General features: G+C 59.3%; 112 protein-coding genes and 1 pseudogene (2 of these 113 only partly in view). 47 read left to right on the top strand and 66 right to left on the bottom strand.

Annotated elements, in window-relative coordinates; genetic code table 11:
- From ccmI to ccmA, 9 genes are all read right to left on the bottom strand, one after another.
- A protein-coding gene (gene ccmI, locus ICY20_RS04960) for a c-type cytochrome biogenesis protein CcmI (RefSeq protein WP_194937039.1) crosses the window boundary here: on the bottom strand, nt 1-1,177 show its 5' portion. 14 nt of this gene lie to the left of the window's left edge; only the first 1,177 of its 1,191 coding nucleotides appear in the window; it begins with the start codon at nt 1,175-1,177; the stop codon falls past the left edge of the window.
- Nucleotides 1,170-1,643, bottom strand: coding sequence for a cytochrome c-type biogenesis protein (locus ICY20_RS04955; protein WP_194937038.1), 474 nt, complete (start codon nt 1,641-1,643; stop codon nt 1,170-1,172). The genes ccmI and ICY20_RS04955 overlap by 8 nt, the downstream gene beginning before the upstream one ends.
- On the bottom strand, nt 1,640-2,176 hold the full coding sequence (locus ICY20_RS04950; RefSeq protein ID WP_159958221.1) for a DsbE family thiol:disulfide interchange protein: 537 nt from the start codon (nt 2,174-2,176) through the stop codon (nt 1,640-1,642). Before ICY20_RS04950 ends, ICY20_RS04955 begins: the two co-directional genes overlap by 4 nt.
- On the bottom strand, nt 2,173-4,161 hold the full coding sequence (locus ICY20_RS04945) for a heme lyase CcmF/NrfE family subunit (RefSeq protein WP_159958219.1): 1,989 nt from the start codon (nt 4,159-4,161) through the stop codon (nt 2,173-2,175). The genes ICY20_RS04950 and ICY20_RS04945 overlap by 4 nt, the downstream gene beginning before the upstream one ends.
- A 3-nt stretch (nt 4,162-4,164) precedes the next feature.
- Nucleotides 4,165-4,620 (bottom strand): cytochrome c maturation protein CcmE, encoded by a 456-nt coding sequence (gene ccmE, locus ICY20_RS04940; protein ID WP_159958217.1) that lies wholly within the window; start codon nt 4,618-4,620, stop codon nt 4,165-4,167.
- Entirely contained in the window at nt 4,617-4,793 is a 177-nt protein-coding gene (gene ccmD / locus ICY20_RS04935) for a heme exporter protein CcmD (RefSeq protein ID WP_003172771.1), read from the bottom strand. Before ccmD ends, ccmE begins: the two co-directional genes overlap by 4 nt.
- Nucleotides 4,790-5,545 (bottom strand): heme ABC transporter permease, encoded by a 756-nt coding sequence (locus ICY20_RS04930; protein WP_159958215.1) that lies wholly within the window; start codon nt 5,543-5,545, stop codon nt 4,790-4,792. Before ICY20_RS04930 ends, ccmD begins: the two co-directional genes overlap by 4 nt.
- An 83-nt stretch (nt 5,546-5,628) precedes the next feature.
- On the bottom strand, nt 5,629-6,297 hold the full coding sequence (gene ccmB, locus ICY20_RS04925) for a heme exporter protein CcmB (RefSeq protein ID WP_159958213.1): 669 nt from the start codon (nt 6,295-6,297) through the stop codon (nt 5,629-5,631).
- On the bottom strand, nt 6,294-6,929 hold the full coding sequence (gene ccmA / locus ICY20_RS04920) for a cytochrome c biogenesis heme-transporting ATPase CcmA (RefSeq protein ID WP_159958211.1): 636 nt from the start codon (nt 6,927-6,929) through the stop codon (nt 6,294-6,296). The genes ccmB and ccmA overlap by 4 nt, the downstream gene beginning before the upstream one ends.
- 200 nt (nt 6,930-7,129) lie before the next feature.
- Between ccmA and fliK the strand changes: the two genes are divergently transcribed.
- Both fliK and ICY20_RS04910 read left to right on the top strand, forming a co-directional pair.
- Nucleotides 7,130-8,707 (top strand): flagellar hook-length control protein FliK, encoded by a 1,578-nt coding sequence (gene fliK, locus ICY20_RS04915; protein WP_159958209.1) that lies wholly within the window; start codon nt 7,130-7,132, stop codon nt 8,705-8,707.
- Entirely contained in the window at nt 8,704-9,033 is a 330-nt protein-coding gene (locus tag ICY20_RS04910; protein WP_159958207.1) for an EscU/YscU/HrcU family type III secretion system export apparatus switch protein, read from the top strand. Before fliK ends, ICY20_RS04910 begins: the two co-directional genes overlap by 4 nt.
- Before the next feature lie 117 nt (nt 9,034-9,150).
- On the opposite strand, the gene ICY20_RS04905 is transcribed toward ICY20_RS04910, so the two are convergent.
- The gene (locus ICY20_RS04905) at nt 9,151-10,377 is read right to left on the bottom strand and encodes a molybdopterin molybdotransferase MoeA (protein WP_159958205.1); all 1,227 of its coding nucleotides are present in this window, start codon (nt 10,375-10,377) and stop codon (nt 9,151-9,153) included.
- The gene (moaB, locus tag ICY20_RS04900) at nt 10,361-10,900 is read right to left on the bottom strand and encodes a molybdenum cofactor biosynthesis protein B (RefSeq protein WP_056857153.1); all 540 of its coding nucleotides are present in this window, start codon (nt 10,898-10,900) and stop codon (nt 10,361-10,363) included. Before moaB ends, ICY20_RS04905 begins: the two co-directional genes overlap by 17 nt.
- Before the next feature lie 76 nt (nt 10,901-10,976).
- Between moaB and mobA the strand changes: the two genes are divergently transcribed.
- Both mobA and ICY20_RS04890 read left to right on the top strand, forming a co-directional pair.
- Complete coding sequence (mobA, locus tag ICY20_RS04895) at nt 10,977-11,579, top strand: molybdenum cofactor guanylyltransferase MobA (RefSeq protein ID WP_159958203.1); 603 nt, start codon at nt 10,977-10,979, stop codon at nt 11,577-11,579.
- A 79-nt stretch (nt 11,580-11,658) separates the two neighbouring features.
- The gene (locus ICY20_RS04890; RefSeq protein WP_010211805.1) at nt 11,659-11,880 is read left to right on the top strand and encodes a YgdI/YgdR family lipoprotein; all 222 of its coding nucleotides are present in this window, start codon (nt 11,659-11,661) and stop codon (nt 11,878-11,880) included.
- A 55-nt stretch (nt 11,881-11,935) separates the two neighbouring features.
- Here the strand turns inward: ICY20_RS04890 and ICY20_RS04885 are convergent, their stop codons facing one another.
- From ICY20_RS04885 to ICY20_RS04875, 3 genes are all read right to left on the bottom strand, one after another.
- Nucleotides 11,936-12,826, bottom strand: a complete 891-nt coding sequence (locus tag ICY20_RS04885) for a pseudouridine synthase (RefSeq protein ID WP_194937037.1) — start codon at nt 12,824-12,826, stop codon at nt 11,936-11,938.
- A gap of 43 nt (nt 12,827-12,869) precedes the next feature.
- Entirely contained in the window at nt 12,870-13,205 is a 336-nt protein-coding gene (locus ICY20_RS04880) for a hypothetical protein (RefSeq protein ID WP_010565034.1), read from the bottom strand.
- A gap of 74 nt (nt 13,206-13,279) precedes the next feature.
- Nucleotides 13,280-13,516, bottom strand: coding sequence for a glutaredoxin family protein (locus ICY20_RS04875; protein ID WP_194937036.1), 237 nt, complete (start codon nt 13,514-13,516; stop codon nt 13,280-13,282).
- 160 nt (nt 13,517-13,676) lie between these two features.
- Here ICY20_RS04875 and ICY20_RS04870 point away from each other — a divergent pair, with 160 nt between their 5' ends.
- A complete protein-coding gene (locus ICY20_RS04870) occupies nt 13,677-15,395 on the top strand; it encodes a cation:proton antiporter (protein WP_194937035.1) in 1,719 nt (572 codons plus the stop codon).
- Here ICY20_RS04870 and ICY20_RS04865 read toward each other — a convergent pair.
- Entirely contained in the window at nt 15,382-16,590 is a 1,209-nt protein-coding gene (locus ICY20_RS04865; protein ID WP_159958195.1) for an ammonium transporter, read from the bottom strand. The two genes, ICY20_RS04870 and ICY20_RS04865, sit on opposite strands and share 14 nt — an antisense overlap.
- A gap of 345 nt (nt 16,591-16,935) precedes the next feature.
- Here ICY20_RS04865 and ICY20_RS04860 point away from each other — a divergent pair, with 345 nt between their 5' ends.
- From ICY20_RS04860 to ICY20_RS04825, 8 genes are all read left to right on the top strand, one after another.
- On the top strand, nt 16,936-17,250 hold the full coding sequence (locus tag ICY20_RS04860) for a DUF883 family protein (RefSeq protein ID WP_101268013.1): 315 nt from the start codon (nt 16,936-16,938) through the stop codon (nt 17,248-17,250).
- Nucleotides 17,251-17,254: 4 nt separating this feature from the next.
- Nucleotides 17,255-17,638 carry a phage holin family protein gene (locus ICY20_RS04855; protein ID WP_012723020.1) on the top strand — a complete coding sequence of 128 codons (384 nt, stop codon included), beginning with the start codon at nt 17,255-17,257 and terminating at the stop codon, nt 17,636-17,638.
- Complete coding sequence (locus tag ICY20_RS04850) at nt 17,635-17,976, top strand: hypothetical protein (RefSeq protein WP_159958193.1); 342 nt, start codon at nt 17,635-17,637, stop codon at nt 17,974-17,976. The genes ICY20_RS04855 and ICY20_RS04850 overlap by 4 nt, the downstream gene beginning before the upstream one ends.
- Before the next feature lie 91 nt (nt 17,977-18,067).
- Nucleotides 18,068-19,231, top strand: coding sequence for an EAL domain-containing protein (locus ICY20_RS04845; protein ID WP_159958191.1), 1,164 nt, complete (start codon nt 18,068-18,070; stop codon nt 19,229-19,231).
- A gap of 71 nt (nt 19,232-19,302) precedes the next feature.
- A complete protein-coding gene (locus ICY20_RS04840) occupies nt 19,303-20,634 on the top strand; it encodes a deoxyguanosinetriphosphate triphosphohydrolase (protein ID WP_159958189.1) in 1,332 nt (443 codons plus the stop codon).
- A gap of 149 nt (nt 20,635-20,783) precedes the next feature.
- A complete protein-coding gene (locus tag ICY20_RS04835; RefSeq protein WP_159958187.1) occupies nt 20,784-21,173 on the top strand; it encodes a response regulator in 390 nt (129 codons plus the stop codon).
- Between the two features lie 230 nt (nt 21,174-21,403).
- Nucleotides 21,404-22,027 (top strand): response regulator transcription factor, encoded by a 624-nt coding sequence (locus ICY20_RS04830; RefSeq protein WP_159958185.1) that lies wholly within the window; start codon nt 21,404-21,406, stop codon nt 22,025-22,027.
- An 8-nt stretch (nt 22,028-22,035) separates the two neighbouring features.
- Nucleotides 22,036-25,671: a transporter substrate-binding domain-containing protein gene (locus ICY20_RS04825; protein ID WP_194937034.1), complete on the top strand. Its 3,636-nt coding sequence runs from the start codon at nt 22,036-22,038 to the stop codon at nt 25,669-25,671.
- Nucleotides 25,672-25,710: 39 nt separating this feature from the next.
- Here ICY20_RS04825 and ICY20_RS04820 read toward each other — a convergent pair whose 3' ends face one another.
- Together ICY20_RS04820 and ICY20_RS04815 are read right to left on the bottom strand one after the other, a co-directional pair.
- Nucleotides 25,711-26,193 carry a GAF domain-containing protein gene (locus ICY20_RS04820; protein ID WP_159958181.1) on the bottom strand — a complete coding sequence of 161 codons (483 nt, stop codon included), beginning with the start codon at nt 26,191-26,193 and terminating at the stop codon, nt 25,711-25,713.
- Nucleotides 26,190-27,080 carry an ATP-binding protein gene (locus ICY20_RS04815; RefSeq protein ID WP_194937033.1) on the bottom strand — a complete coding sequence of 297 codons (891 nt, stop codon included), beginning with the start codon at nt 27,078-27,080 and terminating at the stop codon, nt 26,190-26,192. Before ICY20_RS04815 ends, ICY20_RS04820 begins: the two co-directional genes overlap by 4 nt.
- A gap of 164 nt (nt 27,081-27,244) precedes the next feature.
- On the opposite strand from ICY20_RS04815, the gene ICY20_RS04810 reads away from it, so the two are divergent.
- Entirely contained in the window at nt 27,245-29,554 is a 2,310-nt protein-coding gene (locus ICY20_RS04810; RefSeq protein ID WP_194937032.1) for a hybrid sensor histidine kinase/response regulator, read from the top strand.
- On the opposite strand, the gene ICY20_RS04805 is transcribed toward ICY20_RS04810, so the two are convergent.
- The 3 genes from ICY20_RS04805 to msrB all read right to left on the bottom strand — a co-directional run bounded on the left by ICY20_RS04805 (nt 29,508) and on the right by msrB (nt 31,017).
- Nucleotides 29,508-29,987 (bottom strand): MarR family winged helix-turn-helix transcriptional regulator, encoded by a 480-nt coding sequence (locus ICY20_RS04805; protein ID WP_194937031.1) that lies wholly within the window; start codon nt 29,985-29,987, stop codon nt 29,508-29,510. The genes ICY20_RS04810 and ICY20_RS04805 overlap by 47 nt on opposite strands.
- Nucleotides 29,984-30,469 (bottom strand): glutathione peroxidase, encoded by a 486-nt coding sequence (locus tag ICY20_RS04800; RefSeq protein ID WP_159958173.1) that lies wholly within the window; start codon nt 30,467-30,469, stop codon nt 29,984-29,986. Before ICY20_RS04800 ends, ICY20_RS04805 begins: the two co-directional genes overlap by 4 nt.
- A 155-nt stretch (nt 30,470-30,624) precedes the next feature.
- The gene (gene msrB, locus ICY20_RS04795; RefSeq protein ID WP_159958171.1) at nt 30,625-31,017 is read right to left on the bottom strand and encodes a peptide-methionine (R)-S-oxide reductase MsrB; all 393 of its coding nucleotides are present in this window, start codon (nt 31,015-31,017) and stop codon (nt 30,625-30,627) included.
- A 202-nt stretch (nt 31,018-31,219) separates the two neighbouring features.
- Between msrB and ICY20_RS04790 the strand changes: the two genes are divergently transcribed.
- Nucleotides 31,220-32,431, top strand: coding sequence for a pyridoxal phosphate-dependent aminotransferase (locus ICY20_RS04790; RefSeq protein ID WP_135287838.1), 1,212 nt, complete (start codon nt 31,220-31,222; stop codon nt 32,429-32,431).
- A 304-nt stretch (nt 32,432-32,735) separates the two neighbouring features.
- Nucleotides 32,736-33,623 (top strand): protease HtpX, encoded by an 888-nt coding sequence (gene htpX / locus ICY20_RS04785; protein WP_159958169.1) that lies wholly within the window; start codon nt 32,736-32,738, stop codon nt 33,621-33,623.
- Nucleotides 33,624-33,784: 161 nt separating this feature from the next.
- Here the strand turns inward: htpX and ICY20_RS04780 are convergent, their stop codons facing one another.
- Nucleotides 33,785-34,441, bottom strand: coding sequence for a thiopurine S-methyltransferase (locus ICY20_RS04780; RefSeq protein WP_194937030.1), 657 nt, complete (start codon nt 34,439-34,441; stop codon nt 33,785-33,787).
- Between the two features lie 104 nt (nt 34,442-34,545).
- Between ICY20_RS04780 and ICY20_RS04775 the strand changes: the two genes are divergently transcribed.
- Nucleotides 34,546-35,313, top strand: coding sequence for a DODA-type extradiol aromatic ring-opening family dioxygenase (locus ICY20_RS04775; RefSeq protein WP_194937029.1), 768 nt, complete (start codon nt 34,546-34,548; stop codon nt 35,311-35,313).
- 195 nt (nt 35,314-35,508) lie between these two features.
- Here the strand turns inward: ICY20_RS04775 and ICY20_RS04770 are convergent, their stop codons facing one another.
- Nucleotides 35,509-37,182, bottom strand: coding sequence for a DEAD/DEAH box helicase (locus tag ICY20_RS04770; RefSeq protein WP_159958163.1), 1,674 nt, complete (start codon nt 37,180-37,182; stop codon nt 35,509-35,511).
- Between the two features lie 424 nt (nt 37,183-37,606).
- Here ICY20_RS04770 and ICY20_RS04765 point away from each other — a divergent pair, with 424 nt between their 5' ends.
- On the top strand, nt 37,607-38,398 hold the full coding sequence (locus ICY20_RS04765) for a crotonase/enoyl-CoA hydratase family protein (RefSeq protein ID WP_159958161.1): 792 nt from the start codon (nt 37,607-37,609) through the stop codon (nt 38,396-38,398).
- Nucleotides 38,399-38,513: 115 nt separating this feature from the next.
- On the opposite strand, the gene ICY20_RS04760 is transcribed toward ICY20_RS04765, so the two are convergent.
- Complete coding sequence (locus ICY20_RS04760; RefSeq protein ID WP_159958159.1) at nt 38,514-39,269, bottom strand: spermidine synthase; 756 nt, start codon at nt 39,267-39,269, stop codon at nt 38,514-38,516.
- Between the two features lie 124 nt (nt 39,270-39,393).
- Here ICY20_RS04760 and ICY20_RS04755 point away from each other — a divergent pair, with 124 nt between their 5' ends.
- Nucleotides 39,394-40,740 carry a class II 3-deoxy-7-phosphoheptulonate synthase gene (locus ICY20_RS04755; protein WP_124527722.1) on the top strand — a complete coding sequence of 449 codons (1,347 nt, stop codon included), beginning with the start codon at nt 39,394-39,396 and terminating at the stop codon, nt 40,738-40,740.
- 103 nt (nt 40,741-40,843) lie between these two features.
- Here ICY20_RS04755 and ICY20_RS04750 read toward each other — a convergent pair whose 3' ends face one another.
- Both ICY20_RS04750 and ICY20_RS04745 read right to left on the bottom strand, forming a co-directional pair.
- Nucleotides 40,844-42,064, bottom strand: a complete 1,221-nt coding sequence (locus tag ICY20_RS04750) for a winged helix-turn-helix domain-containing protein (protein WP_159958157.1) — start codon at nt 42,062-42,064, stop codon at nt 40,844-40,846.
- 44 nt (nt 42,065-42,108) lie between these two features.
- Nucleotides 42,109-42,303 (bottom strand): DUF1127 domain-containing protein, encoded by a 195-nt coding sequence (locus ICY20_RS04745; RefSeq protein ID WP_194937028.1) that lies wholly within the window; start codon nt 42,301-42,303, stop codon nt 42,109-42,111.
- A gap of 70 nt (nt 42,304-42,373) precedes the next feature.
- On the opposite strand from ICY20_RS04745, the gene ICY20_RS04740 reads away from it, so the two are divergent.
- Nucleotides 42,374-43,255, top strand: coding sequence for a LysR family transcriptional regulator (locus tag ICY20_RS04740; RefSeq protein WP_159958153.1), 882 nt, complete (start codon nt 42,374-42,376; stop codon nt 43,253-43,255).
- Here the strand turns inward: ICY20_RS04740 and ICY20_RS04735 are convergent.
- A complete protein-coding gene (locus ICY20_RS04735; protein WP_159958151.1) occupies nt 43,245-43,994 on the bottom strand; it encodes a sulfite exporter TauE/SafE family protein in 750 nt (249 codons plus the stop codon). The genes ICY20_RS04740 and ICY20_RS04735 overlap by 11 nt on opposite strands.
- A 109-nt stretch (nt 43,995-44,103) precedes the next feature.
- On the opposite strand from ICY20_RS04735, the gene ICY20_RS04730 reads away from it, so the two are divergent.
- The 3 genes from ICY20_RS04730 to ICY20_RS04720 all read left to right on the top strand — a co-directional run bounded on the left by ICY20_RS04730 (nt 44,104) and on the right by ICY20_RS04720 (nt 46,272).
- Nucleotides 44,104-45,054, top strand: a complete 951-nt coding sequence (locus ICY20_RS04730) for a LysR family transcriptional regulator (RefSeq protein WP_159958149.1) — start codon at nt 44,104-44,106, stop codon at nt 45,052-45,054.
- Between the two features lie 80 nt (nt 45,055-45,134).
- Nucleotides 45,135-45,587 carry a MarR family winged helix-turn-helix transcriptional regulator gene (locus tag ICY20_RS04725; RefSeq protein WP_194937027.1) on the top strand — a complete coding sequence of 151 codons (453 nt, stop codon included), beginning with the start codon at nt 45,135-45,137 and terminating at the stop codon, nt 45,585-45,587.
- Nucleotides 45,588-45,852: 265 nt separating this feature from the next.
- Nucleotides 45,853-46,272 carry an organic hydroperoxide resistance protein gene (locus ICY20_RS04720; RefSeq protein ID WP_017734413.1) on the top strand — a complete coding sequence of 140 codons (420 nt, stop codon included), beginning with the start codon at nt 45,853-45,855 and terminating at the stop codon, nt 46,270-46,272.
- Nucleotides 46,273-46,338: 66 nt separating this feature from the next.
- Here ICY20_RS04720 and ICY20_RS04715 read toward each other — a convergent pair whose 3' ends face one another.
- Entirely contained in the window at nt 46,339-46,911 is a 573-nt protein-coding gene (locus tag ICY20_RS04715; RefSeq protein ID WP_122485907.1) for an elongation factor P, read from the bottom strand.
- Nucleotides 46,912-46,960: 49 nt separating this feature from the next.
- A complete protein-coding gene (gene earP / locus ICY20_RS04710) occupies nt 46,961-48,094 on the bottom strand; it encodes an elongation factor P maturation arginine rhamnosyltransferase EarP (protein ID WP_194937026.1) in 1,134 nt (377 codons plus the stop codon).
- A 132-nt stretch (nt 48,095-48,226) separates the two neighbouring features.
- On the opposite strand from earP, the gene ICY20_RS04705 reads away from it, so the two are divergent.
- Together ICY20_RS04705 and ICY20_RS04700 are read left to right on the top strand one after the other, a co-directional pair.
- Nucleotides 48,227-48,595 carry a hypothetical protein gene (locus ICY20_RS04705; RefSeq protein WP_159958143.1) on the top strand — a complete coding sequence of 123 codons (369 nt, stop codon included), beginning with the start codon at nt 48,227-48,229 and terminating at the stop codon, nt 48,593-48,595.
- A gap of 5 nt (nt 48,596-48,600) precedes the next feature.
- Nucleotides 48,601-49,083: a GreA/GreB family elongation factor gene (locus tag ICY20_RS04700; protein ID WP_194937025.1), complete on the top strand. Its 483-nt coding sequence runs from the start codon at nt 48,601-48,603 to the stop codon at nt 49,081-49,083.
- A 154-nt stretch (nt 49,084-49,237) separates the two neighbouring features.
- Here ICY20_RS04700 and cysB read toward each other — a convergent pair whose 3' ends face one another.
- The 5 genes from cysB to ICY20_RS04675 form a co-directional block, all read right to left on the bottom strand.
- The gene (gene cysB, locus ICY20_RS04695) at nt 49,238-50,212 is read right to left on the bottom strand and encodes an HTH-type transcriptional regulator CysB (protein WP_017734418.1); all 975 of its coding nucleotides are present in this window, start codon (nt 50,210-50,212) and stop codon (nt 49,238-49,240) included.
- A gap of 104 nt (nt 50,213-50,316) precedes the next feature.
- On the bottom strand, nt 50,317-50,817 hold the full coding sequence (locus tag ICY20_RS04690) for a universal stress protein (RefSeq protein WP_194937024.1): 501 nt from the start codon (nt 50,815-50,817) through the stop codon (nt 50,317-50,319).
- Nucleotides 50,818-50,888: 71 nt separating this feature from the next.
- A complete protein-coding gene (locus tag ICY20_RS04685) occupies nt 50,889-51,806 on the bottom strand; it encodes a 5'-nucleotidase (RefSeq protein ID WP_159958137.1) in 918 nt (305 codons plus the stop codon).
- A 16-nt stretch (nt 51,807-51,822) separates the two neighbouring features.
- Complete coding sequence (locus ICY20_RS04680; RefSeq protein ID WP_194937023.1) at nt 51,823-52,776, bottom strand: putative 2-dehydropantoate 2-reductase; 954 nt, start codon at nt 52,774-52,776, stop codon at nt 51,823-51,825.
- Nucleotides 52,773-53,159: a YbbN family protein gene (locus ICY20_RS04675; protein WP_159958133.1), complete on the bottom strand. Its 387-nt coding sequence runs from the start codon at nt 53,157-53,159 to the stop codon at nt 52,773-52,775. The genes ICY20_RS04680 and ICY20_RS04675 overlap by 4 nt, the downstream gene beginning before the upstream one ends.
- Here ICY20_RS04675 and ICY20_RS04670 point away from each other — a divergent pair.
- Together ICY20_RS04670 and ICY20_RS04665 are read left to right on the top strand one after the other, a co-directional pair.
- Complete coding sequence (locus ICY20_RS04670) at nt 53,158-53,592, top strand: PilZ domain-containing protein (RefSeq protein ID WP_159958131.1); 435 nt, start codon at nt 53,158-53,160, stop codon at nt 53,590-53,592. The genes ICY20_RS04675 and ICY20_RS04670 overlap by 2 nt on opposite strands.
- Before the next feature lie 131 nt (nt 53,593-53,723).
- A complete protein-coding gene (locus ICY20_RS04665) occupies nt 53,724-54,800 on the top strand; it encodes a 3-deoxy-7-phosphoheptulonate synthase (RefSeq protein ID WP_032888996.1) in 1,077 nt (358 codons plus the stop codon).
- 65 nt (nt 54,801-54,865) lie between these two features.
- Here the strand turns inward: ICY20_RS04665 and ICY20_RS04660 are convergent, their stop codons facing one another.
- On the bottom strand, nt 54,866-55,147 hold the full coding sequence (locus ICY20_RS04660) for a GNAT family N-acetyltransferase (RefSeq protein ID WP_159958127.1): 282 nt from the start codon (nt 55,145-55,147) through the stop codon (nt 54,866-54,868).
- Nucleotides 55,148-55,759: 612 nt separating this feature from the next.
- Between ICY20_RS04660 and oprI the strand changes: the two genes are divergently transcribed.
- Nucleotides 55,760-56,011: an outer membrane lipoprotei OprI gene (oprI, locus tag ICY20_RS04655; RefSeq protein WP_003172710.1), complete on the top strand. Its 252-nt coding sequence runs from the start codon at nt 55,760-55,762 to the stop codon at nt 56,009-56,011.
- Nucleotides 56,012-56,181: 170 nt separating this feature from the next.
- On the opposite strand, the gene ICY20_RS04650 is transcribed toward oprI, so the two are convergent.
- From ICY20_RS04650 to ICY20_RS04640, 3 genes are all read right to left on the bottom strand, one after another.
- Nucleotides 56,182-57,147 carry a L,D-transpeptidase family protein gene (locus ICY20_RS04650; protein WP_159958125.1) on the bottom strand — a complete coding sequence of 322 codons (966 nt, stop codon included), beginning with the start codon at nt 57,145-57,147 and terminating at the stop codon, nt 56,182-56,184.
- Between the two features lie 73 nt (nt 57,148-57,220).
- Nucleotides 57,221-57,514, bottom strand: a complete 294-nt coding sequence (locus ICY20_RS04645; protein ID WP_010211879.1) for a hypothetical protein — start codon at nt 57,512-57,514, stop codon at nt 57,221-57,223.
- A 58-nt stretch (nt 57,515-57,572) separates the two neighbouring features.
- Complete coding sequence (locus ICY20_RS04640) at nt 57,573-58,178, bottom strand: arylesterase (RefSeq protein ID WP_194937022.1); 606 nt, start codon at nt 58,176-58,178, stop codon at nt 57,573-57,575.
- Between the two features lie 10 nt (nt 58,179-58,188).
- Between ICY20_RS04640 and ICY20_RS04635 the strand changes: the two genes are divergently transcribed.
- Together ICY20_RS04635 and ICY20_RS04630 are read left to right on the top strand one after the other, a co-directional pair.
- Nucleotides 58,189-58,872, top strand: coding sequence for an ABC transporter ATP-binding protein (locus ICY20_RS04635; protein ID WP_135287813.1), 684 nt, complete (start codon nt 58,189-58,191; stop codon nt 58,870-58,872).
- Complete coding sequence (locus ICY20_RS04630) at nt 58,872-61,382, top strand: ABC transporter permease (protein ID WP_159958121.1); 2,511 nt, start codon at nt 58,872-58,874, stop codon at nt 61,380-61,382. The genes ICY20_RS04635 and ICY20_RS04630 overlap by 1 nt, the downstream gene beginning before the upstream one ends.
- A 45-nt stretch (nt 61,383-61,427) precedes the next feature.
- Here the strand turns inward: ICY20_RS04630 and greB are convergent, their stop codons facing one another.
- Nucleotides 61,428-61,901, bottom strand: coding sequence for a transcription elongation factor GreB (gene greB / locus ICY20_RS04625; protein ID WP_194937021.1), 474 nt, complete (start codon nt 61,899-61,901; stop codon nt 61,428-61,430).
- A 125-nt stretch (nt 61,902-62,026) separates the two neighbouring features.
- A complete protein-coding gene (locus ICY20_RS04620; protein WP_194937020.1) occupies nt 62,027-63,190 on the bottom strand; it encodes a hypothetical protein in 1,164 nt (387 codons plus the stop codon).
- Nucleotides 63,191-63,461: 271 nt separating this feature from the next.
- Between ICY20_RS04620 and ICY20_RS04615 the strand changes: the two genes are divergently transcribed.
- Genes ICY20_RS04615 through ICY20_RS04605 form a run of 3 tightly spaced genes read left to right on the top strand, consistent with a single transcriptional unit; the run spans nt 63,462 to nt 66,801 of the window.
- A complete protein-coding gene (locus ICY20_RS04615; RefSeq protein ID WP_194937019.1) occupies nt 63,462-64,385 on the top strand; it encodes an ABC transporter ATP-binding protein in 924 nt (307 codons plus the stop codon).
- On the top strand, nt 64,382-65,107 hold the full coding sequence (locus ICY20_RS04610) for an ABC-2 transporter permease (protein WP_159958115.1): 726 nt from the start codon (nt 64,382-64,384) through the stop codon (nt 65,105-65,107). The genes ICY20_RS04615 and ICY20_RS04610 overlap by 4 nt, the downstream gene beginning before the upstream one ends.
- 14 nt (nt 65,108-65,121) lie before the next feature.
- Nucleotides 65,122-66,801 (top strand): Gldg family protein, encoded by a 1,680-nt coding sequence (locus ICY20_RS04605; RefSeq protein WP_194937018.1) that lies wholly within the window; start codon nt 65,122-65,124, stop codon nt 66,799-66,801.
- A 4-nt stretch (nt 66,802-66,805) separates the two neighbouring features.
- Here ICY20_RS04605 and ICY20_RS04600 read toward each other — a convergent pair whose 3' ends face one another.
- The 3 genes from ICY20_RS04600 to ICY20_RS04590 all read right to left on the bottom strand — a co-directional run bounded on the left by ICY20_RS04600 (nt 66,806) and on the right by ICY20_RS04590 (nt 69,322).
- Entirely contained in the window at nt 66,806-67,114 is a 309-nt protein-coding gene (locus tag ICY20_RS04600) for a class I SAM-dependent methyltransferase (RefSeq protein ID WP_159958111.1), read from the bottom strand.
- Nucleotides 67,115-67,362: 248 nt separating this feature from the next.
- A complete protein-coding gene (locus ICY20_RS04595) occupies nt 67,363-67,797 on the bottom strand; it encodes a DoxX family protein (RefSeq protein WP_159958109.1) in 435 nt (144 codons plus the stop codon).
- Between the two features lie 103 nt (nt 67,798-67,900).
- Nucleotides 67,901-69,322: an MltF family protein gene (locus ICY20_RS04590; protein ID WP_159958107.1), complete on the bottom strand. Its 1,422-nt coding sequence runs from the start codon at nt 69,320-69,322 to the stop codon at nt 67,901-67,903.
- 236 nt (nt 69,323-69,558) lie between these two features.
- On the opposite strand from ICY20_RS04590, the gene ICY20_RS04585 reads away from it, so the two are divergent.
- The 6 genes and pseudogenes from ICY20_RS04585 to ICY20_RS04560 form a co-directional block, all read left to right on the top strand.
- A complete protein-coding gene (locus tag ICY20_RS04585; protein WP_194937017.1) occupies nt 69,559-70,365 on the top strand; it encodes a TatD family hydrolase in 807 nt (268 codons plus the stop codon).
- 96 nt (nt 70,366-70,461) lie between these two features.
- Complete coding sequence (locus ICY20_RS04580; protein WP_159958103.1) at nt 70,462-71,943, top strand: methyl-accepting chemotaxis protein; 1,482 nt, start codon at nt 70,462-70,464, stop codon at nt 71,941-71,943.
- Between the two features lie 198 nt (nt 71,944-72,141).
- Entirely contained in the window at nt 72,142-76,818 is a 4,677-nt protein-coding gene (locus ICY20_RS04575) for an RHS repeat-associated core domain-containing protein (protein ID WP_194937016.1), read from the top strand.
- Nucleotides 76,819-76,821: 3 nt separating this feature from the next.
- On the top strand, nt 76,822-77,454 hold the full coding sequence (locus ICY20_RS04570) for a hypothetical protein (RefSeq protein WP_159963025.1): 633 nt from the start codon (nt 76,822-76,824) through the stop codon (nt 77,452-77,454).
- Between the two features lie 119 nt (nt 77,455-77,573).
- A complete protein-coding gene (locus ICY20_RS04565) occupies nt 77,574-77,978 on the top strand; it encodes an Imm50 family immunity protein (RefSeq protein WP_194937015.1) in 405 nt (134 codons plus the stop codon).
- Between the two features lie 121 nt (nt 77,979-78,099).
- Nucleotides 78,100-78,348: pseudogene (locus ICY20_RS04560) on the top strand (terminase); the annotation flags it as partial.
- A 6-nt stretch (nt 78,349-78,354) separates the two neighbouring features.
- Here ICY20_RS04560 and ICY20_RS04555 read toward each other — a convergent pair.
- The 3 genes from ICY20_RS04555 to ICY20_RS04545 all read right to left on the bottom strand — a co-directional run bounded on the left by ICY20_RS04555 (nt 78,355) and on the right by ICY20_RS04545 (nt 80,327).
- Nucleotides 78,355-79,152: an acyl-CoA thioesterase gene (locus ICY20_RS04555; protein WP_194937014.1), complete on the bottom strand. Its 798-nt coding sequence runs from the start codon at nt 79,150-79,152 to the stop codon at nt 78,355-78,357.
- 90 nt (nt 79,153-79,242) lie between these two features.
- Nucleotides 79,243-80,004 (bottom strand): CHAD domain-containing protein, encoded by a 762-nt coding sequence (locus tag ICY20_RS04550; protein ID WP_194937013.1) that lies wholly within the window; start codon nt 80,002-80,004, stop codon nt 79,243-79,245.
- A 44-nt stretch (nt 80,005-80,048) separates the two neighbouring features.
- Nucleotides 80,049-80,327 (bottom strand): hypothetical protein, encoded by a 279-nt coding sequence (locus tag ICY20_RS04545; RefSeq protein ID WP_017734442.1) that lies wholly within the window; start codon nt 80,325-80,327, stop codon nt 80,049-80,051.
- A 218-nt stretch (nt 80,328-80,545) separates the two neighbouring features.
- Between ICY20_RS04545 and ICY20_RS04540 the strand changes: the two genes are divergently transcribed.
- On the top strand, nt 80,546-81,583 hold the full coding sequence (locus ICY20_RS04540) for a patatin-like phospholipase family protein (protein ID WP_159963030.1): 1,038 nt from the start codon (nt 80,546-80,548) through the stop codon (nt 81,581-81,583).
- A gap of 146 nt (nt 81,584-81,729) precedes the next feature.
- Here the strand turns inward: ICY20_RS04540 and ICY20_RS04535 are convergent, their stop codons facing one another.
- The 6 genes from ICY20_RS04535 to kdpF form a co-directional block, all read right to left on the bottom strand.
- A complete protein-coding gene (locus tag ICY20_RS04535) occupies nt 81,730-82,419 on the bottom strand; it encodes a response regulator (protein WP_159963031.1) in 690 nt (229 codons plus the stop codon).
- A 37-nt stretch (nt 82,420-82,456) separates the two neighbouring features.
- Entirely contained in the window at nt 82,457-85,108 is a 2,652-nt protein-coding gene (locus tag ICY20_RS04530) for a sensor histidine kinase (RefSeq protein WP_159963032.1), read from the bottom strand.
- A gap of 137 nt (nt 85,109-85,245) precedes the next feature.
- Nucleotides 85,246-85,791, bottom strand: coding sequence for a potassium-transporting ATPase subunit KdpC (gene kdpC / locus ICY20_RS04525; protein WP_159963033.1), 546 nt, complete (start codon nt 85,789-85,791; stop codon nt 85,246-85,248).
- A 138-nt stretch (nt 85,792-85,929) separates the two neighbouring features.
- Nucleotides 85,930-87,987: a potassium-transporting ATPase subunit KdpB gene (gene kdpB, locus ICY20_RS04520; RefSeq protein ID WP_407692610.1), complete on the bottom strand. Its 2,058-nt coding sequence runs from the start codon at nt 87,985-87,987 to the stop codon at nt 85,930-85,932.
- Nucleotides 87,988-88,008: 21 nt separating this feature from the next.
- Complete coding sequence (gene kdpA, locus ICY20_RS04515) at nt 88,009-89,709, bottom strand: potassium-transporting ATPase subunit KdpA (protein WP_194937012.1); 1,701 nt, start codon at nt 89,707-89,709, stop codon at nt 88,009-88,011.
- Between the two features lie 9 nt (nt 89,710-89,718).
- The gene (kdpF, locus tag ICY20_RS04510; protein ID WP_003218754.1) at nt 89,719-89,808 is read right to left on the bottom strand and encodes a K(+)-transporting ATPase subunit F; all 90 of its coding nucleotides are present in this window, start codon (nt 89,806-89,808) and stop codon (nt 89,719-89,721) included.
- Between the two features lie 402 nt (nt 89,809-90,210).
- On the opposite strand from kdpF, the gene eat reads away from it, so the two are divergent.
- Both eat and ICY20_RS04500 read left to right on the top strand, forming a co-directional pair.
- Nucleotides 90,211-91,575, top strand: a complete 1,365-nt coding sequence (eat, locus tag ICY20_RS04505; RefSeq protein WP_122486938.1) for an ethanolamine permease — start codon at nt 90,211-90,213, stop codon at nt 91,573-91,575.
- A 111-nt stretch (nt 91,576-91,686) separates the two neighbouring features.
- Complete coding sequence (locus ICY20_RS04500; RefSeq protein ID WP_008437727.1) at nt 91,687-91,854, top strand: DUF2897 family protein; 168 nt, start codon at nt 91,687-91,689, stop codon at nt 91,852-91,854.
- Nucleotides 91,855-91,923: 69 nt separating this feature from the next.
- On the opposite strand, the gene ICY20_RS04495 is transcribed toward ICY20_RS04500, so the two are convergent.
- Together ICY20_RS04495 and ICY20_RS04490 are read right to left on the bottom strand one after the other, a co-directional pair.
- Nucleotides 91,924-92,772, bottom strand: coding sequence for an urea carboxylase-associated family protein (locus ICY20_RS04495; protein ID WP_194937011.1), 849 nt, complete (start codon nt 92,770-92,772; stop codon nt 91,924-91,926).
- 21 nt (nt 92,773-92,793) lie between these two features.
- Nucleotides 92,794-93,432, bottom strand: a complete 639-nt coding sequence (locus ICY20_RS04490) for a GntR family transcriptional regulator (protein ID WP_159963037.1) — start codon at nt 93,430-93,432, stop codon at nt 92,794-92,796.
- A gap of 134 nt (nt 93,433-93,566) precedes the next feature.
- Between ICY20_RS04490 and ICY20_RS04485 the strand changes: the two genes are divergently transcribed.
- Entirely contained in the window at nt 93,567-94,145 is a 579-nt protein-coding gene (locus tag ICY20_RS04485; protein WP_159963038.1) for a TetR/AcrR family transcriptional regulator, read from the top strand.
- Nucleotides 94,146-94,169: 24 nt separating this feature from the next.
- On the opposite strand, the gene ICY20_RS04480 is transcribed toward ICY20_RS04485, so the two are convergent.
- The 13 genes from ICY20_RS04480 to mtnA form a co-directional block, all read right to left on the bottom strand.
- On the bottom strand, nt 94,170-94,502 hold the full coding sequence (locus tag ICY20_RS04480; protein WP_159963039.1) for a ComEA family DNA-binding protein: 333 nt from the start codon (nt 94,500-94,502) through the stop codon (nt 94,170-94,172).
- Nucleotides 94,503-94,611: 109 nt separating this feature from the next.
- Complete coding sequence (locus ICY20_RS04475; RefSeq protein WP_194937010.1) at nt 94,612-96,618, bottom strand: polysaccharide biosynthesis protein; 2,007 nt, start codon at nt 96,616-96,618, stop codon at nt 94,612-94,614.
- A gap of 393 nt (nt 96,619-97,011) precedes the next feature.
- The gene (locus ICY20_RS04470) at nt 97,012-97,263 is read right to left on the bottom strand and encodes a LapA family protein (RefSeq protein ID WP_194937009.1); all 252 of its coding nucleotides are present in this window, start codon (nt 97,261-97,263) and stop codon (nt 97,012-97,014) included.
- A gap of 24 nt (nt 97,264-97,287) precedes the next feature.
- Nucleotides 97,288-97,584 carry an integration host factor subunit beta gene (ihfB, locus tag ICY20_RS04465; protein WP_003218804.1) on the bottom strand — a complete coding sequence of 99 codons (297 nt, stop codon included), beginning with the start codon at nt 97,582-97,584 and terminating at the stop codon, nt 97,288-97,290.
- Between the two features lie 132 nt (nt 97,585-97,716).
- A complete protein-coding gene (locus ICY20_RS04460) occupies nt 97,717-98,001 on the bottom strand; it encodes a hypothetical protein (RefSeq protein WP_159963042.1) in 285 nt (94 codons plus the stop codon).
- A gap of 161 nt (nt 98,002-98,162) precedes the next feature.
- Entirely contained in the window at nt 98,163-99,854 is a 1,692-nt protein-coding gene (gene rpsA, locus ICY20_RS04455) for a 30S ribosomal protein S1 (RefSeq protein ID WP_012722933.1), read from the bottom strand.
- Between the two features lie 120 nt (nt 99,855-99,974).
- Nucleotides 99,975-100,664: a (d)CMP kinase gene (gene cmk, locus ICY20_RS04450; protein WP_194937008.1), complete on the bottom strand. Its 690-nt coding sequence runs from the start codon at nt 100,662-100,664 to the stop codon at nt 99,975-99,977.
- On the bottom strand, nt 100,661-102,871 hold the full coding sequence (locus ICY20_RS04445) for a bifunctional prephenate dehydrogenase/3-phosphoshikimate 1-carboxyvinyltransferase (protein WP_267463995.1): 2,211 nt from the start codon (nt 102,869-102,871) through the stop codon (nt 100,661-100,663). The genes cmk and ICY20_RS04445 overlap by 4 nt, the downstream gene beginning before the upstream one ends.
- A 28-nt stretch (nt 102,872-102,899) precedes the next feature.
- The gene (gene hisC / locus ICY20_RS04440) at nt 102,900-104,012 is read right to left on the bottom strand and encodes a histidinol-phosphate transaminase (RefSeq protein WP_159963044.1); all 1,113 of its coding nucleotides are present in this window, start codon (nt 104,010-104,012) and stop codon (nt 102,900-102,902) included.
- A gap of 9 nt (nt 104,013-104,021) precedes the next feature.
- Nucleotides 104,022-105,116, bottom strand: a complete 1,095-nt coding sequence (pheA, locus tag ICY20_RS04435; protein ID WP_003172650.1) for a prephenate dehydratase — start codon at nt 105,114-105,116, stop codon at nt 104,022-104,024.
- Complete coding sequence (gene serC, locus ICY20_RS04430; protein WP_159963045.1) at nt 105,116-106,201, bottom strand: 3-phosphoserine/phosphohydroxythreonine transaminase; 1,086 nt, start codon at nt 106,199-106,201, stop codon at nt 105,116-105,118. The genes pheA and serC overlap by 1 nt, the downstream gene beginning before the upstream one ends.
- 243 nt (nt 106,202-106,444) lie before the next feature.
- Nucleotides 106,445-109,099: a DNA gyrase subunit A gene (gene gyrA, locus ICY20_RS04425; RefSeq protein ID WP_159963046.1), complete on the bottom strand. Its 2,655-nt coding sequence runs from the start codon at nt 109,097-109,099 to the stop codon at nt 106,445-106,447.
- Nucleotides 109,100-109,524: 425 nt separating this feature from the next.
- Complete coding sequence (gene mtnA, locus ICY20_RS04420; protein WP_159959229.1) at nt 109,525-110,595, bottom strand: S-methyl-5-thioribose-1-phosphate isomerase; 1,071 nt, start codon at nt 110,593-110,595, stop codon at nt 109,525-109,527.
- A 109-nt stretch (nt 110,596-110,704) separates the two neighbouring features.
- On the opposite strand from mtnA, the gene ICY20_RS04415 reads away from it, so the two are divergent.
- The 4 genes from ICY20_RS04415 to ICY20_RS04400 all read left to right on the top strand — a co-directional run.
- Nucleotides 110,705-112,036: a TRZ/ATZ family hydrolase gene (locus ICY20_RS04415; protein WP_194937007.1), complete on the top strand. Its 1,332-nt coding sequence runs from the start codon at nt 110,705-110,707 to the stop codon at nt 112,034-112,036.
- Between the two features lie 64 nt (nt 112,037-112,100).
- Nucleotides 112,101-112,799 carry a bifunctional 2-polyprenyl-6-hydroxyphenol methylase/3-demethylubiquinol 3-O-methyltransferase UbiG gene (ubiG, locus tag ICY20_RS04410; protein ID WP_099587341.1) on the top strand — a complete coding sequence of 233 codons (699 nt, stop codon included), beginning with the start codon at nt 112,101-112,103 and terminating at the stop codon, nt 112,797-112,799.
- A gap of 4 nt (nt 112,800-112,803) precedes the next feature.
- Complete coding sequence (gene mupP, locus ICY20_RS04405) at nt 112,804-113,475, top strand: N-acetylmuramic acid 6-phosphate phosphatase MupP (protein WP_194937006.1); 672 nt, start codon at nt 112,804-112,806, stop codon at nt 113,473-113,475.
- A gap of 177 nt (nt 113,476-113,652) precedes the next feature.
- Nucleotides 113,653-114,121 carry the 5' portion of a YciK family oxidoreductase gene (locus tag ICY20_RS04400; RefSeq protein ID WP_159959233.1) on the top strand. It continues 272 nt past the right edge of the window, so only the first 469 of its 741 coding nucleotides appear in the window; it begins with the start codon at nt 113,653-113,655; its stop codon lies off the right edge, out of view.

Below are 114,121 nucleotides of genomic sequence, written 5' to 3'. Positions count from 1 at the left end.
TGTCGATAGTCAGCTGTTGCAAGGCAGTTGTAGTACTGGCCAAGGGTTGGCTGCGGCCGATCCACTCGCCAGCGGTCGGAAGACCTGCTCGGGATATGCGCGCAACGAGTTGGACTTCGGGGAAGTTCGACAGTTTCAACTGGGGCATCATCGCGTCGGCATCGCCCAGCTCAACCGTAACCGGCAAATCGGCGACCGTGACACGCTTGGCCGCCAGAGGCGCCGGCGGGCCGGAGACGGCGCGGGCAAAGATGAATACGCTGTCGGCCGGCAGGGATTTGGCCTTCACGTCAGCCGACAAATCCACGCGCACTTTAAGAACGGCCTTAGGCGCTTGGGCGACAGTACCACCGCTTTCTTTGAGTTTCTCAGCGGCCCGGTCGATGCCACCTTGCAGTGCTGCACGGGAGCTATCTTGCGGCGGCAGTTGAGCCAGCAGACGGTTCCAGTAATCGATCGCTTCCTGATAGCGCTGGCCTTCAAACGCGGCGATGCCCAGCAGCCCGAGGCTGGTGACTTCTTTCGGGTCCTGCTTCAAGGCCTCGTCGGTCAAGGCCTGGACCTTGGACGACCACTGTTTGTTATCGGCAAAGTACTGGGCCTGGGCCCACTGGCCGAGCAATTCCGGTTGGCGACCGGCCAGGGCCACGGTGCGTTCGAAGACCTTGGCTGCATCGGCAGAACGGCCTTGGGCCATGTAGGCGCGCCCCAGGAAGTACAAGCCTTCGGCAGAGTCTGGCTGGGCGGCGGCGGCGCGCTCCAGGCGGTGGGTCATGTCTTCGATGGACACGGGCGGCTGGGAGAACTCGCGGGTCAACTCGACCTTATCGCTGGCACCATAATGCAGATACAGCGCCACGCCCAATACAGGCACAAGGATCGCAGCGAACAACGGCAGCGGTTTGCCCAGACGCGACTCGCGGGGTTTTTCCACACCTTCGGTGTCGGCGAGCAATTCGCGGGCGGCTTCGGCGCGACCGGTGTCGAGTTGGGCGGCATTGAGCACACCTTCGTCCTGCTGCACTTGCAACTCGGCAACGCGCTCTTGGTACAGCGCCACGTTTAACGCGGTGCGGTCCTCTTCACGCTGGGCACGACGGCCGCGCATTACGGGGATCAACAGGAAACTCAGGGCAATCAGGAGCAGCAAGCCGGCTGCGAGCCAAAAATCAATCATCAGTCTTGGTGTCCAGCAATTGGTCGAGGCGTTTGCGCTCGTCAGGGGATAGCGCGTCTGAACCATCGGTAGGCGCTGCACGGCGGCGGCGCACGATCACGGCCATCACCACGACACCGGTCAACAACAACCCGGCAGGGCCAAACCACAGCAGCGCAGTCTTGCCGGTGAGCGCGGGTTTGTAGCGCACGAAATCACCGTAGCGGTCGACCATGAAGTCGATGATCTGCTGATTGTCCTTGCCCTCCCCCAGCATGCGGAAAATCTCTCGGCGCAAGTCTGTGGCAATGGGCGCGTTGGAGTCGGCGATGTCCTGGTTCTGGCACTTGGGGCAGCGCAGTTCCTTGGTCAGTTCGCGAAAGCGCTCGCGGTCACCGTCGTTGGCAAATTCGTAGGTGTCGATGGCCGCGTGGGCGACGCCCGCCAACCCCAGCGCCAACACAGCGGCGGCTAACAAGCGCTTCATGGCTTGGCCTCATCGACCAGCGCCTGGTACTTGGCGGCCAGTTGCTCGCGCCACACCACTTCGTCGATCACGCCGACGTACTTGTCGCGGATCACACCCTTGGCGTCGATGAAGAAGGTTTCCGGCGCGCCGTACACACCGAGGTTGAGGCCGAGGTTGCCGTCTTCATCGCGGATATCCAACTGGTACGGGTTATGGAACTCCGCCAGCCACTTCAAGGCGGCAGCATTGTCGTCCTTGTAGTTGATGCCGTAGATCACCACGCCCTTCTCGGCGAGTTTGTTGAGTACCGGGTGCTCGACGCGGCAGGAGATGCACCAGGTGCCCCACACGTTGACCAGCGCCGGTTTGCCCAGCAGGTCAGCTTGGGTCAGGGTTTTATCGCCCTGCACTGTTGGCAGGCTGAACGCCGGGAACGGTTTGCCGATCATGGCCGACGGCAGCTCGGACGGGTCCAGGTAGAGGCCCCGATACAAGATCACCGCGCCCAGCAAAAATACAATCAGAGGGATCGCCATCAACCACCGCTTCATACCGCAGCTCCCTGCATGCCGAGGGCTTCACGCACCCGGCTCTTGACCTTGACCCTGTACCGGCGGTCCAACGCGGCAAGCAACCCACCAAACCCGGTGAGCAAGCCGCCGAACCAGATCCAGCGCACAAACGGTTTCACATGCACCCGCACCGCCCAGGCGCCCTCGCCCAACGGTTCACCCAGCGCCACATAAAGGTCACGGGTGAAACCTGCGTCGATGCCGGCTTCGGTCATCATCGAGCTTTGCACGGTGTACAGGCGTTTTTCCGGGTGCAGTACGGCCACTTGCTTGCCGTTACGCACGACGCGCACCGTGCCTTTGTCGGACGTGAAGTTCGGCCCCTCAAAGTGCTTGGCGCCTTCAAAAATAAACTGGTAACCGGCCAGGTCCATGGACTCGCCCGGCGCCAGGCGCAGGTCACGCTCGGCGCTGTTCTGGCTGGACAACACCACGCCCAGCGCGCACACAGCGATGCCGATATGGGCGATCTGCATGCCCCAATAGCTGCGGGTCAACGTCGGCAAACCCTTGATCAAACCTTTGTGACGGGTCTTGTCGACGATATCGCGCACACCGGCCAGCAACACCCAGGCCGCCAGCAGGAAGGTGGCCAGCACCGCCCAGTTGAAATCGCCGTAAGCGAACCCGGCGATCACCGCCAGCGCCACGCTGCCCAGCAAGACCGGCATCAACATGCCCGCCAGCCATTTCACCGGGGTGTCTTTCCAGCGCACCAATACGCCGACCGCCATTACCACCATCAACAGGCCCATCAACGGAATAAACAGCGCGTTGAAGTACGGCGGGCCGACGGACAGCTTGGCGCCGCTCAGGGCATCCAATACCAACGGGTACAGCGTGCCGAGCAGGATCATCGAGGCGGCCACCACCAACACCAGGTTATTGCCCAGCAGCAGGGTTTCCCGCGACCACAGGTTGAAGCCGACCTGGCTCTTGACCACCGGTGCGCGCAGGGCGAACAGGGTCAAGGAACCGCCAACCACACACAACAGGAAGATCAGGATGAACACGCCCCGCGCCGGGTCGGACGCAAACGCGTGCACCGACGTCAATACGCCCGAACGCACCAGGAACGTACCCAACAGGCTGAGGGAAAACGCCGCAATCGCCAGCAGCACGGTCCAGCTTTTGAACACGCCACGTTTTTCAGTAACCGCCAGCGAGTGAATCAGCGCCGTGCCCACCAGCCAAGGCATGAAGGAAGCGTTTTCCACCGGGTCCCAGAACCACCAGCCGCCCCAGCCAAGTTCGTAGTAGGCCCACCACGAACCGAGGGTGATGCCAATGCCGAGGAAGGCCCAGGCGACGATGGTCCAGGGCCGCGACCAACGTGCCCAGGCAGCGTCGAGACGCCCCCCGAGCAACGCGGCGATGGCAAACGCGAAGGCCACCGAGAAACCGACGTACCCCATGTAGAGCATCGGCGGGTGCACGATCAGGCCGATGTCTTGCAGCAAGGGGTTGAGGTCATGCCCGTTCGCCGGGATCTGCGGCAGGATGCGCGTGAACGGGTTGGAGGTCATGATCAAAAACAGCAGGAACCCGATGCTGATCATGCCCATCACCGCCAGCACCCGCGCCAGCATCACTTGCGGCAGTTGGCGCGAGAACACCGACACGGCAAAGGTCCAGCCGCCGAGGATCAACGCCCACAGCAGCAACGACCCTTCGTGGGCGCCCCACACGGCGCTGAACTTGTAGTACCAAGGCAGCGCGCTATTAGAGTTATTGGCCACATACGCGACAGAAAAGTCGTCAGTCATAAAGGCGTAGGTCAGGCAGCCGAAGGCAAACAACAGGAACGCAAATTGGCCCCAGGCCGCCGGCTGCGCCAGGCTCATCCACAGGCGGTCACCGCGCCAGGCACCGAGCAGCGGCACCACGGCTTGCACAACGGCAAAACACAGGGCGAGGATCATCGCCAAGTGGCCGAGCTCTGGAATAAACAGTGCAGACGTCATCACTCAACCCTCCTTGGCGGGCGTGGGTGCGGACTGGCCGCTGTCTTTCAGGGCTTTGGTGACTTCGGGCGGCATGTATTTCTCATCGTGCTTGGCCAGCACTTCATCGGCCACCACCACGCCTTGAGCGTTGAGCTTGCCCAGGGCGACGATGCCCTGGCCTTCGCGGAACAGGTCCGGGAGGATGCCGCGATAACTGATGGTCACGGACTTGCTGAAGTCGGTGACCACGAAGGTCACGTCGAGGGAGTCGCCAGAACGTTTGAGCGAGCCCTGTTCCACCATGCCGCCGGCGCGGATGCGCGTATCGATGGGCGCTTCGCCATTGGCGATCTGGGTCGGGGTGTAGAACAGGTTGATGTTCTGCTGCAGGGCGCTCAAGGCCAGGGCCACGGCAATGCCGACGCCGGCCAGGATGGCAAGGATGATCAACAGACGCTTTCTACGCAGCGGATTCACTTTTCGGTCTCCCGGCGCAGACGACGCGCCTCTTGTTGCAGGTAACGCTTGCGGGCCAGGATCGGCGCGGCGACGTTGAGGGCCAGCACCGCCAGGCAGATGCCATAGGCCGTCCAGACGTAAAGGCCGTGATGGCCCATGGCGAGAAAATCACTGAACGAAGCAAAACTCATGCGCGCGCCCCCAGGCTGCTTTGAACTTCAGCCTTGACCCAACTGGTGCGGGCTTCACGCTTGAGCACTTCAAGGCGCATGCGCATCAGCAGCACCGCGCCGAAGAAGCAGTAGAACCCCAGCACCATCAGCAGCAGCGGCGCCCACATTTCCACGGGCATGGCCGGTTTTTCGGTGAGGGTGAAGGTGGCGCCCTGGTGCAGGGTGTTCCACCACTCCACCGAGTACTTGATGATCGGGATATTGATCACGCCAACAATCGCCAGCACCGCACAGGCCTTGGCGGCGCTGTCACGATTACTGATAGCGTTGCCCAGTGCAATGAGACCGAAGTACAGGAACAACAGGATCAACATGGACGTTAGTCGCGCATCCCACACCCACCACGAGCCCCAGGTCGGCTTGCCCCAGATCGCGCCGGTAACCAGCGCCACGGCGGTCATCCACGCGCCGATGGGCGCGGCGCATTGCAGGGCGACGTCGGCCAGCTTCATCTTCCACACCAGGCCGACGATGCCGCACACGGCCAGCATCACGTAGCAGGACTGGGCCAGCATCGCGGCGGGTACGTGGATATAAATGATGCGAAAGCTGTTGCCTTGCTGGTAGTCCGGCGGCGCGAAAGCCAGCCCCCAGACCAGGCCGATGCCGATCAGCAATACGGCAGCGATGCTCAACCACGGCAGCAGCTTGCCGCTGATACCGTAGAACCATTTGGGCGAGCCGAGCTTGTGAAACCAGGTCCAGTTCATTGCTGTTTCCATCACGGTTGCGGCTTGTCTGTGCAAGCAGCTTAGGGTCTTTACTGGCTGAGACAACGCTCAGCCAGACCTCATTATTCGCCGACGCTGATCTTCAGGCCGGCCGCTATAGCAAAAGGTGTCAGGGTTACCGCCAGGGCGGTCAGGCTACCAAGCCACAAGAGGTAACCGGTCGCCGGCATGCCCATGAGCGCGGCTTGCAACGCACCGCTGCCCAGGATCAACACCGGGATATACAAAGGCAGAATCAACAGCGCCAGCAACAGGCCGCCGCGCTTCAAACCGACGGTCAACGCCGCGCCCACTGCGCCCAACAGGCTGAGCACCGGCGTGCCGAGCAACAGGCTCAGCAGCAGAATCGGCAGGCACTCGGTGGGCAAGCCGAGCATCATCGCCATCAGCGGCGAGAGCAAGACTAGCGCCAAGCCGGAAAAAGCCCAGTGTGCCAGCACCTTTGCCAAGACCAGTAGTGGCAAAGGGTGCGACGAAAGGACCCACTGTTCCAGGGAACCGTCTTCAAAATCACTGCGAAACAGCCCGTCCAGCGAGAGCAGAACCGATAAAAGCGCCGCCACCCACACCAGTCCCGGAGACAAGGTTTGCAACAGTTTAGTCTCAGGGCCGACCGCCAACGGGAACAGTGCAATCACGATGGCAAAGAATACCAACGGGTTGGCCAGTTCGGCCGGGCGACGGCACAACAGCCGCGCTTCGCGGGCGACCAGCAGGGCAAACACACTCATGCTGACCACCGGCCAAGGTCGAGGTCGCGGTAACCGGCGGGCATCCGATTGAGGGTGTGATGGGTGGTGAGCACCACCAGCCCGCCCTGCTCGCAGTGCTGTGCCAGGTGTGCTTCCAACTGAGCGACGCCTTGTTTATCGAGGGCAGTGAACGGCTCATCGAGAATCCACAACGGCGGGCCCGGCAAATACAAACGCGCCAACGCCACGCGGCGCTGCTGGCCGGCGGACAAGGTATGACAAGGAACGTCTTCAAAACCCTTGAGGCCCACAGCGGCCAAGGCCTGCCAGATGGCGTCGCGGGAAGCAGGATGATGCAGGGCGCTGAGCCAGCTGAGGTTTTCTTCGGCGGTGAGCACGTCCTTGATGCCAGCGGCGTGGCCGATCCAGATCAGGTTGCGCGCCAGCTCAGTGCGTTGTTCGTTCAGCGGCTTGCCGTTGAGCCGAACCTCACCAGCCGTCGGCTGCATCAAGCCAGCCAGCAGGCGCAGCAAACTGGTCTTGCCGCTGCCGTTGGGGCCACTGACCTGCACCATATCGCCGCCCGTCAGCCGCAGTTCGAGGTGTTCGAACAGCAGGCGCAGGTCGCGTTCACAGGAGAGCGCTACGGCTTCAAGAAGAGGGCTGGTCAAAAGATCGCGGGCCTTTACGGTTCAAGTCGGCGGTGCAGCGGCCGTTAAAGAAAGATGCACAATAACGGCTTTGGCGACCGATTTTAGAGAGCTGGATCAAATAGTTGTGAGGTTTTCAGCGCTCTCTTTGCAGACGGGCGGCATTATACATGCGATGCCCTACTCTAAAGAGGGCAATTTCCTTCAAGACGGCGTAGACGATGACCGGCGAGATCAACCTTCCTGTGCTCCCACCTGCCCCGACCAGCGGGGCGGCGACCGCGCCTGCGGCCGGTGAGTTGTTGAAACTGCTGGAGCCGCAGATCGGCTTGATCACGCCGGGTAAAACCGTTAACGCCGAGGTGATCGCCCTCAAGCAAGGCGGTGAAGCCTTTCAGTTGTTGCTCAAGCTGACCCTGGAGGGTGGTCGCCAGACGCTGGTGCAGGCCAGCAGTACGCAACCTTTGCCGTTGGGCAGCAATGTGGCGGTGAGCCAGACGCCGGCGGGCAACCTGACCTTGAGCTTGCAGCAGGCGATCAGCGCCAATGTGGCGGCCCTAACCCGCATCGACACTGCCAAGCTGCCCGTCGGCACGCTGTTGCAGGCCAAGGTGCTGACCACCCAAATGCTGCCCCAAGGCACGGCGCAGCCGGCGATCTACCGTTCGCTGGTGACTGTGCTCAATAACGCCTTGGCGGGTTCAACGTTGACGCTGGAAAGCCCACAGCCGCTGCGGGTTGGAAGTTTGCTCAGCGCCGTCGTACAGAACGCGCAGACGCTGAATTTTGTTCCGCTCAGCGGGCTGAAGGATCAACTGGCCGTCACCCAGCAACTCTCGACCCAGCAAAGTCGCCAGGGCTCGCTGGATGCGGTCTTCACTGCCCTGCAAAACCTGCCGCGCAATGAAAGCACCTCTGCCGAACTGCGCAGCGCCGCCGACCGCTTACTGGCAGCCTTGCCCGATCTGGCTCAGGTCAGTAACCCCAAGGTGCTGGCGCAGGTGGTGCAAAACAGCGGCGCCTTTCTAGAAGCCAAACTGCTCGCTGGGCAGAACCCGGGGGTGCCACCGCTGGATATGAAAGGCGCCCTGCTGCGCCTGGTGGCCGACTTGCTGCCTGCCTTACCCGCCAGCACCAACCTCAATGCAATCCTCGCGGCGAATACGTTGGCCCAAGTCATGCCCAACTTCGTGCGCAGCCCGCTCAATACACTTGGCCAGGTCAGCGCCCGCCAGTCCCCCGCGGGCTTTCCGCTGCCTGAACGGCTGATGGCGAAATTGGAAGGCGAAGGTGACCTGGAAAACCTCCTGCGCCTGGCTGCCGCCGCCATCTCGCGCTTGCAGAGCCATCAACTGTCGAGCCTGGAACAAACCGGCACCACCGCCGATGGCCGCCTGCAAACCACCTGGCAATTGGAAATCCCCCTGCGCACCTTGCAGGACATCGTGCCGCTGCAGGTCAAGTTCCAACGCGAAGAGCCGGCGCCGGACAAAGACCAGCCCGAACGCAAAGACAAGAAGGACGCCAAACAGATGCTCTGGCGCGTAGAGCTGGCTTTCGACATGGAGCCGCTCGGGCCGTTGCAGGTTCAGGCGCAATTGAGTCAGGGCAAGCTGTCGAGCCAGTTGTGGGCGACACGCGCCTTTACCGCGAGCTTGATTGAAAGCCACCTGGGTCATTTGCGCGAACGCCTGGTGACTTCGGGCATTAACGTCGGCGACCTCGATTGCCACGTCGGCACCCCGCCACGCGGGCCGAAAACCGGATTGGAGCAACGCTGGGTGGATGAAACGGCATGAAAGACACAAGCCCACCGCGCCAGGCGATTGCGCTCAAATATGACGGCCAGCAAGCGCCCACTTTGACGGCCAAAGGCGACGATGCGCTCGCCGAAGCGATTCTGAAATTGGCGCGGGAAAACGAAGTGCCGATCTATGAGAATGCCGAGCTGGTAAAGCTGCTGGCACGCATGGAGTTGGGGGACAGTATTCCCGAAGAGCTGTACCGCACCGTCGCCGAGATCATCGCGTTTGCCTGGACGTTGAAAGGTAAGTTCCCGGTGGGGTATGACCCGGATGCGGGGCCGGTGGAGCGGGATGTGACGGAGCGTGGGGATGACTACTGAATAGACATAGAACTAATGTGGGAGGGGGCTTGCCCCCGATGAGGGAGTGTCAGTTGAAACATCTGTGACTGACACACCCTCATCGGGGGCAAGCCCCCTCCCACAGGGGATGTGTGTTTAGTTCAAGACTTCACTGAGGGGGATGAAGTTGACGGTATCCCCCATCGTCAGCGTCGTCCCTTCCAATACCTCAACAAACCCTTCAGCCCACGCCGCGCTGCGCAGCACGCCGGAGCTTTGATTGCGGTAAATAATCGCCTTGCCCTGTTCGATACGCCCACGCAGGTACTCGCGGCGGTTGCCCGGCTTGGGCCACTCGAACCCCACCGGCACTTCGAAACGCAGCGGCGCTACATCGGCAACACCTTGGCGGCGCAGTAGATAAGGCCGCGCCAGCAACGCAAAGGTCACCAGCGTCGAGGCCGGGTTGCCCGGCAGGCCGATCACCGGCACGCCACGAAAATGCCCGAAGGTCAGCGGCTTGCCGGGTTTGATCGCGAGTTTCCACAGCGCCAGTTCGCCCTCTTCGCGCAGGGCGATACCGAGGAAGTCAGCCTCGCCCACCGACACACCGCCGGTGGAGAGAATCAGGTCAACCGCATTCAACCCCGCCAATCGCGTGCGGGTCTGTTCCAGGTCATCGGGCAGGATGCCAGCGTCGATGACTTCACACCCCATGCGCGTGAGCCACGAACACAGCACGCGACGGTTGCTGTTGTAGATCTGCCCAGGGCCCAGCGGCAGGCCCGGTTCGATCAGCTCATCGCCGGTGGACAGCACAGCAACGCGCGGGCGGCGGATGACGGCCAACTGGTCAACACCCAGGGACGCGGCAAGCCCCAGCTCAATCGGCCCCAAGCGTGTGCCTGTGGTCAAGACCAACTCACCGACAGTCGTCTCTTGGCCTTGCGGGCGGATGTTCTGATTAAGCTGCAACGACTCGGTGAAGCTCACGCGCTCGTCGGGATGAACGATGGCGTTTTCCTGCATTTCTACGCAGTCGGCGCCTTCAGGCACGGGCGCGCCAGTGAAAATTCGGGCGCAGGTGCCAGCGGCCAAGGGCTCGGGCGCCTGGCCGGCAAAGATACGTTGGCTGACCACCAGCGGTTCGCCGTTCCAGTCCGCAAGGCGCAGGGCATAACCGTCCATGGCGCTGTTGGGCCACGGCGGCAGGTCGAGGGTGGAGACCAGGTCTTGCGCCAATACACGGCCGTCACAATCCGCCAGGGCCAAGGTTTGCTGCTCGCGGATCGGCGCGGCTTCGGCCATGTCCAGCAGCTGTTTCAGCGCTTGCTCTACCGGGATCAAGGTGCCGGTCTTGCCCGGCTTACCCACGGGATTCACAAGGCTCGGCCTGCTTGAGGTGCGGCACGAAGTTGCACGGGCGATGGCGGTTGTCCAACTGCTCGGCGAGGATGCCGTCCCAACCGGTGCGCACCGCGTTGGTGGAACCCGGCAGGCAGCACACCAACGTGCCATTGGCCAAACCGGCCAAGGCGCGCGATTGCACGGTGGAGGTGCCGATATCAGCCACGGAGATCTGGCGGAACAATTCGCCAAAGCCGTCGACTTGCTTGTCGAGCAGGCAGCTCACGGCTTCGGGGGTGCTGTCGCGGCCGGTGAAGCCGGTGCCGCCGGTGATCAGCACCACTTGCACCACGTCTTCGGCGATCCAGTGGGCGACTTGGGCGCGGATTTTGTAAAGGTCGTCCTTGAGCAACACGCGCTCGGCCAGGTTATGCCCGGCGGCGGTGAGGCGATCGACGAAGACCTGGCCCGAGGTGTCGGTGTCCAGGGTGCGGGTGTCGCTGACGGTCAGTACAGCAATGTTCAGGGGTACGAAGGGCGCATCAGCCTTGGCTTTCATGGCACGGTCCGGTTGTCGAAGAAACAGGCCGGTGTTATATCACAGGGCCCTATTTGCCTGCCGCAGCGGAACCGCCATGTCTCTCGATTCTTCAGCCCTGCCCTGTTCGATCCTGCTGCTGGCCGGAGGGCGCGGCCAACGCATGGGCGGCCAGGATAAAGGCTTGCTCGACTGGCAGGGCGAGCCCCTGATTGCCCATTTGCAGCGCCTGGTCCGGCCACTCACGGATGACTTGATCATTTCGTGCAACCGCAATCATGAACGCTACGGCGCGTATGCCGACCAAGTGGTGAGCGACGACAGCCCGGACTTCCCCGGCCCGCTCGCCGGCATCCGTGCGGGATTGGCCGTCGCACGCCACACGCATATGCTGATCTTGCCGTGCGATGTGCCGCAAATAGATGCCGGTTTGTTAACCGAGTTACGTGCGACCGCGCAACGCAACCCGCTGCTGCCCGTAATGGTGCGCCACGGTGAATTCTGGGAACCCTTGATCTGTGTCATCCCCACCGGCCTGCAAACTGCGGTAGAACAGGCCTGGGACGCCGGTGAACGCAGCCCACGCAAGATTCTTCTGCAATTGGGTGGCGTGGGCCTGGAATGCCCGGCGGATGACCCGCGCCTGGCCAACCTGAATACACCCGAGCTGTTGCTCCCGAGGTCGGGCGTGTCAGAATGAACCTCGCACCCGGAACTTTGTCGACGCCGCGCGCGTCACAAGGTCAGCATTTCAAAAGAATTCTTTCGGAGACAACACCATGACTCAACGGACCATCGCCGCTCTCATGCTTGCACTGGGCCTCGCTACCCTCGCTGGTTGCGCGTCGCCAACAGTGATCACCCTGAATGACGGTCGCGAAATCCAGGCCGTCGACACCCCGAAATACAACGAAGATTCGGGTTTCTACGAATTTGAACAACTGGACGGCAAGCGCACCCGCATCAACAAAGATCAGGTTCGCACCGTTAAAGATCTGTAAATCTTAACGTTTGCCAACAAGGCCCGCCTCGCGCGGGCCTTGTTGTTTTCGGGGATCACCAGTCGAGGGTGATCTCACTGCGAAAACTGCGCTCTTCACCGGTCACCGGGTCGATAAAGCGCACGCCTTGGGCCAGTAGCTTGAGCGGGTTGGCGTAGTCGTCCACGGCGTCCTTGACTACATGCGGGTAAAACGGGTCATTGCAGATACTCGCGCCGAGCGCCGTCATATGCACCCGCAACTGGTGCTTCTTGCCCGTCACCGGGAACAGGCCGTAGCGCCATAGATCGCCATTCTTTTCGCGCACTTCAACCGCCGTTTCGGTATTACTCGCGCCCGGGCCTTCCTGCATGCGAAAAAACGGTTCGCCATCCACCAGGCGGCTTTTGTGCACCAGCGGAAAGGCCTGCTCAGGCAAGGCAGGCGCAATGGCTTCGTAGAACTTATCGATCTTGCGCGTAGGAAACAGCTGCTGATAAGCCGAGCGAGTGGCCGGGTTGGCGGAGAACAACACCAGCCCTGCCGTATGCCGGTCGATACGGTGCAGGGGCACCAGCGCCGGGTTGCCCAGGCGGCGGATCAAGCGACGCAAAAGGGTTTGCTCGACGTATTCACCGGCGGGTGTCACTGGCAGGAAATGCGGCTTGTCGGCGACCACCAGGTGTTCGTCCGCGTACAGGATGGTTTCCTGTACGGGGATCACCTTTTCATTCGGCACTTCGCGGAAGTAGTAGATGCACAGGCCTTCCTTGTAGGCCAGGTCCAGGCTGATGGGGCTGCCGTTGATGTCCAGCACTCGGCCACGAGCGATGCGGTCCAGCCAGTGTTCACGGCTGATCGCCGGAAAATGTTCGCACAGGCAATCGAGCACGGTCGCCCAAGCTCCCGGCGGCAAGTACAACGTGCTGGCTTGGTGCTCGGACGGGATAAAAATCGAAGTGGGCATGCGCAAAGCCTGGAGAAAACCGGCGGGCATTATCCCGCATGGTTCAGGCCTTGGCCAATTCGGCCCGCAGGATCGGCGACGCACTGGCGGCCTCGGTGAATTCCTTGAGCCAGCGCAGCACGTCTACCGCCTCCCAGCGGCCAGGATCGTACAACGCGTACAACAAGCCTTGGTAACCCACCACATCCAATTGCTTGTGGTAACCGGCGCGCTGGAACAACGCTTCGATCTCGGCAAAACAGGTATTGAAATGCACTTTGTTAAACGGCGTCTTGCCTTCCGTGACCAGGCCGTCGAGGCGCAGCTCGTTCACCGCGTCGCGCACGACGTCGGCGGACATGCGATTGACGCTGCTTTTCAATTGTTCAACATTCACCACGGGCGTTCCCTCTATTCAATCGCTGTACAAACATACAGTAACGTAATATTCGGAAACCCGCCATCGCATAAACCTTAGCCGAGGAAGGCGACGACCTGTTCGGCGTCGAACGGCCAGTCCAGTTCGGCGCCGGTGTCGACCCGGCGAAGCACCGGAATCCGCAGGCCGTAGGCTTCAGTGAGGTCGGCGGGGTGGGTGATATCCACCAGTTCCACCAATAGCCCGTGTTCGACCAACGGCATGATTTCGGCTTCGGCAATCTCACAAAGATGGCAACCCAGGGTGCCGAACAGCTGGCATTCAGGAAGCATGGCGAATGGACCTGATCAGAAAGTAGGCATGCATTCTAAGCCCGCACATTCACCTTCAGGCAAGCCCACACAATAAACCCTGACCCAGATCACCATGACCTATAACTGATTCAGCGATTCTCACCGCTTTTTGCCTGCCCCCTTTGCAATGGAGATGCGCGTGTTTGCCAATCTGCTGATCATCCTGGCCTCTTCCCTGGTGGTGATTGCGCTATTTCGCCGGCTGCGATTGCCTCCCGTGCTGGGCTACCTGTGCGTTGGCCTGGCCGTGGGGCCTACCGCCCTCGATTGGGTGAATGACAGCGAAGAGCTGCCCGACCTTGCCGAGTTGGGGGTGGTGTTCCTGCTGTTTTCCCTGGGCCTGGAGTTTTCTCTGACCAAGATGCTCGCGCTACGCCGCGTGGTATTTGGCCTGGGCAGTCTGCAAGTGCTGGGGTGCGGTGGGCTGCTGGGGCTTTTATTGATGGCCCTGGGTGTGGCGCCAGGCATCGCCTTGTTGCTGGGTGCCGGGCTGGCACTGTCGTCCACGGCCATCGTCAGCAAGGAGCTGACCAGCCTAGGGGAAATATTCAGCAGCCACGGCCAGAACGCGATTGGCGTGCTGCTGTTCCAGGATGTGGTCGCGGTATTGCTGCTGACCCTGGTGCCGGTGTTTGCCGGCACCGGCGAGCAGGCCTGGTATCTGGCGCTGCCGTTGACCCTGGGCAAGACTGTGGTGCTGTTTGTCGGCCTGCTGTTTGCGAGTCGCTGGCTGTTGCCACGTTTGTTCCATGAAGTCGCCGCGTCCCACTCGGCGGAGCTGTTTGTGCTGTTGGCGCTGGTGATCGTGTTGCTCACCGCGTGGCTCACGCATTTGCTGGGCCTGTCCCCTGCCCTTGGCGCCTTTCTCGCCGGCATGTTGTTGGGGGAAAGCCATTACCGTCATCAGATCGAAGCGGATATCCGACCATTTCGCGACATCCTGCTGGGGCTGTTTTTCGTCAGCATCGGCATGTTGATCGACCTGCAATTGTTCGTCAGCCACAGCCTGCTGATCCTCGGCCTGACCCTGGCCTTGATGCTGGTCAAAGGTTGCGTGGTCGCCGCGTTGGTCAAACTGCGCGGCAGCGACAGTGAAACGGCGTGGCGCAGTGGCTTGGCCCTGGCCCAGGGCGGTGAGTTCTGTTTTGCGCTGATGGCGCAGATGCAGCAGAGCCGGCTGATTCCGGATGAGTTCAATGGTTTGCTGCTCGCGGCTACCTTTTGCTCGATGCTGCTCACCCCGCTGTTGTTACGCGCCGCGCCGAGTGTCGCCCTGCGCCTGCACCGCAAACCCAATCAACAGGTGCAGCTTGAGCAAATCACCGCCCTTAACGCCGAGCTGCGCGGGCATGCAGTGATCTGTGGCTATGGTCGTGTAGGCCAATCCATCGGGCGCTTTTTGCATCGCGAACAACAGGCGTTTATCGCGTTGGATGACGACCCGGAGCGGGTGCAGGAAGCCGCCACCGAAGACAGCAGCGTGCATTACGGTGATTGTCGCCGGGGGGCGTTGCTCAGTGCAGTGGGCTTGGAGCGGGCACGACTGGTAGTGATTGCCGTGGACAACACCGATGTGGCGCTGGTGGTGTTGAAGGAGGCGCGGCGGATCAACCCGCAAGTGCCGATCCTGGTGCGTACCCGCGATGACAGCCAATTGGCCGAGCTGAAGGCTGCGGGCGCCAGTGAGGTGGTGCCCGAACTATTGGAATCGAGCCTGATGCTCGCCTCCCACGCCTTGGTCCTGCTGGGCCTGCCGGACCAACAGGTACAGGCGCGGGTCGATGAAGTGCGGCAGAACCGCTATCGCCTACTGCATGGTTTCTATCCGCCGGCAGACCCGCCGATCAATCCTGACTGACCGCACCAATCTTATGGATCGACAAGTCAGCGCCGTAATACTCCTCTTCCTGGCTCAGGCGCAGCCCGGATACACGCTTGATCACGCCATACACCAACAAGCCGCCGCCCAGCGCCACCACCACGCCAAGGGCGGTGCCGATCAACTGGCTGATCAGGCTGACACCGCCCAGGCCACCCAATGCCGTTTGGCCGAAGATGCCGCAGGCGATACCGCCCCACACGCCGCACAGGCCGTGCAGTGGCCATACGCCAAGCACGTCGTCGATCTTCCAGCGATCCTGGGCCGCAATAAAGCACCACACAAACAGGCCTCCGGCGACTACGCCGGTGACCAGCGCGCCCACCGGGTGCATCAAGTCGGACCCAGCGCAGATCGCCACCAGCCCGGCCAACGGGCCGTTGTGCAGGAAGCCGGGGTCATTGCGGCCGATAATCAGCGCCGCCACCGTGCCGCCGACCATCGCCATCAACGAGTTGACCGCCACCAGGCCGCTGACGCCATTGAGGGTTTGGGCGCTCATCACGTTAAAGCCGAACCAGCCGACAATCAAAATCCACGAACCTAGCGCCAGAAACGGAATGCTCGACGGCGCAAACGCCACCAATCGCCCATCGCGATAGCGCCCATTGCGTGGCCCCAACAACAGCACCGCCGCCAGCGCCAGCCAGCCGCCCATGGCGTGTACCACCACAGACCCGGCAAAGTCATGGAAGCTGGCGCCAAAGGTCGCAAGCAACCAGGCTTGCAGGCCGAAGTTGCCGTTCCACACCATGCCTTCAAAGAACGGGTAGATAAACGCCACGATCAGCGCGGTGGCACACAGTTGCGGAACAAAACGTGCCCGCTCGGCGATGCCGCCAGAGATAATCGCCGGGATAGCCGCCGCGAAGGTCAGCAAAAAGAAGAACTTCACCAGGCCATAACCATGATCGGCGCTGATCACCGCCGCCGGTTGCATGAAGCTGACGCCGTAGGAGATCCAATAGCCTATAAAGAAATAGGCCAGTGTGGAGATGGCGAAGTCGCTGAGGATCTTCGACAAGGCGTTGACCTGGTTCTTCTGGCGCACCGTGCCGACTTCCAGGAACGCGAAACCAGCGTGCATGGCCAGAACCATGACAGCACCGATCAGGATAAACAGGGTGTTGGAGCTGTGGACGAGGGTGTCCACCGCGCTTTGCAAATTTTCCATGGAGGTTGGCAGGCCTGTAATAAAGACAAAAAGCACCAAAGCGGTTCAAGCAGGGGTTGCGCGCACTAAATTGGCACTCTCGGCCCCACCCTCTTAAGAAGGCGTGAACCGCTTTAGCGCAGCGATCAACTCAACAGGCCGTTGCCGACAGGGTTTTTCCGCGAGTTTCAGTTATTTAGGGTAAGGTTTTTGAAGGCTTCCTGCCCCACCGCCCGGATTCAGCGCAAGCCCCGAGGCATGCGCACCAAGGCAAAGCAAAAGCTGTACCAGACAATTGCACTGAACCTTCACCGATACCGGTGACTCGAAACCAAATGTAAAGATCAGCCAATCACGGAGATAACCATGGCCAGAAGAACTGCAAAGACTGCTCAAGAAATACTGATGGCGGATTTTCAAACCCTGGTCAGTGATACTGAAAAACTGCTGGACGACACCAAGGTGCTGGCCGGCGACCAGGCCGATGAGCTGCGCTCCAAGATTCACGATAGCCTGCTCAAGGCCCGTGAAACCCTGCAATTGACCGAAGACTCCCTGCGCGAACGCGGCCAGGCGGCCGTCACCGCCACCGAAGATTACGTACAAGCCAACCCTTGGCAGTCAGTGGGCATTGCCGCTGGCGTGGGCTTTCTGATCGGCCTGCTGGCTACAAGGCGCTAACTTTATGTCTATCGGCGAAACCGGCTCGTCTACGGGCACAACCTCAAGGCGTCTGGGCGCGGCCGTACTGGGCTTGCTGCACAGCCACGTCGAATTGTTTGGCATTGAGTTACAGGAGCAAAAGGCGCGCACCGTCAGCCTGCTGCTGTTTGCCGGCTTGGCGCTGGTGTTTGCGCTGTTGTTGCTGGTGGGGTTGTCGACCCTGGTGATGATTCTGGTGTGGGACACCGGCTACCGCCTCACAGGCATCATCTGCCTCTGCGTGTTCTACAGCTTGGCCGCAGCCTTCTGCGGGGTGCGCTTGAAAGCGGCGGTGTTCGATGAGTCCACGCCGTTCCACGCCACCCTCGAAGAATTGGCCAATGACCGGGAGCGCCTGCTGCCATGAGCCGACCTGAATTGCCACACAACACGTCACGTCGGGAGATGCGCAAGGCTTTGATCCGCCTGCGCATGGAGATGCACCGCCAGGAGATCCGCCACGAGTCCCAGCAACTGCTGGTACCGCTGACCAAGGTGCGCAACCTGGGTCAGAACTGGCAGGACAACCTGGGCATCAAGCACGCGCCGCTGTGGGGCGTGGCCGCCGTGACGCTGATGGGCTTCTTTACCGGCAAAGGCGCCAAGGGCGGCAGTATCAGCAGCCTTACGCGCCTGGTGCGGCTCGGTGCAGGCCTGATTCCATTGATCAAATTGGCGATGCAAGGCAGTTCGCGTAAAAGTTGAGCCTGGCTGGCTGCATTCTTGCTAACAGAATGGCCCGGTCCTTGTTTTGGAGGCCCGGGCCTTTTTTCGCTAATTCTTTTAAGGAGGCCCCGTGATCGACGGGCAACCGCTCGCCTGCTTCCAGCCGTTTATCGACACAGCCACCGGCCGCATCGCTGGCGTCGAGGCCTTGGGCCGTTTGCGCCAGGCTGACGGTCGCTTGCAGTCTGTAGGGCCGCTGTTCGCCGACCCACGCACGCCAGGTGTGACCTTGCGCCGGCTCGACCGCCAGATTCGCGACAACGCGTTGAGCCGCCTGCATGAAGCCCCTGAAGACTGGTTCATGAGCATCAATATCTCGCCGCGCTGGATCAACCGGTTGCGCCCCGGCCAGGCGCTGCCGAGTCTCAAGCAGATCCACAGCCACGGGGTCGATCCACAGCGCATCGTGTTCGAGATCACTGAACTGGGCGGCGACATCCAACGCCTGGCCGATGTGGTTGCACGTTATCGCGAGGCCGGTGCACGCATCGCCATCGATGACTTTGGCGCGGGGTATTCCCAGCTCGACCGCGTGCTGGCGTTGCAGCCAGACATCCTCAAGTTGGACATGCGCCTGTTCCAGGAAGCCGCCCGTGGCGGGCCCAGCAGTGAAGTGGTGCGAGCGCTGGCGCAAATGGCTGAGAAGACCGGCTGCTGGATCATCGCCGAAGGCGTGGAGACCGAGGCCCAGTTGAATTTCGCTCTGGAGTGCGGCTCGCGTTACGTCCAGGGCTATTTGTTTGCCCAAGCGCAGTTGGACTGGTTCGCCGCTGATGCCTTCGTGCCACGTTTTGCCCAACTGCGTGCAGCGTATGTGCAGCAAAAACTGGCGGAACGTGGCCGCATCATGCAACTGCGCCAACAACTGGCCGAGCTGATGAAGATCCTGCAGAACTGGGCCCAGGCGCAGGCGCCGCTGAGCCAATTGCCCCAACTGCCGGCCTTCCCGTGGTTGCTGCGGTTTTATCAATGCGACCGGCACGGTACCCAACTGACACCCAATTTCGAGTGGCGTCACGACGCCTGGCAAGCCGACAGCCGCTACCTTGGGCATAACTGGTCGTGGCGACCGTACTTCTATCACCTGCTGGCCGAAGGCTGGGATGAACGACGCTTGACCTTGTCCTCGACCTACCGCGACGCTACGACCAACCAGTACTGCCTCACCGCCGGACAATTCTTCGATAACGGTCAGCGCTTGCTGCTAATCGATATCGACGCCGCCGGGCTGTAGATTTTTGCTTGCCCAGGCCGCCCTGAACCGGGAAGCTGAGAGGGTCATTCACCGCACGGAGAGTACCCGCCTTGGATTGGCCCACCCTGCTGACCCGCGAACGTCTTGGAAAGCCCCTGCACAGCCCGGAAGAATTGGGCCGCAGCCCGTTTCACAAAGACCATGACCGCATTATTTTCTCTGGCGCATTCCGCCGCCTGGGCCGCAAGACCCAAGTGCACCCGGTGTCCAGCAACGACCACATCCACACCCGCCTGACCCACTCTCTGGAAGTCAGCTGCGTGGGCCGCTCCCTCGGCATGCGTGTGGGCGAAACCTTGCGCAGCGCCCTGCCCGACTGGTGCGACCCGAGCGATCTGGGCATGGTGGTGCAATCGGCCTGCCTGGCCCATGACATCGGCAACCCTCCGTTCGGGCACTCCGGCGAAGACGCGATCCGCCATTGGTTCCAGCAGGCGGCAGGACGCGGCTGGCTGGACGACATGAGCAGCGCCGAGCGCAATGACTTCCTCAATTTCGAAGGCAACGCCCAAGGCTTTCGGGTGTTGACTCAACTGGAGTACCACCAGTTCGACGGCGGCACGCGGCTGACCTACGCCACCTTGGGCACTTACCTGAAATACCCCTGGACTGCTCGCCACGCCGACTCCCTGGGTTACAAGAAACACAAATTCGGCTGTTATCAGAGCGAGCTGCCGATTCTTGAACAGATCGCCCACAAGCTTGGCCTGCCGCAGCTTGAGGAGCAACGCTGGGCCCGTCACCCGTTGGTGTACCTGATGGAGGCGGCGGACGATATCTGCTACGCCCTGATCGACCTGGAAGACGGCCTGGAAATGGAGTTGCTGGAGTACGCTGAGGTCGAGTCGTTGCTGCTCAATCTGGTGGGCGACGACCTACCGCAAACTTATCGGCAATTGGGCCCGCAGGACTCCCGCCGGCGCAAGCTGGCGATTCTGCGCGGCAAGGCCATCGAACACCTGACCAACGCCGCTGCCACAGCTTTCGTCGAACAGCAGGATGCGTTATTGGCGGGCACCTTGCCCGGCGACCTGGTCGAGCATATGCACGGCCCGGCCAAGCGTTGCGTGCTGGACGCCAAAGACATGGCTCGCAAGAAGATTTTCCAGGACAAGCGCAAGACCCTGCATGAGATTGGCGCCTACACCACCCTGGAAATCCTCCTGAACGCGTTCTGCGGCGCTGCCCTTGAGCAGCATGGCGGGCGCACGCCATCGTTCAAAAACCGACGCATCCTCGACCTGCTGGGCAACAACGCACCGAACCCGGCGTGGCCGCTGCACGCGTCGTTCCTGCGCATGATCGACTTCATCGCCGGCATGACCGATAGCTACGCCACCGAAATGGCCCGAGAGATGACCGGGCGCTCCAGCCCTCAATAGCCTTTCGATCACGCGCCTGTTCCCTGATAAGAATCTCCCTACGAAGGGAACAGAGCAGCCTGATCGAATTCATACAAGTACCCGATGAATAATCGCGCACGCTTTTAAGTCCCGCCCAATCGCCGCCTGACTCATCGTGTGCCCGCCCTATGCTCAAGTCTCACCTTCGTCTCCTGCTGGTGGAGGATCACCCCTTTCAACTCCTTGCGACCCAATGCCTACTAAATAGCTTCGGCTTCACTCAATTAACCCTGGCTGAGAACGCCGAACAGGCAATTCGTGTGATGACACAGTGCAACGCCCCCTTCGACCTTATGTTGTGCGATCAGTGCCTGCCTGACTTGCCTGGGTTGGAGTTGATCGATATCGCCAAACGCCGAGGCTTTATAGTGCACGCCATTTTACTCAGTAGCCTGCCTGCAACTGAACTCGCGAACCTCATCAAACAAGCCCTGCACCGTAATCTGCCGCTACTTGGCTATTTATCGAAACCTTTAAACCGGGATGAACTTATGGCCTTAATCCACGTAGGAAATTAAACATTAGTTCATAAGAAAACCAACCATTGAACGTCGGGCATTCGGATTGCTTCTCAACGCGCGTCAAGCGCTGATGTGGACGCCCACAAAGCCTTGGCAATACGTGAGCCGATGCCTTTTTTGTTGTAGGAAGTTTCCTGATTTGTATCCTCACCCCCTGACCTTCGTCCTCCCCCTGCAACTTCTGAGCTAATGTGCCCGCTTTATTTGCACTTGCATGGAATGTGATTATGAACACAGTTTTCATCATCGATGACCACCCTGTTATCAGGCTGGCCATTCGAATGCTGCTGGAACATGAAGGTTATAAGGTCGTTGGCGAAACCGATAACGGGTGTGATGCAATACAAATGGTTCGCGAATGCCTTCCAGACTTGATCATTCTGGACATCAGTATTCCAAAGCTAGATGGGCTCGAAGTGCTGTGTCGCTTTAACGCCATGAACACCTCGATGAAGACCCTCATCCTGACGGCACAATCCCCCACCTTGTTCGCGACCCGCTGCATGCGCTCCGGCGCTGATGGCTATGTGTGCAAGGAAGGCGACCTGAGTGAATTGATGAGTGCGATCCGAGCTGTACTATCCGGTTATAACTATTTCCCCAGCCAAGCCTTGAATCCCGGCGGCCAGGATAGCAACTGCGAAGAGCTGGAGCTCTTCAAAACCGTCAACGATCGAGAACTAATGGTTTTGCAACTTTTTGCACAAGGCCGCACCAACAAAGAAATCGCCAAGGGCATGTTCTTAAGTAATAAAACCGTCAGCACTTACAAAAAGAGGCTTATGCAAAAACTCAAGGCAAAGTCCTTGGTAGAACTTATCGAGTTGGCAAAACGAAACGCGCTAGTGTGAGAAAGCGGATGCCCAGGTGTATAAAGGACTATTTAATTACATTCAGCGCAGGCGTGTGCTTGAGCACTACCGTGCTCGCCGCTCAACCCCAACCAGAGCACTACAATTTACTGAGCCGCGCAGGTACCGTCCAACTCGACACCCCGCTGAACAAGACCCAACTCGGATGGTTGCAGAACAAACGCGAGCTGGTACTAGGTACGGCTGCCCCCGACTATCCGCCCTTCGACATCACGTCGAGCGGGTATGACTACGAAGGCATCACCGCCGATTACGCCGGGGTTTTGTCCAAGGCATTGGCGCTCCCCATCAGGGTGCAGCGCTACCCCTCCCGAGAAGCGTCCATTCAGGCACTGGAGTCAGGTGAAATCGATCTACTGGGGTCCTCCAATAGCTTTGAGGCCATCCATCCATTGCTCACGCTTTCAACACCATATGCCGTAGACCAGCCGGTTCTGGTCACGCGTGAAGGGGAAAGCCGCAGCCTAAGCAACAGCTTGGCCGGCCTGCGCTTGAGCCTGGTCTACCATTACCTGCCATTGGACGAGGTGCAAAAGCTGTATCCCGAGGCGGTTATCCGAGCTTACCCCTCCTATCAGAATGCGTTGAATGCGGTGGCATTCGACCAGGCTGATGTGTTTCTTGGCGACACAATTTCCACCCATTACATGATCAATAAGGGCTATCTCAAAAACATCCATATGGCCAACTTCGGCAAGCACGAAGCCTACGGATTCAGCTTTGCCTTGCGCCAGGATCAGCACACTCTCTTGAGTATCGTCAACGCCGTGCTGGCGGCACTGCCCACCCATGAACGGGAAAACATCGCCAAACGTTGGAGTGCCGGCAGCGATATCCTGCTGACTGACAAGAAGTTGCAACTGACCCAACGCGAAGAGCGCTGGCTGAAAGAACACCCTGTGGTCAAGGTGATCGCCAATGAAACGTTTGCACCGCTAACATTCTTCGATACCGATGGCAGTTTGCGCGGCATCACCGCCGACCTATTGGAGCTGATACGCCTGCGGACCGGGCTGCGCTTCGAGATTCAACGCGGGCGTAACGTCAATGCGATGATCGAACAAATTGCTGCTGGCAGAGCCGATATCATCGGCGCGATTGTTCCCAGCACCGAGCGAGAGACGCAGCTGAATTTCAGCCGCCCTTACCTGGAAAACTCCTACGTGTTGCTGACGCGCAAGGAGCCCGATGCTCCGCTGTCGCTGGAGCAAATGGCGGGCAAGCGACTGGCGATCACCCAGGGCAATCCGCTTGAACCCTTCCTGCGCAAGGATTTCCCTCACATTCTGCTGGTGGAAACCAATGACACCTTCAAGGCTTCGGAACTGCTGGCCCAAGGGCAAGTTGACGGTGCGGTGAACTCGCTGGTGGTCGCCAACTATTTTCTTTCTTCCAAGGTCTTCCAGGACAAATTACAGATCAGCACCAGCATCGGCACGCTTCCAGCCCTCTTCACACTGGCCACCTCACGGGATGCCACGGAATTGAGCTCGATCCTCGACAAGGCGCTGCTCAGTATCGCTCCAGATGAACTCGGGGTGATCAACAGTCGCTGGCGAGGCTACACCGCCGCGTCCGACAGCTACTGGCGCAATTACCATTCCCTTATTGCCCAAATCATCATCGGCACCGGGCTGCTGCTCTCGATTTCGCTGGCCTGGAACGCCTACATGCGCCGGCAGATCAAGCACCGCAGGATGGCCGAGCGCGCTCTCAACGATCAGTTCGAGTTCATGCGCGCACTGGTCAACGAAACCCCCCATCCGATTTACGTACGCGACCGGCAAGGTCTGCTGCAGACCTGTAATGACAGCTACCTGCAAGTGTTCGACGTCAAGCGCGAGGATGTGATCGGCAAAAGCGCCCTTCAGATCAGTACGGCGCTCGAAACAGAGGCGTCGCAATACCATGCCGACTACCAGCGCGTAGTCGCGCAAGGCAACCCGCTGATCCTGGATCGGTCCCTGCACATCCGCGGGAAGAAGCTGACGATCTACCACTGGATCCTGCCGTATCGCGATTCGACTGGCGAAGTCCAAGGCATCATCGGCGGCTGGATAGACATCAGCGAACGGCGCCAGCTGTTCGATGAGCTGCGCGCAGCCAAGGAGCGTGCCGACGAGGCCAACCGCGCCAAAAGCACCTTCCTCGCGACTATGAGCCACGAAATCCGCACGCCGATGAATGCCGTCATCGGCATGCTGGAGCTGACGCTCAAGCGAGCAGATCAAGGCCATCTGGATCGCCCGGCGATCGAAGTAGCCTACAACTCGGCCAAGGACCTGCTGGAGCTGATCGGCGACATCCTCGACATCGCGCGTATCGAGTCAGGACGACTAAGCCTGGCCCCTGAACGGGTCAACCTGAAGGAAGTGATCGCATCGGTGGTCCGCGTGTTCGACGGCTTGGCCCGCCAGAAGACGCTCAGTTTGCTGCTGGAATTCAAGCCTGGGCTCGACGACACCGACGTATTGATCGACCCATTGCGCTTCAAGCAGGTGCTATCAAACCTGGTAAGCAATGCCATCAAATTCACCGAGCGCGGCGAGGTGAAGATAAAAGTGGACGTGCAGGCTACCGAGCTGGCGCAACAGGTCGAAATGAGGCTGGTGGTAGAGGACACGGGTATCGGCATCAGCCGGGAAGACCAATTGCGCCTGTTTGAACCATTCGCCCAGGCCGACAATTCGGGGCACTTGGCGCGTAGCGGCGCAGGCCTGGGGCTGGTGATCTGTCGCAGCCTGTGCTCGATGATGGGTGGGCAACTAAGCCTCAGCAGCGTCCCCATGGTGGGCACACAAGTGCATGTCAATCTGAAAATGAACTGCCTGCAGCCGGACAATGCGACGCAGGAGCTCAAGCCGACAACCCCCACACCTGCGCCCGTGCTCAATGTGCTGGTGGTCGATGATCACCCCGCCAACCGCCTGCTGATGTGCCAGCAATTGGGTTACCTGGGTCATCAGTTCACCGCAGCCCAGCATGGTGCGGCCGGCTTCCAGGCTTGGCGCCAGGAGCACTTCGACCTGGTAATCGCCGATTGCAACATGCCCATCATGAACGGCTATGAGTTAAGCCGTTCGATCCGAGAGTACGAACAACGCGAGGAGTTGCCTCCTTGCGTCATAGTGGGTTTTACGGCCAACGCCCAGCCTGAAGAGAAACGGCGCTGCGCTGAAGCCGGGATGAACGACTGCCTCTTCAAACCCATCAGCCTCACGGTGCTGGAACGGCGGCTGGCGCAAATTGGCCCCCAACCTAGCGGTACACCGCTGGATCTGAGCAGCCTGGACGCGCTGACGGGAGGCGACCCCCAACTGAGCCGGCGCTTGCTTGAAGAGCTATTGAGCAGCAGTCGTCATGACCGCCAGGTGATCGTTGCCCTATTGGCGCGACAGGCGTCGCTCCAGGAGATCATCGAACAAGCCCACAAGATCAAGGGCGCTGCGCGCATCGTACAAGCCACGCTACTGGCCGCTCAGTGCGAGGCGTTGGAGCAGGCATGTACCCGAGAGGATGAACTGCCTCTGGTTGAAATCGGTATCAAGACGCTGGAAAAACTCATGCTTGAACTGGAAAGGAAACTGCAAACGCAACTGGATGGCCTACAGGCACAGGGTTAGGCAGGAGCGAGCGACCCCACTCGCTCCCGATGTAACGCCTCAGCAGTCAGTCAAGCGTAGAAAAATCGCCGCTAACTGCTCAATGCCCGCCTGGTCTTGGAGGGTGAAACGCGCCAGCGACGGGCTGTCGAGGTCAAGGACGCCAATCAATTTGCCGTCCTTGACCAAGGGCACAACCAGCTCGCTGTTCGATGCGCTGTCACAGGCGATGTGCCCGGGAAACTCATGCACATCCTCCACCCGCTGGGTTTGGCGCGTCGCAGCCGCGGCACCACACACGCCGCGACCAAACGGTATACGCACACACGCGATTTGGCCCTGGAACGGCCCCAGCACCAATTCTTCATTGCGATTGAGGTAAAAGCCGGCCCAGTTCAGGTCGTCGATCTGATTAAACAGGAACGCCGAAAACTGCGCACTGTTGGCGATAAAGTCGCGCTCATCGGCCAGCAGCGATTCCAGCTGCGCACAGAGCATGGCGTAGCCATCAAGGCCGGTGCCAGCCTGTTGTAGATCAATCATGGTTGACGCTCCAGCAATTTGAGACCCACCCAATAACGGGCGAATTGATACGCGCAACGACCGTTGCGGTTACCACGACCCGTCGCCCAGCGCACGGCGAGAATGTCGAGGGCTTCATCGCGCTGCCACTGCAAGTTGGCCTTGCTGGCCAGCTCGCCGATCCAGTGTTGCACCACCTCAAGGAAGTGTTCCTGGGTGAACGGGTAAAACGACAGCCACAGGCCAAAACGGTCGGATAAGGCAATCTTGTCTTCCACCGCTTCGCTGGGGTGCAACTCACCATCCACGCGCTTCCAGTTGTCGTTATCGCTCTGATTTTCCGGCACCAGGTGGCGGCGGTTGGAGGTGGCGTACAGCAAGACGTTTTCCGGCGCCTGCTCAAGAGAGCCGTCCAGCACGCTTTTGAGCACACGGTAGTCGCCTTCGCCGGCTTCAAACGACAGGTCGTCGCAGAACAGGATGAAACGCTGTGGCAGCTTGAGCAGTTGTTCGACCACACGCGGCAGGTCGGCGAGGTGATCGCGCTCAATCTCGATCAGACGCAGGCCGGCCTTGGCGTGTTGGGCCAGCAAGGCGCGCACCATGGACGATTTTCCGGTACCGCGCGAGCCCCATAGCAGCGCGTGGTTGGCGGGCAGGCCATCGAGGAACTGTTGGGTGTTGCGGGCCAGTTGCTCGCGTTGTTTGTCCACGCCAATCAAGTCGGACAGGCGCATGTCCAGGCTCACGTCCAGCGGCAGCAGGAAGCCGGCACGGCCTTCACGCTGCCAACGGGCGGCCAGGCATTGGTTCCAGTCGATGGGTTGGCGAGGTGCAGGCAACAAGGGTTCCAGGCGGGCAAGTACTGCATCGGCCCGCTCAAGAAAGGCATTCAATCGGTTATCCACGATGATTCCTCTGGCAACTTCTTGCAAAAGATGGCGTATTGGCAGCCCTGCGGCAGAGCGCTTGAGGCTGCATAAAAAAACGATTCATGCCGGGCAGACCTGAGCCTGTGGATGTTCAGCTATGCTTGCCGGGCGAAGGGAAACGTGAAGTGGTTCAACACTCGATGGATATCAAGTTCGCCCACCGCTTGTCTTATAAACAAGCCAGATTGACTGTGCTGGTCGGTTTCGTCTTGGGAACCTTGCTCAGCCTGATCCAAATCGGCATTGATTATGCCAGCGAAGACGCATCCATCAACCGTGAAATTGCTTCGCTGCTGGAAATCAGCCACAACCCTGCCTCGCGCATCGCCTACAACATCGACGCCGAACTGGCCCAGGAACTGACCCTTGGCCTGCTGCGCTCCCCCGCCATCATCCGCGCGCAGTTGATCGACAACAACGGCGTGGTGTTGGCCAATGTCGAGCGGCCGCGCAAGGAAAGCACCTACCGCCCCATCAGCGACTTCCTGTTTGACGCCAACCGCCAGTTCGAAGACCGACTGTTCTTGAGTCATATGCCTAACGAGTCTCTGGGGGTACTGCATCTGGATGTGGACACCTACGCCTTCGGCAGTCGCTTCCTGCGTCGCGCCGAAATTACCCTGCTCAATGGTTTTGTGCGCAGCCTGCTGTTGACCGGCATCCTGCTGGGCCTGTTCTACGTGATGCTGACCCAGCCACTGGTACGCATTATTCGTGAGTTGAGCAACCGCAAGCAGGCACGCCTGGACTGCCCGCCCGGCCACGAGCATGACGAAATCGGCGTATTGGTCACCGTCGCCAACCAGCAGTTTGAGAACATGGAAACCGAGATCCAGCAGCGTCGCCACGCTGAAGACAGACTGACCGAATACTTGGGGCAATTGGAGGACATCGTGTCCGCCCGTACCCTGGAACTCAAGGCCAGCAACCAGCGGCTGAGCCAGTCCAACGATGAATTGGAAGCGGCGAAGGTAAATGCACTGGGCATGGCCCAGGCACGGGCGGCGTTTTTGGCGAACATGAGCCATGAAATCCGTACCCCGCTCAACGGCTTGCTGGGCATGATCGCCTTGTCGCTGGACAGCCCGCTCAACGCCGAGCAACGCCAGCAACTGTCTATCGCTCATGATTCGGGCAAGGTGTTGGTTGAACTGCTCAACGATATTCTTGACCTGTCCAAGTTCGACGCTGGCCAATTGGAACTGGAGCGTATCCCCTTCGACCTCGGCGCACAGGTGGAAGACACCGCCAACCTGCTGTCGCAGAACGCTGCGCCGAATGTCGAGCTGACCTGCCTGATCGACCCACAGTTTCCGGCCCAAGTGCTGGGCGACCCAACCCGGGTAAGGCAGATCGTCAGTAACTTGCTGTCCAATGCCTTGAAGTTCACCCGCTTCGGTCGAGTGGACGTGCGCCTGAGCAGTGTCGATGGCCGGGTACGCATTGAGGTGTGTGATACCGGCATCGGCATTGCGCAGGATGCCCAGTTGAAAATTTTTCAACCGTTCACCCAGGCCGGCGCAGGCATCACCCGCCAATATGGCGGCACGGGCCTGGGCCTGGCCCTGACACACAACTTGTGCGAGGCCATGAAAGGCCGCTTGAGCATCAGCTCGGAAGTCGGCTTTGGCAGCCAGTTCTGCGCCGAATTGCCGCTGCCTCCCCATTTGCCCGCCACACGACAGGCATCCCTCACGGGCGAGGTGATTGCCGTTACCAGTGCTGACAGTGGCCTGACGGAGCTGCTGACAACGCTGCTGCCTCACTGGGGGCTGACACCGCGCTGTTATCCTCGCGATGAAGACGTCAGCGGGCAAACCCCGGACCTGCTGATCACTGATTGCCCACAATGTCTGTTCCGCCTGCGCCCTATTATCGCCGCGCCGATCCTGCTGGTGACCGCCTATGGCAACTTCATGCCCAGTGAGGAAGTAGCGGCACTCGCACCGTTGCAGCAGCAGGCGCGCCCATTGAGCCGCAACGCGCTGTACCAGATTCTGCAACGCAACCTGCGCAGCGATGCGCAACTGATCCTCGACCCTATCCAGATGGAGGCCGCCCCGCTGGCCCATCGCGCACGCATCCTGCTGGTCGAAGACAACCCGGTTAACCAACTGGTGGCCAAGGGCATGCTCAGCAAACTGGGGTGTGAAGTGATCGTGGCAGCCCACGGTGGCGAGGCGCTCAAGTTCCTGGAAGAACAACGCTTTGACATGGTGTTGATGGACTGCAACATGCCGGTGATGGATGGCTATGAGGCCAGCCGGCAGATTCGTCGCAGCGGGCGCTGGCCAGACCTGCCAATCGTCGCCCTGACCGCCAACGCCTTGCCTGAAGAGCGCGAGCGTTGCCGGGCGGCCGGGATGAATGACTACCTGGCCAAGCCGTTTCGGCGCGAGGAACTCAGCGGATTGCTGGACCTGTGGGTGCCGACAACGACAAGTCTGTGATCTGGCGCAGCAGGTGATCCAGGCCAGCGCGCAGGGCATCAGCCTGATTCAAGTCGACACCGCTGTCGCACAGTAAACGGGTCTTGAGGGCGCGCGTCTGGTCGCGAAGTTGCACACCCGCCTCGCTGAGGCTCAAGTGCACTTCCCGCTCGTCCTTGGCGCTGCGTCGGCGGCGCACCAGCTCAAGCTGCTCAAGGCGTTTGAGCAACGGCGTGAGCGTGCCCGAGTCGAGCATCAGGCGTTCGCCCAATGCCTTGACCGTCGGGTGTGCCGGACTTTCGTCATGCCATTCCCACAACACCAACATCACCAAGTATTGCGGGTAGGTCAGCCCCAGTTGGTCCAGCATCGGTTTGTAGGCACGCGTGACGGCTCTTGAGGCGGCATAGAGCTTGAAGCACAGCTGATTATCGAGAGCCAGGGATACGGTCATTTGAGCAGGGCTTCGATCTCTTGAGTCAGGTCCTGCGGCTTGGTGGTAGGGGCGAAACGCTTGACCACCTGACCATCGCGGCCGATGAGGAACTTGGTGAAGTTCCACTTGATGCCCTTGGAACCCAACAGGCCCGGCGCCTGTTTTTTCAGTTGGACGAACAGTGGGTGAGCTTCGCTGCCATTGACGTCAATCTTCTTGAACAGCGGAAAGCTGACACCGAAGTTCAGCTCGCAGAACTCGGAAATCGCCCCTTCGTTACCCGGCTCCTGTTTACCGAACTGGTTGCAGGGGAACCCCAGCACCACCAGGCCCTGGTCCTTGTACTGCTGCCAGAGCTGCTCCAGGCCCTTGTACTGTGGGGTGAAACCACATTTGCTGGCGGTGTTGACCACCAGGATCGCCTTGCCTGAGAAATCGGCCAGGGTCTTTTGCTCACCCTTGATGGTGGTACACGGGATGCTCAGCAGGGTGTCGGTCATGGCAACGCCTCGATATCGAAGGGGTAAGGAGCAGAAACATAGCGCTCAATTCAATTGCGTGCAATTTATATAGCTTAAACCGTAATCAATTTGGGAGGGGCGATGCGACGATTCGATCGACCCCCTCCCACATTTTGACCTGCATACCCTTCGATTTAGCGGGGGACGAAGTCCAGGCACACCGAGTTGATGCAGTAGCGCAGCCCCGTCGGCGGCGGGCCATCCGGGAACACATGGCCCAGGTGTGCATCGCACTTGGCGCAGGTGACTTCGGTACGGATCATGCCGTGGCTGACGTCGCGAATCTCGATCATCGCGCGCTCGGCAATCGGCTCGTAGAAGCTGGGCCAGCCGCAGCCAGCATCGAATTTGGTACTGGAGTCAAACAGCGGCTCATTGCAGCAAATGCAGTGGTAAACGCCGTCCGTGGTGGTGGCATTGTACTTGCCGGAGAACGGCCGCTCGGTGCCCTTGAGACGGCACACCTGGTACTGCGCCGGGTCGAGCATGTCCTGCCATTCCTGAAGGGTTTTCTGCAACTTTTCCATCGATACACCTCGGCAACTGAAAAACCCTGATCTGTATCTTTTCGCTGGATCAGGTGGCACGTATGATTGCGCCTCTTCAAAACGCCAGTCTGGCACCCGCGCTACCGGCATTCAAACGTATTTATGGGTGCGGGGCCCGCAGGATTCACAGTACGGTAGTGCCCCTATCGTCTGGATCGTTCATTTTCAGGATCACATCGCCATGCAGGTCAGCAAATCGAACAAGCTCGCCAACGTCTGCTACGACATTCGCGGCCCAGTGCTCAAGCACGCCAAGCGCCTGGAAGAGGAAGGCCATCGCATCCTCAAGCTGAACATTGGCAACCCGGCGCCGTTTGGTTTCGAAGCGCCGGACGAAATCCTCCAGGACGTGATCCGCAACCTGCCGACTGCCCAGGGCTACAGTGACTCCAAGGGCCTGTTCAGCGCGCGCAAGGCGGTGATGCAGTACTACCAGCAAAAGCAGGTCGAAGGCGTCGGCATCGAAGACATCTACCTGGGCAATGGCGTGTCCGAGCTGATCGTGATGTCCATGCAAGCCCTGCTCAACAACGGCGACGAAGTGCTGGTACCCGCGCCGGACTACCCGCTGTGGACCGCCGCCGTAACCCTGGCCGGCGGCCACCCGGTGCACTACCTGTGTGACGAAGGCGCCGACTGGTTCCCGGACCTGGCCGACATCAAGGCCAAGATCACACCGAACACCAAGGCCCTGGTGATCATCAACCCGAACAACCCGACCGGTGCGGTGTACTCCAAAGAAGTGCTGCTGGGCATGCTTGAGCTGGCACGCCAGCACAACCTGGTGGTGTTCTCCGACGAGATCTACGACAAGATCCTCTACGACGATGCCGTGCACGTGTGCACCGCCTCCCTGGCGCCAGACCTGCTGTGCCTGACCTTCAACGGTCTGTCCAAGTCCTACCGCGTGGCGGGCTTCCGCTCCGGCTGGATCGCCATTTCCGGCCCCAAGCACAATGCCCAGAGCTACATCGAAGGCATCGACATGCTGGCCAACATGCGCCTGTGCGCCAACGTGCCAAGCCAGCACGCGATTCAGACCGCCCTCGGCGGCTACCAGAGCATTAACGATCTGGTCTTGCCCCAAGGCCGCTTGCTGGAACAACGTAACCGCACCTGGGAGTTGCTCAACGCGATCCCCGGCGTGAGCTGCGTGAAACCCATGGGCGCGCTGTACGCCTTCCCGCGTATCGACCCCAAGGTATGCCCGATCTTCAACGACGAGAAGTTCGTACTCGACCTGCTACTGTCGGAAAAACTGCTGGTCGTTCAGGGCACAGCGTTCAACTGGCCGTGGCCGGATCACTTCCGCGTGGTGACGCTGCCACGTGTGGATGACCTGGAAATGGCCATTGGTCGCATCGGCAACTTCATCAAGTCTTATCGCCAGTAACGGATGTAGCGCTGTACGACCGGCATTCGGTCGTACAGCGAGTATCTGGCAACACTTCTCTACCCTGCCCTCTCACTTTCACGTCAGCGGCACTCGCTTGCCCACCGCCCCCCTATAATCACGGGGTTGCAAGGCAGCGGCGAGCTAATCAGCCGGCCTTTTCATTGTGGGAAAAACCCTTCAAGGCTCTACATTCATGCTGTAGGACACAGTTTGAAATAGTCCCTCGGTTGAATAGCCCCAAGCCGCACCTTATATACCCCGCAGTACGCGACATATTAAGCATGAGGAGAACTCTACAACCATGATGCGCATCCTGCTGTTCTTGGCCACTAACCTGGCGGTCGTGCTGATTGCCAGCATCACCCTGAGCCTTTTCGGCTTCAACGGGTTCATGGCGGCCAACGGGGTTGATCTCAACCTCAATCAGCTGCTGATTTTCTGTGCGGTCTTTGGTTTTGCAGGCTCGCTGTTCTCGCTGTTCATCTCCAAGTGGATGGCGAAGATGAGCACCAGCACCCAGATCATCACCCAACCACGCACCCGCCATGAACAATGGCTGATGCAAACCGTGGAGCAGTTGTCTCGGGAGGCCGGCATCAAAATGCCCGAGGTGGGGATTTTCCCGGCTTACGAGGCCAACGCCTTCGCCACGGGCTGGAACAAGAACGACGCGCTCGTCGCCGTCAGCCAAGGGCTTCTGGAGCGTTTCTCGCCCGATGAAGTCAAGGCAGTGCTGGCGCACGAGATCGGCCACGTGGCCAATGGCGACATGATCACCCTGGCGCTGGTGCAGGGCGTGGTGAACACCTTCGTGATGTTCTTCGCACGGATCATCGGCAACTTTGTCGACAAGGTGATTTTCAAGAACGAGGAAGGTCGCGGTATCGCCTACTTCGTGGCGACCATCTTTGCCGAAATAGTCCTGGGCTTCCTGGCCAGCGCCATCGTGATGTGGTTCTCGCGTAAACGTGAGTTCCGCGCAGACGAAGCCGGCGCTCGCCTGGCAGGCACCAGCGCAATGATCAGCGCGCTGCAACGCCTGCGCTCGGAACAGGGCCTGCCGGTGCATATGCCCGACAGCCTGACCGCCTTTGGCATCAACGGCGGCATCAAGCAGGGCCTGGCTCGCATGTTCATGAGCCACCCGCCGCTGGAAGAGCGTATCGACGCACTGCGTCGTCGGGGCTGATAGCCAGCAACACAAAAAGAAGGGGGCGATCTGATCGCCCCCTTTTTTTGCCCGCTGGATTGTGCGTCAAGGCTTCTGCCATCATCGCGGGCAAGCCCGCTCCCACATTTGGAATGCACTCTCCTGTGGGAGCGGGCTTGCCGGCGATGGCGATGGGATTGTCAGTGCTTGATCAACAGATACACACGCTCCTCAAGCCGTGTGACGCCGTCCTGCACAAACTTCCAGCTCTCACCCAGGATGTCTTGTTCCTGCAACACCTCCAGCGCCCAGTGCGCTCCCAGCAATACCTTTACTTCCTCATCTGCCACCGCGAACGGTGGCCCGGCTTTTAGTGCCTGCTCGTAATCAAGCGTAATCAATAGCACTTGGCAGCCTGGTCGCAACACGCTATTGAGGCGTTCGGCGTATTGCGCGCGCATCAGCGGCGGCAAAGCGATCAGCGCGGCGCGGTCATACAGCGCAGAGCAATCGACTAGAACCTCAGCCTCCAATGCAAAAAAATCACCACACCAAATCTCGATCAAACCCGCCTGATACACCTTGAACACACCCTGGCGGGTAATACGTGGCGTCAAGTTCTGCTCACTGAAAAAAGCCTCAACGGCGTGCTCCGACAACTCCACACCCATAACCCGCAGGCCTTGGCTGGCGAGCCACATAAGGTCCAGGCTTTTGCCACACAACGGCACCAGCACCTTGGCGCCCTCAGCGAGGGCCAACCGCGGCCAGTGTCGTTGCAGGTAAGAGTTGACCTCAGGCAAGTGAAAGCCGATCTGATTGCGCGCCCAGCGCTCCTGCCAAAACTTAGGCTCCATGAGTCACCCCAGAAAATTCGATCAAATAGCGCTAAAACTTATATTAGATTTAGATCAATGATCTGATTGAAGATGGGCCCATGTTAACGCTCAGGACCCTACTTATGTTCCCTAGCCTGTTTATCTCCCACGGTTCTCCCATGCTCGCGCTACAACCCGGTGCCAGCGGCCCGGCGCTTCAACGCCTCGCGGCCGAAATGCCACGCCCCAAAGCGATCGTGGTGGTGTCGGCGCACTGGGAAAGCCATGAATTATTGGTCAGCGGCGGCAATGCCCCGGAAACTTGGCACGACTTCGGCGGTTTCCCCCGCGAATTGTTTGCCGTGCAATACCCGGCGCCCGGCGATCCGCAACTGGCCACCGAGATTGTCGAGCTACTGCACGCCGACGGCTTGAATGCCCGTATCGATGAGCGTCGCCCCTTTGACCACGGCACGTGGGTGCCACTGTCGCTGATGTACCCGGCAGCGGATATCCCGGTGGTGCAGGTTTCGCTACCCAGCCGCATGGGCCCTGCCCTGCAAACACGGGTCGGGCATGCGCTGGCCAGCTTGCGCGAGCAAGGTGTGTTGTTGATCGGTTCCGGTAGCATCACCCACAACCTGGGTGAGCTGGACTGGCACGCCGGCCCAGAGAGTATCGAGCCCTGGGCACGGGATTTTCGGGATTGGGTGGTAGATAAGCTAACCGCCAATGACGAGGCGGCGCTGCACGACTATCGGCGGCAAGCACCTCATGCGGTCCGCAGCCATCCCAGTGACGAGCATCTACTGCCGCTGTACTTTGCGCGAGGCGCTGGCGGTGATTTCAGCGTGGCGCACCAAGGCTTCACCATGGGAGCTCTCGGAATGGACATCTACCGTTTTGGCTGAAACAAATCAAAATGTGGGAGGGGGCTTGCCCCCGATAGCGGTGGGTCAGCAGACACATCCCTCACTGAAATACTGCTATCGGGGGCAAGCCCCCTCCCACATTTGATTGGGGATTGATCCAAAATAGGCAAGGCAAAAAAAATCCCCGAACCAGTCGGGGATTTTTTATGTGCGATCAATCAGCCCAAGGGCAGATCAATCTTCGCGGTAGCGACGCAGTTTGAGCTGCTTACCGGCAACGCGCGTGTCTTTGAGCTTGGCCAGCAATTTTTCCAGACCGTCTTCCGGCAGCTCCACCAGGGAGAAGCTGTCACGGACCTGGATGCGACCAATGGCTTCACGTGCCAGGCCACCCTCGTTGAGGATAGCGCCCAGCAGGTTCTTGGCAGCGATACCATCACGCGCGCCCAGCGCGGTACGGCAACGAGCACGGCCTTCAGCCAATGGAACCGGAGCGCGACGCTCACGATCACCACGGTCTGGACGGTCGCCAGTACGCTCAGGACGATCACCGCGTGGCGCGCTGTTCGGAACCAGTGGGCGTTCTTTCTCGATAGCTGCCAGGGTCAGGGCCTGACCGTTGGTCGCTTTGCGCAGCAGGGCTGCAGCCAAGGCACGTGGGGTGCAGCCGATATCGGCGGTCAGGCGGTCCAGCAGGTCGCCGTGGGTCGATTCAGCGTCAGCCACCAGAGGCGACAGGCTGTTGGTCAGTTTCTTGATGCGAGCATCCAGAACGGCCTGAGCATCCGGCAGGCGGACTTCGGCAACTTTCTGACCGGTTACACGCTCGATCACTTGCAGCATGCGGCGCTCACGTGGAGTCACCAGCAGCAGTGCACGACCTTCGCGACCGGCACGGCCAGTACGGCCGATACGGTGAACGTAGGACTCTGGATCGTAAGGCATGTCAACGTTGAACACGTGGGTGATACGTGGAACGTCGAGGCCACGAGCAGCAACGTCGGTCGCTACAACGATGTCCAGACGGCCATCCTTGAGGGAGTCGATAACGCGCTCACGTTGGTTCTGGGCGATGTCACCGTTCAGCGCAGCGGCTTTATAGCCTTTGGCTTCCAGGGCACTGGCCAGGTCCAGGGTCGCTTGCTTGGTGCGCACGAACATGATCAGGGCGTCGAAGTCTTCGACTTCCAGCAGGCTCAATACAGCCGAGGTCTTCTGGTCAGCGTGAACCAACAGGTGAGCCTGTTCGATCGCGGTAACGGTCTGGGTTTTGGTCTGGATCTTGACGTGCTCTGGGTCACGCAGGTGACGCTCGGCAATGGCACGGATCGACTGTGGCAGGGTAGCCGAGAACAGTACGGTCTGACGGGTCGGTGGCAGTGCCTTGAAGATGACTTCCAGGTCATCCATGAAGCCCAGCTTCAACATTTCGTCAGCTTCGTCCAGAACCAGGTGGTTCACGGTCGACAGGACTTTTTCGTCACGACGCAGGTGGTCGCACAGACGGCCCGGCGTGGCGACAACGATCTGTGCGCCATTACGGATTGCTTTCAGTTGTGGGCCCATAGGCGCGCCGCCGTAAACGGCCACAACGGTAACGCCTGGCATTTGCTTGGCGTAGGTTTCGAAAGCGGTTGCTACTTGCAGCGCCAACTCACGGGTTGGCGCCAGGATCAGGGCTTGCGGCTCGCGCTTGGCAGGATCGATGCAGTGCAGGATAGGCAGGGCGAAGGCGGCGGTTTTACCGGTACCGGTTTGCGCCTGGCCAATCATGTCCTTGCCGGCCATGATGATCGGGATCGATTGCTGCTGAATCGCCGAAGGTTCTTCGTAGCCAGTCGCGATGACGGCAGCAAGAATGTTCGGGTTAAGATTAAAAGCGGCGAAGCCGCCGGTTTCCTGGGTCATGGGTCTGCCTCTAAGTGCATCCGCAAAGACCCATGCTCCAAAGCTGCGCATGCCGTGTTGAGACTCAAGAGTCGCCCTGGCTGCTTTGTCGGCGGGGATTTGCGAAAACGAATGAAAGAAAAAAGATTCGTCAAGGGAGAGTCCGCTGTGCGGACGTGCAGCCGAAGCTGACTTCGGGGAATTGCGCTACCTAAACGCGGCCCGGTTAAAGGCCGGCGCGCACTATACCGGAAATACCTGAAAAAGGGAGCTTTTTTTATCCCAATGCACCGATATACCGCGCTGCGTCACAGTCTTTGCAGATAACACAGCCAGGGTCTATTTTTCAAAGGCCCGGCGCTGCTGGTCATAACGCTTAAACGGTTCACCTAACCTTTGCGACCTTTGGTCCGAAACCCTTCCCAGCGCCCCGAGGGCACACCCCATGAATCAAGCCAGCAGCAGTCGCGTCAGTCGTGAGTTACAGGGCCACGTCCTGTTGTTGGGCCTGGATCGGGTGGCCAAGCGCAATGCCTTCGACCTGGATCTGCTCAATGAGCTGAGCCTGGCGTATGGCGAATTTGATCGAAATACCGAGGCACGGGTCGCCGTGGTGTTTGCCCACGGCGAGCACTTCACCGCCGGGCTGGACTTGGCGAATGTCAGCGCGGTGATGGCTGGCGGCTGGCAACCCCCTTTGGGCGGGTGCGATCCGTGGGGTGTATTTGCTGGCCCGCGTGTGAGCAAACCGGTGATCGTCGCCGCTCAAGGTTACTGCCTGACGATTGGTATCGAGTTGATGCTGGCGGCAGATATCAACCTTTGCGCCAGCAATACCCGCTTTGCCCAGATGGAAGTGCAGCGTGGGATCTTTCCGTTTGGTGGTGCGACATTGCGCCTTCATCAGATTGCCGGCTGGGGCAATGCGATGCGCTGGCTACTGACCGGCGATGAGTTCGACGCCCATGAAGCGCTGCGCCTCGGGCTGGTGCAGGAAGTGATGGCCAGTGAAGATTTGTTGCCTCGCGCTGTCGAACTCGCCAACCGCATTGCGCGCCAGGCGCCATTGGGTGTCCAGGCGACGTTGATGTCGGCACGGTTGGCGCGGATGGAAGGGGAAACCGTGGCGGCTGCGGCGTTGCCGCCGATGGTGGCTAAATTACTGAACAGTGAGGATGCCAAGGAGGGGGTGCGGGCGATGGTTGAGAAGCGGCCGGGGGTGTTCAAGGGTATTTGACTGTCTTGAGACGGCCATCGGGGGCAAGCCCCCTCCCACACTTGACCGAGTTCCAATGTTGAAATGCGGTCGAATGTGGGAGCGGGCTTGCCCGCGATGGCGTCGGCAGAGGCAACTAGGTAGCCGGCCGAATCGCCTTGATCAACGCCTGCAACGAATACCCCAAACGTGGCGCCAGGGCCTCGGCACGGGCCGAAAGCGCTTCAAGATCCAACTCCTGATCCAGTTCCGAAGGCACCAGCAAAATCACATTGCCCTCCTTCACCGGCAATTCCCAATAATGCCGGTGATACAACCCACGCAACAACGCTGCGCCCAGTGGCTTGCCATCATCGGTGGCCCACTGGTTGATTACCAGCCAGCCGCCGGGGTTGAGCTTCTTCTGGCAATTCTCCAGAAAACTCCAGGCCAGGTGCCCGACACCCGGGCCGACATCGGTATACAGGTCGACAAAAATCAAATCAGCGGATTCGGCAGTCTCCAGCAATTGCAGGGCGTCGCCAATGCGGATATACAGGCGCGGATCGTCGTCCAGCCCCAGGTACTCGATGGCCAAGCGCGGTACATCCGGGCGCAACTCGATCGCTTCCACATCTTCCAGCGGCAGAAACTTGAGGCACGCCTGGGTCAGCGTGCCGGCGCCCAGGCCGAGGAACAACGCACTCTCGGGCTGCTCATGGCACAGCGCACCAATGAGCATGGCGCGGGTGTAATCGTACTCCAGCCAGCTAGGGTCAGCAGTGAACACGCAGCTTTGCTCGATGGCGTCGCCGAATTCGAGAAACCGGTAATCGGCCACTTCGAGCACACGGATCATGCCGAAGTCATCATGGACCTCGGCCAGCAGGTGCTCGACACGCTCCTCTGTCATCACTACTCCTAAAGGGTTTGCTGTACGCCAAAGGCGCGATTGTCGGCCAACCGGCGGCAACAGGTCACGCACTAATTGCTGATAACATTGGCGCCCGACCGTCAATCACCCTATCGAGTTCATGATGAGCCAACCCTGGAGCCCCGACAGCTGGCGCGCCCTGCCGATCCAGCAACAACCCCAGTACCCGGACGCTGCGCACTTGCTGCAAGTGGAGCAAAGCCTGGCCAGCTACCCGCCGTTGGTATTCGCCGGGGAGGCCCGCGAGTTGCGCCGTCAGTTTGCCGAAGTCACCCAGGGTCGCGCCTTCCTGTTGCAGGGCGGTGACTGCGCCGAGAGCTTTGTCGAATTCTCCGCCGCCAAGATTCGCGACACCTTCAAAGTGCTGTTGCAGATGGCCATTGTGATGACCTTCGCCGCCGGTTGCCCGGTGGTAAAAGTCGGGCGCATGGCCGGCCAGTTCGCCAAGCCGCGTTCGGCCAACGACGAAACCATCGACGGCATCACCCTGCCCGCCTACCGTGGCGACATCGTCAACGGCATTGGCTTCGATGAAAAAAGCCGTGTGCCCGACCCAGACCGCCTGTTGCAGTCCTATCACCAGTCCACCGCCACCCTGAACTTGCTGCGCGCCTTCGCCCAAGGCGGTTTTGCTGACCTGCACCAAGTGCACAAGTGGAACCTGGACTTCATCGCCAACTCCGCCCTGGCCGAAAAATACAGCCAACTGGCCGACCGCATCGACGAGACACTGGCCTTCATGCGCGCCTGCGGCATGGACAGCTCACCGCAATTGCGCGAAACCAGCTTCTTCACCGCCCACGAAGCACTGTTGCTCAACTACGAACAAGCCTTTGTACGCCGTGACAGCCTGACCAACGACTACTACGACTGCTCGGCCCATATGCTGTGGATCGGCGACCGCACCCGCCAGCTGGACGGCGCTCACGTCGAGTTCCTGCGTGGGGTGAACAACCCGATCGGCGTCAAGGTCGGCCCGAGCATGAACCCCGATGACCTGATCCGCCTGATCGACATCCTCAACCCGGACAACGATCCTGGCCGCCTCAACCTGATCGCACGCATGGGTGCAGGCAAGGTCGGCGACCACCTGCCCAACCTGATCCGTGCCGTGCAGCGCGAGGGCAAGCAGGTGCTGTGGAGCTCCGACCCGATGCACGGCAACACCATCAAGGCCAGCAGCGGCTACAAGACCCGTGACTTTGCGCAGATCCTCGGCGAAGTGAAGGAGTTCTTCCAGGTGCACCAGGCCGAAGGCAGCTATGCCGGCGGGATTCATATCGAGATGACCGGGCAGAACGTCACCGAATGCATCGGCGGCGCACGGCCAATTACCGAGGATGGTTTGTCGGACCGTTATCACACCCACTGCGACCCGCGGATGAATGCCGATCAGTCGCTGGAGTTGGCGTTTTTGATTGCCGAGACGTTGAAGCAGGTTAAGCGCTGAGATTGTTGTTGCCTTTTAGGGCCCCATCGGGGGCAAGCCCCCTCCCACCTTTGAATGTGTTCACGCATCAAAATGTGGGAGGGGGCTTGCCCCAGATGAGGCCCTAAAGACTAATCCCCATGGCAAGCCTTAACCGATCCGCACTCCCCCTCAGGCAATTAACCTGCACCCGCTCCAACCCCAGCCAATCCGCCATTTGCCGCAGATTCAGCGCCAACGCCAGCATCCCCTCCTCATCCAACCCCAGCTCTTCTTCATGCACCGCATGCACCGCTAGACAGCCATTGGCCCGCTCGGCCCGCAGGTCAACGCGAGCAGCAATCCGTTCGTTGTGCAAAAACGGCAGCACGTAGTAGCCGTACACCCGCTTGTCTTGCGGTGTGTAGATTTCCAGGCGATAACGAAAATCGAACAATCGCTCGGTACGGCTGCGCTCCCAGACCAGTGAATCGAAGGGCGATAACAAGGCGCTGGCGGTCACTTTGCGCGGTACTTTTGGCTCGGGCAGGCAATACGCCGGCTGCTTCCAGCCTTGCACCTGACAGGCCAGCAGTTGGCCGTCTTCCACCAGTTCAGCCAGGCGATTGCGGCTGTCGGCCGGGTCTAGGCGAAAGTAATCGCGCAGGTCCTTTTCGGTGCCCACACCCAATGCAGTTGCGCTGTGCAATAGCAAACCGCGCTGGGCTTGAGCCTCCCCGACAGTGCTGTGCAGGTGCTCACCGGGGATCACCCGCTCCGGCAAATCATAGAGGCGTTCAAACCCACGTCGACCGGCAACCGTCACCAAGCCTGCGGCGAACAGCCATTCCAGCGCATGCTTTTCATTACTCCAGTCCCACCAGGGGCCGGCGCGCTCTTCGCGGGTGGACAAACTGCCCGCCCCTACTGCGCCCTGCTGCTCGACGATCTTCAACACGCGCTCAATGATGGCTTGCTGCTCACGACCAAAGCGCGCCATCTGAGCATAAATCCCCAATCCCAACTTGGCCCGCTCCATGCGCCAGCGCATCAACGGGTACAACGCCATCGGCAGCAATGACGCCTCATGCCCCCAATACTCGAACAGCGAACGCCGCCGGCCCTGGCTCCAGGCGGCCTGCTCAAGCATCAATGGGGAGTAATTACCCAAGCGGGAAAACAGCGGCAGGTAATGGGAACGCACCACCGCGTTGACCGAGTCGATCTGCAACACGCCGAGACGTTCGATCAAGCGATTGAGGTGCGTGGGTTTAATCAGCGCCGGCACTTGGCGCCCTGAAAACCCTTGGGCTGCCAGCGCCATGCGTCGAGCTTGTTTGAGTGAAAAGCACAGGTCGGCGGGCATGGAATTCTCCAGGGAGGCTCGCCGACTACCCTACTGCATCCGGGTTACTTTCGCAGGGGGTCTTGCCACACCGGCAGTCGACGCTCCTGCTCCACATCGCCGCGGTTGAGCCCAATGTCCTTGAGTGCGTCATCGCTCAAGTTCGCCAGCAATTGGCGCTCATGCCACCGACACAGTGCATTCAGCATCCCGGTGAACGGCCGCTTCGTCATCAATATAAAACCTCTTTGACCTTTCATCTTCTCGCCCTCCCGTGGGGATGGCGCAAGTTTGAGCGGGCGCTTAAGATCAATCCAACGAATGTTTCTTATGCAATACATCTCAGAGATTCATGAATTGACGACCTTCCCAAGTATCGACACTGAAGTGCTGCGCACCTTCGTCGCCATCGCCGATCAGGGCGGTTTTACCCGCGCCGGCGAGCAGGTCAACCGCACTCAATCGGCGGTGAGCATGCAGATGAAACGCCTGGAAGAGGACGTGCTGCAACGCAAGCTGTTCGAACGCGATGGCCGTCAGGTGCGGCTGACGCCCGAGGGCCAGGTGCTGCTGGGCTATGCGCGGCGCATCCTGAAACTGCACAGCGAAGTGTTCAACACCCTGCGCGAGCCCCATATGGTGGGGTTGGTGCGCATTGGTACGCCGGACGACTACGTGATGCGCTTTTTGCCGGGCATTCTCAAGCCGTTTTCCAAGGCCTACCCGCTGATTCAGATCGAGATGCACTGCGAGTCATCCAACGTGCTGATGCAGCGCCGAGACCTGGCGCTGACCGTGATCAGCCGCGAGCCCGGCAATGAAATGGGTGAGTTGCTGCGCACTGAACGTATGGTGTGGGCTGGCGCGCCGTGCTTCTGCGTGGACGAACACGAGACCCTACCCCTCGCGGTTTCGGGTGCCGGCTGCCTCTACACCCAGTGGGCCCGTTCAGCGCTGGAGGCCGCCGGGCGGGATTACCGCCTGGCCTACCACAGCACCAACGGCGCTGCGATCCAGGCAGTGGTCAGCGCGGGCCTTGCAGTAATGATCAGCATGCAAAGCCTGGTCGCTGACGACCTGCGCGTGCTTGGCAGCGATGAGGGTTTGCCGCCGCTGCCGTCGATGAACCTGCATTTGCTGCGTAACCCACACATGACCTCGCCCATCACCGAATGCCTGGCCGAGTACATCATCGAGGGCTTTAAACTTTAAAGGCCAGCATCACTGCGCAGACCACCAGGAAGCCGCAAAACAAACCCCGCAGTGTGCGCTCCGGCAAGGCGTGGGCAACTTTCACGCCCCAACTGATACTGAGCAGGCCGCCCACCGCCAGGGGCACGCCGATCAGCCAGTCCACCTCGTGGTGCCAAGCGTAGGTCACCAAGGTCACTCCCGTACTCGGCAGCGCCAACGCCAATGACAGACCTTGGGCAACTACCTGAGTGGTGCCAAACAGGCTGGTCAGCACCGGCGTGGCGATCACCGCACCACCCACGCCAAACAACCCCCCCATCGACCCGGACGCGGCGCCAAGCACGCCCAGCCACGGCCAGGAATAACGCATCTGGGCGGTGGGCGGTGCATTGCGGGTAAACATGCGCAGCAGGTTATAGGCCGACAGTGCCACCAGAAACGCGATAAAGCCGATGCGCATCAAGCCCGCATCCAGGCCCACTGCCCAGATCGAACCCAGCCACGCGAAGGCGAAGCCCATAACGCCCAAGGGCAATGCATGGCGCAGGTAGATGGGATTGCGCTGGTGATAACGCCACAGGGCCAGCATCACATTGGGCACCACCATCACCAACGCAGTGCCTTGGGCAATCTGCTGGTCCAGACCAAAAAACACACCCAGCACCGGGATCGCGATCAACCCGCCGCCGATCCCGAACAGGCCGCCTACAGTGCCCAACGCCACGCCCAACACCAGGTACAACGCTAAATCCAACACTTTCACCTACTCCCCAATCTCAAGGCTTGCATGCTACGCAGTCGTCTATGGCACGGAAACGCACAGCAACGCACAATGGCTGTGCCAATCTCGCATAAGCGCACAGTCGATGAACCCAAATACCCTGACCGATCAACTCAGTTTGTTTCTCGATGTACTGGAGACCGGCAGCTTTTCTGCCGCCGCGCGTCGTCATCCCCTGACACCTTCGGCCGTGGCAAGGCGCATCGATAGCCTGGAAAGCTCAGTAGGCAGCCAACTGTTCCAACGCAGCACCCACGCGGTAGTGCCGACCCCGGCGGGGCTGGCGTTTGCCGAGCGGGCGCGGCGCATCGTCCGCGAGCTGCAACTGGCGCGGGCCGAGGCGGTATCCCTGAGCCATGCACCAGAAGGTTTGATCCGCGTGGATGCACCGGCGGCGTTTGGCCGCAGGCACTTGGCACCGGTGATTGCAGACTTCCTCAACGTGTACCCCGGGCTGGATGTGCATCTGCATTTGATCGACAGCTTTGTGGACATGCAGGGCGCGCACCTGGGCAAGGTCGACCTGGTGCTGCGGGCTGGGCATATCGTCGATACCCGCTTGATCGCCACGCCCCTGGCCAGCATCGTGCGAATCGCCTGCGCCAGCCCGGCCTACCTGAAAAGCCGTGGCACGCCGACCCACCCTCGCGAGCTCAGCGAACACGACGGCCTTGATTGGGACGGCCTGGCACCGATGTTCGCCTGGCGATTTGAACTGGATGGGCGCCGCGCCACCTATCGCCCGCAACGCATTCGCATGAGTGCCAACAATGCCGAGGCCCTACTCTCCGGCGCCTTGGCCGGGCTGGGCATCGCCCACCTGCCTACCTGGCTGGCCAGTGAATATTTAGTCCGCGGCGAACTCCTGCCACTGTTTTGCGAAGACGGCTTGCCCAGCCCAGAGACCACGGGCATCTATGCCTTGCGCCTGGAACAACAACCCAACGCCCGCAGCCGTTTGTTGCTGGAATACCTGAAAACCCGTTTCAGCCCAATCCCACCGTGGGATCTCGCACTGCAAAGCGGCTTGATCTGAGTGCCTGGCCAGAATTGTCTGGCGCATTAAACATTTGCCCGCTAGATTTCAGCCCAGACACGCGTTCCCGAGGTACCACCATGAGCAAGAACCCCGCCCCCTGCGAATCCCTGATGCTGGACAACCAGTTGTGTTTCGCCCTGCATTCCACGTCGCTGCTGATGACCAAAGTCTACAAGCCACTGCTGCAAGCCCTTGGCCTGACCTACCCGCAGTACCTGGCCATGATGGTGCTGTGGGAAGAAGATAGTTTGACCGTTGGTGAAATCAGCAGTCGACTGCTGACAGATCCGGGCTCCCTTACTCCCCTGCTCAAGCGTCTGGAGGCTGAAGGGCTGTTGAGCCGTACCCGCAATCGTGAGGATGAACGGGTGGTGGTGGTGGAATTGACTGATGCGGGGTGCGCTTTGCAGGACAAGGCCATGGGGATTCCGCAGTGCATCCTGGGCGCCAGCGGGTTGGAGTTGGAGCAGTTGCGCAAGCTGCAGGCTGATTTGATTGCGCTGCGGGCCAACCTGCAGGCCAGCGTTTGACGCGGTAGCTCGGCCAGCCAATATCTCAAATGTGGGAGCTGGCTTGCCTGCGATGACGGTGTGACAGTCACCTAAGATTTTGACTGAGAAACCGCGATCGCAGGCAAGCCAGCTCCCACATTGGGTTTTGTGGTGTATCAGAAAACTGCACATCGCAAAATAATTTCAAAAATTATCTTGCGCGCTAAACATTAGCGCTATACATTCACCTCACCAACTACTTAGCGCGCAAACATTTAGCGCTACAAACCAAGAGGACCTCACCATGCAAACTCTCTACACAGCAGTAGCTACCGCAACCGGCGGCCGTGATGGTCGCGCTGTTTCCAGCGACAACATCCTCGACGTCAAACTCTCCACCCCCAAAGAACTGGGCGGTGCCGGTGGCCAAGCCACCAACCCTGAGCAACTGTTCGCCGCCGGCTACTCGGCCTGCTTTATCGGTGCGCTCAAGTTTGTCGCCAGCCAGACCAAACGTAAAATCCCGGATGACGCTTCGATCACGGCCCATGTTGGCATCGGTCAAATCCCCGGCGGTTTCGGCCTGGACATCGACCTGCACATCAGCCTGCCGGGCCTGGACCAGGACGACGCGCAAAGCCTGGTCGACGCCGCTCACCAAGTGTGCCCGTACTCCAACGCTACCCGCGGCAACGTTGATGTACGCCTGCACGTAACCGTCTGAATAAACAGTCGCCCATAAAAAAACCCGACTCAACGTCGGGTTTTTTTCGTATCGGCGGGGCCAGAATTACTTCTTGGCGCGGCCTTTGTACGAACCACCTTCGCGGGTGTCGATCTCGATCAGGTCGCCGATTTCGATGAAATCTGCAACGGCCAGTTCGGTACCGTTTTTCAGTTTGGCAGGCTTCATCACCTTGCCCGAAGTGTCACCGCGAGCGGAACCTTCGGTGTAGTCAACCTGACGCACGATAGTGGTCGGCAGCTCTACGGAAACCAGGCGGTCTTCGAAGAAGATAGCTTCGCAGACGTCTTCCATACCTTCTTCCACGAACGGCAGAACGGCTTCGATGTCTTCAGCGTTCAGCTCGTACATGGTGTAGTCGGTGGTGTCCATGAACGTGTAGGTGTCGCCGCTGATGAACGACAGGGTCGCTTCTTTGCGGTCGAGGATCACGTCGTCCAGTTTGTCGTCGGCGCTGTAAACGATCTCGGTCTTGTAACCGGTCAGCAGGTTCTTCAGCTTGGTCTTCATGATTGCGCTGTTACGACCAGACTTGGTGAACTCAGCTTTCTGAACCAGCCAAGGGTCGTTTTCGAGACGGATCACTGTACCGGGTTTCAGTTCTTTACCAGTTTTCATTGCATATATCCGAAATTTGGATGGGATTTACAAAATTCAAGGTGGCGTATCATATCCAACTTTCATAAAACTGTACCAGCGCCGTCGCAAGATCGGCCTGCAAGGCCTGTTCCAGACACCAGTTTTCAGCGTGCTGGTTCACTTCGGGCCAGTGCTCCAGCAACATTTTCCAGGCCTGCGCCATATCGCCATCAGTGTTCCAGGCTTGCCAAAGCGCAACCACTGCAGCGCCCGCAGCCGGCGACAAGGCGGCGGTGTAAAGCGCCAGGAAGGCATCAAGCTTGTCGAGGTGAATGTCCTCGTCCTGGCGATAGATGTGCCACAACAGCGGCCGGCCGGCCCATTGGGCGCGTACGAACGAGTCTTCGCCGCGTACCGCATTAAAGTCGCAGCACCACAGCAAGCGGTCATATTGTTCCTGGCGCACGAACGCCAGCACCTGCACCGTCAGAGCGTCGCGTTGATGGATATCCCCCGCCACCAGCCCTTCGACCCCAAGCCAACGCGCCACATCACCCAGGATTCGGCCCTCGGGCACCAATAGATGAGTGGCATAGCCGCTGGTCGATAACACGTCCAGCCAACGGGCCAGCCCGGCATTTTCGTAGGCAAACAATGAAATCAGCTGGGTACCCTCGGCAGGAAATACCCCCAGGGTTTGCAGGAATTGTCGCTGCGCAGCACCATCTTGCTGAAACGCCCGACGCTGCTCCAGCAAGTGAGTCTCGCGCAGCAGGCCGCCGGTGCCAGGGCGAAAACCAGGAAAGAAGAAGTACTTCTGCACACCTTTGTACTTCACCGAGGGCAAGCGATGACAGCCCACCACCCAGTCTTCGGCACTCAGGTAATCCAAATTCATCCATAGGGGTGCGCGTTCGCGCTCGGCCATGGCCTCCATATAGTCGGGCGGCAACTGGCAGGCGAATGCAGCGATCACCACATCCGCAGCGGGTGCACCCACCCATTCGGCCGGCCAGTGACGCACTTCGACACCCTCCTGCCACTGCAGACTCAACTGCACATCGATCTCAGGGCACATACGCTCGAAGGCGCGAAGGTCATCAACCCACAAGCGCACGTCACAACCATGCTCCGCCACCAACTGACGGGCCAGGCGCCAGGTCACGCCGATGTCGCCGAAGTTGTCGACGACGCTGCAAAAAATATCCCAGCGGGCTTTCATTCCGGGCTCCAACGCTCAAAGGCTCGATTGTCCGCATAAATGCGCGAATGCAGAAGGCTTGATCGTGATTATTCTGCACAGTGGCTGTGCGACAATCGCCGCCATGCCGTAAATGCCCGCCAGGAGGCAGTCATGTCTGATCGTCCGTTGTCGCTGCTCAAGCTGTGTGTCGCTATCGCCCTGGGCGTGTGGCTGGGGTTTATCGCCATTGCACTGACCACTTGGCTGGCGTCGCGCTATCTGTTCCCGCAAAGCCTTGCACCCGTGGCCCAGGCAGTTGAACAGTTGGCCAAGCCAACGGTGGTGACACCCGAGCCGCCCAACCGCATGTTCGAGCAATATCAGGAAAACCTGCATAAGCAGGAACAGCAGCAAACCCTGGACCAGGCCCGTAACAATGCGCGCAACCTATCCAACCCCAAATGCCAGTTCTGGCTGCAACAGGACCAGAACGCCCCCAACGAAAAGACCCGGACCAATGTCCTGCAATTCTGTGATTGATGACCATGAATAAACACGCCGTCCACCAGCTCGTGCTAGAGAAGCTCACCGTCGACCTCGGTATCGCCCAGCGCGCCGCACAGACCGCCTACGAAACCGCGACCCACGAAGAAAACATCGCGGAAAATAAATACGACACGCTGGGGTTGGAAGCTTCGTACCTTGCGGCTGGGCAGGCCAAGCGGGTCGAGGAAATCAAGCAGGCACTGGCGCTGTGCCAGAACATGCCACTGCGTGCCTACGATGATCAGCGAGGAATAGAGGTCGGCGCGCTACTGGGCCTGGAAGACGAAAATGGTCGCCAACAGTGGCTGTTCCTGGCGCCGGATGCGGCGGGGTTGAAAGTGGATGTGGTGGGCCAACCGGTGACCGTCATCACCCCGCGCTCGCCTCTGGGCAAAAGCCTGCTGGGCAAGTTCGAAGGGGATGAGGTGGAGATTCTGGTGGCCGGCGCTCGGCAACTGTTTACGGTCACCGAGGCCAAATAAACCAACCCCGCCGCAATTGTAGTGAGCGGGCTTGCCCCGCGCCGGGTGGCGAAGCCGCCCAACAAGGCCGCCAAGGTGTGTCAGGTGCACTGCGGTGCTAGGTTTTAGGGCGGCTTCGCCACCCAGCGCGGGGCAAGCCCGCTCACCACAGCACTCAGTGGACAGGCAGTTCAACACCTTCGAACAGCTCTTCGAGTTCCTGCTTGTTGTGGCACTGGATCGCCTTGGCCATGACTTCGCGAGTCAGGTGCGGCGCGAACTTCTCAATGAAGTCACACATGAAACCACGCAGGAACGTGCCGCGACGGAAACCGATCTTGGTCACGCTGGACTCAAACAGCTCACTGGCATCGAGTACCACCAGATCTTTGTCGAGGTTAGTGTCGACCGCCATCTTCGCGACGATGCCCACGCCCAAGCCTAGGCGCACGTAAGTCTTGATCACGTCGGCGTCGGCCGCGGTGAACACGACTTTTGGCGTAAGGCCGCGATGGCTGAAGGCTTCGTCGAGCTTGGAGCGGCCGGTGAAACCAAATACGTAAGTCACGATCGGGTATTCAGCCAAGGCTTCCAGGGTCAGCTTCGGCAGCTTGGCCAACGGGTGACCTTGGGGCACTACCACGCAACGGTTCCAGCGGTAGCACGGCATCATCACCAGGTCGCCGAACAGCTCAAGGGCTTCGGTGGCGATGGCGAAATCGACGGTACCGTCAGCGGCCATCTCGGCGATCTGCATCGGCGAACCCTGGTGCATGTGCAGGGCAACATCCGGATACTGCTTAATGAAATCGCGGATCACCGGCGGCAATGCATAACGTGCCTGGGTGTGAGTAGTGGCGATGGACAGGGTGCCCTTCTTCTCGTTGGAGAATTCCTGGGCGATCTGCTTGATGCTTTCGACTTTGCGCAGGATCTCGCCAGCGGTGGTGATGATACGCTCACCGGCCGGCGTGACGCGGGTCAGGTGCTTGCCGCTGCGGGCAAATACTTCGACACCCAGCTCGTCTTCGAGCAGGCGGATCTGCTTGCTGATACCGGGTTGCGAGGTGTAGAGGCTTTGAGCGGTAGCGGAAACGTTGAGGTCGTGGTGCGCCACTTCCCAGATGTAGCGCAGTTGTTGAAGCTTCATATGTGTCCCTCAAAGCAGATAGACGCCACGGGTATCAGCGACGGTATATAACTATATTAAAGGTTCGATGGATAAATCTAGAACTTTTTATCGTTTTCTAACCATCACACGTCATCACTGCGTCGACGTTGTAGCGAGGGCACCAGGTAAACCGGCACCGTAGACAACTGCAGCACCCGAGCAGCGGTGCGCCCAAGCGGCGTGGCCGCTGCGGTTGCATGGCTATGACTGCCGACAATAAGCAGGTCTACGGACAGTTTGCGCATCTGGTCGAGAATCACCTCGCAGGGGTCCCCCTGGATCACCCGTACCGAGCGAATCAACTTCAGGTCCTGCTCCTCGTCCCCCAATTCCTCACGAAAACTGTCCAGCACCCGCTGTTCGATGGTTGCCATCACGGTGGTCAACCCCTGGCTCTGCCATTCGCTCAAAGCCTTCTCATCAAGGTAGCTTTGTAACACCGATTCGGCGAACAGCCCGATGGGCTCGACGACGTGAATCACATACAGGTCCGCCTTGAACGTTCGCGCCAGCGCCAGTGCATGCTGCATTACATAAGGCGCGTAAAGACCCAAGTCTGTGGCGTACAACATCGAACGAATCATAGAACCCCCTGAAACTGCCAGGATGGCGGAGATGAAATGAGCTTAGCAGCGCCTCGCTGACTTCGACTGACTTAGCTCTCAGACTGAACCCTGACCTCATTACTGATACCGTGGGGCACGTGTCCGGTGGCCACGACTTCCCTGGCCTTTTCGCAATGACCGGCCTGGTCATCGAAAAACACATCGGCGGCGAAGGCTTCGAGAAACGCGGACTTCTCCAGCCCACCGAGAAACAACGACTCGTCCAGTCGAATATCCCACTCGCGCAAGGTGCGGATCACCCGCTCGTGGGACGGTGCCGAACGAGCGGTAACCAACGCAGTGCGGATCGGGCATTGGTCGTGCGCAAACTCTCGTTGCAGCAGATTGAGCGCCGCCAGGAAGCCTTTGAAAGGGCCGCCATGCAACGGCTGGCGCGCCGACTCCCGCTCGCTGGCCTGGAACGCTTCCAACCCGCCAGCCTGATACACGCGCTCAGACTCATCGGAGAACAGCACCGCGTCACCGTCAAAGGCAATCCGCAGTTCATCGCTGGAGGCCCGATTTGGGCCGCCCGACAAAATCGTCGCCGCGGCAAAACCAGCATCGAGGGCACTGCGTACATCTTCAGCATGGGTCGAAAGAAACAGATGGCAACCAAAGGCCGCCAAATAAGGATAAGGACTACGCCCTCCTACAAAAGCGGCGCGGGAAATATCCAAGCCGTAATGCTGGATCGAGTTAAACACCCGCAAACCCGTGTCCGCACTGTTGCGCGATACCAGCACCACTTCAACGCGGGCCCGGCCCAGGCTGGCATTAAGGCTCAGCAACTTTTTGACCAGTGCAAAAGCATCGCCGGTCTCGAGAATCTCTTCCTCATGTTCGATCTGGTATTTGCGGTAGGCCTCGACGCCTTGGGCCAGGTAAACCTTGTGGCTGTCGCTTAGATCGAACAGCGCGCTCGAAGAAATCGCCAGCACCAATTTGTCGCCCAATCCCTTTGCCATAAATATGCCCCTCGACTCAGCGGTTATGCCGATCAATAAAACTCAAGGCCTGGTACAGCGCCTGCATGCTCGGTAATTCACAGCCCGCTGCCTTGGCGGCAGCTAAAGGCCGTGCGTAGATCGCTGCCAGTTCCAGCGGGCGTTTATGAATGTGGTCGTGGTACATGCTGGGCAGGTAGTCGTCCATGGTTTCAGTCATGGCGAACATCTGCTGGGCGTAGCTGGCGGGAATCTCGTGACCACAGGCATGGGCGCCCTGCACCACTTCGGCCATCAGCGCCTGGATCAATTCACGGCTGGACTCGTCCGCCATCATCGCCGTAGTACCGGTGCCCAAGAGTACAGAGAGGCCGTTGTAGGGCACGTTCCACACCAGCTTGTGCCAGCGGGCCAGGTGCACGTTGGCCATGGCCTGAGATTCGATGCCTGCCTTATGAAACAGCGCGGCGCCGGCTTCGACAATCACCTTCTGAAGCGCTTCATCATTAGCCGCCGTGCCGCTGTGGTATCCCAGGTTAACCCGGCCCAAAGCCTGATGTTCGACCACGCCGGGCGCAGAGCGATGCACGCCGATGTAGCAGAGCCCGCCCAGCAGGTGCAGCGACGCTGGCAGGTGCTCGCGCAAGCTGTCCTCAACATCCAGACCGTTTTGCAGCAACACGATCTTGGCGTCCGGCGCCGCGAGTTGGGCGATGGTGGGCGCAAGCTCTACGTTACCGGTGGACTTGGTACCCACAAGCAACCAATCACACGCCGGCATATCAGCGGCGCGGGCATAGGCTTGCACCGGGTGCAGGTGCAAAGGGCCATGCACCGCGCTGTTGACATGCAAGCCGCGCTCGCTGACCGCCGCGTACTCACTGCGCAACAAAAAGTGCACGTCGAAACCGGCGCGCGCCAGCATCACGCCGTAAAAACCCCCGATGGCGCCGGTGCCGATAATGCCAATGCGTGGCGACTGTACTGTCATGGCAGATCCTCTGGAGTGCGGGTGAGCGCTAGATTAATCGCGCCGGTCACGTCGGCTAGCGTAAGACGTGTCTGTATTTGCCCGAGGAACTGACCCTCGCACACCACAAACAACGCGGGCAAATGAAAGATCTGGTAGCGTTCGACAGCGCCGCCGTTGTGCCCGGCATCCACCCAGCACACGCGGTCCACCGGCAACGGCCAAGCCGGCACCTGTTGGCGTGCCCAACGGCAGCTGGAGCAGCCCACGCTTGTGAAGACCACCAGCGAAATACCTGGCAATCCCAGCAATTGCTGGTCAATATCCAGGTCGGTCAATTCCAGTTCCTTCACTATACTGCTGCCACCGCCGTCAACAGAACGGTGCTCGGAGTCCGTGTACATGGGTCGTTTTTTACCTCACCCTGATGATGTCGCTGTCGAGTTAATCCAACGCCCCTCTCCCGCCATCCCGCGTCAACGCCTGCTCACTCACGGCCTGGGCGGCATCGCTTGCCACTGGCCGCGCGCCTGGCGCCAGGGTACGGCGGTTGATCTGCAGATCCCATCCCTTGGGCCAACCGCCCGTTATCCAGGCTACGTAGCGTGGTGCCGCAAGGCTGAAAACGGCTACCGCATCGGCATCTCGTTTACCGATGAACATGCACTGTTCGGTGCACGTATGGGTGAGCAAGCATGCAGGATAGAGCGCTACTGCCGCCAGCACGAAGACGCCCAACCGACACCTGCGCAATTCGAAGCCCTGGCGCGCGAGTGGGTGTCGCGCCATGCCGTCGAGTTCTCCCATGAAGCCTTTGTGGCGCCAGCACTGGATTAAAGCGGGCTTTGCCCATTGTCGCGGGCCCGTGTTACGCGCTAAGGTTCCTCCCCCCTGCATTCAAATCATGCTGTGCTCCGCCGCACGGGGATGGCTGGCGGCCGGCACCCGTGACCCTGACGAGTAACACGATGGCTGATTTACCGATCAATGACCTAAACGTCGAATCCAACGAGACGCTGATCACACCTGATCAGCTCAAGCGCGAAATCCCCCTGAGCGACGCTGCCCTGCAGACCGTCACCAAGGGCCGCGAAGTTATCCGCGAGATTCTCGACGGCACCGACCACCGCCTCTTCGTCGTTATCGGGCCTTGCTCGATCCACGATCTCAAGGCTGCCCACGAATACGCCGAGCGCCTCAAGGTGCTGGCCGCGGAAGTGTCGGACACCTTGTACCTGGTGATGCGCGTCTATTTCGAGAAGCCGCGCACTACCGTTGGCTGGAAAGGCTTGATCAACGATCCGTACCTGGATGACTCGTTCAAGATCCAGGACGGCTTGCACATCGGTCGTCAGTTGCTGCTGGACCTGGCCGAAATGGGCCTGCCCACCGCCACCGAAGCGCTGGACCCGATCTCCCCGCAATATTTGCAGGACCTGATCAGCTGGTCTGCCATTGGCGCGCGCACCACTGAATCCCAAACTCACCGTGAGATGGCGTCCGGCTTGTCTTCGGCCGTGGGCTTCAAGAACGGCACCGACGGCGGCCTGACCGTGGCGATCAACGCGCTGCAATCGGTCTCCAGCCCGCACCGTTTCCTGGGCATCAACCAGGAAGGTGGCGTCTCTATCGTCACCACCAAGGGCAACGCCTACGGTCACGTGGTGCTGCGTGGCGGCAACGGCAAGCCCAACTATGATTCGGTCAGCGTTGCCCTGTGCGAGCAGGCGCTGAACAAGGCCAAGATCAAGCCGAACATCATGGTCGACTGCAGCCACGCCAACTCCAACAAAGACCCGGCCCTGCAACCGCTGGTGATGGAAAACGTCGCCAACCAGATCCTGGAAGGCAACCAGTCGATTATCGGCTTGATGGTCGAGAGCCATCTGAACTGGGGTTGCCAGGCGATTCCAAAAGACCTGGCCGACTTGCAGTACGGCGTGTCGATCACCGATGCCTGCATCGACTGGGCGGCCACCGAAAACACCCTGCGCAGCATGCACGCCAAGCTCAAGGACGTATTGCCTACCCGCAAACGCACCTGACACCGTATTGCGCACACAAAAACGCCGGGCTAAGCCCGGCGTTTTTCATGCTGCGGTTTTATGCCTTACAGCTTCGCGGCATGGCGCTGATGGCGCTCCATGTAGCGTTCGACATAGGAGCAGGACGGGATCACCGTGTAGCCAGCCTCATCGGCAAACTTCAGGGCTTCTTCGGTCAACGCCGCCGCAATACCACGACCGCGCAGTGCATTGGGCACGAAGGTCCGATAGATATCCAGGGTCTGTTTACCGAGGTCCATATAGGTCAGATAGGCACGATGACCGTCCACATTGGTCTCGAACTGATGACCAGCCTGGTCATGGTGGATGGACAACGCCTCGCTCATCACTACTCCTCGCGGGTCTTGGTTTCTGACCCCTACCTTACCGATGTTTTTCCGGCGAAGGAACATCTACGCCACCCCGTGCCGGTTTCGACAACGAGAAAACCTTGAGCGCTCACACCTGCACGTGGGGGAATAGTAGGCACCAATCCTGAAATTGCTCAAGGCGCGCTCGTCATCCCCTGCCACAGGTGGATATAGAAAGGGCCTCGATCAACCGGGGATCGAAAGCCTGAACATTGCCGGCAGTTGAACCTTGAGACGAACAGGCGCTCTTAAAGTCACCTCTAGATGCGTAAAAGATGCTGGGGCCGGCAAAGCCACACCAAACGTAAGTGTCAGCATGGATATATAAATATTGATCTGCGCACTGCGTCCAGCACATGCGGGCCGGCCCTTTCAGCCCGGATCGAATGTTCACCTGAATGAAAAAAATTGAACGGTTTTTATACAAACCTTCAAAAGATTAGCCAAAATAGATTCGGTGCGAGAATTTTTTTTGCTTCTTGCGCTACGTCAGTTTACTTACTACAAGTAATGGGTAGTATGTACGCCGGCTATTAGCTCACTCTGAGAAACTAGCCATTTAATAGAAAGTCCTTGAAGGGGAACACGATGAACAACGTTCTGAAATTCTCTGCACTGGCTCTGGCCGCAGTTCTGGCTACCGGTTGCAGCAGCGTCTCCAAAGAAACCGAAGCACGTCTGACTGCAACTGAAGACGCAGCAGCTCGCTCCCAGGCTCGTGCAGACGAAGCCTACCGTAAAGCTGATGAAGCTCTGGCTGCTGCTCAAAAAGCACAACAGACTGCTGACGAAGCTAACGAGCGCGCTCTGCGTATGCTTGAAAAAGCTAGCCGCAAGTAATAATCCCTCGGGGTTGTTATCAAGCCGATCCATTTATGGGTCGGCTTTTTTATTGCCCGAATTTCCTGTGGCGAGGGAGCTTGCTCCCGTTGACTGCGCAGCAGTCCCCGCTTTTGGGGGCGCTTCGCACCCCAGCGCAAGCAAGCTTGCTCGCCACAGTAGTCTTGACCCTATTGCAGGTCGATCGGCGCGCTGGAGGCAATCGGTGCCCCGCCCGGCACGCCGATTTCAGTCGGCAAGCCATCTTCGGCCGCAACCACATCACGCACTTGATCCCAGTTCACGCGCAGCTGATTGGCCAGGTCTTCACGCTTGAGCAAGGCGTTAATCACCGCCGTGTGCTTGTCGACCACCGACGGTGTGCCATCGTCATTCAACGGTGTGTGCGCTTCGAGGTAGACCTTGCCGCCGCTGCGACCGAACTTGTAGGCGTCGCTGATGATTCGCACCGATGTGCCCACTGGCACCATGCCGGCCATTTCCAGCACGTTGTTGTTGAACATGCGGAAGCAGCCATGGCTGGTACGAGTGCCGATGCCGAACTTCATGTTGGAGCCATGGATCAGGTAACCCGGCGTGCCCAGGGTGAACTTGAACGGACCCAAGGGGTTGTTCGGGCCGGCCGGGACCACGTTGGGCAGCGGGTCGCCATTGGCAGCATGCTCGGCCTTGATCGAGGCAGGCGGGGTCCAGGTCGGGTTGGGTGTCTTGGCGATGATGCTGGTGTGGGCGATGGGCGAGCCCCAGCCTTCACGGCCGATTCCCAACGGAAAGGTGTAGACCACGTTCTGGCCCTTGGGATAGTAGTAGAGCCGGTATTCCGCAAGGTTGATCACAATACCTTCGCGCGGGCCTGGCGGCAGGATGAAGCGCGTCGGCAGTACGATCTCGGTGCCCGCCCCCGGCAACCAGGCATCCACACCCGGGTTGGCCGCGACCATCTCCGAATAGCCCAAGTCATAGGTGGTGCCCAGGTCGGCAAAGGTGTCTTCGTACTTGGCCTTGATCACCTGGACCTGGCCGACGATGTCTTCACCCGGTGGTGGCAAGGGCAACTGCAAGGCTGACGCGGCGCCAGCCGCACAGAGTGCAGTGAGAGACAGGCAGCAGGTGACGACGGAGAGGCGCGACAACATCCGGAAAATCCTTCGCATAACGACGGGTAGGTAAAAATCGATTGTATACGTGAAGCGCGCTTCTAGCTGCCCCTTACAACTCGAAACGCAGCTCCGGCCAGATCGGCGGCGTGCCACGCTTCTGGGACTCGAGAATAGCCCGGCACAGGGGGCACAGGCGCTGGTCCTGGAAAATCGAACGGTCAACCCGCGACCACCGCGGTTGGGCGGGCAGTAAAGTGCCGCACAACGTGCGATCGATGGAGCCGCCCAGTTCCAATTGACGCGCGACCAGATGCACCCGCACTTCCTGGCAGGCGAACAAATCCAACTGCTCGTCCGGCTCGATCAGTTGGTAGTTAAACAGGGACCAGGCAGGACGCGACATCAGGGGCTCCAAATCGGGGGGGCGCCACCTTAGCCGAAAGCCTGCCGGTAGAAAAGCGTCATAACAGCGGTTTTAGCGTCGGCCAGACATTTTCCAGCAACTTGCCCTGGGCGCCGACTGCAGGATGAAGTTGATCAGCCTGCATCAGCTCCGGATGACCGCCCACGCCCTCCAGGAAAAACGGTACCAGCGGGACGTTTTTTTCCTTGGCCAGCACGCCATAGATTTCGGCGAACGCAGTGGTGTAGCGCGGGCCATAATTGGGCGGCAACTGCATACCCAACAGCAACACCTTGGCACCGCCTGCCTTGGACTGGTCAATCATCGACGCAAGATTTTGTTTCAATTGCGCTGGCGGTTGCCCGCGCAGCCCGTCATTGCCGCCCAACTCGATAACCACCACGTCCGGCTTATGCTCTGCAAGCGCCGCCGGCAGCCGCGCCAGGCCTCCGGCACTGGTGTCGCCACTGATAGAGGCATTGACCACTTTATCGTCGAAACCTTCGTTCTTGAGCCGTTGCTCCAGCAATGCTACCCACCCTTTGCGGGTATCCAGGCCGAAACCGGCACTGATACTATCGCCAACGATCAGGACTGTACCCGCCGCTGCGTTCTGGGCCATGCACATCAAGGCCAGGCCAGCACTCAAAAACCACATTCGCATCGGATTCTCCATGGGCGCAAGCATTCTCACCGCGCGGAACCTTAGCAAAGTGGTTCCCAGCGCGGAAGGTGAACTGACTATCCTGCACGAACTGAGCCTGGAACTGAACAAGGGCGATAGCCTGGCTATCGTCGGCAGCTCCGGTTCAGGCAAATCCACCCTCCTCGGCCTGCTGGCCGGCCTTGACCTGCCCAGCAGCGGCGAAGTCACGCTCGCCGGGCAAGCGCTGAGCAGCCTCGACGAAGACCAGCGCGCACGCATCCGTGCCGAACACGTGGGCTTCGTATTCCAGTCGTTCCAACTGCTCGACAGCCTCAACGCACTGGAAAACGTCATGCTGCCGCTGGAGCTGGACGGCCGCAAAGATGCCCGCGAACGCGCTCGCCACCTGCTTGAGCGTGTAGGCCTGGGCCAACGCCTCACCCATTCGCCGCGCCAACTCTCCGGTGGTGAACAGCAACGGGTGGCGATTGCCCGCGCTTTTGCGGCCGAACCCGATGTGCTGTTTGCTGACGAACCCACCGGCAACCTCGACAGCCATACCGGCGAGCGCATTAGCGACCTGTTGTTCGAACTCAATAAAGAAAGCGGCACGACCCTGGTGCTGGTCACCCATGACGAGCGCCTGGCCCATCGCTGCCGACGCCTCATCCGTCTTGAAGCCGGCCTGATGGTCGCCCCCCTGGAGCCTTGATGGCACGTTTGCCGCTGTTGCGCCTGTTCAGCCTTGCCATGCGCCAATTGCTGCGTGATGCCCGCGCCGGCGAATTGCGTGTGTTGTTCTTCGCCCTGGTGGTGGCCGTGGCGGCCAGCACGGCCATCGGTTACTTCGGTGCGCGCCTCAACGGCGCCATGCTATTGCGCGCCACCGAGTTCCTGGGTGCCGACCTGGTACTCGAAGGCAGCTCGCCAGCGCGGCCCGAACAAATCAAGTCCGGCACCGAGCTGGGCCTGGATCACGCTCGCGTGGTGGAGTTCTCCAGCGTCATCGCCACCGATAATGGCATCCAGCTTTCCAGTATCAAGGCGGTCAACGAGCAATACCCGCTTCGGGGCGAGTTGAAAAGCGCCACCGTGCCCTTTGGTGACGAAACGCCAGGCGGCGGGCCGAAACCGGGTGAAGCCTGGGTGGAGGCACGGCTGCTGACCGCGCTAGACCTCAAGGTCGGCGACAGCATTGATGTGGGCATGAAGACCCTTCGCCTGGCCCGCATCCTTACCTATGAACCCGACCGTGCTGGCAACTTCTACAGCCTCACGCCCAGGGTGATGATCAACCTTGCGGACCTGGAAGCCACCGGCGTAGTGCAACCCGGTAGCCGCGTCAGTTACCGCGAACTGTGGCGAGGCCCCCAGGGCAGCACGGTTCTGCAGACCTATCGTGACCTGATCAAGCCAGGGCTTGCCGCCAACCAGCGCTTGCAAGACTCACGTGACGGCAACCAACAGATCGGTGGCGCCCTGGGCAAGGCCGAGCGCTACCTGAATATGGCCAGCCTGGTCGCGGTGTTGCTGGCCGGTGTGGCCGTGGCGCTGTCGGCCAACCGCTTCGCCACCCGACGCTTCGATGCCAGTGCGTTGTTGCGCTGCCTGGGGCTGTCGCGGCGAGAAGCCATGTTGCTGTTCAGCCTGCAGCTGAGCGTACTGGGCCTGCTGGCCAGCCTGGCCGGCGCCTTGCTCGGCTGGCTGGCGCAGTTTGGCCTGTTCTTCTTTTTGCATGACCTGCTGCCGGCGGACGTTCCGCCCGGTGGGCTGTTGCCAGCGATCGCCGGGGTCGGCACAGGGCTGGTCGCTCTCGCCGGCTTCGCACTGCCTCCCTTGGCAGCCTTGGGTCGCGTGCCGCCACTGCGGGTTTTACGCCGCGACCTGCTGCCCATTCCATCCAGTACCTGGATGGTCTACGGCGCAGCACTGTTCGCCCTGGGCTTGATCATGTGGCGTCTGAGCCTTGATCTGGTGCTGACGTTTGCCCTGCTCGGGGGTGGCGTAGTTGCTGCACTGATCCTGGGCGGCTTGCTCCTGCTATTGCTGCAAAGCCTGCGTCGCCTGCTGGCGCGAGCCTCTTTGCCTTGGCGTCTGGGGCTGGGCCAATTGCTGCGTCACCCCTTGGCGGCCGCTGGGCAATCCCTGGCGTTTGGCCTGATCCTATTGTCCATGGGTTTGATCGCCCTGCTGCGTGGTGAGTTGCTCGACACCTGGCAAAACCAGCTACCCAAGGATGCGCCCAACTATTTCGCCCTGAACATCCTGCCAGCCGACAAGGACGCCTTTGGCGCTCGCCTGCTGGAAGTGCAAGCGCAATCCGCGCCACTCTACCCAGTGGTGCCTGGCCGCCTGATCAGCATCAATGGCGAGCCGGTGCAAGAGATCGTCAGCAAGGACTCCAGCGGCGACCGCGCCGTGCAGCGCGACCTGAGCCTGACCTGGGCCGCCGACCTGCCACCGGGCAATGTCCTGACCGCAGGTTCGTGGTGGTCGCAGCAACCCACCAATGAAATTCCCGGCGTGTCGGTCGAAGCCAAGGTCGCAGAAAGCCTCAAGCTCAAGCTTAACGATCACTTGGTGTTCACCATCGGTGGGGAAAATCGCGAAGCGCGGGTCACCAGCCTGAGAACCATCAACTGGGATAACTTCCAGCCCAACTTCTTCATGATTTTCCAACCGGGCACTTTGACGAACCTGCCGGCGACCTACCTGACCAGCTTCTATCTGGCACCTGGTCATGACCAGCAGATCGTCGACCTGTCCAGAGCATTTCCGGCGGTGACCATCCTTCAGGTCGAGGCGCTGCTTGAGCAGTTGCGCAGCATCCTCGCCCAAGTGACGTTGGCGGTGGAATACGTGCTGCTCTTTGTACTGGCGGCGGGGATGGCGGTGCTGTTTTCAGGGCTGCAAGCCACCTTGGATGAGCGTATTCGCCAAGGCGCGCTACTGCGCGCACTGGGAGCCGAACGCAAGTTGCTGGTCAAGGCCAGGCGTATCGAGTTCGGATTGCTGGGTGCCGTCAGCGGGCTATTGGCGGCACTGGGCACAGAGTTGGTGACCTTCGTACTGTACCGCTATGCGTTTGACCTGGCCTGGCACCCCCATCCGTGGCTGCTGCTGTTGCCGGTGATCGGCGCGGTGCTGATCGGTGGCGCGGGGGTATTCGGTACGCGTCGTGCATTGAATGCCAGCCCGCTGACCGTATTGCGCGAAGGCTGAAACAACGCGGGCCCGCACTCATCATTGGGTGCAGGCCCGCATTGCTTACTTCACGTATTCGATGCCGGTAATCCACCAGCACACTTCACCGCCCGGGGTGTGGACGACAGCCTCATCGTCCACTTCCTTGCGCAGCAGTGCACGGGCCATCGGTGAGTCGATGGAAATGTAGTCCATCCGATCATAAATCTCGTCATAACCCACGATTCGAAAACGCTTGGTCTCGCCCTGCTCGTTTTCGATATCGACCCAGGCGCCGAAAAACACTTTGCCCTCTTGTTCGGGCATGTACTCCACTACGCGCATGTCTTCCAGGCGCTTGCGCAGGTAACGCACGCGCCGGTCTATCTCGCGCAGCAGCTTCTTGTTGTACTGATAGTCCGCGTTCTCGCTGCGATCGCCCAGGGAGGCGGCCCATGTCACCTTGCGCGTGGTGTCCGGGCGCTTCTCCCGCCACAGGTAGTCGAGCTCCTTTTTCAGCGCCTCATGACCCTCTTTGGTAATCAGCTTGGTACTCAAACGCTTGCATCCCCTGGAAATGTCCATTGATTCCAATATGCCACAACCTCAAGGCTTGGCGCCGACGAACAGAGCAGGATGATAAATGAACGCGAGAAAGTAGCCAGGCCATCAGACAGATTGCCTCACATCGCCCCTCCACCGAAACCACCGCCGACGTGGGCCGAGTCGTCGAGTTTGACCACACCGTCCAACGTCTGATCAAACTCAAACAGCATTGCTTGCAGGCTCTGCCGCCCGTCCCGCAATTGCGTCAACATGGCTGCCAACCTTTCTCTTTTCTGACGCACCACCAACTCTTGACTGTATGCATGGGCAACCCGCTTTTCAACGGCAGCGGCTAGCCCCTCCATTCGCTCCTGCTCGTGCTGCTGAGCAACGAAAGCGTCCGCCAACTGTGCTTCACGACTCTCCAGCGCCTGGGTGCGCAATTGCAGGGTGGCCTCCTTTTCCAGCGTTCGATTGACCAGTTCCTGGCGAAGCTGATCAAGCTCGACCTGCTTGTGCTGCAACTGACCATACCAATTCTCAAGCGCTTCCTCCCGCTTGAGCACGGCTGTTTTTTGCATAGTCAGTTCCTGAGCAACGCGCGCGAGGCTGGTCAAGGCGCTGTCTACTTCAAACAATGACGTAAGCTCGGTCGGTGCGCTCTGCACCGGTGACTCACAGAGGGGGGGAGCAAGAAGCGCCGGCGCCTCCGGTACCGCAGGCGCGACGAACTGGCGCTGCGGCTCGACCAGTTGCTCCAGCAATGGCGGCTGAGCCTCCTCCTCAGGCTTTATCTCCCTGGGTGGCGAGACCATTTGGGAAGAAAACCGAATGGACGGAACAATCAATGTAGCGCTTTCGATCGCTGCAGACGCAGGTACAGAGGCCCCCAAGGTAATCACCTTCATCACCAAGGCTTTCTTGATGATGACCGAATGATGATCTCCTGGCCGGGCGGCCGGCAATTTGCAGTCTTTCAGGTCGACAAAATGATAAGGAATCTGAGTATCGGTGTCGCTGGCGGGTTTCGCACTGGCGGCCGCCAGCGTCAGTATCTGCTTGAACACCTGCATGGCAATGTGCAGGTCCTCCTGGGCGTCAACACCGCTCAAAAAGTAGCGCTCGAGTTTTTTACGCAATGCCGCCACATATACCCGGGCCCTTCCGGGCTCAGTCTCTTCATCAAGACTGTACACGAGAAAGTTTGAGGCTATTTGGGGAACAGCAAAACCACAGAGTAACGCACCATTGAGTGGAGCATCCTCATCTGAGCGTTCTATAACAAGGGTACGTAGAAGCATCACGACAATCAGGCCTCACGATAATTAAGCATCAATTAAACCACCACAAAACCACCACAAAACCACAGCTAGACACCCAACCATTCAACGCCCCCATCATATAACGTTTACTTGCAGACGCCTCAAACTCAGCTGTAGGACTTGTCCTGTTAAATCGTCAGCACATATTCAAACCTTCTGGTTGAATGTAACATCCCACCCCAAGCTCCTGCCCCTTCAAGGTGCTTACCTCTTCAGACATATTGCCAAACTAACTCATCAGAGCAGCATAATGATCGAGATAAGTAACCTGACAAAAAAACTGAACAAAAAAAACGTAATAAATGATTTCTCGTTGTCCGCACAACGACAGGAATGCCTTGGATTATTTGGATCAGAAGGGCCCACTAAAACGACACTGTTAAAAATATTGGCTGGCTCGACAAGCCCCTCTTCTGGCCAGGTGAGTATCCTCGGTTTCGATACCCGCACGCACGCACGCCAAGCCAGCCAAGCCGTAGGCTATCAACCTGCGGAATTCAGCCATCCGTCAATGTCCGTCAGTAGCTTGCTCGATTTTATTGCCACGCTTCGCGGATTCAGCGGTGCTGAAAAACGCAAGCGCGTCGACAGGGTAGTCATGCAACTTGAACTCTCATCGTTAATCGGGCACCCGATCAGTACGCTCGCGACGGGTCTGAAACGCAAAGTCGCGATTGCCCAAGCTATCCTGCATGACCCTGCCGTTCTTCTATTGGATGAACCCTGCGAAGGCCTGGCGTCTCACCAACAGGGCAAGATCAGGGCACTTATCCAATCATTGACCGAAGAAATGACGGTGATCATTGCCTCGCGCGATTGCGAGTCTCTGGCCGATACCTGCACTCGCGGCCTGGTCATTGGAGACGGCTGCCTGCTGGCCGATTCCCCTATGCCCGAACTGCTGCGCAGTTCACGACACTTCCAAGCCGTGACACTGGCTTCAGAATCCGCACTGGACCTGCTGGCACTTGCGGTGCTGCCCGGCGTTGCAGGCATTGAAGAAGACCGTCTGCGCCCCGGCACGGTGACGGTACTGGCCATGCCGGGCCACAGCATTCTTCCAGCGGTCAATGCACTGATTGCCAACCGGCACTGGCAGGTTCACTCACTGAAAATGGAGCCCGGTCGCCTGAGCGATGTTGTTCATCATTTAAGCCATGAGGCGCCCCTTTGAACGCATTGCATGCTGTATTCCGCCGTCAACTTTCCAGCTATTTATCGGCGCCGACCACCTACCTAAGCATTACTGCGTTTGTTCTGATGTCCGCAACACTGGGGTTATACACCAGTCAATGGCTGGTACATGGTGGCAGTCACTTGCAGGCTTTCTTCCATTTTCACCCGTGGTTGTACCTCTTATTGATTCCCGCACTTTCAACGCAACTCCTGTCCTGTGAACACGAGGCCGGCTTCATCGATTTCTTGACAACTCTACCCCTCACACAGACAGAGCTCATCACAGGCAAGTATTTGGCCGCCTGGGCAACAGCGGGTTTGGCCCTACTGCTGACATTTCCAATTGTAATAGCTATCAATGTGCTCGGAACTGCAGACAACCTGGTCATTGCCACACAGTTCCTGGCCAGTTGGTTATTGGCCGGCACTTATCTTTCGGTCGGCTTTTTCATTTGCGCGCTGACACATCAACGCTTGGTTATTTTCATATTGACACTGTGTTTGCTGTTGATGGCTGGCGGTTTATCTTCTGTCTTGGACGCACTTGAGCATCAAACGCCTATCTGGGTCATCGATAGCCTGGCGTCACTCAGTCCATTTCTGCGCTTTGGCATGATCGACCATGGCTCTCTGCTGGCTCGAGATGTCTTGTACTTCATCAGCATGATTGTTGCTTTTCTCGCGGCGACGATTGTGCTCCTCAACTACAAAAAGCGCTGAGAAGGCCATTCTCGATGCGATCCACTTTGCGCACTGGCATAACGCTTACCGTCATTTTGCTACTTTTCCTGGCTTTTAATCTGGTCTGGGCCCCCAAACTTCCGGATCTGCGCTGGGACTTATCCCAGCAAAAGACCAACACCTTATCGCCCGCCGTATTGCAATTGCTTTTCAGGCTGGACGCTCCGCTGGACTTCTATTATTTCGATTCAAGCACACCGGGCGCGCGAAAACATTACGCAAAAAAGGTTGAAGAAAAGCTCAAGGCATTCGAGAAAGCAGCGAAGGGCATGATCAATCTACACATCATAAATCCCGCTCCTTTTTCAGAAGATGCCTACAAGGCAAGGCTGTATGGCCTTGAAGACAACGAGGGCTTTCGGGGCCTTATAGGCACCCGCGATGGCCAGACAGCACAACGCATCGAGTCATTCAGCGCCGATAGAGAACCTCTTCTTGAATATGAAATCAGCCACCTGATCACCCAAATCCTAAATCCCGAGCCACCTGCCATTGCGCTCTTATCTGGGTTATCACCGGAGGAATCAATCGAGTCCTTGGTGCAGGAGCTACACCGGCACTTCGACGTTTTGGAACTGGAGCCGAATGCCGATCACATCCCCCCCCGCACAAAGGTTCTGATGCTCGTACACCCTCGCAGGTTGTCAGAACAAACACTGTATGCGGTTGATCAGTTCGTACTGGGAGGCGGCAAGGTGCTGATGTTTATCGACCCGCTGAGCGAACGACAATCGGAGGAGACACATCCACCCGCCCCACTGGACGAACTGCTCGCCAGTTGGGGCGTGATGATGCAGAACGACAAGATACTGATCGATAACACTTACGCTCTACCAGACCAGCAACCGTCCACATTGACGCTGCCACGAAAGGCAATGACAACGAACGATGTCAGCACCTGGAAACTCGACTCAGTGACCTTATCCAGCAGCGGCACCCTGACACCCACTGATAAAAGCCAGACTCGCTTCACCCCACTGCTCAACAGCTCACGGCAATCTGCGCTCGTAGGGGCAGACGCACTGGACGCAGAAGTAACCACTACGGGGCAACGCCACGCCATCGCCGCCCGAATTGAGGGGCCGGCCTACTCGGCGTTCCCCGATGGCGTCGGTGAACTGTCCCCAGGCCTGCAAAAATCAGCACAGATTCATGTGGTAGTTGTCGCTGACACCGACTTGCTCGGCGAGCACTTGGAAAGCCAAATACAAAACACCAACAGCCTGTTTGTGCTCAATACATTGGATAACCTGGCAGCCCCGGATGAGCTGGCAAACATTCGCCCTCTCGCGGCCACGGACCGTTCATTACACGTACTGGAAAATCTGCGCGAAGCAGCCGAGCACGACTATCAGACCCAAGCCGCCGACTTGGTGCGACGGCTGGCGCAAGCCGAGAAGGAATGGCAACGCTTGAACCCGTCAACAACTGCATTGGGTACAGAGGCCATCGACACGAATACCCAGTTACAGGCACTCAACAAGGAACGATTGCGCCTGCCGATGGAACTGCGAGAACTGAAGATACAGGCCTATGCGCCCGTGCATAGCCTGGAGCGAAACGTGAGGTTCTGGCTTATCGTACCCGTGCCAGCGCTGCTGGGCCTGACAGCCCTGGGTGTTTACCTGTGGCGCTATCGCCGCCGCCCCGTTCCGCCCTCTGAGCTCTACTGACGCTTCAACGGCGCGCAATCAACCCTTGCCGGGCAATACGCGTCAACTGGCGGATAACTTCACCCGCGTTGCTGGCACTGGGAGCCTGGATAACAGCAAGGTCGAAACTATTATTGGCAAATCGGGCCAGAGAGTCGCCGTCCTCAACAAACTGGATCAGGAACGCCGAAGGCCGCCCGGTACGACGAGGCCAGCCATCCAGGTAACGCAACAGCGTCGGCTGGTGCTTGCCGCCCAAGAGGATTTTAGGATTGCGTTGAGTGAGGTCCGCGGTGATCGGAGCCAGGCGAATCAGGGGGCGTAATGCATTCATCGTGTCGAGTCTCTGCCTCAAAAGTCTGCGGGCAGGTGAGAGGCAACACCGAACCAGCGCTTTAGCGGAATTTCGAAGCGATGTAATCGCTTCTGTCGGGACCGTGATAGGTCACCCATGGCGCCCCGCAATTAGCTGTTTAAATCGGCGCATGAGCGGCATCCTAGAGAAGCCAACAGTGCGGTGTCAAGAATCCCGAGCAGCAAAAGGCCCGCACATGGCGGGCCTCTTGAAGGTTCTACGGGTAATCAGTTAGCGATGGCGCGATCAGCCGACAGCTTGCCGGCACCTTCGAGCAGCACCGCCAGCGAGCCGGCCAGCAAGGCCAGTGCGAACTCATAACCGTTATTGGCCATGAACAGACCGTTGTGGATATGCACCGAGAAAATCGCTACCACCGACAGGATGGCCAGGCCCAGTGCCGCAGGGCGAACCAGCAAGCCGATGATCAGTGCCAGGCCGGCGAAGAACTCGGTGCCACCCGACAGCAGCGCCATCAAGGTACCTGGCGCAAGGCCGATGCTTTCCATCCACTGGGCAGTGCCGGCCAGGCCGTAGCCACCAAACCAGCCAAATAGTTTTTGCGAACCGTGGGCGGCGAAGATGATGCCAACCACAATACGCAGGATGGTCAGGCCGTAACCGGCGCGGGTGGACAGGATGCTTTTGATCAGTGGGCTCATGGTGATAATCCTTTTCAAAGTAGGGGTTGGTTGGCCGCTATATTAATCAGATTAAAGAATGATAAAAGCCGAAAAAATGCCTAATTAACATCGATAAAATCGATTATTGGCGTAAGGCAATTTTCGGCGCTGGCGGCTCCAGGGACTCCCGCTCCCGATCAAACGCCAAGTAGTACTTGTTGACACTATTAACATAGCTGACGCCGCCCATCCCCACCTGCTCCATGGCAATGCGCTCCACCTGGAAGAACCACTGGTTGGGGTTGAGCCCCCGGCGTTTGGCCTCGGTGCGCATGCCCTGCACGCGCTCCGGCCCCATGTTGTAAGCGGCCAGCACAAAGGCCATGCGTTCACGCTCGTTGAGCTTGGGGCTGGCAAAGAACTTGCGACGGATCATCGCCAGGTAACGCGCACCCGCCTGCACATTGCTATCGAGACTTTCGATGTTGTTGACACCCACCCGCTGCGCCGCCGACGGCGTTATCTGCATGAGCCCCGTGGGGCCACCGCTGTTGCGGGCGCTGGGGTCCAGCGCGGACTCCTTGAAGGCCAGTGCGGCCAGGTTCAGCCAGTCCATACCCTGCTCGCGCGCGTGCTTTTGCAGCACAGGCCGTAGTTTTTCCAGACGTTGGCGATCGACGCGGGCGAGCGGGTTACGCACTTGATAGAGGCGTCGGTAGATACGCTGGAATGCCACATCCTGGTCGGATGGGGTTCGATAAGTCTTGAGAAATCGATCAATGCTCGCCCGCAGCATCGAGGCGTCCTGGCGCACAAACCAATACTCGTCGCCCGGTTCGTTGATCACCACCTGCTTGTCGAAACGCAACTTGGGCAGGATCTTCGACCAGCGCTCGGCAATTGGCTTCTCGACAATGGTCAGGTGAAAGATACCGGCTTGGACCATCTCCAGCACGTCTTCGACGGCCAGGGTCGGGTCAACCCACTCCACTTTCACCGGCGGCTGCTTGTGCAGCGCCAGCTTCTGGTTGACCTGGCTGATGGCGTCCGCCGCCGCGCTGCCAGTGGTCAGCGCCAGGGTGCGGCCAGAGAGTTGCTCCAACTTGGTAAAGCGACGCTCGCCTTTCACGCCCACCAGCCACAACGGTATATCGCTGGCAATCGGGTCACTCGCGCTGATTTTGTGCGCAGCCTTCACGTCCAGTAATTCACCGGGGGCCACCAGATCGCCTTCGCCACGGGCCAGGGCGCCGAGCAGTTGATCCTTGGCCTTGGGAATGATTTTGAGGCTGATCGCCTGGCCATCGCGGGCATGGCCATTGAGGTATTGCTCAAAGGCGCGCAGGCGATGGTACTCGACACCGATAGCCTGGCCTTGCACCTCGCCGGAACTGTTACGGCTCTGGTTGACCAAAACCCGCAGGGTACGGCTGGAGCGGATTTCCGCCAAGTCGCGGACCTTGCCGGGCTTGGTCACTTCCAGCGGCCCGTCCAGACGCGCGACCGCCGCGATGGGCAGCAGTAACGTCAGGCACAACACAAGCAACGCCGAGGGTCGGATCATCCGCTCTCCGGAAAAGAATACTGGCCAACGTCCTCGCGAAAAACGAGACGATGGGGGTCAGAAACAGAGCGCTTAATGCGCAGGCTTTGCGCGCAACCGTGGCACAGGGCAAGGCGTTCAGCCAACCACAATGAACTTGCGACGTTCAAAGACAGCGATAACTCGTTGTAGTTCTTCGATTTTCTTATAAATCTACAGCTCTGATATGCTTTCCGGCCGCAGGCGGAGGTAGCACCATGCAACTCATTGATATCGGCGTCAACCTGACCAACCCCAGTTTCGCCGAGAAACACCAAGCCGTTCTCGACCGAGCCTATGCTGCCGGCGTGCAACAATTGGTGCTCACCGGCACCAGCGTCGAGGGCAGCGAACAGGCCCTGGAACTTTGCGTAAACTTCGATGAAAGCGGCCAGCGCCTGTCCAGCACGGCCGGCATCCACCCCCACTCTGCCAGCGACTGGAACGGCGACAGCGCCCAGCGCTTGCGCAGCCTGCTCAGCGAAAGCCGCGTGCGTGCAGTGGGCGAATGCGGGCTGGATTTCAATCGGGATTTCTCACCGCGCCCGCAACAGGAAAAAGTCCTCGAAGAACACCTGGCCCTGGCCGTCGAGCTGAAACTGCCGGTGTTCCTGCACGAGCGAGATGCCAACGGGCGCCTACTGGAGATCCTCAAGGACTACCGCGACCACCTCACTGCCGCCGTGGTGCATTGCTTCACCGGCGAGCAACAGGCGCTGTTCAGCTACCTCGACCTCGACTTGCACATTGGCATCACCGGCTGGATCTGCGACGAGCGCCGTGGGATGCACCTGCATCCGCTTGTCAGGGAGATCCCCCGAGGCCGTCTGATGCTGGAGAGTGATGCGCCCTACCTGTTGCCGCGCACCCTGCGTCCCAAGCCAAAAAATGGCCGTAACGAACCGGCGTATCTGCCCGAAGTCCTGCGTGAAGTCGCTTTGCATCGCAACGAAAGCATGGAAGACCTGGCGCAGCACACTACCGCCAGCGCACGTTCGTTTTTCGGGTTGCCTGCCGTGGATTGATGCGGCGCATTGACCCATGTCAAAACCGGCTTCCTCAGTAGCGGCACAATAATGGCACCTTGCCAATGCTGTTTCCGCTATCAGAGAAAACCTTCCATGGGTGCCTGGCTTAGCAATATCTCGCTTAAATACAAATTTTGGGCCGTCAACGCGGTCGCCTTTATCACCACCTTGTTGCTGGTGCTGTACGCCGTGCAGCTCGAACAACAGGCGCGCAGCGATGCGTCCCAAGCCTCAGCGCAAGCCCAGGGCCGCCTGCTCAGCGCCTGGCCGGCCGACAAGGCATTGCCCCAAGACGCGCATTGGCTCACCTTCGCTCGCAGCCAAACCCCACAACTGAACGATCAGGATCTGTCAGCCCTGAGCAATGCCAACGGTTGGGTCGAACTCAATCACATGCCGTTGTTTGGCGAGAACCCATTGATGGGCGCTGAAGTGATCGCCCGCGCCGACGGCCAACAGGTTGCGGTGCTGGCTTTTGCACCCAGCCTGAGCCAGGTATTCGGTGAACGTTTTGCCAATTACGCCGTGGCCGTGGCCATCCTGATGTTGGCGATGCTAGGCGCTTCACAGTTACTGATCCGCTTCCTGCTCAGCCAGCTCAACACCCTTAAGGACGTGATGTTGCACGTGGAGAAAACCGGCGACCTCTCGGCCCGCGTGCCCCTGGCGTGTAAAGATGAAGTCGGCCAGATGGCCAGTGCCTTCAACGCCATGCAGGCCGGCTACCAGCGCGTGGTCAGCACCGTGGCACGCACCGCCCAGCAGCTGGACGATGGCGCCGCACGCCTGGCCAACAGCATGAACGACGTGCAGCACGGCATGCTCGGCCAACAAAGCGAAACTGACCAGGCCGCCACCGCCATCAACGAAATGACTGCCACCGTCTACCACATCGCCCAACATGCCGGCGCCACGCGCGACCTGTCCCAGACCGCCGACACCCTTGCCGGCAGTGGTCAGGAAGTAGTCATCCGTGTGCAACGCTCCATTGCAGGGCTGTCGACCGGCGTGCAACAGACTGCCGAAATGATCCAGAAACTCGCCGAAGACAGCCAGAAAATCAACGGTGTGGTGAGTGTGATCCACAGCATCGCCGAACAGACCAACCTGCTCGCCCTCAACGCCGCCATCGAAGCCGCCCGCGCCGGCGAAATGGGCCGTGGGTTTGCCGTGGTCGCTGACGAAGTGCGCAACCTCGCCAAGCGCGTGCAAAGCTCCACTGACGAAATCACCCGCATGGTTTCGGCATTGCAAGCCGGCACCCGCGACGCCGTGGACTTCATGCAGGAAAGCTCGTTCAAAGCCGACGACTGTGTGCAACAAGCCCAGGAAGCCGGCATCGCCCTCGCGCAAATCACTGGCGCCGTGGCACAGATGCGCGAAAGCAACACCCAGATCGCCGTCGCCGCTGAACAGCAAAGTCATGTTGCCGAAGAGATGAACCGGGCGGTAGTGAGCATTCGCGATGTGACCGAAAATACCGTGCAACAAACGGTGGATTCGGCGACCACCAGCAACCAACTAGCAACCTTGGCTGGGGAGTTAAGCAAAGCGATTGGGCAGCTGAAGCTGTAGGACTCTTCACCACGTAATCCTCCCCCTACATCCAAAGCGCGGTTTATCCCCGGTTTAGGTGAAACTTCCTAATATTCCTGGCGAATAACGCCGACTTCTTTTCCCTACCAACCTCTCCAAAGTCTCTCGCCTGACCAACCAGCGCGAGGGACCGCCGATGCACCTCTCTTCCGACGCCCAGTTCTCCTGGGCCATGTCTTGATCCCGGTTATCGCCAGGCTGGTCCTGGCCCCTATGGATGCCAAGACGCCGGACGTTGAAAACGTCTTGCGTGATTTCCGCGCCTGCCTGAACGACTTTGACGAGTGGGCCGAAAGCTTCTGGAGCTTCTCTGCGCTTGAGGTAGAACAGGTATTCAAGGTTGGCGATGAGGTCGTACTGGTCGCCCCAGCCTCCTCTCAAAAGTCCCAACGTACAGTCGCCCAGTGCAAGACCCAAGGTTCATTGACCCTGGTCCATATGTTCGAGAGCACGCAGTTCGTGCCCATCGGCAACACCCCCGTGATGCTGCAAGGCATTGCACCAGACGGCAGCCCGATTGGCGCGCAGATCCATCACGTGATCGGCCCCAGCGGCATTCTTGAAGTCAACGACTGCACCCGCGACCAGCGTTACCAAATCACCTTCTACCCCAACGTTTCCAAGGATCACGTCAAGGCGCTGTACGCGTCTTATCAGTCGGTGATCGAGGGGCTGGGCGCGGATCTTCGCGATGAATGGGCCAGTACGTTTAAACCGCTGTGGAAAGACTTTGCCCACGCCACGCCTTTGGAGCGCAGCGCGATGCAAGGCGTGGCGTTTTCAAGTGGGATCGCCAAGGCGCTCTACAACCTTTGGGACAACGTCACGCAGCTCTATGACCTATTGGCGGATCTCAAGGCCAACAGCGAGAAGTTGCTGCAATACATCTCTCAGGCCGAACTCGATGCGCTGCTGAAGCTGAGCAAGGACGCGATCGCCAATGGCTTGTTGGTGCTCAGTGATGAGCCGCTGCTGTTCATCTACCTGTCGGCCATGGTCGCCTGGTTGCGCATGCTGCCGCCACCGCAGATGTACGAAGTGGTCGGCGAGATCACAGGGGAAGTGCTGATCAACCTGCTGCTGATCTGGGCGACGCGGGGCATGGGCGTGCAGATTCGCCTGGGTGCTCAGGTGTTGGGCCATATCAAATCCGGTCGAGTGCGCAAGTGGCTGGAGAAGCTGGCGGATCAACTGGTTGGGCCGCGCCTGGAACCGCATGTGGAGGCGGCTAAGCCCTTGTTGCTTGGCGGGCCGGCGACGCCGACCAAGGTGATTCCAGCGGTGCCGTTGAAAGCTGGGGATGAGTTGGTTTCGAACCCGGTGGCGATGGTTCGGGGCAAGGGTAGGCAGCGGACGGCGTTGGTTCGCCAAGAGCCGGTGGATGATGTGCCGGCTTCGGGCAAGAACCCGAATGGGGATGCGGCTTCAAGTTCGGATAGAACAGCCACTGATGGCTGCCCGGTGTCGATGGTTACCGGGGAGGAATTGCTGACCCTGACCGATGGTTCGCTGGACGGGATTTTGCCGTTTGAGTGGACCCGGTTGTACCGCACCAGCGCCGTGGAAGTGGATTGCGGGTTGGGGTTTGGCTGGAGTCACTCGCTGGCGCATCGGCTTTCTGTTGTGGGTGACTCGGTGGTGTGGACCGATCATGAAAATCGGTCGATTGCCCTGCCCTTGCCCTCTTCTTCTCGGCCTGCGATTACCAATAGCTTGGCTGAAGCGGCGATTCATCTGGGCGAGAAGCCGGATGAGTTGGTGCTGGCTCAAGCCTCACGTTTTTACCACTTCGTTAACGGTTCGCTGACGGCGATCAGTGATGCGTATGGCAACCGGCTGCGTATTTCCCGGGATGTTTTGGGGCGTGTTGAGCGGGTTGGTAACGCTGTAGGGCATTCGCTGTTTTTGCGTTATGAGTCTAGTCGCATTGTTGCGGTGGATTACCAGATTCAGCGGGCAAAGGGTCGTGAGCCCTACGTCTGGGTGACTGAGCACAACGTTGTTTCCTACACCTATGACGCACTTGGCAGGTTGGTTTCGGCGACCAATGCCGTAGGCGAAAGCGAGGTTTATCGCTACGACGACCAGCACGTCATTCTTGAACGGGGTTTGGCCGGTGGGGCGAGTTTCTTTTGGGCGTGGGAACGGTCTGGCAAGGCGGCGCGATGTGTCCGGCATTGGGCCAGTTTTTCGCAGATGGACACGCGGTATGTGTGGGATAACAACGGCCGCGTCACGGTGTTTAACGCCGATGGCAGTCAGGAAGTCTACGTGCATGACCAGCGAGCAAGGCTGGTGCAGCGGGTTGATCCGGACGGTGCTGAGCACTTCAAGTCCTACGATAACAAAGGTCGGCTGACCGTCGAGCAAGACCCGCTGGGGGCGGTGACGGCGTATCAGTACGACGACGCTGGCCGGTTGGTGGCGCTGTTTCCCGGGGATGACGAGCCCACATCCTACGAGCATGACAACGGCTTCGTACGGGTTGTACGGCGGGGTGACGCGGTTTGGAAGTATGAGCGTAATGATCAGGGCGACGTCACGCGCAAGATTGATCCTGAGGGGCATTTCACCGATTACACCTACAACAAAAACGGGCAGCTGATTGGGGTTTGGTACCCGGATAACAGTAGCCAGCGGCTGGTCTGGAATGCGCGCGGACAGCTCACTGAAGAACAGCTGCCCAATGGTGGGATCAAGCGGTATCGCTATGACGATATTGGGCGGCAAATTGCGCGTGAGGATGAGCACGGTGCGCTGACCCAGTATCAGTGGGACAGCGTGGGGCGCTTGGTTCGGGTAGTCCTGCCGGGCGGTGCTTGCAGGGAATACAGCTACAACCCCTACGGAAAAATCACCGCCGAGCGTGATGAGCTCGGGCGTGTTACGCGCTACGAGTACGCGGATGGTTTGCACCTGATCAGCCGTCGCATCAATGCCGATGGCACCCAGGTTAAATACCGATACGACAATGTTCGGTTGTTGCTGACTGAAATCGAAAACGAAGTCGGCGAAACCTACCGGTTGCAGTATCACGCCAACGGCCTGATCCAACAGGAAACCGGATTCGATGGCCAGCGCACCGCCTACGTCTACGACCTCAACGGCAATCTGCAAGAAAAGATCGAGCATGGCGATGACAGTAGTCAGCTCGTCACCCGCTACGAGCGGGATCACGCCGGGCGTCTCGTACGAAAAACCCTTCCAGATGGGAAGCCTGTCGACTACTCCTACGACCGCCAAGGCAATCTCCTTAGCGTCGATGACAGTCACTGGTTTCTAGCCTACGAATACGACCAACAAAACCGCCTCACCGCCGAACACCAAGGCTGGGGCACCTTGCGCTATGGCTACGACGCCTGCGGCCAGCTTCAGAAATTGCGCCTGCCGGATAACAACCGTGTGGTTTTTAATCATGCCAAAGGCGGTCACCTAGCGACCGTCGAACTCAACGGTTCAACGCTTACCTCACATCTATTCAAGTCCGGCCAGGAACACCAACGTCAACAAGGCCAACTCCTCAGCCACTACCACTACGACGACCAACAGCGCCTCCACGCCCACGCCGTCACCCAACAAAATCACTACCTCTACCAACGCCAATACGACTACGACAAATCCAGCAACCTCACCCGCCTGCTCGACACCCGCAAGGGCGAACACCGCTACCAGTACGACCCACTCAACCGCCTAACCCGCGCCGACCATTCCCAAGACCTGCAAGAACGCTTCGGCTACGACCCGGCTAGCAACCTGCTCATGCAAGACCGCCCCGGCCCCGACATCGTGGCTGGCAATCGTCTGTTGATGCAGGGCGACAACCACTACGACTACGACGCCTTCGGCAATCTGATCCGTGAACGACGCGGCAAGGGCCCGCAGCACGTCACCGAATACCGCTACGACTGCCAACATCGGTTAATAAGCGTCACCAAACCCAACGGCCAAGCCGCCAGCTACCGCTACGACCCTTTCGGCAGGCGCATCAGCAAAACCGTCGACGGCATCACCACGGAGTTTTTCTGGCAAGGCGACAAGCTGATCGCCGAACACCACAAAGATAAACACCGCAGTTTCATCTACGAACCCGACAGCTTCCGCCCACTGGTCATGTTGGATGGTTTCGGCCCCAAAGCAACCAAGCCCTACCACTACCAACTCGACCACCTCGGCACACCCCAGGAGCTCACCACGCCCGAAGGCGAAATTGTCTGGTCCGCGCATTACCGTGCCTACGGAGAAATCAGCCGGCTCGATATCGGAAAAGTCGACAACCCAATACGATTTCAGGGCCAGTACTTCGACCAAGAAAACGGGCTGCACTACAACCGCCATCGCTACTACAATCCGGATATCGGTCGCTACCTGACGCCTGACCCGGTGAAGTTGGCGGGTGGGGTCAACGCGTATAAATACGCGCCGAACCCTACTGCGTGGGTGGACCCGCTTGGGTTGAACAAGTGTCCGGGTTCCAATGGATGTAAACCGAAACATCGCGCTGAAGACCCGGAGGAAAGCGCTAAAGTAAATGAGGGAGACGTTGAGCCGCCCAAAGGCTCGGATACTAAGCTATCAAGGAACGGAGCGTTCAGAAGAGCAAAAGCAATTGGCGGAATTCCTACGACACAGCACCCCAAAGCTATTTCTCGAGAAGCCATCACCGACCAAGGTCGATACACTCCAGGAAGGGTCTATACGTTCGAATTAAATCATAAAGTTATCGAGATCCGAGAACACTCTTTAGGGCATGAGAAAGGCAATCATGGGCCTCACTTTAATACCGAAGTTAAAATCAACCGCTTAAAAGTCCCCTTAGCCATTGGTGACGACACCCACACAAACTACAGGAAATAAACAATGGACACTGTTTTCATATATCAAACTGGCATACACCCTTGGGACCAATTATATCCAACTAATGACGGAGATTACTTGACGATCTCGCTTCTCAACCAAGATTTCCAAAGCGTCTGGACGACCTGGCGCTTATTCGCCTCGCTGCTGACAAGTGAATGGCCGGTGATATTAACGTGGTATACCACGAGTTTTCCTCAACGGACCAAGACGCAAGAATATCTAACACTAAAGCATTTTAGGAGCAACTCAGCCCCAAAAGACGTATTCAAGAAAAATGAAGAAAACTTAGTGTATTCAGGAATAGAACACCTAAATAAAGACCCCAAAAAAATAGACCCTGCCAAACTTAAGAGCTATCGCAGATCACTAACTTTAATGCTAAAACAAGAAAACTTAGAAGACCAACTATGGCAGCGATTAAGCCATATAACCGATATTACCACCACGGAAGACTTCAAAATAATACTAGCTGGCAGTGAAAGCATAACATTTAGATTTTACGACGCCGAAACGCACGGCGTAGCTCAACTCATTTGTCATTCGATGCACTCATCAATATTAGTAAACGCTATTGATGCTTTACAAATCAAAGAGGTCTCTCGATCCATGGTGTACGAATACATACACAGCTAGTCTCCCTGCAAAAAACCAAAAGGCGACAAACACAAAAAAATACTGCCTTCACTTTGAATACGTAATCTGTACGACGGCATTTCCGGAACCAGAAAACGTCACCACTTCAGAGGCAACAGATGAAATACTGGAAAGAAGTAGGCCAAAATATCTTCTTTGAAAAGTTATTTAGTCAGCCTGTAGAAATTGGGAAAATCGCTCTATTTTCCTTGCAGATAGAAAACGACCGGCCGTCCTTAGGAATAGGATTCGACATTCCTGAATTCCCGGATGCATTACCAAAAAAATGGGAAGACAAGGGCTACAACACCTGCAGAATGGGAATTGATTGCCACGGCATTCGAGATCTAAAAATAGAAAATATTCCCTTACGTGAAGTTTTCACCGTGAGTATCACAAAGATAAACGGTCAGTTTCATTTTCAAGCGGCTAATAAAAACGCTCTAATCGAATTCAAGGCTGAATACATTTCACTTTGCGACCCGAATGCCTATATGAACAGCCCAGATGATTATTTTTTCTAGCCCTTATTAGCTCGGGTACGCATACGCTCTATGAGGCCAATAGCGAGCTTTGATTCGCCACCCCACCTGCCCCCACCTAAACTCAGCCCAAGTCATTTCAACGGACAGAGGATTCACCATCATGGGCAAACGTCACCCCAACTTCCCAGCCTGGCAATGGCGCATCCAGCCGCAAAGCCACAAGCACCCGACCAACCTCGGGCTGCAGCTGATCGCTGCGCCGCTGTTGATCATTGGCGTTCTATTGATCGCCTCCGGTGTGTTCAGCCTGAGTGCAGGCAGCATTGCCGTAGGCGTTGTCGGTGTACTGGCCGGCGTGGTGCTGCAACGCCACGGCCGCAAGCTGGAAACTCTGCACGGCCAACACTTTTGAGATTCAGCCAAACACCACCACAGTCTGGCGGCTGATCGCGATCAACTCACCAGTCGGGCTCCAGAGTGCAGCAGCAGCATGACCATAGCCATCACGAGCATGTTCGATGCTGACTTGGTATTGGCACCAGTCGAGCGTGGTGAGGTCGTGCAAGGGCTGGATAAATTCGATGGTCCAGGTCAGCGTACTGCCGGGTGCTGGTTTCTTCAGATGCGGTAGCACCGAAGGCGGCCAGGCATCGACCAACGCGAGGATATGCGCCTCGGTCAGCGGTTCTTCTTTCACATCCCCCCGCAGGCGTACCCAGCCGCCCATGTCGCGGGATTTATTGCCGGTAAATGGCAAGCCGCCAACGCTCCAGCGCATCGCCAGGTGTCGCATGAATTCCGGGGTGACGCCTTTGATGTAGGGCAGCTCCTGGCATTCATCCCAATGCTTGAACACTGGCGCAGGTTCTGCGGCGACGTCGATCTCGGATTCGCGAGGCGCACCAAAACTGGCTTGTACCAGGGTCGCGACTTCGCCGTTCTGCACGACTCGGCCGAGCAATTGGCTGACTGCCTTGCCTTCGCGCAGTACTTCAACTTGATAACTGGCCGGTACATCCGGCGCAACCGGGCCGACAAAAGTGATCGCCAGCGAGCGCAGGCTGCGATCAGCCGGGACCTCGGCGCGCAAGGCTTCGTATTGCAATGCGGCCACCAGGCCACCGAACGAGGCACGGCCCTGGGCCCATCCGGCGGGAATGGTGACATCCAGCGGGTTGCTACGGGCGGCGTCGAGCAAATCACTAAAGCGCATGGCGACCTCACATCAATCAGAACAGAGGGAGGATCTTAACCATCGCACCCGCCAGGCACAGCGCTTATTCCGGCCAAAAACCGGACAGATCTAGAAACAAGTAGCGCTGAGTTTATCCAGCACACGATCGGACCGCCCTTCGGCCTTGGCCATGGTGCGCTGCCATATGGCCACGCAGGGCTGCAGATCCGGCTGATGTTCGGCCTGGGCCAGCCACTGCCAGCAGTCGTGCCAGTCACCCAGGGCGCCTTGGGCTTTTTTGAGGTGAGACATGGCGTTGGCGGGAAGCTTGTCCAGTTCGGGATAGGCTTCGGCGGCATAACGCACGCGCTTGATCAATAACCGCAGGCGGTGGCGATCATGACCGGGGTCTTTAAGCGCTTCATCGAGTTTTTGCCATTGCTTCGCAAGACGCTTCTCGATGCGCGGGCGCAGGCCCTTGAGCAACTTCTGATGTTGGGAGGCGCGGACAAAACGCGGGAAAGCGTCGAGAATAAGCAGCAGATGCGCCAGCTCAGGGCTCTGCGCCACATGGCGATAGGCGTCGGGTTGCAGGCGCAGGCGACGGTTCGCTGCGTCATGGTAGCCATGCTGATGCAAATACGCCGCCAGCACCTCGCGGTCGCGTAGCGGCGTAGTCAATTGGCCAACCGTGCTGGCGGCCAGCTCAAGCTGCTCGACCCCCGGCAAACCCCGCAGAGGGCGCAACAAGCTGCGCAGGCGGCGCACCGTCGTGCGCAGGTCGTGCAGGGCCTCATCATCGGTGATGGCGGCGAGGCGAGCCTGGCAGCTCAGTAACCCTACTTCCAGGCCGATGACCTGAGCGACTAACTGATCGACCAACGCTGACATCCTGCCCCCACCTGCTGATGAAAAATCCTACCCGCCGCTACAGGTCAACGCCCGGCGCGGGACTCACGAATGTAGAACCGCGCTTTCTCGGCCTTATTGGCACAGCCTTCAAACGCTTCAAATTGCTGTTGAGTCTTGGCGCCAGTCAACAGGGACAGGGCCTTGGAGTAGCTCACCGTGCCGGCGAAACCTTCGGCCTTGGCCAGGTCCAGCTCATGCCACGCGGCGTCCAATTGGGTGCCGCAGCTGTCGCGGTACGCGGTTTTCCCGGCACAACCAGCCAGGGCCAACACGATCACAGGCACACACATCCAGGCTTTCATCGATGACACCTCAAAATAAAGAAAAAACAGTCGTACGTTGTAGACGTTGCCTACATGGAAAAGTGCCTTGTCCTTAGCCTGAAATCGATCGTACCTATTGCCAGAGCATACCCGAGTACCACGGCTACTCTGGAAAAATAGTATAGACACCACCAGCGATTGAAGCGGGCCCCTCAATAGGTGCATTGTGGGCGCCTGCCTTGGGAAGGACATGGACCATGAAAAAACGTGTTGCCTTGGTACTCGGCTCCGGTGGCGCCCGAGGTTACGCCCATATCGGGGTGATCGAAGAGATCGAGCGCCGCGGCTACGACATCGCCTGTGTCGCCGGTTGTTCCATGGGGGCCGTGGTGGGCGGGATTTACGCCGCCGGCAAACTGGATGAGTATCGAAACTGGATCGAAAGCCTCGACTACCTCGACGTATTGCGTCTGGTGGACGTGAGTTTCCGCTTGGGGGCGATTCGCGGCGAGAAGGTCTTCGGGCAGATCCGCAAGATCGTCGGCGAACTCAACATCGAGGAACTGCGCATCCCGTACACCGCCGTCGCCACCGACCTCACCAATCAACAGGAAATCTGGTTCCAGGAAGGCTGCCTGCACCAGGCCATGCGCGCCTCGGCGGCGATCCCCAGCCTGTTCACCCCAGTGATGCAGGGCAACCGTATGCTGGTGGACGGCGGCCTGCTCAACCCGCTGCCCATCGTGCCAGTGGTGTCGAGCCACTGCGATTTGATCATCGCGGTCAACCTCAACGCCACCAACCAGAAGCACTATCACTTGCCGGTGATCCAGCGCCCGCCGGCGTTCAAGAGTCGCTTCAACAATTTGGCGAAATCACTGGGTTCGCACCTGCCGTTTCGGCGCAAGCAAGCCGAGCAGTTGATGAAACTGGAGCAAGAAGCCTTGCTGGCTGAGGCGGCAGAGATCAACCCATGGCTGGACTCTGCCGAACCCGAATGCCAACAGCCGGCCGCCGCACCGGAAAAACAAGGCGCGCCAAAATCGGCAACCGGTTCGTTCATCATCGATAACGTCGGGCCGGCGTCGCTGCTGGATTTGATCAACCAGAGCTTCGAGGTGATGCAGACCTCACTGGCGCAGTACAAAATCGCCGGGTACCCGCCGGATGTATTGATCAACGTGCCGAAGCGGGTGTGCCGGTTTTTCGAGTTTTACAAGGCGCCGGAGTTGATCGCGTTGGGGCGCGAGATTGCCAGTGATACATTGGATCGGTATGAGAGTGAGCAGCACTGAGATTTTTGGTGTTGCTGATGGCCCCATCGGGGGCAAGCCCCCTCCCACACTTGACCGCATTTCTTCAGGTAGTACGCAGTTAATGTGGGAGGGGCGGTGCGACGATTCGACTTGCCCCCGATGAGGCCCGACCAGGCACCACAAATCTAGGCACTCAACAACCGATACCCCACCCCTGCCTCCGTCACGATAAACCTCGGCTGAGTAGGATCATCCGCCAGTTTCTGGCGCAAATGCCCCACCACAATCCGCAGGTAGTGACTGTCCTCGGTATGGGTCGGCCCCCAGATATCCTTGAGCAGTTGCTGCTGGGTAATCACCCGCCCCGGGTGCCGGGCCAGTTGCGCCAGCACTGCGTATTCCTTACGCGTGAGCGCCACTTCGGCGCCGTCCAGCAGCACACGGCGGTAGGCCAGGTCGACCGTCAGAGGGCCGAAGAGCAAGGCCGCCTCTTGGGCTTCGCCTGCCGGCGCCTGACGCAGTAAAGCGCGCACGCGGGCGAGAAATTCCTGGATGCCAAACGGCTTGGTCACGTAGTCATTGGCGCCGCCATCCAGGGCTTCGACTTTCTGCCCTTCGCTGGCCCGTACCGACAGCACCAACACTGGCACGCTCGACCACTCGCGAAACTCGCGCAGCACCTGCTGGCCGTCCATGTCCGGCAGGCCGAGGTCGAGCACCAACAGGTCCGGCTTGCTCAACGCGGCCTGGGCCAGGCCCTCGTTGCCGGTGCCGGCCTCGATCACCTTATAGCCTTGGGAGGCCAGGCTGATGCGCAGGAATTTACGGATCTGCGGTTCGTCATCAATGACCAAAATCGTCGCGGTCTGGCTCATGGTGTCCAATCAAAATCGTTGAAGAAAACAGGGTAGCTCATGCCTCGCGCTCCAGGCCAGGCTGAGTCGGCAAGGGCAGGAACAAGGTGATGCAGGTGCCGCGCCCTTCAATGCCATCGGCCACGCTGATATGCCCGCCGTGAGCGCCGACCATGCCCTGGCAGATCGCCAGGCCGAGGCCGGTGCCCTGCCCGCCCCGGTCGCCGCGTGCGGCGGTGTAGAACATGTCGAAGATCTTTGCGCGCTCGTCCTCGGGAATGCCCGGCCCTTCATCGGCCACAGCGAAAAACAGCTGGTTATCCGCCACGCCAGCACTCACCTGCAAACGCCCGTGGGCGGGTGAAAATCGCGCGGCGTTTTCCAGCACATTGACCAGCGCTTGCTCGATCAACGCCGCGTGCACATACAACAAGGGCAACTGCGCAGGCACCTCGGCGCGCACCTGCAAGGGCGCCAGCACTGCGCGCAGACGGCCGAGGGCGCTGCCGACGATATCGCCGGGCGACACCCAATCCCGTGCGAGTTTCAAGGCGCCATGACCGAGGCGGGTCATGTCCAACAGGTTCTGGATGTAACGGTCGAGCCGCTCGGCTTCATCGCGGGTGCCTTCGAGCAATTCGCGACGGTCTTCCAAGGGGATGGCTTCACCGAGGGCCAGCAGGCTGTCGATGCTGCCGCGCATGGCGGTCAGCGGCGTGCGCAAATCGTGGGATACCGATGCCAGCAAGGCACTGCGCAGTTGCTCGGTTTCGCCGTGCAGCCGGGCAGATTCCAACTCCTGCGCCAGTTGCGCCCGCGCCAGTGCCTGGGCCAGGGGCTGGCTCAAGGCGGTCAACAAACGGCGCCGTTGCCCGCTTAATTCCAGCCCGGGCTTGGGGCTGACACCGAGCAAACCCAGCGGCCCCTCTTCACCCGATAACGGCCACCACCACCAACGCCCAAAGGGCAGCGTGCCGGTGCCCTTGCCCGCCGGTTGATCGTGCTGCCAGGCCCAGTCGGCGGCGGCGCGTTCGGCTTCGGTGAGGGTCAGCGGCGCGCCGGTTTCGACTGTCCAAGCGCCTTGGCCATCGCGATTGACCAGGCACAGTTCCAGGTCGCTCCAGCCTTCCAGATGATGGGCCGCCGCGCTGATCACCGCTTGGCGGTCGGTGGCGGCGGTGAGTTTGCGCGACAGGTCGAGCAGTTCGCTGGTTTCTTCCTGGGTATCGCGCAGTGCCTGCAACTGTCGACGCTGACGGGCAGCCAGGTTACCGGTGAGCGCCGCCATCAACAGGAAAAACAACAGCGTCAGCACGTCCTCTTCGCGCTGGATGGCGAAAGAGAAATTCGGCGGGATAAACAGGAAGTCGTAGGTCATGAACGACAACGCTGCGCACACCAGGGACGGCCCCAAGCTGCTGCGCACGGCCACCAGCAACACGGCAGCGAGGAAGACCAGAGAGATATTCGGCAGCGGCAATACGCTGGATACCGCCCACGCCACCGCCGCCGCCACGACCGTCGCCACCACCGCCAGGCCGTAGTCGAACCACACCAGCCCGCGCACATCCGGCAAGCGCGGCGGTGCGGGGATGTCGTCGCTGTCGAGGACGTTGATTTCCAGGCCCCGGGCATTGCGCAACAACCGCGCCGCCAACCCGCCACCAAACAGTCGACGCCGCCAGCGCATCCGCGACTGCCCCACCAACAGTAGGCTGGCACGGCGCTCAGCGGCGTGCTGGATGAGCGTTTTGGCCACCTCCCCTGCGCGCAGCAACACCACTTCCCCACCCAGGCGCTCGGCCAGTTGCTGGGCATTTTGCAGGCGCAGCCGCGACTGCTCATCCCGCGCACCACCGTTGTCGATATGCACCAGGCTCCACGGCAAATGTCGCCGTTGGGCCACGCGGCTCGCATGACGCACCAGGCGTTCGGCCTGGGCATCGCCGTCCACGCCCACCAGCAAGCGGCCGCGAACGGCCGGAGCCGCCTGGCCGAGTTGGCGATAGCCTTGGGCCAAATCATCATCGACGTGGGCGGCGGCGGTTTGCATCGCCAGTTCGCGCAGGGCCATCAGGTTGGTTTGGGTGAAGAATGCATCGATGGCCGCGCGGGCCTGTTCCGGCACATAGACTTTGCCGTCGCGCAGACGCTCCAACAGTTCTCGCGATGGCAGATCGATCAGCAGCAGTTCGTCGGCCTCTTGCAGCACCCAGTCGGGCAAGGTCTCACGCACCTGCACACCGGTGATGCCGCGCACTTGGTCGTTGAGGCTTTCCAGGTGCTGGACGTTGACCGTGGTGAACACGTTGATGCCAGCGGCGAGCAATTCTTGGATATCTTGCCAACGCTTTTCATGACGGCTGCCGGGGGCGTTGCTGTGGGCCAACTCGTCCACGAGCACCAGCTTGGGCTTGGCGGCGAGCAGGCCGTCGAGGTCCATCTCTTCGAGCATCACGCCACGGTATTCGCTGCGCAGCAACGGCTGTTGTGGCAGGCCGCTGAGCAAGGCTTCGGTCTCGGCGCGCCCGTGGGTTTCGACCACTCCGGCGACCAATTTGACGCCCTGGCGCAGCTGGGTGTGAGCGGCCTGGAGCATGGCGTAGGTCTTGCCCACCCCGGGCGCAGCGCCGAGAAAAACTTTAAGCCGGCCACGGCCGTTGCGGGGCAGATCGGCTAGCAGGGCATCGGCGCGGCCGGAGTCGCTCATGCTGGGGGGTTCCTTCAAAATTTCAAATGCACTGGAGATCTAATGTGGGAGGGGGCTTGCCCCCGATAGCGGTGTATCAGTAACAAATATGCTGGCTGACCCACCCCAATCGGGGGCAAGCCCCCTCCCACAGAGGGTTACAGTTTTTCCAGGGCCATGTTCAGCGCCAGCACATTCACCACCGGCGGCCCCACCAACGGGCTTTCGATGTGCTCATCCAGCAACCGCTGCAAGGTCGACACCGGCACATTCCGCGCCGCCGCCACTCGCGCCAGTTGATAGGCAATCGCCTGCGGTGGCAAGTGTGGATCAAGACCGCTACCGGAGGTAGTCAACAACGCCAAAGGTACCGGCCCCTGGCCTGGAACCAGCTGTTTACTGGCATCGTCAAAAATGCGCGTCGCCAATGCCGGGTTACTCGGGCCAAGGTTGCTGGCGCTACTGGAAACCGTCGCAAAAGCGCCGGCTGATGGGCGCGGGTGGAACCAGCCATCACCGGTAAAATCCTGGGCGATCAAGCTGGAGCCGCGCACCTTGCCACTGGCGTCGCGCACCAGGCTGCCGTTGGCCTGGTCGGGGAAGGCAACTTGGGCGACGCCAGTCACCACCAGGGGGTAAGCGACGCCGGTGATCAGGGTCATGAGGACCAACAGGCTCAGGGCCGGGCGGACGATAGTTGTCATGTTCATTTCCTCTAGTCAGTCGAGAAACCTTGTGGCGAGGGAGCTTGCTCCCGTTGGACCGCGCAGCGGTCCCAAGCTCTACGACTGCTACGCAGCCGAACGGGAGCAAGCTCCCTCGCCACAAAAAACGTGTGTCAATTACACCAGGTGCAGCGCGGTGAGCAGCATGTCGATTGCCTTGATGCCCACAAAAGGCACCAGCAGGCCACCCAGGCCGTAGATCAACAGGTTGCGCCGCAGCAATGCCGCCGCACTCGCCGCCTGCACCCGCACACCGCGCAGTGCCAGGGGAATCAGCACCACGATGATCAAGGCGTTAAACACGATGGCTGAGAGGATCGCGCTCTGCGGGCTTTGCAGGTGCATCACGTTGAGCACGCCCAGTTGCGGGTAGATCGAGGCGAACAGCGCCGGCAGGATCGCGAAGTACTTGGCCACGTCGTTGGCGATGGAAAAGGTCGTGAGCGCGCCACGGGTCACCAACAGCTCCTTGCCGATCTGCACCACGTCCAGCAGCTTGGTGGGGTCACTGTCGAGGTCGACCATGTTGGCCGCTTCGCGGGCGGCCTGGGTGCCGTCGTTCATCGCCATGCCCACGTCAGCCTGGGCCAAGGCCGGGGCGTCGTTGGCGCCGTCGCCGCACATGGCGACGAGGCGACCGTCGTTCTGTTCGTGGCGAATGCGCGCGAGTTTTTTCTCTGGCGTGGCTTCGGCCAGCACGTCATCCACACCGGCTTCGGCGGCAATCGCAGCGGCGGTCAGCGGGTTGTCGCCAGTGACCATCACGGTGCGGATGCCCAGTTTGCGCAGCTCGGCGAATCGTTCACGAATGCCAGGCTTGACCACGTCCTTGAGGTGGATCGCGCCGAGCAATTTGCCATCGGCGCACACCAGCAACGGCGTGCCACCACTTTGGGCGATCTTGTCGATTTCCCGCGACAGTGCCGGTAGCAGGTCGCGGCGCTGTTGGCCGATGAAGGTGAGTAACGAATCCACCGCGCCTTTGCGGAACACGCGGCCTTGGTAATCGACGCCAGACAAACGGGTTTCAGCGCTGAACGGCACTGCGGTGAGCTCGTCCGGGGATGGCTCGGCTTGTGGGTGCAGGGCGCGCAGGTACTCGACGATGGATTTGCCTTCTGCCGTGTCGTCCGCCAAGGAGGCAAACAGCGCACCTTCGGCGACTTCCTTGCCGCTGACGCCAGGCGCCGCCACCACTGCCGAGCAACGACGGTTACCAAAGGTGATGGTGCCGGTCTTGTCCAGCAGCAACACGTGCACGTCCCCTGCCGCCTCCACGGCACGGCCGGACTTGGCGATCACGTTGAGGCGCACCAAGCGGTCCATGCCTGCGATGCCGATGGCCGACAACAAGCCGCCAATGGTTGTAGGAATCAGCGTCACCAGCAGTGCGACCAAGAACACCAGCGGCAAGCTGCCATTGGCGAAATGGGCGAACGGCTGCAGCGTCACCACCACCAGCAGGAAGATCAGGGTCAGGCCGATCAGCAGGATATCCAGCGCGACTTCGTTGGGGGTTTTCTGGCGCTTGGCGCCTTCCACCAGGGCAATCATACGATCGAGGGTCGACTCACCGGGGTTGGCGGTGATGCGGACCAGCAGCCAGTCCGACACCAGCCGTGTATTGCCGGTAACGGCAGAACGGTCGCCGCCGGATTCGCGGATAACCGGCGCAGACTCGCCCGTGATCGCCGCTTCGTTGACCGCCGCGATACCTTCGATAACCTCGCCGTCACCGGGGATCATTTCCCCGGCGGCGACGCGCACCACGTCCCCCTTGCGCAGGCTGGTGGCCGGCACCACTTTGAAGCTGCCATCAGCCTCTTTACGCCGCGCACTCAGGCCTTCACTGCCGGCCTTGAGGCTGTCGGCGCGGGCCTTGCCACGCCCTTCGGCCAAGGCTTCGGCGAAGTTGGCGAACAGCACGGTGAACCACAGCCACACGGCGATCTGCACGGCGACAAAGGTCGGCACGGCCGTGTCGGGCACGAAGCACAACACGGTGGTGAGGATGGCGGTCAGTTCGACCACCAGCATCACCGGCGAGCGTTGCAGCTGGCGTGGGTCCAGCTTGACGAAGGCTTGCACCAGCGCCGGGCGCCACAGCGCGGAGATAGCGGTTTTAGCGGGCTCCTGGGTGGTTACGGGAGCGGCATTTTTTGCAGGCATATTCATGTTCATATCCCTCTTAGCTCTCTATTTAGGAGCAGCCATACTCAGATGTTCAGCAATCGGGCCCAGCGCCAGCGTTGGCAGGAAAGTCAGGCCGCCCACCAGCAAAATGGTCACGGTCAACAGGGTCACGAACAGCGCGCCATGGGTAGGGAAGCTGTTCTGGCCAATCGGTGCGGCCTTCTTCATCGCCAGGCTGCCGGCCAGGGCCAGTACCGGGAGGATGTAGCCGAAGCGGCCGATCAACATGCCCAAGCCCAGCATCAGGTTGTGGAACGCGGTGTTGGCACTGAAACCGCCGAACGCCGAGCCGTTGTTGGCGCTGGCCGAGGTGTAGGCGTAAAGCAACTGGCTGAAACCGTGGGGGCCAGGGTTGCTGATGGCACTCGCCGGGCCTGGCAGGCTGGCAGCGATTGCGCCCAGCACGAGCACGCCAACCGGCATGACCAGCAAGGTCACTACCAGCAATTGCACTTCTTTGGCCTGGAGCTTCTTGCCGAGGTATTCCGGGGTTCGGCCAATCATCAACCCGGCGAGGAACACCGCGATCAGCACGTTGAGCAACATGCCGTACATGCCCGCGCCGACGCCACCGAAGATCACTTCGCCAACCATCATGTTGACCATTGCCACCATGCCGCTGAGGGGGCTGAGGCTGTCTTGCATGCCGTTGACGGAGCCGTTGGATGCCGCCGTGGTGGTCACCGACCACAACACGGTGCCGGTGGTGCCGAAGCGCGATTCCTTGCCTTCCAGCGGTGCGGCTTGCTCCACGGCTGGGTGGTTCAAGGTTGGGTTGGGTTGGTATTCGGACCACAGCGACGTGGCGCCGCCGATCAGGAACAACGCGAGCATGCAGCCAAGGATCGCGCGGCTCTGGCGCAGGTCTTTGACGTAGTGGCCAAAGGTGAACACCAGCGCTACAGGGATCAGGATGATCGACGCCACTTCGAACAGATTGGCCCACGCCGTCGGGTCTTCAAACGGATGCGCCGAGTTGACGCCAAAGAAGCCGCCACCGTTGGTGCCCAACTGCTTGATTGCAATCTGACTGGCCGCCGGGCCCAGGGGGATCACTTGATCCACGCCTTGCAGGGTCACGGCATCCACATAATGGGCGAAGGTTTGCGGCACGCCCTGCCACACCAGGAACAGCGCCAGCAGCAGGCACAACGGCAATAAGCCGTAGAGAGTAGCGCGAGTCATATCGACCCAGAAATTGCCCAGGGTCTGGGCGGATTTACGACCGATCCCACGACATAAAGCGACCAGCACGGCAAGGCCAGTGGCGGCGCTGACGAAGTTCTGCACCGTCAGACCAGCCATCTGGCTGAGGTAACTGAGAGACGCCTCACCACTGTAGGACTGCCAGTTGGTGTTGGTCATGAAACTGACTGCGGTGTTGAAGGCCAACGTCCACTCCTGGCCCGGCAACTTCTGCGGGTTGAGTGGGAGATAGTCCTGGAACAACAGGATCGTGAACAACAGCACAAACCCCGCCAGGTTGAATGCCAGCAACGCCAACGCGTATTTCTGCCAGCTCTGCTCCTGATGCTCGTCGACACCCGACAGGCGATAACACGCACGTTCCACGGGGCCCAATACCGGTGTGAGCCAGGTTCGCTGGCCCTCCATGACCTTGTAATAGAACCGCCCCAGGAACGGTGCAGGTACCAGCACCACGGCAAAAAAGGCAATGATCAGCCAATAGTCATAACTGTGCATGGCCCGCTCCTAGTTCCGATCCGCGCGTAACAGCGCAACCAGCAGATAAATGAACAGCGCCACGGCCAATAGCAGTGACACCCCGTCCAGAACACTCATGGAAGTCTCTCCGTTTAGCGGCGTGTTGCCGCGTGTGGAGCAATTGTCGGCAGGAGTGGTGTAAAGGAACGAGAGCGAGGGCGTGGGTGGGGCGTAAAGACGGCGTAAAGAGTGGTTTTATGCGGGGGTTACAGGGGATTTTTCGGTGCCTGGGTGGGCCTCATCGGGGGCAAGCCCCCTCTCACACTTGGCCTGCGGCCACCGGTCAAAATGTGGGAGGGGGCTTGCCCCCGATAGCGCCCGCCCAGGCACCACCGCACTCAACTGGTGCAATACCGGTTTTTTTCAAACGCAAAACCATCCCCTAGGCGACAGTTGCGCCGCTTTACGACACAGTTCTGCCGCATGGCATGCCCGCTGCAACACCTTGAATCATTCCAACCGGTTCAGGGAGAGCAACACATGAACACACAACTCAAACCCACCTTAGGCACCCTGCATCTTTGGGGCATCGCCGTCGGCCTGGTGATTTCAGGCGAGTACTTCGGCTGGAGCTACGGCTGGGGCGTCGCCGGCACCTTGGGCTTTTTGGTGACCTCGTTGATGGTCGCGGCGATGTACACCTGCTTTATCTTCAGTTTCACTGAATTGACGACCGCGATTCCTCACGCAGGCGGCCCCTTTGCCTACAGCCGTCGAGCCTTCGGTGAGAAAGGCGGCCTGATCGCCGGCCTGGCCACCTTGATAGAATTCGTCTTCGCCCCGCCGGCCATCGCCCTGGCGATCGGCGCCTACCTGAATGTGCAATTCCCGGCGCTGGACCCTAAGCACGCAGCCGTCGGCGCGTACATTGTGTTCATGGGCCTGAACATCCTCGGCGTTAAACTTGCCGCGACCTTTGAACTGGTGGTGTGCGTACTCGCGGTCGCCGAACTGCTGGTATTCATGGGCGTCGTCGCGCCAGCGTTCAGCTTCAGCAACTTCGCCCTGAACGGCTGGGCCGGTTCAGACACCTTTGGCGCGCCGGCAATCGCCGGCATGTTTGCGGCGATCCCCTTCGCTATCTGGTTCTTCCTCGCCATTGAAGGCGCGGCCATGGCTGCCGAAGAAGCGAAAGACCCTAAGCGCACCATTCCAAAAGCCTACATCAGCGGCATCCTGACCTTGGTGATCCTGGCCATGGGCGTGATGTTCTTCGCTGGCGGCGTGGGCGACTGGCGCACCTTGTCGAACATCAACGACCCACTGCCACAAGCCATGAAAACCGTGGTGGGCGACAACTCCGGCTGGCTGCACATGCTGGTGTGGATCGGCCTGTTCGGCCTGGTGGCAAGCTTCCACGGCATCATCCTCGGCTACTCACGCCAATTCTTCGCGCTGGCGCGCGCCGGTTACCTGCCGTCTTTCCTCGCCAAACTGTCGCGTTTTCAGACACCCCACCGCGCAATCATCGCTGGCGGCGTGGTCGGTATCGCCGCCATCTACAGCGACGGCCTGATCAACCTGGGCGGCATGACACTCACCGCGGCGATGATCACCATGGCTGTCTTCGGCGCCATCGTGATGTACATCATGAGCATGCTCAGCCTGTTCAAACTGCGTAAGACCGAACCGCTGCTGGAACGCACCTTCCGCGCCCCGGGCTATCCGATCGTACCGGGCATTGCCTTGGTATTGGCCGTGGTGTGCCTGGTGGCCATGGCGTGGTTCAACACGCTGATCGGGCTGATCTTCCTGGGCTTTATGGCAGTGGGCTTTGCCTACTTCCAACTCACCGCCCAAGCCCGCGCCGATGCACCGGCAGATGCGATGTTGACCGGGCTCTGATCTACTGGAGGCAGAACGGGCCTACACTGAACTAGTCAGAAAGCCCGTTACTCAAAGCAGTTATTCCCGTGGGAAAATTCTCCCACGGCAATCTGCCTCAAGGAGAGCCTTATGCCGTGGTATGCATGGTTGATTTTAGTGGTCGCGATCGGGTCGATCGTCGGTGGCCTGTTGATGCTGCGTGACAGCGCCAACAAAGTCGAACTCACCGACGAACAACGCAAGCGCGTGGCCGAACGCAATGCGCAGGCGGATGCCAAGGATGCGCAGGATCGCTGATGGCACCTGACCAACACCTGTGGCGAGGGAGCTTGCTCCCGCTGGGCTGCGAAGCAGCCCCTCCAAGCCCTACTCCCAATCCGCCCGGGCAATCTGCAAGCCGTGCTGCCCGTTGTAGGCAGCACGCTCCGGTTGGCTCCAGCCGCTGAGCAACGCCTCCTCCAACCGATAGATCTCAACCCCCAACGGACGACACACCGTCAACGGGTCCTGCGCCTGCGGCCCCCACATGGGCAGCGACAAATCCCCACCCGGGCACGTCGATAACGCACACAGCAGATCAATCTCGGCAAAGAACTCCAGGTAGTCGCCCTTCTGCGCCGGGCAGGCCTTCATGAAGTACATATCGTCGTGATTGAGGCCCGTGCACTGGAAAATATTCAACACGTCATGCACGTCGAACTCCGTCAAGCCGTGAGGTAATACCGCACGGGTCAGGTTCGAGTGGCAGTGATGATGAAAGTCTTCGCCAGTCAGCATACGGTTCACATAAGGATCGCAGCGTGTGCCAAGCAAATCGTGCAAGCGACCGCCGTGCTCATCGATGCCATAACTCGCCAGGCTGTCATCGGTGATGGTCACCAGCGGTCTTAAAAATGGCAAGTTCGACCATAGCCGGTCGTGGGTACTGACATGGGCACCCTGTAACTGCCGAGTACGCGCAGCCCATAGACGTTCGCGAGGGTCATTGGCGTTCCACACGTTGAAGTCCCCCACCTGCGGGCCAACCGGCGTCGTGACACGAAACACATGGCCCGCCGGGACCTTCCACGCCCGACCCGTACGGATGGGTACCTCGAACTGTTCGATCAAGGTGCGCTGTTGTCTTTGGTCCCGAATGCGCTCGTAAAACGCTGTGTCGACCTGCAACGCCGAGCCTTTACTGACTTGATAGGCCGCCGGATAGTCTTTGAACATGATTTGGATCCTCCATCGGGGTTAGGAAAACAGGGCCAACGACAGGCGCTCAGAATCATCCAGGTACAGACTCATCGCCTCCCCTGCCGCCGGCTTGTCCTGCTGAACCAATAGTTGATAAATCTCACGGTCACGCTCCAGCCAGGGCGACTGGAAACGCTGCTCATCGGGCGCAGCGCAAAACACCAGGCGTAACTGGGCAATCACTTGGGCGAAAAACTCATCGAACAGCGGGCTGCGCATCAAGCCGACGATCTGTTGGTGGAACACCAGGCTGTGAGTGGCAACCGCACGCCAATCCTCTCGCTCCCGCGCCAGGGTGGTGGCATCGATGGCGTTTTGCATGCGTTCGGATTGATCGTCAGTGAGCGCGTTACTCTGGGCAATGGCCTGCAATTCGAGCGTGCGACGGACTACAAACAAATCGCGCACCTCTTCGCGTTCCAGACGCCGGACCATAACCCCCTTATTACGCACATAGCGGGTCAACCCTTCCTGCCCCAGACGGTGCAACGCCTCACGGATCGTATTGCGCGAGGCGTTATAAGCCTTCACTAACTCCACCTCCACCAAGGCCATGCCTGGCACAAGTCGCCCACCGATGATGTCGGCACGAAGTTCCAGAGCGATCTGGTCGGCTAAAGATGAAGTGAGCGTCATGGGTCAATTCTCGATTGTTGAACAATCCGTAGCTTAGAGATAACCATTTTTCATGCCAACGTGACGAGGCATTGCCGAGATGTTTAAAAAGGTCCAATTTCGTTAACATGCCGGCATGTTCCCGAGGCAGCCCAATGCGTTATTCACAAGACCATAAAGCCCAGACTCACCAACGCATCATCAAAGAGGCGTCCGTACGCTTTCGCCGCGACGGCATTGGTGCAACGGGCTTGCAGCCATTGATGAAAGCACTGAACCTGACCCACGGCGGGTTCTACGCACACTTCACGTCCAAGGACGAACTGGTGGAAAAAGCCCTGCAGGCCGCCGCTGCAGAACTGGACGCCCACTGCCAGATGCTCTTCAGCCAGGAACGGCCGCTGGAAGCGTTTATTGATAGTTACCTCTCGGAATGGCACCTCACATCGCCAGACCAGGGCTGCCCGCTGCCCACCATGTCATCCGAACTGGGGCTTAGAGGCCAACACAGTGCAACGACAGATGCCGTGCTCGCAGCACGGGTCGAGCAGATCGAAACGGCACTCGACAATGGCCAGGGCGATGCCCAGGGCCTGGTGATGATGTCGACATTGGTAGGGGCATTGGTGCTGGCCAGAAGCGTTACAGACCCAGCACTGGCACTGCGGATCATGGACGTGGTGCGCGAGAGCCTGAAAACTCAAATCCCGGAGACAGAAAAGGCCGATCAATGACCGGCCTCCTGGCTTGATGAGTATTTAGTTCAGCGCCAACCTATCGCGATTCTTCTCCAGCAACGCCTTGCCGATCCCCTTCACCTCCAACAACTCATCCACCGCTGTAAACGGCCCGTTGCTCTCGCGGTAGGCGATGATCGCCTTGGCTTTGGCGGCGCCAATGCCGAATAGGTCACGACGCAGGGTCTCGGCGTCGGCCGCGTTGAGGTTGACCTTGGCCGATTGCTCGTTTTTGGACATCTGCGCGGAGATGGGGGTTGGGGCTTCGGGTTTGATGGAGGGGGCTGCGGTGGCGGTGACGGAGAGGGTGGTGAGGAAGGCGAAGATGAGGGAGGTGAGGTAAGGGGTTTGCATTTGACGCTCCTTGGGATCGGTAAGTGAAAAGCAGCTTTTCCGAAGCTGCTTTTCAAACTTAGGTGATCTTGGGGATTCGTCAAAAATGGTTGAGTAACAGGGTGTTAAGTCAGGGTTCCAAACGGCGTTGTTGATAGATCCAATCGACGATTTCGCCGTCGGGGGAGTAGCCGCTGACGGTGTCGCGCAGGAGCTGGCGGACTCGGGTGTAATCGTCGTGTTCCACAGCGGCCAGCAATTCAACCAGCTTGCCCTTGAGCACGTCCCAAGAGAGATGATCTTCGTTTGCACTCATGATCATCGGGTGCTGGGTGGCGACGACGTTGTCGCCAATTAACAATTCTTCGTAAAGCTTTTCGCCAGGGCGTAGGCCCGTGAATTCAATGGCTATGTCGCCGTGAGGTTTTTTGTCGGAGCGCACGCTCAGGCCGGAAAGATGAATCATCTTCTCCGCCAACTCGATGATCTTGACCGGTTCGCCCATATCCAGCACAAAAACATCTCCACCCTGCCCCATGGAGCCTGCCTGGATAACCAACTGTGCGGCCTCTGGGATAGTCATGAAGTAACGGGTGATTTTTGGGTGGGTAACCGTCAAAGGGCCACCTGACTGGATCTGCTTATGGAACAACGGAATCACAGAGCCGGACGAGCCCAATACGTTGCCAAAGCGGACCATGGTGAAGCGAGTTTTGTTAACTCTCGAAACATTTGATTTGTCTCCGAACAATACCGGAGCTAACTCATGACTAAGCGCTTGCAAGGTCAGCTCGGCCAACCGCTTGGTGCTGCCCATGACATTGGTCGGACGCACAGCCTTATCCGTGGAGATCAGCACAAAGTTGGCAACTCCCGACTGGAGCGCAGCTTGAGCGGTATTCAAGGTGCCTATGACGTTATTCAGCACGCCCTCTGCAATATTATGCTCAACCATCGGCACGTGCTTATAAGCAGCGGCATGATAAACCGTATCTGTTTTCCAGGTTTTCATCACGTCGAGAAGCTTGCCAGGGTTACGTACGGAACCCAAGATTGGTAGCAGCTTAACGGGTAGCGACTCGCGGGTAATTCGTTGTTCAAGTTCGCAAAGAATACTGTAGAGGTTGAACTCACTGTGGTCGTACAAAATCAATACAGTAGGCCCAAGGACCAAAATCTGTCGGCACAACTCGGAACCAATTGAACCGCCCGCTCCGGTGACTAGAACACTTTGCCCCTTGATGCAGTGCTCCAGCAAGTCACCTTGGGCTGGAACTGCGTCACGGCCGAGCAGATCTGCAATATCGACCTCTTGAATGTCATCGACTTTGACCCGGCCGCTCGCCAGATCCATGAAGCCTGGAACACTGCGTACATGAAGTGGAAACCCCTCAAGAAAGCTGAGGATTTCTCGACGACGACCACGGTTTGAAGAAGGAATTGCGAGTAATATTTCCTGAGCGCCCGTGGCCTCAATCATTGACTGGATGTGCTTAGGCTTATAAACCTGCAAGCCTGAAATGACACGATCAGAGATACTGGCGTCGTCATCGATAAAGGCGACTGGACGCATCGCACGCCCCATTCGCAGTGCTGCTACCAGTTGATTACCGGCAGCCCCCGCACCGTAAATCGCCACACGCGGCAATCCGTCATCACGGCTGGTAAAAGGCACGTGTTGAGATGCAGAAAACCAATCGCCCAGGAAATACTGGCGCATGGCCAAACGAAGCCCACCGACCATGATCATGCTCAACCACCAATAGTTGAAAATGATCGAGCGTGGCACTACGTGCTGATGGTTGCTGTACCAGTAGACAACAACCCCCAAAACCAGAGAAGACAGAGTGACAGCCTTGATGATCGCTATTAGCGCGTCATTGCCGAAGTAACGCATGACTGCGCGGTACATACCAAAACGGATAAATAGAGGAATAGCGACGACAGGAGCTGCAAGGAACAGCCAAAAGTGAAAGATCAGGGGGTTGATCAAGGGATTGAACATTTCGTCCACGCCCAGCCTAACGGCAAAAGCCAGCCACAACGCCACCCACACCAGAACGACATCAGTGGCAACCTGAATCAGTCGTTTTGTGCGCCTGGAAAAACCTAGCAGCACCCCTCTCAATTTGTCCATAACCCCTTCATCCACTCAAACAGCTCCCAATACCTTTGTGTCAGATATCATACTATGTTTACCCGTGGTGCCTCGCTCAGAAATTGCGGATTTCAGACCCGCCCTACCAAGCTATACGCTGTCAATACAGGAATATGGAAAGAGGCGATCAGATGACATTGCGTCATCACCGAGTGCGAGAGAGGAACATGAAAGCTAGGCACCTTTTCTCTAAAAACACAGACAAAAAGTGCTTGGGGAGGGGGACACTGGGGTAACACGGCACTAACAAAAAAGCGCCGCACGCAAACTAACACTATCGCGCAGAATAACCATTCCACACAACCAGCGCGCTTCTAAGCGGTGAAAATAAACCGCCACGTAAAAAACTAAATCCAACCACCACAGGCGTAACTAAAGTCTGTCAGCGAATTTACTCGCAGCCTTCTTACGGCCACCATAATAAAATAACGCCCTTATCATGGGCCCCGCTAGCATGCCAACAATCAGGGCAATCACGACAAAAACCGCCACTGGCAGTTGACCACTCTCCCACCCCAAAAATCTAAGGGATACGGTATTTTGATTCTCCAAAACAAACCCTAATACTGCTACAGCTATTACCAGCACTGCAACGATCAGCAAAAGGCGCTTAAACCCACGCATAACTTTCTCCTACCCAAATACCCCTCAAACCCCCTCTTCCTCATCCTCATTCACCCGATCCCGCAACTCCTTCCCCGGCTTGAAATGAGGCACAAATTTCCCATCCAGACTCACCGACTGCCCAGTCTTAGGATTGCGACCCACACGCGGTGCACGGTAGTGCAACGAAAAACTCCCAAACCCCCGAATCTCAATGCGGTCCCCGGTGGCCAGGCACTGGGACATTTGTTCGAGCATAGTCTTGATAGCCAGCTCAACATCCTTGGATGAAAGCAGCCCTTGATGGGTGACAATTCGTTCGATCAACTCCGACTTCGTCATATTTTTCCCTTCTTTTTCAAGCAGCTAGGAAAAGCGCTTCGAAGGTTTTAGCATGACTTGATGTATTTGAACAGCCCACGCAGTAACTTATCTGCGGGTTAGATAGGTGCCCGCAATACACGCCTTACACCCTCAATTGCAGATCACCAGCATGGTGCGGGTAACAGCGCCGGCAGGGTTCCAACCGAAGAGGTAGTCGCCCTCTTCGTCCTTGGCATCACTGGATCGCGTGATGACCTTATAGCCCTGCATCTTGCACTCTCGGGCGGCGCGGCTTTCGCACTTGTCCCAGCTGTTGCCCAGGCCCGAGCAATCGACTTCAATGCCGCTGACGCCGCGCCTGGCGTGGGTCTTGGCACTGGTGACTGAGCACCCTGCAAGCATTACCACTACGAATACGACGATAAGCTTGTTCATTCAAATCCTTATTGAAGCCAAAACACGGAAACCGCTTTTATTAGGACTATAGTCAGTTCTGACACTGAGCTACGCGCCTTGGTTCGGTATTGTTGGTTCAACGAATTTCAGGCACAAAAAAGGGCGACCGAAGTCGCCCTTTTTCTATGGTCTGACAGAACTTAGTTCTGTTTTTCCATTTGTGCACGCAACAGGTCGCCCAGAGTGGTAGGACCAGCAGCGATGCTATCCGAAGGCTTGTCTTTCAAGCTTTGGATGGCTTCTTTCTCTTCAGCATCGTCTTTCGACTTGATGGAGAGCTGGATTACACGGCTCTTGCGGTCAACGCTGATGATCTTGGCTTCTACTTCCTGGCCTTCTTTCAGAACGTTGCGCGCGTCTTCAACGCGGTCACGGCTGATTTCGGAGGCTTTCAGAGTTGCTTCGATATCGTCGGCCAGAGTGATGATGGCGCCTTTAGCGTCAACTTCCTTCACGATGCCTTTAACGATTGCGCCTTTGTCGTTGTCCTGAACGTATTCAGAGAACGGGTCGCTTTCCAGCTGCTTGATACCCAGGGAGATGCGCTCGCGCTCTGGGTCAACCGACAGGATAACGGTATCCAGCTCGTCGCCCTTCTTGAAACGACGAACAGCTTCTTCGCCAACTTCGTTCCAGGAGATGTCGGACAGGTGAACCAGGCCGTCGATGCCGCCGTCCAGACCAATGAAGATACCGAAATCGGTGATCGACTTGATGGTGCCGGAGATTTTATCGCCCTTGTTGAACTGGCCAGAGAAATCTTCCCATGGGTTAGATTTGCACTGCTTGATGCCCAGGGAGATACGACGACGCTCTTCGTCGATGTCCAGAACCATAACTTCCACTTCGTCGCCGACTTGTACGACTTTCGAAGGGTGGATGTTTTTGTTGGTCCAGTCCATTTCGGAAACGTGTACCAGGCCTTCAACGCCTTCTTCCAGCTCTGCGAAGCAGCCGTAGTCAGTCAGGTTGGTAACACGAGCAGTTACGCGAGTGCTTTCTGGGTAACGGGCTTTGATAGCGACCCATGGATCTTCACCCAGTTGCTTCAGGCCCAGGGAAACACGGTTGCGTTCGCGATCGTATTTCAGAACCTTGACATCGATCTCGTCGCCAACGTTGACGATTTCGGAAGGATGCTTGATGCGCTTCCAAGCCATGTCGGTAATGTGCAGCAGGCCATCCACGCCACCCAGATCGACGAATGCGCCGTAATCGGTGAGGTTTTTGACGATACCTTTGACTTGTTGGCCTTCCTGCAGGGATTCCAGCAGAGCTTCACGCTCGGCGGAGTTCTCTGCTTCCAGGACGCTGCGACGGGAAACGACAACGTTGTTGCGTTTCTGGTCGAGTTTGATGACCTTGAATTCGAGTTCTTTGCCTTCCAGGTGCGTGGTGTCGCGCACAGGACGAACGTCGACCAAAGAACCTGGCAGGAACGCACGGATGCCGTTAACGTCGACAGTGAAGCCGCCTTTAACCTTACCGTTGATAACGCCCTTGACCACTTCTTCAGCTGCGAAGGCTGCTTCGAGAACAATCCAGCATTCAGCGCGCTTGGCTTTTTCACGGGACAGCTTGGTTTCACCGAAACCGTCTTCAACCGAGTCCAGAGCAACGTGAACTTCGTCACCGACATTGATAGTCAGGTCACCAGCATCGTTGTAGAACTGTTCCAGCGGGATCAGAGCTTCAGACTTCAGACCAGCGTGAACGGTTACCCAGCGAGCTTGGTAATCGATATCAACGATAACACCGGTGATGATGGAGCCTGCCTGAAGGTTCAGGGTTTTTAGGCTTTCTTCAAAGAGTTCCGCAAAGCTTTCGCTCATTTTAATTCCTGTTGATAAGGGCGAAGAATACGCCCATCTCCACACCCCAGACGGTGTGGGTCAGTTTCAGTTAAAAGAAGCCACCGCAGGACTATGACTGGTCCCCTGCGGCCTTCTTGATCACCCGGCGATATCGCGAATGGCGATTTCACTCAAGATGCGTTCCAGCACCTGCTCGATGGACAACTCCGTGGAATCCAGCTGTATGGCGTCAGCCGCCGGTTTGAGCGGGGCTACCGCACGCTGGGTGTCACGTTCATCACGTGCACGGATCTCATCTAGCAGACTCGACAGACTAACACCTTCGACTTTGCCCTTCAACTGCAAGTAGCGGCGGCGAGCACGCTCCTCGGCGCTGGCTGTCAGGAAAACTTTCAATGGCGCCTCGGGAAACACGACGGTGCCCATGTCGCGACCATCGGCCACCAGGCCAGGCGGCTCCTGAAATGCCCGCTGGCGCTGCAGCAAAGCATCGCGCACCGCCGGCAGCGCAGCTATCTGGGAGGCCCAGGAACCAACTTGTTCGTTACGCAGATCATCCGTCACGTCGTCGCCTTCGAGGATGATGCGCTGGGGATGACCTTCCGTCGCCCCGACGAACTGCACATCAAGGTGCGCCGCCAGCAGCTTCAAGGATTCTTCGTTGGTCAGGTCGACGCCATGGTTGCGTGCGGCAAACGCCAGCAGGCGGTAAAGCGCGCCGGAGTCCAGCAGGCACCAGCCCAGGCGCTTGGCCAGGATGCCGGCGATCGTGCCTTTGCCCGAGCCGCTTGGCCCGTCGATGGTAATCACCGGTGCTTTGATATTCACAATTGAGCCTCTTGGGCAACACGGATGCCGACGTGGGCACACAGTGTAAGAAAGTTCGGAAAAGACGTAGCTACATTGGCGCAGTCACGGATACGAATCGGCGCCGCCGCCCGCAGGGAAGCCACGCTGAAAGCCATGGCAATCCGATGATCGCCATGGGCATGGACTTCGCCACCGCCCATCAGGCCACCATCAATGATAATCCCATCAGGGGTCGGTTCACACTTCACCCCCAGCGCCAGCAGACCATCGGCCATCACCTGGATACGGTCGGATTCTTTCACACGCAGCTCTGCAGCGCCCCGTAACACGGTCCGCCCTTCAGCACAGGCCGCCGCGACAAACAGCACTGGGAACTCATCAATCGCCAACGGCACCAGCGCCTCGGGAATCTCGATCCCCGTCAACGCTGCCGCACGCACACGCAAGTCAGCGACCGGTTCGCCACCCACTTCGCGCGGGTTCTCCAGGGTGATATCCGCCCCCATCAGCCGTAGGATATCGATCACCCCGGTGCGCGTCGGATTGATGCCGACATGCTCCAACAACAACTCGGAGCCCTCGGCAATCGTGGCGGCCACCAGGAAGAACGCTGAAGAGGAAATATCTCCCGGCACTTCAATATGGGTAGCTTTCAACACATGACCAGACTCCACCGACGCCGTCGCGCCCTCCACCACCACCGGATAACCAAAGCCATGCAACATACGCTCGGTATGGTCGCGAGTCGGCGCAGGCTCAGTCACCGAGGTCTTGCCTTCGGCATACATCCCGGCCAACAACAGAGCAGACTTGACCTGAGCACTGGCCATCGGCATTTCATACATCAGGCCCTTCAGCGCCTGACCACCACGAATGGTCAGTGGCGGGTGCCCGTCCAGCCCGGTCTCGATCACAGCGCCCATTTCTCGCAGTGGCTTGGCCACGCGATTCATCGGGCGCCTGGACAGCGAGGCGTCACCGGTTAACACGCTGTCAAAGCGCTGCGCCGCCAACAACCCGGACAGCAATCGCATCGACGTACCGGAATTACCCAGATAAATCGGCCCCGGCGCCGGCTTCAAGCCATGCAAGCCTACGCCATGAATAGTCACACGCCCATGGTGCGGGCCTTCAATCACCACGCCCATGTCACGAAACGCCTGCAGGGTCGCCAAGGCATCTTCGCCTTCCAGGAAACCTTCCACCTCGGTCACACCCTCAGCCAGAGAACCCAGCATGATCGACCGATGGGAGATCGACTTGTCGCCCGGCACCCGAATGCTGCCCTTTAAACGGCCGCCCGGCTTGGCGATAAACGCCAGCTCATCGGCATTCACCGCCGTTTCCATATAGGCCCGGCGCGCCAGGATCTTGCTGAAATGCTCACGCGCTACCCGCGCACGGGTAAACACGCCCAATAGCTGATGACCATCCCCGGCATCGACCGCGTCGCGCAGGGCGTCGAGATCACTGCGGAAGGTGTCCAGGGTGCGCAACACCGCTTCGCGATTGGCGAGGAAGATGTCGTGCCACATGACCGGATCGCTGCCGGCAATGCGCGTGAAATCGCGGAAGCCACCGGCAGCGTAACGGAAAATATCGAGGTTTTCGTTGCGCTTGGCCAACGAGTCCACCAGACCAAAGGCCAGCAGGTGCGGCAGATGACTGGTCGCCGCCAGCACTTCGTCGTGGCGCTCGACCTGCATATGCTCCACATCGGCACCCAGCTCACGCCAAAGACGATCCACCACGGCCAGCGCAGCTGCATCGGTTTGCGCAAGCGGGGTGAGGATCACTTTATGGCGACGGAACAGCTGCGCATTGGAGGCCTCCACCCCGCTCTGCTCGGAACCGGCAATCGGATGCCCCGGCACGAACCGCGCTGGCATGCCGCCAAAGGCCAGTTGCGCCGCACGCACCACATTACCCTTGGCACTGCCGACGTCCGTCAGGATCGCATCGCCCAGATCCATGCCAGCCAACAGCCCCAGCAATTTCTCCATGGCCAGTATCGGCACGGCAAGCTGGATCACGTCAGCGCCTTGGCACGCGAGCGCCAAGTCTGCCTCGCAGCGGTCCACTACGCCCAACTCAACCGCCAACTGGCGCGATTGCGGGTCGAGGTCCACACCGACCACTTCGCCACACAGCCCGCTTTCACGCAGGCCTTTGGCGAAGGAGCCACCGATCAAGCCCAGCCCGACCACCACCAAGCGACCGATCATAGGCACAGCAGGTTGCAGTGCAGTGACATCAACCACGAGCCAGAACCTTGGCCAACGCCTCCAGGAAGCGGGCGTTCTCTGCCGGCAAGCCGATGGTGATACGCAAGTGGTTCGGCATGCCGTAGTTAGCCACTGGACGCACAATTACACCTTCGCGCAGCAAGCCCTGAAACACCGGGGCCGCTACTTGGCCGAGGTCGACGCAGATGAAGTTGCCCTTGGATGGAATCCAGCCCAGGCCCAACTCGCTAAAACCTTCCTGAAGTTGCCGCATGCCGCTTTCGTTGAGGCGACGGCCTTCTTCCAGGTAGTCGGCATCCTTCACCGCCGCACAGGCTGCCGCCAGGGCAAGGCTGTTGACGTTGAACGGTTGGCGCACGCGGTTCAGCACGTCGGCGACGACAGGGGCGGACAGGCCATAACCCACCCGCAGCGACGCCAAGCCATAGGCCTTGGAGAAGGTGCGCGACACCAGCAGGTTCGGGTAGGCCGCCAGGAAGTCCAGGCCGTCCGGCAGGTCGCTGCCTTCGGCGTACTCGATGTAGGCCTCGTCCAGGACCACCAGCACGTGTTCAGGCACGTCTTGCAGGAAGTCATCCAGCGCCTGCGCGTCAAACCAGGTGCCGGTCGGGTTGTTCGGGTTGGCGATAAACACCACGCGGGTCTGGGCATCGATGGCCGCCAGCATGGCCGGCAGGTCGTGACCCCACTCCCTGGCAGGAATGACGCGTGCATCAGCCCCTACAGCCTGGGTGACGATCGGGTAAACAGCGAAGGCGTGCTCGCTGAACACTGCATTCAGCCCCGGCGCCAGGTAGGCACGACCGACCAGTTCCAGAATGTCATTGGAACCGTTGCCCAGGGTGACCTGGCTCAGCTCCACCCGGCACTTCTCAGCCAGCAAGGACTTGAGCGCAAAGCCATTACCATCAGGGTACCGCGTCAGCTCAGCCAACTCTTCACGAATCGCCGCCAGTACTTTGGGGCTGGGGCCCAGCGGATTTTCGTTGCTCGCCAACTTGACGATTTTGGACGGGTCCAGATTCAACTCGCGTGCCAACTCATCCACAGGCTTGCCCGGGACGTAAGGCGACAGTTGTTGCACGCCCGGCTGTGCCAGGGCGAGGAAGTTGCCACTCATGTTAACGCCTCACAAAACCGCTTTCGGGTAAGAGCCCAGCACCTTGAGTGCCACCGCTTCCTGACTGATTTTCTCGAGCACACCTTTAACCAGCGGGTCACGGTGATGACCGATGAAATCGATAAAGAACACGTAGGTCCATTTACCGCTGCGCGAAGGACGGGTCTCGATGCGCGTCAGGTCAATCCCGTTGTCATGGAACGGCACCAGCAGCTCATGCAGCGCGCCGGGCTTGTTGCTCATGGAGACGATGATCGACGTCTTGTCGTCGCCGGTCGGTGGCACTTCCTGGCTACCGATCATCAGGAATCGCGTGGAGTTGTCCGGGCGGTCTTCGATTTTTTCGGCCAAGCGCGTCAGGCCGTACAGGCCTGCTGCCATGTCACCGGCGATGGCCGCCGAATTCCACTCACCCTTGACCCGCTTGGCTGCTTCAGCGTTGCTGGACACCGCCACGCGCTCGACATTCGGGTAGTGCGCGTCCAGCCACTTGCGGCACTGGGCCAGAGACTGGGCGTGGGAGTAGATACGGCTGATGCTGTCGGTCTTGGTGTTCTCGCCCACCAGCAGGTGGTGGTGGATGCGCAGCTCAACTTCACCGCAGATCACCATGTCGTGCTCAAGGAAGCTGTCCAGCGTGTGGTTGACCGCGCCTTCAGTGGAGTTTTCCACCGGCACTACGCCAAAATTCACCGCACCGGCGGCGACTTCGCGGAACACTTCGTCAATCGCGGCCATCGGCTTGCTGATCACAGCGTGACCGAAGTGCTTCATGGCGGCGGCTTGGGTAAAGGTGCCTTCCGGGCCGAGGTACGCCACTTTCAGCGGCTGCTCCAGGGCCAGGCACGACGACATGATTTCACGGAACAACCGCGCCATCTCTTCGTTGCCCAGCGGGCCCTTGTTGCGCTCCATTACACGTTTGAGCACCTGGGCTTCACGCTCAGGCCGGTAGAACACCGGCACTTCGCCTTCCGCCAAGGACGCCATCTTCACCCGGGCCACTTCCTGGGCACAGCGCGCGCGCTCACTGATCAACTCCAGGACTTTCTCATCCAGGCTGTCAATGCGTACGCGCAGGGCCTTGAGTTCTTGCTCAGACATTAGCCGTGTTCCTTTTCGAACTCTGCCATGTAGGCCACCAGCGCGTTGATCGCGTTGATGTCGACAGCGTTGTAGATAGAGGCGCGCATGCCACCGACCGAGCGGTGGCCCTTGAGGTTCAGCAGGCCGCGTGCGTCGGCGCCGGCCAGGAACGGTTTGTCCAGGCGATCGTCAGCCAGACGGAACGGCACGTTCATCCACGAGCGGTCGCTGAGGTTGATCGGGTTGCTGTACAGGCCGCTGGCGTCGATGAAGTCGTACAGGGTGCGCTTCTTCTCTTCGTTCAGCTTGCCCATGGCGGCGACACCGCCCTGCTCTTTCAGCCACTCGAACACCAGGCCAGACAGGTACCAGGCGAATGCCGGCGGGGTGTTGTACATCGAGCCGTTATCGGCCGCGACCTTGTAGTTGAGCATGGTCGGGCACAACGAACGGGCACGACCCAACAAGTCTTCGCGGATGATGTTGACCAGAATGCCGCTCGGGCCGATGTTCTTCTGGGCGCCGGCGTAGATCATGCCGTACTTGGACACATCGATTGGGCGCGAGAGGATGTCCGAGGACATGTCGCACACCAATGGAACGTCGCCCACTTCTGGCACCCAGTCGAACTCCAGGCCGCCGATGGTCTCGTTCTGCACGTAGTGAACGTAGGCCGCGTCCTTCGAGAGCTTCCACTCGTTCTGACCAGGAATGGCGAAGTAGTCGTAAGGCTTGGCAGTGCCTGCCACGTTGACGTTGCCGTAGCGCGACGCCTCTTCAATGGCCTTCTGGCCCCAGATGCCGGTGTCGATGTAGTCGGCCGTGCCGTCTTCCGGCAGCAGGTTCAACGGGATCTGGGCGAACTGCTGGCTGGCACCGCCTTGCAGGAACAACACTTTGTAGTTGGAGGGGATGTCCAGCAAGTCGCGCAGATCCTGCTCGGCTTTGTTGGCAATTGACACGAACTCATCGCTGCGATGGCTCATTTCCATCACGGAGAGGCCTTTGCCATGCCAGTCGAGGAGTTCACCCTGCGCACGCTGCAGGACTGCTTCAGGAAGCGCCGCGGGACCGGCACAGAAGTTATAGGCTCTCTTGCTCACATCCAATCTCACTCTGATCTGGTGGGGCTGCAATCATGTTCGGCAACACCCTTTCTCTGGAGCGAACGCCTGTGGGAGCTGGCTTGCCTGCGATAAGGGCACCTCGGTATCGCAGTGATACCGCGGCGCTGCCATCGCAGGCAAGCCAGCTCCCACATTGACCGCATCCAGCCAAAGGATGTGTTATTTCATAAGGGACAAACAACAAGGGGGCGAATCTTCATCCGCCCCCTGTGTGTCCGCTTATTCCTGCGGTTCTTCTTCGTCTGCGGCAGCGTCGAGGGTTGGCTCGTCGACGTTGTCATCGCCAGTTGCGATGACCTCGCCTTCAAATTCCTCGCCTTCCAGCTCTTCGCCTTCAACTTCCGACGGCTCCTGGACACGCTCCAGGCCTACCAATGTCTCGTCGCTGGCCAGCTTGATCAAGGTCACACCCTGAGTGTTACGGCCCAGGCTCGATACTTCAGCCACACGGGTTCGTACCAGGGTGCCTTGGTCGGAAATCAGCATGATCTCCTCGCCATCGAGCACCTGGACTGCGCCGACCAGACGGCCGTTGCGGTCGTTGCTGACCATCGCGATCACGCCTTGGCCGCCGCGCTTGTACTCCGGGAACTCGCTGATAGCGGTACGCTTGCCGTAACCACGCGCCGAAGCGGTGAGGATCTGGCTGCCTTCTTCCGGGATCAGCATCGAAATCAGCTTCTGCCCTTCTGGCAAACGCATGCCGCGAACACCGCGGGCGGTACGGCCCATGGCGCGAACGTCGGATTCCTTGAAGCGCGTAACCTTGCCGCCGTCGGAGAACAGCATGACTTCACGCTCGCCATCGGTGATGGCAGCGGAGATCAGTACGTCGCCTTCGTCCAGCTCCAGGGCGATCAGGCCCACGCTGCGCTGGCGGCTGAAGGATTCCAGCGGGGTCTTCTTCACGGTGCCTTTGGCAGTCGCCATGAAGATGAAGTGACCTTCGGTGTATTCCTCGACCGGCAACATGGTGGTGATGTACTCATCACTGTCCAGCGGCAGCAGGTTGACCAGTGGGCGACCACGGGCGGCACGGGATGCCTCAGGGATTTCGTAGGTTTTCAGCCAGTACACCTTGCCCTTGCTGGAGAACAGCAGCAGCGTGGTGTGGCTGTTGGCAACCAGCAGGTGAGCGATGTAGTCCTCATCCTTGACGCCGGTAGCCGATTTACCTTTACCGCCACGACGCTGAGCCTGGTACGCAGCCAGCGGCTGGGTCTTGGCATAGCCACCATGGGAGATGGTCACGACGCGCTCTTCTTCCGGGATCATGTCACCCAGGGTCAGGTCGAGGCGTGCATCGAGGATTTCGGTGCGGCGCACGTCGCCGTATTCGGCGCGGATCACTTCCAGCTCTTCGCGGATCACTTCCATCAGGCGCACAGCGCTATTGAGGATACGGATCAGCTCGCCGATCTGGTTAAGAATCTCCTGGTACTCGGCCAGCAGCTTCTCGTGCTCCAGGCCGGTCAGACGGTGCAGACGCAGCTCCAGGATGGCCTGGGCCTGTTCCGGCGACAGGAAGTACTTGCCTTCACGCAGACCGTATTGCGGGTCCAGGGTCTCGGGACGGCACGAATCGGCACCGGCACGCTCAACCATGGCCACTACAGCACTGGATTCCCACGGCATCTTGATCAGCGCTTCTTTCGCTTCCGATGGGGTCGGCGAAGCTTTGATCAGGGCGATCACCGGGTCGATGTTCGACAGCGCAACTGCCTGGCCTTCCAGGATGTGGCCGCGCTCGCGGGCCTTGCGCAGTTCGAACACGGTACGGCGGGTGACCACTTCGCGACGGTGACGCACGAAGGCTTCCAGCAGATCCTTGAGATTCAGGATGCGCGGGCGGCCGTCGATCAGTGCAACCACGTTGATACCAAACACGCTTTGCAGCTGAGTCTGGGCGTAGAGGTTGTTGAGGATAACCTCAGGCACTTCGCCACGACGCAGCTCGATCACCACGCGCATACCGTCTTTGTCGGACTCGTCGCGCAGCTCGGTGATGCCTTCAAGCTTCTTCTCTTTAACCAGCTCGGCGATCTTCTCGATCAGGCGTGCCTTGTTCAACTGGTATGGGAGTTCGGTGATGACGATCTGCTGGCGGCCACCGACCTTGTCGATGTCTTCGATCATCGAGCGGGCGCGCATGTAAATGCGGCCACGGCCGGTGCGGTAGGCTTCGATGATGCCAGCGCGACCGTTGATGATCGCGGCGGTCGGGAAGTCCGGACCCGGGATGTATTGCATCAGCTCATCGACGGTCAACTCGGGGTTGTCGATGAGGGCCAGGCAACCGTCGATGACTTCACCGAGGTTGTGCGGCGGGATGTTGGTGGCCATGCCCACGGCAATACCGCTGGAACCATTGACCAGCAGGTTGGGAATACGGGTAGGCATGACAGCCGGGATCATTTCGGTGCCGTCGTAGTTCGGCACCCAGTCCACGGTTTCTTTGTGCAGGTCGGCCAGCAACTCGTGCGCCAGCTTGGTCATGCGTACTTCGGTGTATCGCATGGCCGCAGCGTTGTCGCCGTCGACCGAACCGAAGTTGCCCTGGCCATCTACCAGCAGATAGCGCAGGGAAAACGGCTGGGCCATCCGAACGATGGTGTCGTACACCGCAGTGTCGCCGTGAGGGTGATACTTACCGATCACGTCACCGACAACACGGGCAGATTTCTTGTACGGCTTGTTCCAGTCGTTACCCAGCTCGCTCATCGCGAACAGCACACGCCGGTGCACGGGCTTCAAGCCATCGCGCGCATCAGGCAGTGCCCGACCGACAATTACGCTCATCGCGTAGTCGAGGTAGGACTGTTTCAGCTCGTCTTCGATATTGACCGGGAGGATTTCTTTGGCCAGTTCGCCCATGAGAAGCCTGATTCCTTTTTCGGGTGAAACCTCGTCACATCCATATGGGACGAACGAAGCTCGCCGCTGCCGGCACGGTGCCTGACAACGACTTACGACAAATCAACGAGTTATGACACGGATCTGCACGTTATAGGCAACCCCTCGGGGCGGCCCTGGAAACCGCCGGATGTTATCACAATCGCCGCCACGCACCTATCCCCCTGATGCGCATGGTGCATAGTTAGTTGACGGGTGACAGGCTTGAGGGGGACGAGAGAGGCTTAGAGATGGACTGAGGCTATTTTTTGAGGGCAGATCCGAGGGTTTTGTTGACTTTTGAGGCCAATCGGGAGCAAGCCCCCCACCCATACTTGAAGTGTGAACACATTCAAAAGGTGGGAGGGGGCTTGCCCCCGATAGCAATCTCACCGGCACCCAAGCCCTCAATGCAGCCGCTTACGGCACATCAACTTAGCCAGCTTGGCTACGTCCGGTCGCTCAACAACACCCTTTTCAGTCACGATCACATCGATCAAGTCAGCGGGCGTCACATCGAACACCGGATTAAACGCCTCCACGCCCAAGCGCTGGCCGACGATCTCCAGCAACTCATCGGTATCACGCTCTTCCAACGCGACGTCATCGCCAGTGGCCAGCATCAAGTCAATGGTCGAACTCGGCGCCACCACCATAAAGCGCACGCCGTGATGCATGGCGCACACCGCAAGCTGGTAAGTGCCGATCTTGCTGATCACATCGCCATTGGCGGTAATGCAGTCAGCGCCGACGATTACCCAAGTCACGCCCTTGGTCTTGAGGATATGCGCGCCGGCCGAGTCGGCATTCACCGTCACCGGAATGCCCTCACCCGCCAACTCCCAGGCCGTCAGCCGCGACCCCTGCAGCCACGGGCGGGTTTCGTTGGCGTAGACCTGCTCCACCAAGCCCTCCAGGAAAGCCCCGCGAATCACCCCCAGCGCCGTGCCGACACCGCCGGTCGAGAGCGCACCCGCGTTGCCATGGGTCAGGATCGCCTGGGCGTTGCCCTGATGCTTGCGGATTCGCTCCACGCCCAACTGGGCCATGACAAGATTGGCTTCACGATCACTCTCATGAATCGCAATCGCCTCGGCCTCCAGCACCGCCAGCGGATCAGCGTGCTTCTTGACCCGGTCCAGGCGGTCGCGCATGCGCTTGAGGGCCCAAAACAAGTTCGAGGCGGTCGGGCGCGTATCGGCCAACAGTGCGTAGTCTTCTTCCCACGCTGCTTGCCAGTCACCGCCCTCGGCGATCCGCTCACGGGCGGCAAGCACCAGGCCATAGGCGGCGCTGATGCCGATAGCCGAGGCACCACGCACCACCATCGAGCGAATAGCCGCAGCCACCTCATCAACCGTTGAGCAAGCGACCCAGCTTTCACGGGACGGCAAGGCGCGTTGATCGAGCAGATGCAGCGCGCCGTCGCGCCAATCGATGGCTTTCACTTTCTGGGCAGCCAACAGTCGATCGCGCATTCCCTACTCCGCACTCATGAACAAAAGCCGCCGATTATAGCGATCCGCCAGCCAAGACGCTCGGGTATACTTCGCCCTTCTTTTATAGCTGCCTGGGAAGAAGCCTTCGATGACCGCCACTGCCGCCCCGCTCGACTTGTTGCTACTGCCGACCTGGCTGGTACCCGTCGAACCCGCCGGCGTGGTGCTCAAGGGACACGGCCTGGGCATCCGTGACGGGCGTATCGCGTTTATCGGCCCGCGCGCGGCGGCACTGAAGCTTGCCGCCACCGAAACCCGCGAGTTGCCGGGCATGCTGCTCAGCCCCGGCCTGATCAATGCCCACGGGCACGCCGCAATGAGCTTGTTTCGCGGCCTCGCCGATGACCTTCCGCTGATGACCTGGCTGGAAAAACACATCTGGCCCGCCGAGGCCAAGTGGGTCGATGAGGCGTTCGTACGTGACGGAACCGACCTGGCCATCGCCGAGCAGCTCAAGGGCGGCATCACCTGCTTCTCGGACATGTACTTCTACCCCAAGGTCGCCAGCGACTGCGTGCACAACAGTGGCATGCGCGCGCAGATCGCGATCCCCATCCTCGACTTCCCGATCCCCGGCGCCAGCAACGCCGACGAGGCGATCCGCCAGGGCATCGAGCTGTTCGGCGACCTCAAGCACCACCCACGCATCAAGATCACCTTTGGCCCCCATGCGCCGTACACCGTGTGCGACGACAACCTGGAAAAGATCCGGGTGATCGCCGAAGAGCTGGACGCTGCGATCCACATGCACGTTCACGAAACCGCCTTTGAAGTGCAGCAAGCTGTCGAGAAGACTGGCGAACGGCCATTAGCACGCCTGGGCCGCCTCGGGCTGTTGGGCCCGCGCTTCCAGGCCGTTCATATGACCCAAATCAGCGAGGACGACCTGGCTTTGCTGGTAGAAAGCAACACCAGCATCATCCACTGCCCGGAATCGAACCTGAAACTGGCCAGCGGCTTTTGCCCGGTGGAGCGTCTGTGGCAGGCTGGCGTCAATGTGGCCATCGGCACCGATGGCGCCGCCAGCAACAACGATTTGGACCTGTTGGGCGAAACCCGCACTGCAGCGATGCTGGCCAAGGCCGTCGCCGGCTCCGCTACTGCCCTGGACGCCCACCGCGCGCTACGAATGGCTACGCTCAATGGTGCGCGGGCCATGGGCCTGGAAAGCGAGATCGGCTCGCTGGAAGTGGGTAAGGCTGCAGATATCGTCGCCTTCGACTTGTCGGGGCTGGCGCAACAACCGATCTACGATCCGGTCTCACAACTTATCTATGCCACCGGGCGTGATTGCGTGAAACACCTTTGGGTCGCCGGCAAGCAGTTGCTCGACGACCGGCAATTGACCCGCATGGATGAACAACAGTTGACCGCCACGGCCATTGCCTGGGGCCAACGCATCAGCGGGCACAGCGAATAACGCCGGCCTTGAATGCACGCATTCAAGGTCGACAAACCGATTTATCAGATTTAGAGGATTCACCATGAGCAACGTCGACCACGCTGAAATCGCCAAATTCGAAGCCCTGGCTCACCGCTGGTGGGACCGCGAAAGCGAGTTCAAGCCGCTGCACGACATTAACCCGCTGCGGGTCAACTGGATCGATGAGCGCGTCAACCTGGCGGGCAAAAAGGTGCTGGACGTCGGTTGCGGCGGCGGCATCCTCAGCGAAGCGATGGCCCAGCGCGGCGCCACTGTGATGGGTATCGACATGGGCGAAGCACCGCTGGCCGTGGCCCAACTGCACCAGCTGGAATCGGGCGTGAGCGTGGAATATCGCCAGATCACCGCCGAAGACCTGGCTGAGGAAATGCCCGAGCAGTTCGACGTGGTCACCTGCCTTGAGATGCTTGAGCACGTACCAGACCCGTCGTCGGTGATCCGCGCGTGCTTTCGCATGGTCAAGCCGGGCGGCCAGGTGTTCTTCTCCACCATCAACCGCAACCCCAAGGCCTACCTGTTCGCGATCATCGGCGCCGAATACATCATGAAGCTGCTGCCGCGCGGCACCCATGACTTCAAGAAATTCATCCGCCCGTCCGAGCTGGGTGCATGGAGCCGCCAGGCTGGCCTGACCGTCAAGGACATCATCGGCCTGACCTACAACCCGCTGACCAAGCACTACAAGCTGGCCAACGACGTTGACGTCAACTACATGATCCAGACCCTGCGCGAGGAGTAAGCCTGTGAAGTTGCGAGCAGTTCTCTTCGACATGGACGGCACCCTGCTGGACACCGCGCCGGACTTTATCGCCATCTGCCAGGCCATGCGCGCTGACCGCGGCCTGGCGCCGATCAACGACCAGCACATCCGCGATGAAATCTCCGGCGGTGCGCGGGCAATGGTTGCCGTAACGTTCTCGATGGACCCCGAATCCCCAGGCTTTGAAGAACTGCGCCTGGAATTCCTGGAGCGTTACGTCAAGGGTTGTGCGGTGCACAGCAAACTGTTCGACGGCATGGCCGAGTTGCTGGAAGACATTGAGAAGGCCAACTTGATCTGGGGCGTGGTCACCAACAAGCCACTGCGCTTTGCCGAACCGATCATGCAGCAACTGGGCTTGGCCGAGCGCTCGGCGTTGCTGATCTGCCCGGACCATGTGAAAAACAGCAAGCCAGACCCGGAGCCGATGATCCTGGCGTGCAAAATGCTGGGCCTGGACCCGGCCAGTGTGTTGTTCGTAGGCGATGATTTGCGGGATATCGAGTCTGGCCGTGATGCGGGCACCCGCACTGCTGCGGTTACCTATGGCTATATCCACCCGGACGACAACCCGCGTCACTGGGGCGCCGACGTGGTGGTGGATCACCCGTTGGAACTGCGCAAGGTGCTGGATAACGCGCTGTGCAGTTGCTGATGGCTCGAAGAACCTGCAAACACTGAGGTCAATGTGGGAGCTGGCTTGCCTGCGATGGCGCAGTGTCAGCCAGCACACATGCCAGATTGGAGACCGCTATCGCAGGCAAGCCAGCTCCCACAGGAATAGGATTCCAAATTGAGAGCTGTACCACTGTGAATTTTGTCGAGGCTATTTATGTTTGATTACTCTGCACGTCCAGAACTGCTCAAGGGCCGGGTGATCCTGGTGACCGGCGCCGGGCGCGGGATTGGCGCAGCAGCGGCGAAAACCTACGCCGCCCACGGCGCCATCGTGCTGTTGCTCGGCAAGACCGAAGCCAACCTGGCCCAAGTCTATGACGAGATCGAAGCGGCCGGCCATGCTCAGCCGGTGGTGATCCCGTTCAATCTGGAGACCGCCCTGCCCCATCAATACGATGAGCTGGCGGCAATGATCGAAAAAGAGTTCGGCCACCTCGACGGCCTGCTGCACAACGCCTCGATCATCGGCCCACGTACGCCGATCGAGCAGTTGTCTGGCGAGAACTTCATGCGGGTGATGCACGTGAACGTCAACGCGATGTTCATGCTGACCAGCACGTTGCTGCCGCTGCTCAAGCTGTCCCAGGATGCGTCGGTGGTGTTCACCTCCAGCAGCGTCGGGC

Origin of the sequence: Pseudomonas pisciculturae (assembly GCF_015461805.1) — a bacterium.
Classification (GTDB): Bacteria; Pseudomonadota; Gammaproteobacteria; order Pseudomonadales; family Pseudomonadaceae; genus Aquipseudomonas; species Aquipseudomonas pisciculturae.
This window is presented reverse-complemented; position numbering and strand designations above follow the sequence as displayed.

Coding starts and splice junctions, on each gene's coding strand:
- kdpF (WP_003218754.1), bottom strand. CDS start 89,808: ATGAGTGTTCTGGACGGGGTGTCACTGCTATTGGCCGTGGCGCTGTTC.
- ICY20_RS04545 (WP_017734442.1), bottom strand. CDS start 80,327: ATGAAAGCCTGGATGTGTGTGCCTGTGATCGTGTTGGCCCTGGCTGGT.
- ICY20_RS04635 (WP_135287813.1), top strand. CDS start 58,189: ATGGGCGCAAGCATTCTCACCGCGCGGAACCTTAGCAAAGTGGTTCCC.
- ICY20_RS04950 (WP_159958221.1), bottom strand. CDS start 2,176: ATGAAGCGGTGGTTGATGGCGATCCCTCTGATTGTATTTTTGCTGGGC.
- ICY20_RS04580 (WP_159958103.1), top strand. CDS start 70,462: ATGGGTGCCTGGCTTAGCAATATCTCGCTTAAATACAAATTTTGGGCC.
- ICY20_RS04475 (WP_194937010.1), bottom strand. CDS start 96,618: ATGGACAAATTGAGAGGGGTGCTGCTAGGTTTTTCCAGGCGCACAAAA.
- ubiG (WP_099587341.1), top strand. CDS start 112,101: ATGAGCAACGTCGACCACGCTGAAATCGCCAAATTCGAAGCCCTGGCT.
- ICY20_RS04780 (WP_194937030.1), bottom strand. CDS start 34,441: ATGGAGCCTAAGTTTTGGCAGGAGCGCTGGGCGCGCAATCAGATCGGC.
- ICY20_RS04700 (WP_194937025.1), top strand. CDS start 48,601: ATGAATAAACACGCCGTCCACCAGCTCGTGCTAGAGAAGCTCACCGTC.
- ICY20_RS04660 (WP_159958127.1), bottom strand. CDS start 55,147: ATGAGCGAGGCGTTGTCCATCCACCATGACCAGGCTGGTCATCAGTTC.
- ICY20_RS04850 (WP_159958193.1), top strand. CDS start 17,635: ATGAGCCGACCTGAATTGCCACACAACACGTCACGTCGGGAGATGCGC.
- ICY20_RS04835 (WP_159958187.1), top strand. CDS start 20,784: ATGCTCAAGTCTCACCTTCGTCTCCTGCTGGTGGAGGATCACCCCTTT.
- ccmB (WP_159958213.1), bottom strand. CDS start 6,297: ATGAGTGTGTTTGCCCTGCTGGTCGCCCGCGAAGCGCGGCTGTTGTGC.
- ICY20_RS04775 (WP_194937029.1), top strand. CDS start 34,546: ATGTTCCCTAGCCTGTTTATCTCCCACGGTTCTCCCATGCTCGCGCTA.
- ICY20_RS04800 (WP_159958173.1), bottom strand. CDS start 30,469: ATGACCGACACCCTGCTGAGCATCCCGTGTACCACCATCAAGGGTGAG.
- ICY20_RS04945 (WP_159958219.1), bottom strand. CDS start 4,161: ATGACGTCTGCACTGTTTATTCCAGAGCTCGGCCACTTGGCGATGATC.
- ICY20_RS04810 (WP_194937032.1), top strand. CDS start 27,245: ATGGATATCAAGTTCGCCCACCGCTTGTCTTATAAACAAGCCAGATTG.
- ICY20_RS04535 (WP_159963031.1), bottom strand. CDS start 82,419: ATGAGCCAGACCGCGACGATTTTGGTCATTGATGACGAACCGCAGATC.
- fliK (WP_159958209.1), top strand. CDS start 7,130: ATGACCGGCGAGATCAACCTTCCTGTGCTCCCACCTGCCCCGACCAGC.
- ICY20_RS04585 (WP_194937017.1), top strand. CDS start 69,559: ATGCAACTCATTGATATCGGCGTCAACCTGACCAACCCCAGTTTCGCC.
- ICY20_RS04820 (WP_159958181.1), bottom strand. CDS start 26,193: ATGATTGATCTACAACAGGCTGGCACCGGCCTTGATGGCTACGCCATG.
- ICY20_RS04760 (WP_159958159.1), bottom strand. CDS start 39,269: ATGACAGAGGAGCGTGTCGAGCACCTGCTGGCCGAGGTCCATGATGAC.
- ICY20_RS04680 (WP_194937023.1), bottom strand. CDS start 52,776: ATGACAGTACAGTCGCCACGCATTGGCATTATCGGCACCGGCGCCATC.
- ICY20_RS04650 (WP_159958125.1), bottom strand. CDS start 57,147: ATGTTGTCGCGCCTCTCCGTCGTCACCTGCTGCCTGTCTCTCACTGCA.
- ICY20_RS04910 (WP_159958207.1), top strand. CDS start 8,704: ATGAAAGACACAAGCCCACCGCGCCAGGCGATTGCGCTCAAATATGAC.
- mobA (WP_159958203.1), top strand. CDS start 10,977: ATGTCTCTCGATTCTTCAGCCCTGCCCTGTTCGATCCTGCTGCTGGCC.
- ICY20_RS04490 (WP_159963037.1), bottom strand. CDS start 93,432: ATGACGCTCACTTCATCTTTAGCCGACCAGATCGCTCTGGAACTTCGT.
- ICY20_RS04705 (WP_159958143.1), top strand. CDS start 48,227: ATGTCTGATCGTCCGTTGTCGCTGCTCAAGCTGTGTGTCGCTATCGCC.
- ICY20_RS04540 (WP_159963030.1), top strand. CDS start 80,546: ATGAAAAAACGTGTTGCCTTGGTACTCGGCTCCGGTGGCGCCCGAGGT.
- ICY20_RS04550 (WP_194937013.1), bottom strand. CDS start 80,004: ATGTCAGCGTTGGTCGATCAGTTAGTCGCTCAGGTCATCGGCCTGGAA.
- ICY20_RS04755 (WP_124527722.1), top strand. CDS start 39,394: ATGAGCCAACCCTGGAGCCCCGACAGCTGGCGCGCCCTGCCGATCCAG.
- hisC (WP_159963044.1), bottom strand. CDS start 104,012: ATGAGTGGCAACTTCCTCGCCCTGGCACAGCCGGGCGTGCAACAACTG.
- ICY20_RS04665 (WP_032888996.1), top strand. CDS start 53,724: ATGGCTGATTTACCGATCAATGACCTAAACGTCGAATCCAACGAGACG.
- cysB (WP_017734418.1), bottom strand. CDS start 50,212: ATGAAGCTTCAACAACTGCGCTACATCTGGGAAGTGGCGCACCACGAC.
- ICY20_RS04555 (WP_194937014.1), bottom strand. CDS start 79,152: ATGCGCTTTAGTGATTTGCTCGACGCCGCCCGTAGCAACCCGCTGGAT.
- ICY20_RS04790 (WP_135287838.1), top strand. CDS start 31,220: ATGCAGGTCAGCAAATCGAACAAGCTCGCCAACGTCTGCTACGACATT.
- ICY20_RS04500 (WP_008437727.1), top strand. CDS start 91,687: ATGCCGTGGTATGCATGGTTGATTTTAGTGGTCGCGATCGGGTCGATC.
- htpX (WP_159958169.1), top strand. CDS start 32,736: ATGATGCGCATCCTGCTGTTCTTGGCCACTAACCTGGCGGTCGTGCTG.
- ICY20_RS04495 (WP_194937011.1), bottom strand. CDS start 92,772: ATGTTCAAAGACTATCCGGCGGCCTATCAAGTCAGTAAAGGCTCGGCG.
- kdpB (WP_407692610.1), bottom strand. CDS start 87,987: ATGAATATGCCTGCAAAAAATGCCGCTCCCGTAACCACCCAGGAGCCC.
- oprI (WP_003172710.1), top strand. CDS start 55,760: ATGAACAACGTTCTGAAATTCTCTGCACTGGCTCTGGCCGCAGTTCTG.
- ICY20_RS04530 (WP_159963032.1), bottom strand. CDS start 85,108: ATGAGCGACTCCGGCCGCGCCGATGCCCTGCTAGCCGATCTGCCCCGC.
- ICY20_RS04600 (WP_159958111.1), bottom strand. CDS start 67,114: ATGAATGCATTACGCCCCCTGATTCGCCTGGCTCCGATCACCGCGGAC.
- ICY20_RS04860 (WP_101268013.1), top strand. CDS start 16,936: ATGGCCAGAAGAACTGCAAAGACTGCTCAAGAAATACTGATGGCGGAT.
- ICY20_RS04715 (WP_122485907.1), bottom strand. CDS start 46,911: ATGAAAACTGGTAAAGAACTGAAACCCGGTACAGTGATCCGTCTCGAA.
- ICY20_RS04470 (WP_194937009.1), bottom strand. CDS start 97,263: ATGCGTGGGTTTAAGCGCCTTTTGCTGATCGTTGCAGTGCTGGTAATA.
- ccmD (WP_003172771.1), bottom strand. CDS start 4,793: ATGAGTTTTGCTTCGTTCAGTGATTTTCTCGCCATGGGCCATCACGGC.
- ICY20_RS04725 (WP_194937027.1), top strand. CDS start 45,135: ATGAGCAAGAACCCCGCCCCCTGCGAATCCCTGATGCTGGACAACCAG.
- ICY20_RS04865 (WP_159958195.1), bottom strand. CDS start 16,590: ATGGAAAATTTGCAAAGCGCGGTGGACACCCTCGTCCACAGCTCCAAC.
- ICY20_RS04620 (WP_194937020.1), bottom strand. CDS start 63,190: ATGCTTCTACGTACCCTTGTTATAGAACGCTCAGATGAGGATGCTCCA.
- ICY20_RS04955 (WP_194937038.1), bottom strand. CDS start 1,643: ATGAAGCGCTTGTTAGCCGCCGCTGTGTTGGCGCTGGGGTTGGCGGGC.
- eat (WP_122486938.1), top strand. CDS start 90,211: ATGAACACACAACTCAAACCCACCTTAGGCACCCTGCATCTTTGGGGC.
- ICY20_RS04595 (WP_159958109.1), bottom strand. CDS start 67,797: ATGAGCCCACTGATCAAAAGCATCCTGTCCACCCGCGCCGGTTACGGC.
- moaB (WP_056857153.1), bottom strand. CDS start 10,900: ATGAAAGCCAAGGCTGATGCGCCCTTCGTACCCCTGAACATTGCTGTA.
- ICY20_RS04485 (WP_159963038.1), top strand. CDS start 93,567: ATGCGTTATTCACAAGACCATAAAGCCCAGACTCACCAACGCATCATC.
- pheA (WP_003172650.1), bottom strand. CDS start 105,116: ATGTCTGAGCAAGAACTCAAGGCCCTGCGCGTACGCATTGACAGCCTG.
- ICY20_RS04825 (WP_194937034.1), top strand. CDS start 22,036: ATGCCCAGGTGTATAAAGGACTATTTAATTACATTCAGCGCAGGCGTG.
- ICY20_RS04750 (WP_159958157.1), bottom strand. CDS start 42,064: ATGCCCGCCGACCTGTGCTTTTCACTCAAACAAGCTCGACGCATGGCG.
- rpsA (WP_012722933.1), bottom strand. CDS start 99,854: ATGAGCGAAAGCTTTGCGGAACTCTTTGAAGAAAGCCTAAAAACCCTG.
- ICY20_RS04930 (WP_159958215.1), bottom strand. CDS start 5,545: ATGAACTGGACCTGGTTTCACAAGCTCGGCTCGCCCAAATGGTTCTAC.
- ICY20_RS04875 (WP_194937036.1), bottom strand. CDS start 13,516: ATGCTTCCTGAATGCCAGCTGTTCGGCACCCTGGGTTGCCATCTTTGT.
- ICY20_RS04690 (WP_194937024.1), bottom strand. CDS start 50,817: ATGATTCGTTCGATGTTGTACGCCACAGACTTGGGTCTTTACGCGCCT.
- ICY20_RS04640 (WP_194937022.1), bottom strand. CDS start 58,178: ATGCGAATGTGGTTTTTGAGTGCTGGCCTGGCCTTGATGTGCATGGCC.
- kdpA (WP_194937012.1), bottom strand. CDS start 89,709: ATGCACAGTTATGACTATTGGCTGATCATTGCCTTTTTTGCCGTGGTG.
- ICY20_RS04685 (WP_159958137.1), bottom strand. CDS start 51,806: ATGGCAAAGGGATTGGGCGACAAATTGGTGCTGGCGATTTCTTCGAGC.
- ICY20_RS04615 (WP_194937019.1), top strand. CDS start 63,462: ATGATCGAGATAAGTAACCTGACAAAAAAACTGAACAAAAAAAACGTA.
- ICY20_RS04570 (WP_159963025.1), top strand. CDS start 76,822: ATGGACACTGTTTTCATATATCAAACTGGCATACACCCTTGGGACCAA.
- ICY20_RS04720 (WP_017734413.1), top strand. CDS start 45,853: ATGCAAACTCTCTACACAGCAGTAGCTACCGCAACCGGCGGCCGTGAT.
- earP (WP_194937026.1), bottom strand. CDS start 48,094: ATGAAAGCCCGCTGGGATATTTTTTGCAGCGTCGTCGACAACTTCGGC.
- ICY20_RS04765 (WP_159958161.1), top strand. CDS start 37,607: ATGAATCAAGCCAGCAGCAGTCGCGTCAGTCGTGAGTTACAGGGCCAC.
- ICY20_RS04805 (WP_194937031.1), bottom strand. CDS start 29,987: ATGACCGTATCCCTGGCTCTCGATAATCAGCTGTGCTTCAAGCTCTAT.
- kdpC (WP_159963033.1), bottom strand. CDS start 85,791: ATGACAACTATCGTCCGCCCGGCCCTGAGCCTGTTGGTCCTCATGACC.
- ICY20_RS04460 (WP_159963042.1), bottom strand. CDS start 98,001: ATGAACAAGCTTATCGTCGTATTCGTAGTGGTAATGCTTGCAGGGTGC.
- ICY20_RS04770 (WP_159958163.1), bottom strand. CDS start 37,182: ATGACCCAGGAAACCGGCGGCTTCGCCGCTTTTAATCTTAACCCGAAC.
- ICY20_RS04830 (WP_159958185.1), top strand. CDS start 21,404: ATGAACACAGTTTTCATCATCGATGACCACCCTGTTATCAGGCTGGCC.
- ICY20_RS04855 (WP_012723020.1), top strand. CDS start 17,255: ATGTCTATCGGCGAAACCGGCTCGTCTACGGGCACAACCTCAAGGCGT.
- ICY20_RS04745 (WP_194937028.1), bottom strand. CDS start 42,303: ATGAAAGGTCAAAGAGGTTTTATATTGATGACGAAGCGGCCGTTCACC.
- ICY20_RS04590 (WP_159958107.1), bottom strand. CDS start 69,322: ATGATCCGACCCTCGGCGTTGCTTGTGTTGTGCCTGACGTTACTGCTG.
- ICY20_RS04480 (WP_159963039.1), bottom strand. CDS start 94,502: ATGCAAACCCCTTACCTCACCTCCCTCATCTTCGCCTTCCTCACCACC.
- ICY20_RS04730 (WP_159958149.1), top strand. CDS start 44,104: ATGAACCCAAATACCCTGACCGATCAACTCAGTTTGTTTCTCGATGTA.
- ICY20_RS04605 (WP_194937018.1), top strand. CDS start 65,122: ATGCGATCCACTTTGCGCACTGGCATAACGCTTACCGTCATTTTGCTA.
- ICY20_RS04885 (WP_194937037.1), bottom strand. CDS start 12,826: ATGCCCACTTCGATTTTTATCCCGTCCGAGCACCAAGCCAGCACGTTG.
- ICY20_RS04630 (WP_159958121.1), top strand. CDS start 58,872: ATGGCACGTTTGCCGCTGTTGCGCCTGTTCAGCCTTGCCATGCGCCAA.
- mtnA (WP_159959229.1), bottom strand. CDS start 110,595: ATGCGCGATCGACTGTTGGCTGCCCAGAAAGTGAAAGCCATCGATTGG.
- ICY20_RS04445 (WP_267463995.1), bottom strand. CDS start 102,871: ATGATCGGTCGCTTGGTGGTGGTCGGGCTGGGCTTGATCGGTGGCTCC.
- ICY20_RS04645 (WP_010211879.1), bottom strand. CDS start 57,514: ATGTCGCGTCCTGCCTGGTCCCTGTTTAACTACCAACTGATCGAGCCG.
- ihfB (WP_003218804.1), bottom strand. CDS start 97,584: ATGACGAAGTCGGAGTTGATCGAACGAATTGTCACCCATCAAGGGCTG.
- ICY20_RS04415 (WP_194937007.1), top strand. CDS start 110,705: ATGACCGCCACTGCCGCCCCGCTCGACTTGTTGCTACTGCCGACCTGG.
- ICY20_RS04675 (WP_159958133.1), bottom strand. CDS start 53,159: ATGTACACGGACTCCGAGCACCGTTCTGTTGACGGCGGTGGCAGCAGT.
- ICY20_RS04740 (WP_159958153.1), top strand. CDS start 42,374: ATGCAATACATCTCAGAGATTCATGAATTGACGACCTTCCCAAGTATC.
- ICY20_RS04670 (WP_159958131.1), top strand. CDS start 53,158: ATGGGTCGTTTTTTACCTCACCCTGATGATGTCGCTGTCGAGTTAATC.
- gyrA (WP_159963046.1), bottom strand. CDS start 109,099: ATGGGCGAACTGGCCAAAGAAATCCTCCCGGTCAATATCGAAGACGAG.
- ICY20_RS04565 (WP_194937015.1), top strand. CDS start 77,574: ATGAAATACTGGAAAGAAGTAGGCCAAAATATCTTCTTTGAAAAGTTA.
- msrB (WP_159958171.1), bottom strand. CDS start 31,017: ATGGAAAAGTTGCAGAAAACCCTTCAGGAATGGCAGGACATGCTCGAC.
- ICY20_RS04890 (WP_010211805.1), top strand. CDS start 11,659: ATGACTCAACGGACCATCGCCGCTCTCATGCTTGCACTGGGCCTCGCT.